Annotated in this window: 113 protein-coding genes, 1 tRNA gene, 1 pseudogene and 2 riboswitches (2 of these 117 only partly in view); of the genes and pseudogenes, 41 read left to right on the top strand and 74 right to left on the bottom strand. The window is 70.4% G+C overall.

Features of this window, described 5'->3' with window-relative positions:
- On the top strand, positions 1-474 hold the 3' portion of the coding sequence (locus RL72_RS13875) for a DEAD/DEAH box helicase (RefSeq protein ID WP_091480635.1). It extends 924 nt beyond the left edge of the window; 474 of the gene's 1,398 nt are visible here — the last part of the coding sequence; the start codon falls outside the window, past its left edge; the stop codon is at positions 472-474.
- A gap of 49 nt (positions 475-523) precedes the next feature.
- On the opposite strand, the gene RL72_RS13870 is transcribed toward RL72_RS13875, so the two are convergent.
- The 7 genes from RL72_RS13870 to RL72_RS13840 all read right to left on the bottom strand — a co-directional run bounded on the left by RL72_RS13870 (position 524) and on the right by RL72_RS13840 (position 5,566).
- Positions 524-877, bottom strand: coding sequence for a cupin domain-containing protein (locus tag RL72_RS13870; protein WP_045251443.1), 354 nt, complete (start codon positions 875-877; stop codon positions 524-526).
- 274 nt (positions 878-1,151) lie between these two features.
- A complete protein-coding gene (locus tag RL72_RS13865) occupies positions 1,152-2,447 on the bottom strand; it encodes a citrate synthase (protein WP_082072397.1) in 1,296 nt (431 codons plus the stop codon).
- A gap of 140 nt (positions 2,448-2,587) precedes the next feature.
- Complete coding sequence (gene dapC, locus RL72_RS13860; RefSeq protein ID WP_045251442.1) at positions 2,588-3,700, bottom strand: succinyldiaminopimelate transaminase; 1,113 nt, start codon at positions 3,698-3,700, stop codon at positions 2,588-2,590.
- A gap of 5 nt (positions 3,701-3,705) precedes the next feature.
- Positions 3,706-4,026, bottom strand: a complete 321-nt coding sequence (gene fdxA / locus RL72_RS13855) for a ferredoxin (protein ID WP_045251441.1) — start codon at positions 4,024-4,026, stop codon at positions 3,706-3,708.
- 9 nt (positions 4,027-4,035) lie between these two features.
- On the bottom strand, positions 4,036-4,476 hold the full coding sequence (locus RL72_RS13850) for a hypothetical protein (protein WP_045251440.1): 441 nt from the start codon (positions 4,474-4,476) through the stop codon (positions 4,036-4,038).
- A gap of 35 nt (positions 4,477-4,511) precedes the next feature.
- Positions 4,512-4,826, bottom strand: a complete 315-nt coding sequence (locus RL72_RS13845) for an AzlD domain-containing protein (protein ID WP_045251439.1) — start codon at positions 4,824-4,826, stop codon at positions 4,512-4,514.
- Positions 4,823-5,566 carry an AzlC family ABC transporter permease gene (locus RL72_RS13840; protein ID WP_045251438.1) on the bottom strand — a complete coding sequence of 248 codons (744 nt, stop codon included), beginning with the start codon at positions 5,564-5,566 and terminating at the stop codon, positions 4,823-4,825. Before RL72_RS13840 ends, RL72_RS13845 begins: the two co-directional genes overlap by 4 nt.
- 65 nt (positions 5,567-5,631) lie before the next feature.
- Between RL72_RS13840 and RL72_RS13835 the strand changes: the two genes are divergently transcribed.
- Positions 5,632-6,180: a helix-turn-helix domain-containing protein gene (locus RL72_RS13835; protein ID WP_045251437.1), complete on the top strand. Its 549-nt coding sequence runs from the start codon at positions 5,632-5,634 to the stop codon at positions 6,178-6,180.
- Positions 6,181-6,232: 52 nt separating this feature from the next.
- Here the strand turns inward: RL72_RS13835 and typA are convergent, their stop codons facing one another.
- Entirely contained in the window at positions 6,233-8,143 is a 1,911-nt protein-coding gene (gene typA, locus RL72_RS13830) for a translational GTPase TypA (protein WP_045251436.1), read from the bottom strand.
- A gap of 139 nt (positions 8,144-8,282) precedes the next feature.
- On the opposite strand from typA, the gene RL72_RS13825 reads away from it, so the two are divergent.
- Positions 8,283-9,080, top strand: coding sequence for a CPBP family intramembrane glutamic endopeptidase (locus RL72_RS13825; RefSeq protein WP_045251435.1), 798 nt, complete (start codon positions 8,283-8,285; stop codon positions 9,078-9,080).
- 31 nt (positions 9,081-9,111) lie between these two features.
- Here RL72_RS13825 and RL72_RS13820 read toward each other — a convergent pair whose 3' ends face one another.
- The 9 genes and pseudogenes from RL72_RS13820 to RL72_RS13780 all read right to left on the bottom strand — a co-directional run.
- Positions 9,112-9,684 (bottom strand): hypothetical protein, encoded by a 573-nt coding sequence (locus RL72_RS13820; RefSeq protein ID WP_045251434.1) that lies wholly within the window; start codon positions 9,682-9,684, stop codon positions 9,112-9,114.
- 5 nt (positions 9,685-9,689) lie between these two features.
- Positions 9,690-11,363: a dipeptide ABC transporter ATP-binding protein gene (locus RL72_RS13815; protein ID WP_045251433.1), complete on the bottom strand. Its 1,674-nt coding sequence runs from the start codon at positions 11,361-11,363 to the stop codon at positions 9,690-9,692.
- Entirely contained in the window at positions 11,360-12,301 is a 942-nt protein-coding gene (locus RL72_RS13810; RefSeq protein WP_045251432.1) for an ABC transporter permease, read from the bottom strand. The genes RL72_RS13815 and RL72_RS13810 overlap by 4 nt, the downstream gene beginning before the upstream one ends.
- The gene (locus RL72_RS13805; protein WP_045251431.1) at positions 12,291-13,220 is read right to left on the bottom strand and encodes an ABC transporter permease; all 930 of its coding nucleotides are present in this window, start codon (positions 13,218-13,220) and stop codon (positions 12,291-12,293) included. Before RL72_RS13805 ends, RL72_RS13810 begins: the two co-directional genes overlap by 11 nt.
- 184 nt (positions 13,221-13,404) lie before the next feature.
- The gene (locus RL72_RS13800; RefSeq protein ID WP_045251430.1) at positions 13,405-15,030 is read right to left on the bottom strand and encodes a peptide ABC transporter substrate-binding protein; all 1,626 of its coding nucleotides are present in this window, start codon (positions 15,028-15,030) and stop codon (positions 13,405-13,407) included.
- A gap of 196 nt (positions 15,031-15,226) precedes the next feature.
- Positions 15,227-18,043, bottom strand: coding sequence for an aminomethyl-transferring glycine dehydrogenase (gene gcvP, locus RL72_RS13795; RefSeq protein WP_045251483.1), 2,817 nt, complete (start codon positions 18,041-18,043; stop codon positions 15,227-15,229).
- Between the two features lie 56 nt (positions 18,044-18,099).
- Complete coding sequence (gene gcvH / locus RL72_RS13790) at positions 18,100-18,477, bottom strand: glycine cleavage system protein GcvH (RefSeq protein ID WP_045251429.1); 378 nt, start codon at positions 18,475-18,477, stop codon at positions 18,100-18,102.
- Positions 18,474-19,580, bottom strand: coding sequence for a glycine cleavage system aminomethyltransferase GcvT (gcvT, locus tag RL72_RS13785; protein WP_045251428.1), 1,107 nt, complete (start codon positions 19,578-19,580; stop codon positions 18,474-18,476). The genes gcvH and gcvT overlap by 4 nt, the downstream gene beginning before the upstream one ends.
- Positions 19,581-19,634: 54 nt before the next feature.
- Positions 19,635-19,737, bottom strand: a riboswitch (glycine riboswitch).
- A 1-nt stretch (position 19,738) separates the two neighbouring features.
- Positions 19,739-19,832: riboswitch (glycine riboswitch) on the bottom strand.
- 116 nt (positions 19,833-19,948) lie between these two features.
- A pseudogene (locus tag RL72_RS13780) lies at positions 19,949-20,743 on the bottom strand (DUF817 domain-containing protein); the annotation flags it as partial.
- A 107-nt stretch (positions 20,744-20,850) separates the two neighbouring features.
- Here RL72_RS13780 and RL72_RS13775 point away from each other — a divergent pair.
- The 7 genes from RL72_RS13775 (at position 20,851) to RL72_RS13745 (ending at position 28,453) form a co-directional block, all read left to right on the top strand.
- Positions 20,851-21,558: an NUDIX hydrolase gene (locus RL72_RS13775; protein ID WP_045251427.1), complete on the top strand. Its 708-nt coding sequence runs from the start codon at positions 20,851-20,853 to the stop codon at positions 21,556-21,558.
- Entirely contained in the window at positions 21,555-22,874 is a 1,320-nt protein-coding gene (gene nadA, locus RL72_RS13770) for a quinolinate synthase NadA (RefSeq protein WP_045251426.1), read from the top strand. The genes RL72_RS13775 and nadA overlap by 4 nt, the downstream gene beginning before the upstream one ends.
- Complete coding sequence (gene nadB / locus RL72_RS13765) at positions 22,874-24,532, top strand: L-aspartate oxidase (RefSeq protein ID WP_045251425.1); 1,659 nt, start codon at positions 22,874-22,876, stop codon at positions 24,530-24,532. Before nadA ends, nadB begins: the two co-directional genes overlap by 1 nt.
- Positions 24,529-25,401, top strand: coding sequence for a carboxylating nicotinate-nucleotide diphosphorylase (gene nadC / locus RL72_RS13760; protein ID WP_045251424.1), 873 nt, complete (start codon positions 24,529-24,531; stop codon positions 25,399-25,401). The genes nadB and nadC overlap by 4 nt, the downstream gene beginning before the upstream one ends.
- Positions 25,398-26,579 (top strand): cysteine desulfurase family protein, encoded by a 1,182-nt coding sequence (locus RL72_RS13755; RefSeq protein ID WP_082072394.1) that lies wholly within the window; start codon positions 25,398-25,400, stop codon positions 26,577-26,579. Before nadC ends, RL72_RS13755 begins: the two co-directional genes overlap by 4 nt.
- 93 nt (positions 26,580-26,672) lie before the next feature.
- Positions 26,673-27,614 carry a glycosyltransferase family 2 protein gene (locus RL72_RS13750; protein ID WP_045251423.1) on the top strand — a complete coding sequence of 314 codons (942 nt, stop codon included), beginning with the start codon at positions 26,673-26,675 and terminating at the stop codon, positions 27,612-27,614.
- 65 nt (positions 27,615-27,679) lie between these two features.
- The gene (locus tag RL72_RS13745) at positions 27,680-28,453 is read left to right on the top strand and encodes an SDR family NAD(P)-dependent oxidoreductase (protein WP_045251422.1); all 774 of its coding nucleotides are present in this window, start codon (positions 27,680-27,682) and stop codon (positions 28,451-28,453) included.
- A 40-nt stretch (positions 28,454-28,493) separates the two neighbouring features.
- Here the strand turns inward: RL72_RS13745 and RL72_RS13740 are convergent, their stop codons facing one another.
- On the bottom strand, positions 28,494-30,377 hold the full coding sequence (locus tag RL72_RS13740; RefSeq protein WP_045251421.1) for an ABC transporter ATP-binding protein: 1,884 nt from the start codon (positions 30,375-30,377) through the stop codon (positions 28,494-28,496).
- A 245-nt stretch (positions 30,378-30,622) separates the two neighbouring features.
- On the opposite strand from RL72_RS13740, the gene RL72_RS13735 reads away from it, so the two are divergent.
- Entirely contained in the window at positions 30,623-32,116 is a 1,494-nt protein-coding gene (locus RL72_RS13735; RefSeq protein ID WP_045251420.1) for an MDR family MFS transporter, read from the top strand.
- Positions 32,117-32,140: 24 nt separating this feature from the next.
- On the opposite strand, the gene RL72_RS19905 is transcribed toward RL72_RS13735, so the two are convergent.
- Positions 32,141-32,299 (bottom strand): hypothetical protein, encoded by a 159-nt coding sequence (locus RL72_RS19905; protein WP_156156803.1) that lies wholly within the window; start codon positions 32,297-32,299, stop codon positions 32,141-32,143.
- A 193-nt stretch (positions 32,300-32,492) separates the two neighbouring features.
- Here RL72_RS19905 and RL72_RS13730 point away from each other — a divergent pair, with 193 nt between their 5' ends.
- Both RL72_RS13730 and RL72_RS13725 read left to right on the top strand, forming a co-directional pair.
- On the top strand, positions 32,493-32,792 hold the full coding sequence (locus RL72_RS13730) for a Fe-S cluster assembly protein HesB (protein WP_045251419.1): 300 nt from the start codon (positions 32,493-32,495) through the stop codon (positions 32,790-32,792).
- 95 nt (positions 32,793-32,887) lie between these two features.
- Positions 32,888-33,475 carry a 1-acyl-sn-glycerol-3-phosphate acyltransferase gene (locus tag RL72_RS13725; RefSeq protein ID WP_045251418.1) on the top strand — a complete coding sequence of 196 codons (588 nt, stop codon included), beginning with the start codon at positions 32,888-32,890 and terminating at the stop codon, positions 33,473-33,475.
- Here the strand turns inward: RL72_RS13725 and RL72_RS13720 are convergent.
- The 4 genes from RL72_RS13720 to RL72_RS13705 are packed head-to-tail and all read right to left on the bottom strand — an operon-like array spanning position 33,459 to position 36,137.
- Entirely contained in the window at positions 33,459-34,097 is a 639-nt protein-coding gene (locus RL72_RS13720) for a DUF1345 domain-containing protein (protein WP_248700476.1), read from the bottom strand. The two genes, RL72_RS13725 and RL72_RS13720, sit on opposite strands and share 17 nt — an antisense overlap.
- Positions 34,098-34,123: 26 nt before the next feature.
- Positions 34,124-34,948, bottom strand: coding sequence for an Fpg/Nei family DNA glycosylase (locus RL72_RS13715; protein ID WP_045251416.1), 825 nt, complete (start codon positions 34,946-34,948; stop codon positions 34,124-34,126).
- Between the two features lie 59 nt (positions 34,949-35,007).
- The gene (locus RL72_RS13710) at positions 35,008-35,562 is read right to left on the bottom strand and encodes an isochorismatase family protein (RefSeq protein ID WP_045251415.1); all 555 of its coding nucleotides are present in this window, start codon (positions 35,560-35,562) and stop codon (positions 35,008-35,010) included.
- Positions 35,562-36,137 (bottom strand): alpha/beta fold hydrolase, encoded by a 576-nt coding sequence (locus RL72_RS13705; RefSeq protein WP_052674417.1) that lies wholly within the window; start codon positions 36,135-36,137, stop codon positions 35,562-35,564. Before RL72_RS13705 ends, RL72_RS13710 begins: the two co-directional genes overlap by 1 nt.
- Before the next feature lie 81 nt (positions 36,138-36,218).
- Here RL72_RS13705 and RL72_RS13700 point away from each other — a divergent pair, with 81 nt between their 5' ends.
- On the top strand, positions 36,219-36,560 hold the full coding sequence (locus RL72_RS13700; RefSeq protein ID WP_045251413.1) for a YciI family protein: 342 nt from the start codon (positions 36,219-36,221) through the stop codon (positions 36,558-36,560).
- Here the strand turns inward: RL72_RS13700 and RL72_RS19900 are convergent.
- Together RL72_RS19900 and RL72_RS13695 are read right to left on the bottom strand one after the other, a co-directional pair.
- On the bottom strand, positions 36,553-36,714 hold the full coding sequence (locus tag RL72_RS19900; RefSeq protein WP_156156802.1) for a hypothetical protein: 162 nt from the start codon (positions 36,712-36,714) through the stop codon (positions 36,553-36,555). The two genes, RL72_RS13700 and RL72_RS19900, sit on opposite strands and share 8 nt — an antisense overlap.
- Positions 36,715-36,779: 65 nt before the next feature.
- Positions 36,780-38,549 carry a GNAT family N-acetyltransferase gene (locus tag RL72_RS13695; protein ID WP_045251412.1) on the bottom strand — a complete coding sequence of 590 codons (1,770 nt, stop codon included), beginning with the start codon at positions 38,547-38,549 and terminating at the stop codon, positions 36,780-36,782.
- A gap of 81 nt (positions 38,550-38,630) precedes the next feature.
- Between RL72_RS13695 and RL72_RS13690 the strand changes: the two genes are divergently transcribed.
- Positions 38,631-39,410 carry an alpha/beta fold hydrolase gene (locus RL72_RS13690; RefSeq protein ID WP_045251411.1) on the top strand — a complete coding sequence of 260 codons (780 nt, stop codon included), beginning with the start codon at positions 38,631-38,633 and terminating at the stop codon, positions 39,408-39,410.
- 4 nt (positions 39,411-39,414) lie between these two features.
- On the opposite strand, the gene RL72_RS13685 is transcribed toward RL72_RS13690, so the two are convergent.
- The 6 genes from RL72_RS13685 to RL72_RS13665 form a co-directional block, all read right to left on the bottom strand.
- Positions 39,415-40,179, bottom strand: a complete 765-nt coding sequence (locus tag RL72_RS13685) for an alpha/beta fold hydrolase (RefSeq protein ID WP_045251410.1) — start codon at positions 40,177-40,179, stop codon at positions 39,415-39,417.
- A gap of 269 nt (positions 40,180-40,448) precedes the next feature.
- Entirely contained in the window at positions 40,449-42,407 is a 1,959-nt protein-coding gene (locus tag RL72_RS19565) for a DUF3732 domain-containing protein (RefSeq protein ID WP_156156801.1), read from the bottom strand.
- 14 nt (positions 42,408-42,421) lie between these two features.
- A complete protein-coding gene (locus RL72_RS20635) occupies positions 42,422-42,916 on the bottom strand; it encodes a three component ABC system middle component (RefSeq protein WP_428838626.1) in 495 nt (164 codons plus the stop codon).
- Complete coding sequence (locus RL72_RS13675; RefSeq protein WP_156156800.1) at positions 42,913-44,100, bottom strand: ABC-three component system protein; 1,188 nt, start codon at positions 44,098-44,100, stop codon at positions 42,913-42,915. Before RL72_RS13675 ends, RL72_RS20635 begins: the two co-directional genes overlap by 4 nt.
- Positions 44,101-44,519: 419 nt before the next feature.
- Positions 44,520-45,593 carry a redox-regulated ATPase YchF gene (gene ychF, locus RL72_RS13670; protein WP_045251407.1) on the bottom strand — a complete coding sequence of 358 codons (1,074 nt, stop codon included), beginning with the start codon at positions 45,591-45,593 and terminating at the stop codon, positions 44,520-44,522.
- A gap of 31 nt (positions 45,594-45,624) precedes the next feature.
- Positions 45,625-46,365 (bottom strand): class I SAM-dependent methyltransferase, encoded by a 741-nt coding sequence (locus RL72_RS13665; RefSeq protein ID WP_045251406.1) that lies wholly within the window; start codon positions 46,363-46,365, stop codon positions 45,625-45,627.
- Positions 46,366-46,447: 82 nt separating this feature from the next.
- Here RL72_RS13665 and RL72_RS13660 point away from each other — a divergent pair, with 82 nt between their 5' ends.
- Together RL72_RS13660 and RL72_RS13655 are read left to right on the top strand one after the other, a co-directional pair.
- Positions 46,448-47,050: a 3'-5' exonuclease gene (locus RL72_RS13660; RefSeq protein ID WP_045251405.1), complete on the top strand. Its 603-nt coding sequence runs from the start codon at positions 46,448-46,450 to the stop codon at positions 47,048-47,050.
- 53 nt (positions 47,051-47,103) lie between these two features.
- Positions 47,104-48,375: a DNA recombination protein RmuC gene (locus RL72_RS13655; RefSeq protein WP_045251404.1), complete on the top strand. Its 1,272-nt coding sequence runs from the start codon at positions 47,104-47,106 to the stop codon at positions 48,373-48,375.
- Here RL72_RS13655 and RL72_RS13650 read toward each other — a convergent pair.
- Both RL72_RS13650 and glpX read right to left on the bottom strand, forming a co-directional pair.
- Positions 48,350-48,562: a hypothetical protein gene (locus RL72_RS13650; RefSeq protein ID WP_045251403.1), complete on the bottom strand. Its 213-nt coding sequence runs from the start codon at positions 48,560-48,562 to the stop codon at positions 48,350-48,352. The genes RL72_RS13655 and RL72_RS13650 overlap by 26 nt on opposite strands.
- A 156-nt stretch (positions 48,563-48,718) precedes the next feature.
- Complete coding sequence (gene glpX, locus RL72_RS13645; RefSeq protein WP_045251402.1) at positions 48,719-49,711, bottom strand: class II fructose-bisphosphatase; 993 nt, start codon at positions 49,709-49,711, stop codon at positions 48,719-48,721.
- A gap of 185 nt (positions 49,712-49,896) precedes the next feature.
- Between glpX and fbaA the strand changes: the two genes are divergently transcribed.
- The gene (fbaA, locus tag RL72_RS13640) at positions 49,897-50,925 is read left to right on the top strand and encodes a class II fructose-bisphosphate aldolase (RefSeq protein ID WP_045251401.1); all 1,029 of its coding nucleotides are present in this window, start codon (positions 49,897-49,899) and stop codon (positions 50,923-50,925) included.
- Between the two features lie 65 nt (positions 50,926-50,990).
- On the opposite strand, the gene RL72_RS13635 is transcribed toward fbaA, so the two are convergent.
- From RL72_RS13635 to RL72_RS13625, 3 genes are all read right to left on the bottom strand, one after another.
- Positions 50,991-51,500 carry a COG4315 family predicted lipoprotein gene (locus RL72_RS13635; protein WP_045251400.1) on the bottom strand — a complete coding sequence of 170 codons (510 nt, stop codon included), beginning with the start codon at positions 51,498-51,500 and terminating at the stop codon, positions 50,991-50,993.
- Positions 51,501-51,569: 69 nt separating this feature from the next.
- Positions 51,570-52,244 (bottom strand): zf-HC2 domain-containing protein, encoded by a 675-nt coding sequence (locus RL72_RS13630; RefSeq protein WP_052674415.1) that lies wholly within the window; start codon positions 52,242-52,244, stop codon positions 51,570-51,572.
- On the bottom strand, positions 52,241-52,744 hold the full coding sequence (locus RL72_RS13625; RefSeq protein ID WP_045251399.1) for a sigma-70 family RNA polymerase sigma factor: 504 nt from the start codon (positions 52,742-52,744) through the stop codon (positions 52,241-52,243). The genes RL72_RS13630 and RL72_RS13625 overlap by 4 nt, the downstream gene beginning before the upstream one ends.
- 119 nt (positions 52,745-52,863) lie before the next feature.
- Here RL72_RS13625 and RL72_RS13620 point away from each other — a divergent pair, with 119 nt between their 5' ends.
- Positions 52,864-53,352, top strand: coding sequence for a DUF2231 domain-containing protein (locus RL72_RS13620; protein ID WP_045251398.1), 489 nt, complete (start codon positions 52,864-52,866; stop codon positions 53,350-53,352).
- 36 nt (positions 53,353-53,388) lie between these two features.
- Here the strand turns inward: RL72_RS13620 and RL72_RS20495 are convergent, their stop codons facing one another.
- Positions 53,389-54,060, bottom strand: coding sequence for a DUF6264 family protein (locus tag RL72_RS20495; protein WP_248700475.1), 672 nt, complete (start codon positions 54,058-54,060; stop codon positions 53,389-53,391).
- On the bottom strand, positions 54,057-55,073 hold the full coding sequence (locus RL72_RS13610; RefSeq protein WP_248700481.1) for a 4-hydroxy-3-methylbut-2-enyl diphosphate reductase: 1,017 nt from the start codon (positions 55,071-55,073) through the stop codon (positions 54,057-54,059). Before RL72_RS13610 ends, RL72_RS20495 begins: the two co-directional genes overlap by 4 nt.
- A 172-nt stretch (positions 55,074-55,245) precedes the next feature.
- Here RL72_RS13610 and xseA point away from each other — a divergent pair, with 172 nt between their 5' ends.
- Genes xseA through RL72_RS13585 form a run of 5 tightly spaced genes read left to right on the top strand, consistent with a single transcriptional unit; the run spans position 55,246 to position 59,568 of the window.
- Positions 55,246-56,559, top strand: coding sequence for an exodeoxyribonuclease VII large subunit (gene xseA, locus RL72_RS13605; RefSeq protein ID WP_045251397.1), 1,314 nt, complete (start codon positions 55,246-55,248; stop codon positions 56,557-56,559).
- A 15-nt stretch (positions 56,560-56,574) separates the two neighbouring features.
- Positions 56,575-56,832, top strand: coding sequence for an exodeoxyribonuclease VII small subunit (locus RL72_RS13600; RefSeq protein ID WP_045251396.1), 258 nt, complete (start codon positions 56,575-56,577; stop codon positions 56,830-56,832).
- The gene (locus RL72_RS13595; protein WP_045251395.1) at positions 56,829-57,482 is read left to right on the top strand and encodes a DUF4245 family protein; all 654 of its coding nucleotides are present in this window, start codon (positions 56,829-56,831) and stop codon (positions 57,480-57,482) included. Before RL72_RS13600 ends, RL72_RS13595 begins: the two co-directional genes overlap by 4 nt.
- Positions 57,479-58,129, top strand: coding sequence for a carbonic anhydrase (locus RL72_RS13590; protein ID WP_045251394.1), 651 nt, complete (start codon positions 57,479-57,481; stop codon positions 58,127-58,129). The genes RL72_RS13595 and RL72_RS13590 overlap by 4 nt, the downstream gene beginning before the upstream one ends.
- 41 nt (positions 58,130-58,170) lie before the next feature.
- Positions 58,171-59,568, top strand: coding sequence for a class II fumarate hydratase (locus RL72_RS13585; RefSeq protein WP_045251393.1), 1,398 nt, complete (start codon positions 58,171-58,173; stop codon positions 59,566-59,568).
- A 94-nt stretch (positions 59,569-59,662) separates the two neighbouring features.
- Here the strand turns inward: RL72_RS13585 and RL72_RS13580 are convergent, their stop codons facing one another.
- From RL72_RS13580 to RL72_RS13565, 4 genes are all read right to left on the bottom strand, one after another.
- A complete protein-coding gene (locus tag RL72_RS13580; RefSeq protein WP_045251477.1) occupies positions 59,663-60,076 on the bottom strand; it encodes an ASCH domain-containing protein in 414 nt (137 codons plus the stop codon).
- Between the two features lie 146 nt (positions 60,077-60,222).
- Positions 60,223-61,566, bottom strand: a complete 1,344-nt coding sequence (gene phoH2, locus RL72_RS13575) for an RNA 5'-3' helicase PhoH2 (protein WP_045251476.1) — start codon at positions 61,564-61,566, stop codon at positions 60,223-60,225.
- Positions 61,567-61,779: 213 nt separating this feature from the next.
- On the bottom strand, positions 61,780-62,895 hold the full coding sequence (locus RL72_RS13570; protein WP_045251392.1) for an aminotransferase class V-fold PLP-dependent enzyme: 1,116 nt from the start codon (positions 62,893-62,895) through the stop codon (positions 61,780-61,782).
- Between the two features lie 46 nt (positions 62,896-62,941).
- Complete coding sequence (locus tag RL72_RS13565) at positions 62,942-63,727, bottom strand: isoprenyl transferase (RefSeq protein ID WP_045251391.1); 786 nt, start codon at positions 63,725-63,727, stop codon at positions 62,942-62,944.
- 104 nt (positions 63,728-63,831) lie between these two features.
- Between RL72_RS13565 and trhA the strand changes: the two genes are divergently transcribed.
- Positions 63,832-64,569 (top strand): PAQR family membrane homeostasis protein TrhA, encoded by a 738-nt coding sequence (trhA, locus tag RL72_RS13560; protein WP_045251390.1) that lies wholly within the window; start codon positions 63,832-63,834, stop codon positions 64,567-64,569.
- A 1-nt stretch (position 64,570) separates the two neighbouring features.
- Here trhA and RL72_RS13555 read toward each other — a convergent pair whose 3' ends face one another.
- A complete protein-coding gene (locus tag RL72_RS13555; RefSeq protein WP_045251389.1) occupies positions 64,571-64,834 on the bottom strand; it encodes a hypothetical protein in 264 nt (87 codons plus the stop codon).
- Between the two features lie 122 nt (positions 64,835-64,956).
- Here RL72_RS13555 and RL72_RS13550 point away from each other — a divergent pair, with 122 nt between their 5' ends.
- The 3 genes from RL72_RS13550 (at position 64,957) to RL72_RS13540 (ending at position 66,620) form a co-directional block, all read left to right on the top strand.
- A complete protein-coding gene (locus RL72_RS13550; RefSeq protein WP_045251475.1) occupies positions 64,957-65,343 on the top strand; it encodes a DUF4307 domain-containing protein in 387 nt (128 codons plus the stop codon).
- 94 nt (positions 65,344-65,437) lie between these two features.
- On the top strand, positions 65,438-65,926 hold the full coding sequence (gene greA, locus RL72_RS13545) for a transcription elongation factor GreA (RefSeq protein ID WP_045251388.1): 489 nt from the start codon (positions 65,438-65,440) through the stop codon (positions 65,924-65,926).
- A gap of 112 nt (positions 65,927-66,038) precedes the next feature.
- The gene (locus RL72_RS13540; RefSeq protein ID WP_045251387.1) at positions 66,039-66,620 is read left to right on the top strand and encodes a hypothetical protein; all 582 of its coding nucleotides are present in this window, start codon (positions 66,039-66,041) and stop codon (positions 66,618-66,620) included.
- Positions 66,621-66,650: 30 nt separating this feature from the next.
- On the opposite strand, the gene pth is transcribed toward RL72_RS13540, so the two are convergent.
- Positions 66,651-67,232 carry an aminoacyl-tRNA hydrolase gene (gene pth, locus RL72_RS13535; RefSeq protein WP_045251386.1) on the bottom strand — a complete coding sequence of 194 codons (582 nt, stop codon included), beginning with the start codon at positions 67,230-67,232 and terminating at the stop codon, positions 66,651-66,653.
- Between the two features lie 86 nt (positions 67,233-67,318).
- A complete protein-coding gene (locus RL72_RS13530; RefSeq protein WP_045251474.1) occupies positions 67,319-67,933 on the bottom strand; it encodes a 50S ribosomal protein L25/general stress protein Ctc in 615 nt (204 codons plus the stop codon).
- 187 nt (positions 67,934-68,120) lie between these two features.
- On the opposite strand from RL72_RS13530, the gene RL72_RS20585 reads away from it, so the two are divergent.
- On the top strand, positions 68,121-68,246 hold the full coding sequence (locus tag RL72_RS20585) for a hypothetical protein (protein ID WP_258955456.1): 126 nt from the start codon (positions 68,121-68,123) through the stop codon (positions 68,244-68,246).
- 66 nt (positions 68,247-68,312) lie between these two features.
- Here the strand turns inward: RL72_RS20585 and RL72_RS13525 are convergent, their stop codons facing one another.
- The 5 genes from RL72_RS13525 to RL72_RS13505 all read right to left on the bottom strand — a co-directional run bounded on the left by RL72_RS13525 (position 68,313) and on the right by RL72_RS13505 (position 73,471).
- Positions 68,313-69,026 (bottom strand): ABC transporter ATP-binding protein, encoded by a 714-nt coding sequence (locus tag RL72_RS13525; RefSeq protein WP_045251385.1) that lies wholly within the window; start codon positions 69,024-69,026, stop codon positions 68,313-68,315.
- Positions 69,013-69,936, bottom strand: a complete 924-nt coding sequence (locus tag RL72_RS13520; protein ID WP_045251384.1) for an ABC transporter ATP-binding protein — start codon at positions 69,934-69,936, stop codon at positions 69,013-69,015. Before RL72_RS13520 ends, RL72_RS13525 begins: the two co-directional genes overlap by 14 nt.
- Positions 69,933-71,138: a branched-chain amino acid ABC transporter permease gene (locus RL72_RS13515; protein ID WP_045251383.1), complete on the bottom strand. Its 1,206-nt coding sequence runs from the start codon at positions 71,136-71,138 to the stop codon at positions 69,933-69,935. The genes RL72_RS13520 and RL72_RS13515 overlap by 4 nt, the downstream gene beginning before the upstream one ends.
- The gene (locus tag RL72_RS13510; protein WP_045251382.1) at positions 71,135-72,151 is read right to left on the bottom strand and encodes a branched-chain amino acid ABC transporter permease; all 1,017 of its coding nucleotides are present in this window, start codon (positions 72,149-72,151) and stop codon (positions 71,135-71,137) included. The genes RL72_RS13515 and RL72_RS13510 overlap by 4 nt, the downstream gene beginning before the upstream one ends.
- 96 nt (positions 72,152-72,247) lie before the next feature.
- On the bottom strand, positions 72,248-73,471 hold the full coding sequence (locus tag RL72_RS13505; RefSeq protein WP_045251381.1) for a branched-chain amino acid ABC transporter substrate-binding protein: 1,224 nt from the start codon (positions 73,469-73,471) through the stop codon (positions 72,248-72,250).
- Between the two features lie 299 nt (positions 73,472-73,770).
- Here RL72_RS13505 and gndA point away from each other — a divergent pair, with 299 nt between their 5' ends.
- Positions 73,771-75,246, top strand: a complete 1,476-nt coding sequence (gene gndA / locus RL72_RS13500; RefSeq protein ID WP_045251380.1) for an NADP-dependent phosphogluconate dehydrogenase — start codon at positions 73,771-73,773, stop codon at positions 75,244-75,246.
- A gap of 64 nt (positions 75,247-75,310) precedes the next feature.
- Here gndA and RL72_RS13495 read toward each other — a convergent pair whose 3' ends face one another.
- Positions 75,311-76,009, bottom strand: a complete 699-nt coding sequence (locus RL72_RS13495) for an ABC transporter ATP-binding protein (protein ID WP_211256058.1) — start codon at positions 76,007-76,009, stop codon at positions 75,311-75,313.
- A gap of 27 nt (positions 76,010-76,036) precedes the next feature.
- Complete coding sequence (locus RL72_RS13490; protein WP_045251379.1) at positions 76,037-77,554, bottom strand: ABC transporter permease; 1,518 nt, start codon at positions 77,552-77,554, stop codon at positions 76,037-76,039.
- A 167-nt stretch (positions 77,555-77,721) separates the two neighbouring features.
- Between RL72_RS13490 and RL72_RS13485 the strand changes: the two genes are divergently transcribed.
- Together RL72_RS13485 and RL72_RS13480 are read left to right on the top strand one after the other, a co-directional pair.
- A complete protein-coding gene (locus tag RL72_RS13485; RefSeq protein ID WP_045251472.1) occupies positions 77,722-78,456 on the top strand; it encodes a response regulator transcription factor in 735 nt (244 codons plus the stop codon).
- A 27-nt stretch (positions 78,457-78,483) separates the two neighbouring features.
- The gene (locus RL72_RS13480; protein WP_082072392.1) at positions 78,484-80,091 is read left to right on the top strand and encodes a sensor histidine kinase; all 1,608 of its coding nucleotides are present in this window, start codon (positions 78,484-78,486) and stop codon (positions 80,089-80,091) included.
- Between the two features lie 29 nt (positions 80,092-80,120).
- Here RL72_RS13480 and RL72_RS13475 read toward each other — a convergent pair whose 3' ends face one another.
- The 6 genes from RL72_RS13475 to RL72_RS13450 form a co-directional block, all read right to left on the bottom strand.
- The gene (locus RL72_RS13475; protein ID WP_045251378.1) at positions 80,121-81,647 is read right to left on the bottom strand and encodes an FAD-dependent oxidoreductase; all 1,527 of its coding nucleotides are present in this window, start codon (positions 81,645-81,647) and stop codon (positions 80,121-80,123) included.
- Positions 81,644-82,507 (bottom strand): FAD:protein FMN transferase, encoded by an 864-nt coding sequence (locus RL72_RS13470; protein WP_045251377.1) that lies wholly within the window; start codon positions 82,505-82,507, stop codon positions 81,644-81,646. Before RL72_RS13470 ends, RL72_RS13475 begins: the two co-directional genes overlap by 4 nt.
- 7 nt (positions 82,508-82,514) lie before the next feature.
- Positions 82,515-83,003, bottom strand: a complete 489-nt coding sequence (locus RL72_RS13465; RefSeq protein WP_045251376.1) for an FMN-binding protein — start codon at positions 83,001-83,003, stop codon at positions 82,515-82,517.
- A 122-nt stretch (positions 83,004-83,125) separates the two neighbouring features.
- The gene (locus RL72_RS13460) at positions 83,126-84,163 is read right to left on the bottom strand and encodes a ribose-phosphate diphosphokinase (RefSeq protein WP_045251375.1); all 1,038 of its coding nucleotides are present in this window, start codon (positions 84,161-84,163) and stop codon (positions 83,126-83,128) included.
- 9 nt (positions 84,164-84,172) lie between these two features.
- Positions 84,173-85,600 carry a bifunctional UDP-N-acetylglucosamine diphosphorylase/glucosamine-1-phosphate N-acetyltransferase GlmU gene (glmU, locus tag RL72_RS13455; RefSeq protein ID WP_045251374.1) on the bottom strand — a complete coding sequence of 476 codons (1,428 nt, stop codon included), beginning with the start codon at positions 85,598-85,600 and terminating at the stop codon, positions 84,173-84,175.
- A gap of 1 nt (position 85,601) precedes the next feature.
- Positions 85,602-85,673, bottom strand: a tRNA-Gln gene (locus RL72_RS13450).
- 114 nt (positions 85,674-85,787) lie between these two features.
- Here RL72_RS13450 and RL72_RS13445 point away from each other — a divergent pair.
- Positions 85,788-86,324, top strand: a complete 537-nt coding sequence (locus RL72_RS13445; RefSeq protein WP_045251373.1) for a GNAT family N-acetyltransferase — start codon at positions 85,788-85,790, stop codon at positions 86,322-86,324.
- Positions 86,325-86,331: 7 nt separating this feature from the next.
- The gene (locus tag RL72_RS13440; protein WP_045251372.1) at positions 86,332-86,841 is read left to right on the top strand and encodes a MarR family winged helix-turn-helix transcriptional regulator; all 510 of its coding nucleotides are present in this window, start codon (positions 86,332-86,334) and stop codon (positions 86,839-86,841) included.
- Positions 86,842-86,859: 18 nt separating this feature from the next.
- Here the strand turns inward: RL72_RS13440 and RL72_RS13435 are convergent, their stop codons facing one another.
- Both RL72_RS13435 and RL72_RS13430 read right to left on the bottom strand, forming a co-directional pair.
- Positions 86,860-87,807, bottom strand: coding sequence for an NADP-dependent oxidoreductase (locus RL72_RS13435; RefSeq protein WP_045251371.1), 948 nt, complete (start codon positions 87,805-87,807; stop codon positions 86,860-86,862).
- Positions 87,808-87,818: 11 nt separating this feature from the next.
- On the bottom strand, positions 87,819-88,772 hold the full coding sequence (locus tag RL72_RS13430) for an aldo/keto reductase (protein ID WP_045251370.1): 954 nt from the start codon (positions 88,770-88,772) through the stop codon (positions 87,819-87,821).
- Positions 88,773-88,915: 143 nt separating this feature from the next.
- Between RL72_RS13430 and RL72_RS13425 the strand changes: the two genes are divergently transcribed.
- A complete protein-coding gene (locus RL72_RS13425) occupies positions 88,916-89,863 on the top strand; it encodes a pseudouridine synthase (protein ID WP_211256060.1) in 948 nt (315 codons plus the stop codon).
- Here RL72_RS13425 and RL72_RS13420 read toward each other — a convergent pair.
- The 7 genes from RL72_RS13420 to RL72_RS13390 form a co-directional block, all read right to left on the bottom strand.
- Entirely contained in the window at positions 89,850-90,509 is a 660-nt protein-coding gene (locus RL72_RS13420) for a methionine ABC transporter permease (protein ID WP_045251368.1), read from the bottom strand. The genes RL72_RS13425 and RL72_RS13420 overlap by 14 nt on opposite strands.
- Entirely contained in the window at positions 90,509-91,582 is a 1,074-nt protein-coding gene (locus RL72_RS13415) for a methionine ABC transporter ATP-binding protein (RefSeq protein ID WP_045251367.1), read from the bottom strand. The genes RL72_RS13420 and RL72_RS13415 overlap by 1 nt, the downstream gene beginning before the upstream one ends.
- A 76-nt stretch (positions 91,583-91,658) precedes the next feature.
- The gene (locus tag RL72_RS13410) at positions 91,659-92,570 is read right to left on the bottom strand and encodes a MetQ/NlpA family ABC transporter substrate-binding protein (RefSeq protein WP_045251366.1); all 912 of its coding nucleotides are present in this window, start codon (positions 92,568-92,570) and stop codon (positions 91,659-91,661) included.
- 70 nt (positions 92,571-92,640) lie between these two features.
- Complete coding sequence (locus RL72_RS13405; protein WP_045251365.1) at positions 92,641-93,327, bottom strand: DedA family protein; 687 nt, start codon at positions 93,325-93,327, stop codon at positions 92,641-92,643.
- Between the two features lie 107 nt (positions 93,328-93,434).
- A complete protein-coding gene (locus tag RL72_RS13400; protein ID WP_045251364.1) occupies positions 93,435-95,246 on the bottom strand; it encodes a Na+/H+ antiporter in 1,812 nt (603 codons plus the stop codon).
- A 216-nt stretch (positions 95,247-95,462) separates the two neighbouring features.
- Positions 95,463-96,092: a TetR/AcrR family transcriptional regulator gene (locus RL72_RS13395; protein WP_045251363.1), complete on the bottom strand. Its 630-nt coding sequence runs from the start codon at positions 96,090-96,092 to the stop codon at positions 95,463-95,465.
- Between the two features lie 39 nt (positions 96,093-96,131).
- The gene (locus RL72_RS13390) at positions 96,132-96,692 is read right to left on the bottom strand and encodes a helix-turn-helix domain-containing protein (RefSeq protein WP_045251362.1); all 561 of its coding nucleotides are present in this window, start codon (positions 96,690-96,692) and stop codon (positions 96,132-96,134) included.
- Positions 96,693-96,760: 68 nt separating this feature from the next.
- On the opposite strand from RL72_RS13390, the gene RL72_RS13385 reads away from it, so the two are divergent.
- Complete coding sequence (locus RL72_RS13385; protein ID WP_045251361.1) at positions 96,761-97,726, top strand: NAD(P)/FAD-dependent oxidoreductase; 966 nt, start codon at positions 96,761-96,763, stop codon at positions 97,724-97,726.
- Here RL72_RS13385 and RL72_RS13380 read toward each other — a convergent pair.
- Entirely contained in the window at positions 97,707-99,527 is a 1,821-nt protein-coding gene (locus tag RL72_RS13380; protein ID WP_045251360.1) for an ABC-F family ATP-binding cassette domain-containing protein, read from the bottom strand. The two genes, RL72_RS13385 and RL72_RS13380, sit on opposite strands and share 20 nt — an antisense overlap.
- A gap of 107 nt (positions 99,528-99,634) precedes the next feature.
- Between RL72_RS13380 and RL72_RS13375 the strand changes: the two genes are divergently transcribed.
- Entirely contained in the window at positions 99,635-100,999 is a 1,365-nt protein-coding gene (locus RL72_RS13375) for a hypothetical protein (protein ID WP_045251359.1), read from the top strand.
- Positions 101,000-101,059: 60 nt separating this feature from the next.
- On the opposite strand, the gene RL72_RS13370 is transcribed toward RL72_RS13375, so the two are convergent.
- The gene (locus RL72_RS13370; protein WP_045251358.1) at positions 101,060-101,827 is read right to left on the bottom strand and encodes a biotin--[acetyl-CoA-carboxylase] ligase; all 768 of its coding nucleotides are present in this window, start codon (positions 101,825-101,827) and stop codon (positions 101,060-101,062) included.
- Positions 101,828-101,960: 133 nt separating this feature from the next.
- Between RL72_RS13370 and RL72_RS13365 the strand changes: the two genes are divergently transcribed.
- Both RL72_RS13365 and RL72_RS13360 read left to right on the top strand, forming a co-directional pair.
- A complete protein-coding gene (locus RL72_RS13365; protein WP_374700602.1) occupies positions 101,961-103,550 on the top strand; it encodes an acyl-CoA carboxylase subunit beta in 1,590 nt (529 codons plus the stop codon).
- Entirely contained in the window at positions 103,547-103,774 is a 228-nt protein-coding gene (locus tag RL72_RS13360) for an acyl-CoA carboxylase subunit epsilon (protein WP_045251356.1), read from the top strand. The genes RL72_RS13365 and RL72_RS13360 overlap by 4 nt, the downstream gene beginning before the upstream one ends.
- Before the next feature lie 273 nt (positions 103,775-104,047).
- Here RL72_RS13360 and RL72_RS13355 read toward each other — a convergent pair whose 3' ends face one another.
- The 4 genes from RL72_RS13355 to RL72_RS13340 all read right to left on the bottom strand — a co-directional run bounded on the left by RL72_RS13355 (position 104,048) and on the right by RL72_RS13340 (position 108,356).
- Positions 104,048-105,055 carry a hypothetical protein gene (locus tag RL72_RS13355; RefSeq protein ID WP_045251470.1) on the bottom strand — a complete coding sequence of 336 codons (1,008 nt, stop codon included), beginning with the start codon at positions 105,053-105,055 and terminating at the stop codon, positions 104,048-104,050.
- Positions 105,052-106,278: a sensor histidine kinase gene (locus RL72_RS13350; RefSeq protein WP_045251355.1), complete on the bottom strand. Its 1,227-nt coding sequence runs from the start codon at positions 106,276-106,278 to the stop codon at positions 105,052-105,054. The genes RL72_RS13355 and RL72_RS13350 overlap by 4 nt, the downstream gene beginning before the upstream one ends.
- Positions 106,279-106,343: 65 nt before the next feature.
- Positions 106,344-107,009, bottom strand: a complete 666-nt coding sequence (locus tag RL72_RS13345) for a response regulator transcription factor (protein WP_045251354.1) — start codon at positions 107,007-107,009, stop codon at positions 106,344-106,346.
- An 87-nt stretch (positions 107,010-107,096) separates the two neighbouring features.
- Positions 107,097-108,356 carry a class I SAM-dependent RNA methyltransferase gene (locus tag RL72_RS13340; RefSeq protein ID WP_045251353.1) on the bottom strand — a complete coding sequence of 420 codons (1,260 nt, stop codon included), beginning with the start codon at positions 108,354-108,356 and terminating at the stop codon, positions 107,097-107,099.
- Positions 108,357-108,413: 57 nt separating this feature from the next.
- Here RL72_RS13340 and RL72_RS13335 point away from each other — a divergent pair, with 57 nt between their 5' ends.
- Both RL72_RS13335 and RL72_RS13330 read left to right on the top strand, forming a co-directional pair.
- Positions 108,414-109,073, top strand: a complete 660-nt coding sequence (locus RL72_RS13335) for a Maf family protein (RefSeq protein WP_045251469.1) — start codon at positions 108,414-108,416, stop codon at positions 109,071-109,073.
- Positions 109,074-109,199: 126 nt separating this feature from the next.
- Positions 109,200-110,969, top strand: a complete 1,770-nt coding sequence (locus tag RL72_RS13330; RefSeq protein ID WP_045251352.1) for an acetyl/propionyl/methylcrotonyl-CoA carboxylase subunit alpha — start codon at positions 109,200-109,202, stop codon at positions 110,967-110,969.
- An 82-nt stretch (positions 110,970-111,051) separates the two neighbouring features.
- On the opposite strand, the gene RL72_RS13325 is transcribed toward RL72_RS13330, so the two are convergent.
- Positions 111,052-111,241, bottom strand: the end of a protein-coding gene (locus RL72_RS13325) for an NAD(P)H-quinone dehydrogenase (RefSeq protein WP_045251351.1). Its footprint extends 1,259 nt past the window's final position; only the last 190 of its 1,449 coding nucleotides appear in the window; the start codon falls outside the window, past its right edge — the gene reads right to left on this strand; it ends in the stop codon at positions 111,052-111,054.

Here is a 111,241-nt window from a genome sequence, read left to right as displayed (position 1 = left end):
GGCGTGCACGTCGACGACGTCGACCTGGTCGTGCATGTGGATCCGCCTGCAGAGCACAAGGCGTACCTGCACCGCTCCGGCCGCACCGCGCGCGCCGGCGCCGCGGGCACCGTCGTCACGGTGCTGCTGCCCGAGCAGCGGCGCGACGTGAAGGATCTGCTCCGCAAGGCGCAGATCACGGCGGCCATCGAGCCGGTCTCCGCCGCCTCCCCCGCCGTGGTCGAGCTGATCGGCGCGAAGGCGGCCTACGTCAAGCCCGCACCGAAGCCCGCTGCGCAGCAGCCCGCCAGGAAGAAGCCGGCCTCCGGCGCTTCCGGATCCCCGCGCCAGGGCCAGCGTCAGGGCCAGCCGCGTCAGGGGCAGGGCCAGGGTCAGCCGCGGCACACGACCGGCGATGTCGCCGCGCCGGCACCCGCCGCGCGTCGGCGTCGTCGCCGGTCGTCGCGCCCCCAGGGCACCCCGACCACGCGCTGAGCACTGCGGCGGTCGCGAGGCTTCCGGCCCGCGGCCGCCGCACAACGGCTCACGCCGGCTTCGCGTAGCCCTTCACACCCGTGTCGAGAAAGACGCAGGCCGTGTCGCCGACCGTCCAGGCATCGTGCCCGGGGCTCAGGTCGACCACGTCGCCCGGCCCCATGTCGAGCTCGGTTCCGTCGTCGAACCGCACGGTCATCCGCCCCTCGAGGCAGATCCCGGTGTGATGCGTCTGACACGAATCGGTGCCCGCGATCGGCTTGACGTCGTTCGACCATCGCCAGCCCGGCTCGAAGACGCCTCGCCCCAGCGTGAAGTCGCCCAGGGTGACGACGTCCATGTGACCGTGGTCATGGAAGGGGCGTCGCTCGTGCGGCGTCTCGATGTTGTGCTTGTCAGACATGAGAACCTCCCACGGGTGATCGGGTGACCGGCATCGGCAGCGCTCACCCGGGGACGCTCAGGACGCCGTGACGGATGCGGCCGCGCACGCTCGTGCCGTCTGCCTCGCATCGTCGTGGACGGTGATCACGAGCTCCGGCGTCCTGCCGGTCCCGAACCGTCTCGCGGCGTCGTCAGGTCGACCTCGACCGTCCCCGACCGCCCCCAGTCATTGAGAGTCGTACACCCGCCTGCCCGGGGCCGTCAAGAGGCGGCGTCCCGGGATCTCCTCGACCTCAGCTGCGGCGGAAGTCGCGCTCCTGCGAGCCCGTGTACAGCTGCTGCGGGCGGCCGATCTTGGTCTGCGGGTCGAGATTCAGCTCACGCCACTGCGCAAGCCAGCCGGGCAGGCGGCCGATCGCGAACAGCACGGTGAACATGCGCGTCGGGAAGCCCATGGCCTTGTAGATGACGCCAGTGTAGAAGTCGACGTTCGGGTAGAGCCGACGCTCCTGGAAGTACTCGTCAGCCAGGGCGATCTCCTCGAGCTCCTTCGCGAGATCGAGGAGCGGATCCGTGACGCCGAGCTCGGCGAGCACCTGATCCGCCGCCGCCTTGACGAGCTTCGCGCGCGGGTCGTAGTTCTTGTAGACGCGGTGCCCGAAGCCCATGAGCTTCACGCCGTCTTCCTTGTTCTTCACGCGCTCCACGAAGCGCTGCATGCTCTGGCCGGAGTCGCGGATCTGCGCGAGCATCGTCAGCACCGCCTCGTTCGCGCCGCCGTGCAGCGGACCTGAGAGCGCCTGGATCCCGGCCGAGATGGAGGCGAACTGGTTCGCACCGGTCGAGCCGACCAGGCGCACGGTCGAGGTGGACGCGTTCTGCTCGTGGTCCTCGTGCAGGATCAGCAGCAGCTCGAGCGCCTTGGACATGACCGGGTTGATCTCGTACGGCTCGCTGTGCACGCCGAAGTTCAGCTTCAGGAAGTTGTCGACGAAGCTCAGGGAGTTGTCCGGGTACAGGAACGCCTGCCCGATGCTCTTCTTGTGCGCGTAGGCCGCGATCACGGGGAGCTTTGCGAGCATGCGGATCGTGTTGAGCTCGACGTGTTCCGGATTGTGCGGATCCGACTCGTTCTCGTAGTAGGTCGAGAGCGCAGCGACGGCCGAGGACAGCACCGCCATCGGGTGCGCGTTGTCGGGAAGCGCCTGGAAGAAGTGCTTCAGGTCCTCGTGGAGGAGCGTGTGCCGGCGGATCTTCTCGTCGAACTCGGCGAGCTCGGCGGGCGTCGGAAGCTCGCCGTAGATGAGCAGCCAGGCGACCTCGAGGTACGAGCAGGAGTTCGCGATCTGCTCGATCGGATAGCCGCGATAGCGCAGGATCCCCTTGTCGCCGTCGATGAACGTGATCGCCGACTTCGTCGACGCCGTGTTCACGAAGCCGTAGTCCAGACCCGTGTGACCGGTCTGGCGCGTGAGCGTGGAGAAATCGATGCTGCTGTGCCCGTCGGTGCCGTGCAGGACCGGGAACTCCGCGGTCGTCTCGCCTACTGTCAGCGTCGCCTTCGTAGGCCGCTCGCCCGCTGCGCTCACGCAGACCTCCTCATGCGTCTGTCGATGGGGGATGTGCGATCGGTGCCGGTGGGCGCGGATCGCGACGCTTGTACAGCCTATCCCCCGTCCGGACCTACTGTGAAAACGGCCAAGACTGCACGGGCAGGCACTGTGGACACCTACGAAACGCTGCCGCGGAGGCGTGCCGCCGCCGCCTCGACGCGCTCCAGGGGCGCCGTCAACGACAGCCGCACGTGCTCGGGCGAATGGTCGCCGTAGAACGGTCCCGGACCTGCCAGGATCCCGAGATCGGCGAGCCGGCCCATCGACTCCCAGGCGTCCCTGCCCTCGGTCGCCCACAGATACAGGCCCGCCTCGGAGCCGTCGATGCGGAACCCCGCGTCGACGAGAGCGGGCCGCAGCACCTCGCGACGGCGCCGGTAGAGCTCCTTCTGCGCGGCGACGTGCTCGTCGTCGCGCAGGGCGACCTCCATCGCGTGCTGCACCGGCGCGGGCGGCATCAGCCCGAGGTGCTTGCGCGCGGTGAGGATCTCGCCGACCACGCGAGCGCACCCGGCGACGAACGCCGCGCGGTACCCGGCGAGGTTGGACTGCTTGCTCAGCGAGTAGACGCTGAGCAGACCCGAACGCGTTCCGCCGGTGACGCGGGGATCCAGCACGCTCGGCACCGGCTCGGTCGCCCACGGTCCGTCCCAGCCGAGCTCGGCGTAGCACTCGTCGCTCGCGAGGACCGCGCCGAGCTCGCGGGCCCGGGTCACGGCCGCGGCCAGCTCCGGCACCGTCCAGGTGCGCCCGTCGGGGTTGCCCGGGGTGTTGATCCAGATGAGCTTCGCGCCCTCCGGCCAGAGCGCCGGGTCGTCCTCGCTGACCACGGTCGCACCGGCGACCTGCGCGCCGACGGCATACGTCGGATAGGCGACCCGCGGCTGCACCACGACATCGCCGGGACCGAGTCCGAGCAGCGTCGGCAGCAGCGCCACGAGCTCCTTCGACCCGATCGTGGGCATCACGTTGTCCACGCGCAGGTCCGGCACGCCGCGACGTCGTGCGTACCACTCGACGATCGCCTCGCGCAGCGCCGGGGTGCCGACCGTCTGCGGGTAGGAGTGCGCGTCGGTCGCCTCGGAGAGCGCCCGGCGGATGATCTCCGGGGTGGGATCGACCGGGGATCCGATCGCGAGATCGACGATGCCGCCGGGATGCGCAGCCGCGCGCTCGCGGAACGGCGTGACCGCGTCCCAGGGGTAGTCGGCGAGGTCGCGGACGGACATGCCGGCTACTCGCCCTGCGGCGGCAGGGCGGCGATGATCGCGTGATCGTGATGGATCACGCCGACCTTGGCGGCACCGCCCGGGGAGCCGATCTCGTCGAAGAACTCGACATTGGCCTTGTAGTAGTCGGCCCACTCCTCGGGGAGGTCGTCCTCGTAGTAGATGGCCTCGACCGGGCACACCGGCTCGCAGGCACCGCAGTCCACGCACTCATCCGGGTGGATGTACAAGGAGCGCTCACCCTCGTAGATGCAGTCCACGGGGCACTCGTCGACGCAGGCACGGTCCTTCACGTCGACACAGGGAAGAGCGATCACATAGGTCACGGGTCAAGTCTACGACCCGTCGACCGACACCTCTCCCGGGCTGGGGCGCGCCCCGGCGGTGCGGGCCGCCTGCTCCTGCTGGAGCCGGCGGATGCGACCGAAGTCCGGCCAGGCGGCGACCAGCAGCACCATGCCGGCGACCGTCCAGGTCCACACCACGCCCAGCAGGTCGTTCGGCACGATGACCGATCCGCCGGGACCGCGTCCGGAGATCACGACCATCCCCGCGAGCATGCCGAGACCGGTGACCAGCGCCGCCCAGCGATCATGCAGCAGCAGGCGCACGGCGAGCAGGATCCCGCCGCACGCGACGATGCCGAGCGCGAGCCCCACCCCGTTCACGCCCCAGAGGGAGGATGCGTGGGTGACCGTCGCCGCCAGCCCGAAGACCGCGCCCACGACGAGCATAGCCACCCAGGAGAGCACTCGGCTGAGCCATGATCCGCGCATCCCTCGAGCTTACGCGGCGCACCTGTCGCGGTGTCTCAGGCAGCCCAGCCGACCAGGCGCAGGAGGGCGGCGACGACGGCCGCGGCGATCACCACGATGAGGAACGACTGCCGCAGCCACAGCAGTCCCGCCGCCACGAGCACTGCGGGCACCCGCGCGTCCACGACGATGTGCTGGCCCGACGCGAGCGCCTGCACCGCGACCAGCGCCGCGAGCAGCGCGACGGTGAGCAGATCCGTGATGCGTGCCGGACGGGGCGCCTCCAGCACCGACGCCGGCACCAGATAGCCCGCCCCCTTGAGAGCGAGGCAGCCGATCGCCGCGAGCAGCACCGCGTTCCAGAGCGTCATGATTCCCCCTCCGCGGAGACCGCCTTCGGCCCCAGCCAGTTGAACCAGCCGACGACGATCGCGACGAGCGCCGCGACCAGCACCGGCAGGCCGGGGATCAGCACCGGAGTGAGCGCCGTGGCCACGGCCGCTGCCGCGATGCCCACGGCGATCGCCTGGCGCCGGCGCAGCCGCGGCCACAGCAGGGCGAGGAAGGCGGCGGCCGCGGCGGCGTCCAGTCCATAGGTCTTCGGGTCCCCCAGCACGTCCCCGAGCAGCGCCCCGAGCAGGGTCGTCAGGTTCCAGCCGGCGTAGATGCCCAGGCCCGTGATCCAGAACCCGGCCGTGCGCGCCCGCGGCGAGGTCTGCGCGAGCGACACGGCGGTGGACTCGTCGATCGTGAACGGCGCAGCGGCGGCGCGGCGAAGCACCCCGCGGCCGATCACGGGAGACATCCGCATGCCGTACGCCACGTTGCGCACGCCCAGGAGCAGGGCAGAGGCGATCGCCGCGGGCGCCGCCGCGAGCCCGCCGGCACCGATCACCCCGACGAAGGCGAACTGGGATCCGCCGGTGAACATCAGCAGGCTCAGCACGCACGTCTGCCAGACGTCGAAGCCGCTCGCCACCGCGAGCGCCCCGAAGGAGATGCCGTACGCGCTGGTGGCGAGGGCCACGCCGAACGCCTCCCGGCGGGCTGTGCGGACCTCCGCGGCGGACTCTTCCTCGCCCCGGTCGATCGTTCGCTCCTCTGAACGCATGACGATCATTCTGAACAGGGTTGGGGTGTTTGTCAACGCGAACGATCGTTTGGAATACTGGCCGCATGGATGATCTCCGTGAACGCATCTCCCGCTCCCTGCGTCGCGAGCGCGAGGCTGCGGGGATCTCCGTGTCCGAGCTCGCCCGCCGCGCCGGCGTCTCCAAGGCGACGGTGTCCCAGCTCGAGAACGGGTCCACCGGGCCGAGCGTCGAGACGCTCTGGGCGATCGCCGACGCCCTCGGCCTCCCCTTCGCCGCCTTCGTCGAAGAGCGCACGCACGCGCCGACGCTGATCCGCGCCGGCGAGCACGCCGGAGTGCCCTCCGCCGCGGCTCCGTACGTGGCGACCCTGGTGGCTGCCTGTCCCCCGGGCGCACGCCGCGACATCTACGTCATCCAGGCCGAGCCGGGCGAGCCGCGCCGTTCCCAGCCGCATCACGTCGGCACCACCGAGCACGTGGTGCTGATCACCGGCCGTGCGCTGATCGGTCCCGCGGACGAGGCCGTCGAGCTGCATCCGGGCGACTACCTCTCCTACGCCGGAGACGCCGGGCACGTGTTCGAGGCGCTCGAGCCCGGCACCTCCGCGGTGCTCATCTCCGAGCTGCGCTGACGACGAAGGCCCTGCCGCGCCGGGTGGCGGGCAGGGCCTTCGGAGGAGGATCTCAGCCGCTCGCGTCCTGGCGCTTCTGGCGCGACGCCTCACGACCGCGGACCGTCGCGTCCAGGATCACCTTGCGGATGCGCACCTTCTCGGGCGTGACCTCGACGCATTCGTCGTCACGGGCGAACTCGAGGCTCTCCTCGAGCGTGAGCAGGCGCGGCGGCGTCATCGACTCGAAGTTGTCCGCCGTGGAGGAGCGCATGTTGGTGAGCTTCTTCTCCTTGGTGATGTTCACGTCCATGTCGTCGGCGCGCGAGTTCTCGCCGATGACCATGCCCTCGTAGACCTCTTCGGTGGGTTGCACGAAGAACGACATGCGCTCCTGCAGGGCGATCATCGCGAACGGGGTCACGACGCCCGTGCGGTCGGCGACGATCGAGCCGTTCTGGCGGGTCGTGATCTGGCCGGCCCACGGCTCGTAGCCGTGCGAGATCGCGTTCGCGATGCCGGTGCCGCGGGTGGTGGTGAGGAACTCGCTGCGGAATCCGATGAGACCGCGCGAGGGGACGATGAACTCCATGCGCACCCAGCCGGTGCCGTGGTTGGTCATGTTCTCCATGCGGCCCTTGCGGTTCGCGAGGAGCTGGGTGATCGCGCCGAGGTGCTCCTCCGGCGTGTCGATCGTGAGGTGCTCGAACGGCTCGTAGGTCTTGCCGTCGATCTTCTTCGTGACCACCTGCGGCTTGCCCACGGTGAGCTCGAAGCCCTCGCGGCGCATGTTCTCGACGAGGATCGCGAGCGCGAGCTCGCCGCGGCCCTGCACCTCCCACGCGTCGGGGCGGCCGATGTCGACGACCTTGAGGGAGACGTTTCCGATGAGCTCGCGGTCCAGACGGTCCTTGACCATGCGGGCGGTGAGCTTGTGCCCCTTGACCTTGCCCATGAGCGGCGAGGTGTTGGTGCCGATGGTCATCGAGATCGCCGGGTCGTCGACCGTGATGGCCGGCAGCGGACGCACGTCCTCGGGATCCGCGATCGTCTCGCCGATCGTGATGTCGGCGATGCCGGCGATCGCGACGATGTCGCCGGGGCCGGCCTCCTCGGCGGGGTAGCGCTCGAGGGCACGGGTCTTGAGCAGCTCGGTGATCCGGGCGTTGCTGGTGGATCCGTCGCCGCGCACCCAGGCCACGGTCTGGCCCTTCTTCAGAGTGCCGTTGAAGATGCGCAGCAGCGCGAGGCGGCCGAGGAACGGCGAGGAGTCGAGGTTGGTGACCCACGCCTGCAGCGGCGCCTCGTCGTCGTACGCCGGAGCCGGCACGTGCTCGAGGATGGCCTCGAACAGCGGCTCAAGGTCGTCGTTGTCCGGCAGCGAGCCGTTGTCGGGGCGGGTGCGCGAGGCGGCACCGGCGCGCCCCGAGGCGTACACGACGGGCACGTCGAGCAGCGCGTCGACGTCGAGGTCCGGCACGTCGTCGACCAGGTCGGACGCGAGGCCCAGCAGCAGGTCGTGCGCCTCCTCCTCGACCTCGGCGATGCGCGCGTCGGGACGGTCGGTCTTGTTCACGAGCAGGATGACGGGCAGCTTCGCCTCGAGCGCCTTGCGCAGCACGAAGCGGGTCTGCGGGAGCGGACCCTCGGACGCGTCGACGAGCAGCACGACGCCGTCGACCATGGACAGGCCGCGCTCGACCTCGCCGCCGAAGTCGGCGTGGCCCGGGGTGTCGATCACGTTGATCGTGATCGGGGTGTCGGTGTGCACGCCGTTGTACGTGATCGCCGTGTTCTTGGCGAGGATCGTGATGCCCTTCTCACGCTCCAGGTCGTTGGAGTCCATCGCGCGCTCCTCGACGTGCGCATGCTCGCCGAAGGATCCGGTCTGGCGGAGCATGGCGTCGACCAGCGTGGTCTTGCCGTGGTCGACGTGCGCGACGATGGCGACGTTGCGGAGATCGGAACGGAGGGCGTGCGCCATGAAGGAATCCAATGCAGATGGGGTTTCGCCCGGGATTCCGGACTCTTCAGGATACATCACCGCACCTGGACGCCCTCTGCGGACAGACCCGCCCGCGCACCCGCGGCGGATCCATACGGCTCCGCCCTACGCTCGACGCATGAGGATCGCCCTGCCCCCGCCCCCGCCGGACGCGCCGTCGCGGACGCGGCTCCGGTGGGAGATCGCGATCGTGCTCGCGCTCGGGCTCGGGCAGTCGGCCGTCTACGCCGTGGTGCAGCTCATCGACCGCTACTCCCGCCCGACGCCGCTCGCCCAGCAGTCCGCGACGCTGAATCCCGCGCTCTCCGACCGGCAGGTGTTCGACCTGCTGTACCAGCTGCTCGGGATCGCGTTCTCCGTGGCACCGGTGCTGCTGGTGTGCTTCCTGCTCTGGCTCCCGGCACGACCGCGTCTCGGCGCCCTCGGCCTGGACGGGCGCCGCATCGGACGCGACATCGGATGGGGCGCCTCCCTGGTGCTCGCGATCGGCGTTCCGGGCCTCGCCCTCTACGTCGTCGGACGGCTCACCGGGCTCTTCGTGGCCGTGGACCCCGGCGCGCAGAGCGCGTACTGGTGGACGATCCCGGTCCTCCTGCTCTCCGCGGCGCGCGCCGCGATCCAGGAGGAGTTCGTCGTGCTCGGCTATCTGTTCGCCCGGCTGCGTCAGCTCGGCTGGGGCCCCTGGACGATCGTGCTGGCGACATCCGTGCTGCGCGCGAGCTATCACCTCTACCAGGGGCCGGGGGCGTTCGTGGGCAACCTCGGGATGGGGCTGCTCTTCGGCTTCCTGTTCCTGCGCACGGGACGGCTCCTGCCGTTCCTGGTGGCGCACTTCCTCATCGACGCCGCGGTGTTCGTCGGCTACCCGTGGGTCGCCACGACCTGGCCCGCGCTCTTCGGCCTGCCTCCGCACTGAGGGCGCGCGGACCCGGCGCATCGAGGCGCGGTCAGCGGGTGACCGCGATCGCGATCGCCGCCCAGACGACGATCACGGCCAGGGCGCCCAGCGCGGGCCAGTCCCAGCTGCGCCGGATCGGCGCGTCCGCGCCCTCTCCCACGGCGCCGGCGGGACGCTCGATCGCGTTCTCCCAGCGGGCGCGCACGTCGGTGAGCGTCTGGAGGCTCTGCGGCACGTTGAGCTCGCCGGAGCGCTTCATGCGCGGCGACTGGATCCGTCCAGGGCCGCCCCAGCACGCCAGCGAGCGGCCGTCGTCGAGGGTGAAGTCCAGCTGCCAGCGCAGGTCGAGCTCGGTGACCCGGCGCCACCCGAACCGCGTGCGCCGCAGGAAGTTCTGCACCCTGGCGCCCTCCTCGTCGACGTGCACCATCGACACGACGCTGATCACGTAGATGAGCCAGAGCACGAGCAGCACCCACGGTGCGAGCAGGAGCATCAGGCCCCAGCTCCCCCGGATCACGGCGTCGCCGAGCAGGAACACCGCGATCGCCGCGCACGCCACGAGAACGGCGATGCCCGTGGGCGCGCGGTAGGTCCGCGCGCCCACGGGCATCTGATCCATCGAGCTCACGCGCCGCGACCGCCCAGGGCGATCGAGACGCCGGGGATCGCCTGGAGCAGACGATCCGTGTACTCCTGCTGCGGGTTGGCGAAGATCTCGTCCACCGTGCCCTGCTCGACCAGCTTGCCCTTCTCCATGACGCACACCAGGTCGGCGGCGACGCGCACGACCGCGAGGTCGTGGGTGATGAAGAGATAGGTGAGGTCGAGCTCGCTCTGCAGCTCGGCGAGCAGCTTCAGGATCTGGTCCTGCACCAGCACGTCGAGCGCGGAGACCGCCTCGTCGAGGACGACGATGTCGGGCTTGAGCGCCAGGGCGCGCGCGATCGCGACACGCTGACGCTGACCGCCGGACAGCTCGTTCGGATACCGCGTCGCCAGCTCGCGCGGCAGCGACACCTGGTCGAGCAGCTCGAGCACGCGCTCCTGGCGCGAGGCCTTGTCGCCCACGCCGTGGATGTCCAGGGGCTCCGAGATCGTGTTGCCGATGTTGCGCAGCGGGTCCATGGATCCGTACGGGTCCTGGAACACCGGCTGCATGCGCCGGCGCAGCGCGAGGGTCTCGCGACCGGACAGGCCGGCCGTGTCGACGCCGTCGATCGCGATCGATCCGCTCGTCACGTCCTCGAGCTTGAGCACCATCTTCGCGACGGTGGACTTGCCCGACCCCGACTCGCCGACCAGCGCCAGCGTCTTGCCCTTCGGGATGTCGAACGAGACGTCGTCGACGGCCCGGAACGGGACGCTGCGGAACTGGCCCTGACGGATCTTGTAGTCCTTGGTCAGGTTCCGCACGGACACGGTCGGCGGGATGCCGGCGATGTCCTCGCTGGTCTCGATGCCCTGCCGCTCGTGGACGGCCTGGATCCGCTGCGACGCGATGCTGGGCGCCGCGGCCACCAGCTTCTTCGTGTACGGGTGCAGCGGGTTCTCCAGGATCTCCCGGCTGGGGCCTGCCTCGACGATCTCGCCGTTCTGCATGACGATGATCTTCTCGGCACGCTCGGCCGCGAGGCCGAGGTCGTGCGTGATCAGCAGGACCGAGGTGCCCTTCTCCTTGGTGAGCGACGCCAGGTGATCCAGGATCACGCGCTGCACGGTCACGTCGAGCGCCGAGGTGGGCTCGTCCGCGATGAGCAGCTTCGGGTCGGCCGCGAGGCCGATGCCGATCAGGGCGCGCTGGCGCATGCCTCCGGAGAACTGGTGCGGGTACTGGTGCAGACGCTTGGCGGCGTCGGCGAGACCCGCCTGCTGCAGCACCTCGATGGCCCGCGCCTCGATCTCCTTGCGGCCGTTGGCGAGGCCGTTCGCACGGATCGCCTCCTTGACCTGGAAGCCGATCGACCAGACCGGGTTGAGGTTGGACATCGGATCCTGCGGGACATAGCCGATCTCGCGACCGCGGATCTTCTCCATCTGGCCCTCGGTGAGACCGGTCAGCTCCTGACCGTCGAGGGTGATGCTCCCCGCGGTGACGTGGCCGGTGCCGGGCAGCAGGTTGATGATCGCGGACGCGGTCGTCGACTTGCCGGATCCGGACTCGCCCACGATGGCCAGCGTCTCGCCGGCATACAGGTCGAGGTTGACGCCGTGCAGAACCTCGCGCGAGCCCTTCTGAGTGTCGAAGGCCACCTTCAGGTCGCGGATCCGCAGCAGCGGCGTGTCGGCGGTGGTGCTCATCGGCGCGCCCTCGCTCTCGGGTCGAGGGCGTCTCGCACGAGCTCGCCCAGCATGATGAACGCGAGCACCGTGATGGTCAGCGCGATCGACGGATAGATGAGCGCCATCGGCGCGACGCGCAGCGACTGCTGCGCCTGGCTGATGTCGTTGCCCCAGCTCATGGTGTCGCTGCCGAGACCGACGCCGAGGAACGACAGCGTCGCCTCCGCGACGATGGCCGCGGCGAGGCTCAGCGTGGTCACGACGAGCAGCGGAGCGATCGCGTTGGGGATCACGTGCGACACCAGCGTGCCGAAGCGCGACTTGCCGAGCGCGCGGGAGGCCATCACGAAGTCCGCCTGCCTCACTCTCAGCACTTCGGCGCGCACGACGCGGGCCGTCGAGGCCCAGGCGAAGCCGCCGATCGCGAAGGCGAGGGTGAACACGTTGCGGAACTGCGCGAACACGCTCATCACCACGACCGCCGCCAGGATGTACGGGATCGAGAAGAAGATGTCGCCGATGCGCGAGAGCAGACCGTCGAGCCACCCGCCGTAGAACCCGGCGAGAGCGCCCATGATCAGTCCGATCACGGAGCCGATCAGCGTGGCGAGCAGGCCGACCGACACCGAGGTGCGCGCACCCCAGACCGTGCGGGCGTAGATGTCGCAGCCCTGGAAGGTGAAGCCCAGCGGATGCCCGGCGGTCGGGCCGCCGTTCGAGTCGGACAGCTGGCAGTTGCTGTTCGGCGGCGTCTGCGTGAACAGCGTCGGCCAGACCGCCATGAGCAGCACGATCACGACGATGACCATCGAGATCCAGAACATCGGCCGACGGCGGATGTCCGCCCAGGCGTCGCGCCACAGGTTGGACGGCTTCTCGGCGATCTTGACGATGTCGACGGCGATGGTGCCGTCCTTGATGGGGGCGACGTAGTGCGTCGCGGCGTCACTTGACATAGCGGATCCTCGGGTCGAGCAGGCCGTAGAGCATGTCCACGACGAGGTTGACGAGCACGTAGATGATCACGAACACCGTCACGAAGGAGACGATGGTCGGACCTTCGTGCTGCAGCACCGCGTGGAACAGGGTGTTGCCGACGCCGGGCACGTTGAAGATGCCCTCGGTGACGGTCGCGCCCACCAGCAGAACGCCGAAGTTCGTCGCGGAGTTGGTGATCACGGGGATCAGCGAGTTGCGCAGCACGTGCACCGGGATGACTCGGCGGCGCGGCAGGCCCTTGCTGTACGCCGTGCGCACCCAGTCCTGGTTGAGGGTGTCGATCACGGAACCGCGCATGAGCCGCATGCTGGTCGCATAGAGGCTGATGCCGAGGACGATCGCCGGCAGCCACATCCCGCCCCAGTCGTTGTCGGCGCCGACCGTGGGGCTGAACCACTGCAGCTTGACCGCGAGGAAGTACTGGGCGAGGAAGGCGAGCACGAACACCGGCAGCGAGATGAAGATCAGCGACAGCACGAGCATCGAGTTGTCGAAGATCTTGCCCTTGCGGAGCGCGGAGAACGTGCCGATGATGATCGCGAGCGTGAACTCGATGCCGATCGCCATGACGGCGAGGCGTCCCGTGACCGGCAGCGTCGCCGCCAGGACGTCGTTCACCGAGCGGCCGGAGAACGTGGTCCCCATGTCGCCGCGGAAGATCCCCGCCAGGTAGTAGCCGTACTGCACGATGAACGGCTGGTCGAGGTGGTATTGCGCCACGAGCGCGTCGTGGAGCTGCTTGCTGGGCTGCTTGTCGCCGAAGAGCGCAGCGATGGGGTCGCCTGGCATGGCGAACACCAGGAAATAGATGAGCAGGGTGGCCCCGAGGAAGACGGGGATCACCTGCAAGAGGCGTTTGAGGATGTAGCCGACCATCCGCCCCTCCTTTCAGATGAGGAGGCGTCTCGGGAGCCCGGCACGATCCGCGCGGGTGCGACGCCTCACTGAGAATCGTGTCACGTGTTCGACGCGCACGACACTTTGGGTTTGCACTGTTTTGACAGCGCGCGAGGCGGTGACGTGATCGTCACCGCCTCGCGGGTGTGATCCCTCGGGCCGGTCAGCCCTTGGTGATCTCGTAGTACAGCGGAACCGAGTTCCACCCGAACTGGACGTTGTTCACGCCCTTGGCGAAGCCGCCGTTGACGTTCGAGTACCACAGCGGGATCGCCGGCAGGTCCTTCAGGAGGAGCTCCTGGGCCTGCTGGTAGTCCTTCGTCGCAGCCGACTGGTCGGACTCGGACGCGCCCTTGGCGACGAGCTTGTCGAAGTCGGGGTTCGAGTAGTCGGTGTCGTTCGACGACGCCTTGGTCGAGTACAGCGGCTGCAGGAAGTTGTACTGCGCCGGGTAGTCGGCCTGCCAGCCGGTGCGGAACGCCGTCTTGATGGAGCGGGCGTTCACGTCCTTGCGGAGCGAGGCGAAGTCGACGTACGGGTTGCCCGACGCGTCGATGCCGAGGTTGTTCTTCAGCTGGTTCGACACGGCGTCGACCCAGGCCTGGTGCGCGGAGTCGGAGTTGTACGCGATCTGGAACTTGCCCGACCACGGCGAGATCTTGTCGGCCTCGGCCCACAGCTCCTTCGCCTTCTTGGCGTCGAACTTCAGCACGTCGGCGCCCTTGAGGGAGTCCGACCAGCCCGCGATGACCGGCGAGGTGAAGTCGCTGGCGGGGGTGCGGGTGTTGTTGAAGATCGTCTTGGTGATCGCGGCGCGGTCGATGGCCATCGAGATGGCCTCACGACGGAGCTTGCCCTCGTCGCCCGTGAAGTGCTCGAGGTTGCCCGGGATCGAGAACGACTGGAAGATCGCGGCCGGCTGGTTGACCGCGCGGTCGCCCAGGTCGGACTCGAACGTCTGCTGCGCCGAGGACGGGATCTGGTCGATCACGTCGACCTTGTTGCTCTGCAGGTCGGCGTACTCAGCGTCCGCGCTCGCGTAGAAGACGAACGTGAGTCCGCCGTTCTTGGCCTGGCGTCCACCCTTGTAGGTGTCGTTCTTGACCAGGTCGAGCTGGATCTTGTGCTGCCAGGCACCGGTCTTGGCCAGCTTGTACGGACCGTTGCCGATCGGGTTCTCGCCGAAGGTCGCCATGTCCTTCAGGCCGGCCTCGGGCAGCGGGTAGTACGCCGAGTAGCCGAGGCGCTGCGAGAAGTCCGCCGCGACGGGGTTCGAGAGCTTGATGCTGAACGTGTAGTCGTCGGTCTTCTTCAGACCGGTCAGCGGGGAGTCGGCCGAGTCGCTGAAGCCCTCGATGTCGCTGAACCAGGACTGGTTGAGCTGCTTATTCGAGAACAGCGCGCCGTACTGCCACGCGTTGATGAAGCTGTCGGCGGTGACCTTCTCGCCGTTGGAGAAGGTGTTGCCCTCCTTCAGCTTGATCGTCAGGTCGGAGGGGTCGTCGACCTTGATGGACTCAGCCATGTCGTTGACGAGCTTGCCCTTGGCGTCGTAGTACGCGAGTCCGGCGAAGATCGAGTCGAGGATCTTGCCGCCGCCGACCTCGTTGGTGTTCGTCGGGATCAGCGGGTTCTCGGGCTCGTTGCCACTGACCTTGATGATGGCCTTGGAGTCGCCGCCCTTGGTGGGGGTGGTGTCTCCACCGGTCTTGCTCGAGCAGCCGGCGAGGGCGAGTGCGCCCGCGGCGAGCAGCCCGACGCCCGCGAGGGCGATCTTGTTGCGCTTCACGTTGTGTCCTCCTGTGGACAGTTGACAGCAATCTGCACGCTCGTCGTCGAGCATGTAGGGATATTCGAGGGTAACCGCCGTGGCGCCGATCGGACGAATGCGCGACGTTAACCGTTATTCACCGGTGACCTGAACGACGAGGCGCCCCGGGAGCGGATCCCGGGGCGCCTCGGCGATTCTCGATCGATGCCGTCGACTACAGTGCGAACGCCTCCACCGGCGGGCACGCGCAGACCAGGTTGCGGTCCCCGTAGGCGTTGTCGATGCGGCGCACCGGCGGCCAGTACTTGCCCGCGATGAGCGCGCGCACCGGATACGCGGCCTTCTCGCGCGTGTAGGCGTGCTGCCACTCCCCCTCGATGAGCGAGGCGGCGGTGTGCGGGGCGTGCACGAGCGGGTTGTCGTCGGCCGGCCAGACGCCCGCGGCGACCTCGTCGGCCTCCGCCTTGATCTGGATCATGGCCTCCACGAACCGCTCCAGCTCGCCGAGGTCCTCCGACTCCGTGGGCTCCACCATGAGCGTGCCCGCGACCGGGAACGACATCGTGGGCGCGTGGAAGCCGTAGTCGATGAGGCGCTTGGCGACATCGTCGACCGTGATCCCGGTCGCCTCCTTGAGGGGACGCAGATCGAGGATGCACTCGTGCGCCACGCGGTCGCTCTCGCCGGTGTACAGCACCGGGAAGTGCTCGCCGAGCCGCGCGGCGACGTAGTTCGCCGCCAGCACGGCCGCCGCCGTCGCATCGCGCAGGCCGTCCGCGCCCATCATCCGCACGTACGCCCAGGAGATGGGCAGGACGCCGGCGGATCCGTACGGCGCCGCCGAGACCGGACCGCCGTCGAACACATAGCCGCCCGCGTGGGTCGTGCGCTGCGCCTGCGGGTGGCCCGGCAGGTACGGCGCGAGGTGGGCCTTCGCCCCCACCGGACCGACGCCGGGACCGCCGCCGCCGTGCGGGATCGCGAACGTCTTGTGCAGGTTGAGGTGCGAGACGTCGCCGCCCAGGTCGCCGAACCGGGAGTATCCGAGCAGCGCGTTGAGGTTGGCGCCGTCGATGTACACCTGGCCGCCGGCCTCGTGCACCGCGGCGGTGATGTCGAGCACGTCGTGCTCGTACACGCCGTGCGTGGACGGGTAGGTGATCATGAGCGCGGCGATCTCGTCGGCGTGCTGCGCGATCTTGGCGCGCAGGTCGTCGAGGTCCACGTTGCCCAGCTCGTCGGTCGCCACGACGACGACCTTCATGCCCGCCAGCACCGCGCTGGCCGCGTTGGTGCCGTGCGCCGACGACGGGATCAGGCACACCGTGCGGTGGTCGTCGCCGTTGGCGAGGTGGTAGCCGCGGATCGCCAGGAGACCCGCGAGCTCGCCCTGCGAGCCGGCGTTCGGCTGCAGGGACACCGCGTCGTAGCCGGTGACGTCGGCGAGCCACGCCTCGAGCTGATCGATCAGCTCGAGCGAGCCCTGCACGTCCGCCTCGGGGGCGAACGGGTGCAGCTGGGCGAACTCGGGCCAGGTGATGGCCGCCATCTCGGTCGCCGCGTTGAGCTTCATCGTGCAGGATCCGAGCGGGATCATGCCGCGGTCGAGCGCGTAGTCGCGGTCCGCGAGGCTCTTCAGGTACCGCATCATGGCGGTCTCCGAGCGGTGGGCGTGGAACACCGGGTGGGTGAGGTACTCGTCCTGACGGGCGAGGGCCGCAGGCACGCTCGTGACCGGGATGTACGCGAACGAGCCCTCGCCCGCGCCGAACACGGTCGCGACGGCGAGGATGTCCTCGTAGGTCGTGGTCTCGTCCGCCGCGATGCTCACGGTGTCGGCGTCGACCGGGTTGAGCAGGATCCCCGCGGCGTGCGCGTCGGCGACGATCGCGTCCGCGCGCCCGGGGACGCGCACGGTGATCGTGTCGAAGTAGTCGGCGTGCACGATCTCCGCACCCGCCTTCTCCAGCTGCGTGGCCAGGAAGCGCGCCTTGGAGGCGACGCCGGTCGCGATCTCCTTCAGCCCTTCCGGCCCGTGGTACACCGCGTACATCGAGGCCATGACGGCCAGCAGCACCTGGGCGGTGCAGATGTTCGAGGTGGCCTTCTCGCGGCGGATGTGCTGCTCGCGCGTCTGCAGGGCGAGGCGGTAGGCCGGGTGGCCGTCCGCGTCCTGCGAGACGCCGACCAGGCGGCCGGGCAGCTGTCGCTCGAGGCCCGAGCGCACGGCCATGTAGCCCGCGTGCGGACCGCCGAAGCCCATCGGCACGCCGAAGCGCTGCGTGGTGCCCACCGCGACGTCGGCGCCGAGCGAGCCCGGCGAGGCGATCAGGGTGAGCGCGAGCAGATCGGCCGCGACGACCGCGAGGCCGCCCGCCAGATGCGCGGCGTCGATGACGGCAGAAGGATCCCAGATCCGGCCGGAGGCCCCCGGGTACTGCACGAACACGCCGAACAGCGCCTCGGGCAGGGTCTCGCCGCCGGCGAGGTCGCGCTCCACGAGCTCGATGCCGACGGCGTCGGCGCGGGTCGCGAGCAGGGCCTTGGTCTGGGGCAGGGCGTCCGCGTCGACCACGAAGACGTTCGAGGCCGTCTTGGAACCGCGACGCGCGAGCAGCATGCCTTCGGCGACCGCGGAGGACTCGTCGAGCATGGAGGCGTTGGCCGTGTCGAGGCCGGTCAGCTCCGAGACCATGGTCTGGAAGTTGATCAGCGCCTCGAGCCGGCCCTGCGAGATCTCGGGCTGGTAGGGCGTGTAGGCCGTGTACCAGGACGGGTTCTCCAGCACATTGCGCTGGATCACGCTGGGCGTGAACGTGCCGTAGTAGCCGAGGCCGATCATGGGGCGGTTCACCGTGTTGCGGCCGGCGAGGGCGCGCAGCTCGGCCAGAGCCTCCGCCTCGCTCGCGGCGGCCGGGAGCACGCTGACGCGATCCGCAGCGGAGCGGATGGAGGCGGGCACGGCCTCGCGCATGAGCGCGTCGACCGGACGCTCGTCGGCGCCGGAGGAGATGCCGATCGCGTCGAGCATCGCCCGCTGGGCGTCGGCGGTGGTGCCGATGTGGCGGTCGAGGAACGCGGTCACCCTCAGCCCTCCGTGTGAGCGACGTAGGCGGCGCGGTCGAGCAGGCCGTCCACGGCGCCCGCGGCGACGGAGACCTTGATCAGCCATCCGCCCTCGAAGGGCGCGGAGTTGACCAGGGACGGGTCGTCGATCACGGCGTCGTTGATCTCGACGACGGTGCCGTCGACGGGCGCGTAGAGCTCGGAGACCGACTTGGTGGACTCGGCCTCGCCGAACACGTCGCCGCGGCTGAACGAGGTGCCCACGGCGGGCAGCTCCACGAAGACGATGTCACCGAGGGCGTCGGCGGCGAAGTCGGTGATCCCGATCGTCGCGCTGTCGCCGTCGACGGCGACCCACTCGTGCTCTTCGCTGTAGTGCAGGGTGTTGAGATCGGTCATTTCTTCCTCCGGTAGAAAGGCAGGGCGGTGACGGACGCGGGGATCTTCGTGCCGCGCACGTCGAGGAACAGGGGGACGGAGCCGGAGGCGACGTCGGGGTCGACGAACGCCATCGCGATCGGGTGGCCGAGCGTCGGGCTCAGGGCACCGCTCGTGATCTCGCCGACGGCGGTGCCGTCCTCGGTCACGACCGCGTACTCGGCGCGTCCGGCGCGACGGCCCTCCGCGGCGAGACCGACGAGCACGCGCGCGCCCTCGGCGGGCGCCACGCCGTCCTTGCCGACGAAGCTCTCCTTGTCGGCGACGACGACGCGGCCGAGGCCCGCCTGCGCGGGCTTCGTCTGCAGGGTCAGCTCGTGGCCGTACAGCGGCATGCCGGCTTCCAGGCGCAGGGTGTCGCGGGCGGCGAGCCCTGCCGGCACCAGACCGTGCGACACGCCCGCGGCGATGACCGCGTCCCAGAGGGTGGTCGCATCGTCGGCGGCGACGAGGAGCTCGAAGCCGTCCTCACCGGTGTAGCCGGTGCGTGCGAGGAGCAGGGGCCTGCCCGCGAAGCTCGCGGACGCCCAGGCGTAGTACTTCTGCTCCGCCCACGGGATCGAGACGTCGGCGATGCCCTCGGTCTCGGCCAGGATGGCCTCGGCGTGGGGCCCCTGCACGGCGATGAGCGCGTAGTCGTCGGAGACGTCGACGGCGTCGACGTCTCGCCCCTCGCTGCGGGACTGCAGCGCCTCGCGCACCGCGTCGCGGTTGCCGGCGTTGCTGATGATGAGGAAGTCGTCGTCTGCGAGGCGGTAGACGATCACGTCGTCGATGATCCCGCCGTCTTCGGCGAGCAGCAGCGAGTACTTCGCCTTGCCGACGGCGAGCGCCGAGAGCCGCCCGGCGAGGGCGTAGTCGAGGTAGTCCCCCGCGCCCGCCCCGCGGATCGTGAACTCGGCCATGTGCGAGATGTCGAAGATGCCCGCGGCCTCGCGCACTGCGTGGTGCTCGGCCAGATCGGACGTGTAGCGGACCGGCATCTGCCAGCCGCCGAAGTCGGTGAACGATGCCCCGAGCGCCTCGTGGCGCTCCCGGAGGGGGGTGTAGCGGGCGTCTGTCATGGAGCTCTCCCGTGCGGATCGGCGAGGACCCGTGCGGCGCGCGGATCCGAGAACTCCCCCTCTGTCATGAGCCTGAGAGCTTCGCCCGCGCGCGTGCGCGAAGGGCTTTCACCGTCGGCGGATCTCTTGCTTCGCTCGAGATCGCTTTTCAGAGCGGCCGGGTCTGCGCGGTGCGGTTACCTGAGAGATTGGCGGGGAGGCTTGCTCCTTCGGTGTCCGGCTGCGATCACCGGACTCTCCCGCGCGGACCATTCGGCCACGTGTTCAGTTTTCCTGCGCCATCCTACCGTGCGCGTTGCCCGTCGTGCCGCCGGATTCCCGGGCGGGCGCGGCGGGAACACGAGGGTCACCAGCACCACCGAGATGATCATCAACAAGAACCAGCTGGACACCTTCGACAGGGAGACCGGCTGCCATCCCCCGACCTGGTCCGGATAGAGCCAGGCCCCGCTCGCCGTGCCGATGTTCTCGGCGAGCCAGATGAACAGCGCGACGCCGGCGAACGGCAGCAGCAGCGGGATCCGGAGGGTGCGCCGCCACACGCGCGCATGCATCACGGTCGGCAGCCAGAGGACGACGACGAGCGCCGTGAGCACCCAGCGCGCATCCCAGATCCAGTGGTGCGTGAAGAAGTTCGCGTAGATCAGCACGGCCAGCACCACGGTGGCCCACCGCGGCGGATAGCGCACGAAGGCGAGGTCGAACAAACGGTGCACGCGCACCATGTACGAGCCGACCGCTGCATACATGAAGCCGCTGAACAGCGGGAGGGCGCCGATCCTCAGCAAGCCGTCGGCCTCGTACGCCCAGGAGCCGGCATCGGTCTTGAACAGCTCCATCGCCGTTCCCGTCACGTGGAACAGCATGATCACCCAGAGCTCCCGCCCCGACTCCAGTCGCGTGGCGAGCATCGCCACCTGGATCAGCACCGCGATGAGGGTCAGCAGGTCGTTGCGGGTCAGGGCGAGGTCGGACGGGTACAGCGTGCGCACGAGCACGATCGCGACGAGGAGGGCCGCGCCGAACACGCACGCCCACGCCTGCTTGGCGACGAACACGGACGCCTCGACGAGGAAGCCGCGCACGCCGGTCGTGGGGGCGCCCGCCAGGATCCGGCGAGCGCGGGCGTCGATCCGCGCCTCGAGACGCGTCGGCTGCTGCATGTCCCGACGCTATCCGCCGCGGAGGGCGCGCGGCTGAGAGGTCGCCGTAATGATGGCGAGTTCTGGTCACAGCGACTATAAGATGATGCGCGGAGGTTAGTGTCACCATGACCAGAAGCGAGCACGAGGACGGGATCCGCGTCGCGGTGTCGACCGTGATCCTGACGCTGCGCCGCGACGGCGGCCAGGCGCCGCGGCTCGCGCTGCCGCTCGTGCGGCGCACGCGCGACCCGCATGCGGGCGCCTGGGCGCTTCCCGGCGGATGGCTCGACGACGCGGAGAGCCTGGCCGCCGCGGCGGCCCGCACGCTCGCCGAGACGACGGGGCTCGCCCCCAGCTACCTCGAGCAGCTCTACGCGTTCGGTGCGGTGGACCGCTCCCCGAGCCGGGTGATCTCCGTCGTGTACTGGGCGCTCGTGCGCGAGGAGGAGTCCGTCGGCGCAGTCGGATCGGATCCGGAGAACGTCGCCTGGTTCGACGCCGAGGATCTGCCGGGACTCGCGTTCGACCACGCGCGCATCATCGAGTACGCGCTCTGGCGGCTGCGCAACAAGGTGGGCTACAGCCGGGTCGCGCAGGGCTTCCTGCCCCCGGAGTTCACCCTCGCCGACCTCCGCGAGGCGTACGAGACCATCCTGGGCCGCCGCCTCGACCCGGCGAACTTCCGCCGGCAGGTCGACGCCACGCGCACCCTCATCCCGACCAACGCGTTCCGCACCGGAAGCCACCGCCCGGCCCGGCTGTACCGCGATGCCACCGACGTCGAGCTCGCCGACCGCGGCCCGCTCTCCCCCGAAGAGACGAGAACCTCATGAGCACCCTCCCGCTGCTTCCCCCGGTCGATCCGTCCGTCGACCACGCGCTGCGCCTCATCGTCGCCGGCGCCTCCACCGAGTCCACGTGTGCGACCGACCTCGCAGCAGGCCCGTGGAACTTCGACGCCGTCCCCGGCTACGGCCCCGGCTCGTCCATGGGCGATGTGATCCCCACCGGCGCACCGCGTCAGGGTGAGCTGCCCGTCGCCTACCGCGAGGCCGACGAGGACGAGCTGCACGCCCGCATCCGCGCCGCCAAGGAGACCCTCGGCGACCGCGTCGTCGTGCTCGGGCACTTCTACCAGCGCGAGGAGGTCGTGCAGCACGCCGACTACGTGGGCGACTCCTTCCAGCTCGCGACCGCCGCCAAGGAGCACCCGACCGCGGAGGCCATCGTGTTCTGCGGCGTGCACTTCATGGCGGAGACGGCCGACTTGCTGTCCGGCGCGGACCAGGCCGTGATCCTGCCGAACCTCGCCGCGGGATGCTCGATGGCGGACATGGCCTCGATCGACCAGGTCGAGGAGTGCTGGGAGCAGCTCGCCGAGGTCTACGGACCGCTCGACGCGGCCGACGACGAGGGCCTCGTCCCCGTGATCCCCGTGACGTACATGAACTCCTCCGCCGCGATCAAGGGCTTCGTGGGGCGCCACGGCGGCATCGTCTGCACCTCGTCGAACGCGCGCACGGTGCTCGAATGGGCGTTCGCGCGCGGGCGGCGCGTGCTGTTCTTCCCCGACCAGCACCTGGGCCGCAACACGGCGAAGGCGATGGGCGTGCCCCTCGAGCAGATGCCGCTGTGGAACCCGCGCCGGCCGCTCGGCGGCTCTTCGTCCGCCGAGCTGCAGGACGCGCGGGTGATCCTGTGGCACGGCTTCTGCTCGGTGCACCGGCGCTTCACCGTCGCGCAGATCGACCAGGCGCGCGCCGAGCACCCCGGCGTGCGGGTGATCGTGCACCCCGAGTGCCCGATGGAGGTCGTGGACGCCGCCGACGAGGCCGGATCCACCGACTACATCCGCAAGGCCATCGCCGCCGCGACGGAGCCCACGACGTTCGCGGTCGGCACCGAGATCAACCTCGTCCGCCGGCTCGCCGCGCAGTACCCGCAGCACGAGATCTTCTGCCTCGATCCGGTGGTCTGCCCCTGCTCGACGATGTACCGGATCCACCCCGGGTACCTCGCCTGGGTGCTCGAGGAGCTCGTCGCCGGGCGCACCCCGAACCGCATCACGGTCACGGCCGACGTCGCCGACCCGGCCCGGGTCGCCCTGGAGCGGATGCTCGCCGCGAAGCCTCCGGTGGCGGTGGCCTGATGGGCGCCCGCGGCGGGCGTCGCGTGCTGGTGATCGGCGGCGGCATCGCCGGCCTCACCACGGCCCTGCACGCGCACGAGGCGGGTCACCGCGTCGAGGTGATCGTGAAGGATGCGCTCGGCGACGGCGCGACCGCTCTGGCCCAGGGCGGGATCGCCGGCGCCTACGCGATGGGCGACTCCCCTGCCGCGCATGCCGAGGACACCCTCGTCGCCGGCGCGGGCCTCTCGGCCCCCGACGCCGTCGACGTGCTCGTGCGCGACGCGACGGCCCGGATCGCCGAGCTCATCGCGCGCGGCGTGTCCTTCGACCGAGACGCCGACGGGACGCTCCGGCTCGGACTCGAGGCCGCGCACTCGGCCGCCCGCATCGCGCACGCCGGCGGCGACGCGACCGGCGCGGCGATCTCGGCCGCCCTGTGCGCCCGCGTGCGGGAGGCCGGCATCCCGGTGCGCGAGCACGCCCTGCTCGTCGATCTCCTGGTCTCCGCCGGCGCCGTGCGCGGCGCGCGGGTGCTCGCGGAAGGGCGGGTCGAGGATCTCCCCTCCGACGCGGTTGTGCTCGCGACCGGCGGCGCGGGGCAGCTCTTCGCGCACACGACGGCTCCCGCGGTGTGCACGGGCGACGGGATCGCGGCGGCGCTGCGCGCCGGGGCGGCGGTGGCGGATCTGGAGTTCGTGCAGTTCCACCCCACGATCCTGGTCTCGCCCGGCCCGGCCTTCCTCATCTCCGAGGCCGTGCGCGGCGAGGGCGCGACCCTGATCGACGACGAGGGGCGCCGTTTCGTCTTCGACGCGCATCCCGACGGCGAACTGGCCCCCCGCGACGTCGTGGCCCGAGCCATCGTGCGTCGCGCCGCCGCGCAGGACGGACCGGTGCGGCTCGACGCGACCGCCCTGTGCCGGCGGGAGGGATGGAACGCCGCACGGCTGGCCGCCCGCTTCCCGACGATCGACCGCGTGACGCGGGAGCGCGGCTTCGACTGGGCGCAGGAGCCGATCCCGGTGACTCCGGCGGCGCACTACCTCATGGGCGGCGTCGTGACCGACACCTCCGGACGCACCACGCTCCCCGGGCTGTTCGCGGTGGGCGAGTGCGCCCGCACCGGCGTGCACGGGGCGAACCGTCTTGCGTCGAACTCGCTGCTCGAGGGCGCGGTGTTCGGCGCGCGCGCGGCGGCGGCGCTCGGGCAGCCGTGGCCGAGCGGCCCGGACGACACGGCCGGATCGGTGGATCCGATGGTCGAGCCGCTCCCCCGGTCCGAGGCCGGCCCGTTCTCCCGCGCCGCCCTGCAGCGGCTGATGTGGGAGCGCGTCGGACCGCTGCGCTCCCACGACGGCCTTCTCGAGGCCCTCAGCACCATCCGCGCCTGGCGTGCGGCCCGGACTCCCGCCGCCCCGGTGGACGGGCGCGTCCCCTGGGCGGACACGACGCAGGAGATCCCACCCGTGCCGCGCTCCGGAGGCGGATCCGACGCGGTCTCTCCTGCGTCGTGCACGTCGCGGGCGGCGATCGAGGACGTCAACCTGCTCGAGGTCGCCGACCGCATGGTCGTCGCGGCCCTCGCACGCCCGCTCTCTCTCGGCGCACACCATGTCGTCGCGTCGTCGTCCCTTGCCCTGGACGAGCCCTCCCCCGCCCTGATCGGAGCCCGATGATCACCCCTGCCGTCCTGAACCGCGTCGTCGGCGCCGCCCTCGAGGAGGACGCCCCCTGGGGCGACCTGACCAGCACCGCGCTGCTCCCCGCCGAGGCGACCGCCACCGCCGATCTCGTGGCGCGCGAGCCAGGGGTGCTTGCGGGCGGAGACGTGTTCGCCGCCGCGTTCGCGCTGACGGATCCGGAGACCGTCGTGGATCTGCACGTCGCGGACGGCGACGCGTTCGAAGCCGGCGACGTGCTCGCGAGCGTGACCGGATCCGCCCGGAGCGTGCTCACCGCCGAGCGCGTGGCGCTCAACTTCACCCAGCGGCTCAGCGGCATCGCGACGCTCACGGCCGCGTACGTCGCCGCCGTCGACGGTGCCGGACCGGACGGGAAGCAGGTGCGGATCGCCGACACCCGCAAGACCACGCCGGGGCTGCGCGCATTCGAGCGGCACGCGGTCGTCGCGGGCGGCGGCCGCAACCATCGCTTCTCGCTGTCCGACGCCGTGATGGCGAAGGACAACCACCTCGCCGTGCTGACGCGCGGGGGTCGCGACATCGCGACCGCCCTCCGCGAGGCGATCGCGACGCTGCCGCACACCGTGCACGTGGTCGTGGAGGTCGACCGGCTCGATCAGATCCCCGCGGTGCTCGACGGCGGGGCCGACACGGTGCTGCTGGACAACTTCTCGCTCGAGGACCTGCGGGCCGGCGTCGAGCTCATCGCCGGTCGCGCGACCGCCGAGGCATCGGGCGGGGTGAGCCTCGAGACCGTGCGCGCGATCGCCGGCACCGGGGTCGACGTCATCTCGGTGGGCGCGCTCACGCACTCGGCACGCGCCCTCGACCTCGGACTCGACGTGCGGATCGACGGCCCGTGAGCACCTCCCTCTACCTCGACCACGCCGCGACCTCGCCGGTCCGCGGCGAAGTGCTCGAGGCGATGGCTCCCTTCCTCACGCGCGACTTCGGGAATCCTTCCAGCCATCACAGCGTCGGCGAGTCCGCCGCCGCCGCGCTGGAGGACGCCCGCGCCCGGGTCGCCCGCGTGCTCGGCATGCGCAGGGGCGACGTGGTCTTCACCGCCGGGGGCACCGAGGCGAACAACCTCGCCGTGAAGGGGATCGTCCTCGCCGCCCACGCAGGCGGATCACCGACGGGTGCCCGCACGGACGGATCCGACGAGCCGACGCACGTGATCACGACCCCGATCGAGCACGAGTCGATCCTGGAGTCCGTGCGCTATCTCGAGCGCTTCCACGGCATCGTCTCCACGCTCGTCGCCGTGGACGACGCCGGCCGCGTGGATCCCGCCGAGGTGGCCGCGGCGATCCGCCCCGGCACCGCCCTGATCGCCGTCGGGCACGCGAACAACGAGATCGGCACGATCCAGGATGTGGCGGCGATCGTCGCCGCGGCGGCTCAGGGCCGGATCCCGGTGCACGTCGACGCGGTGCAGTCCGCCGGATGGCTTCCGCTGGACGGGCTCGGCGCGGACGCGATCGCGATCGCCGGCCATAAGCTCGGCGCCCCCAAGGGCATCGGAGCGCTCGCCGTGCGCGGTCGCGTGCCGCTCGAGCCTCTCGTGCACGGCGGCGGCCAGGAGCGCGGGCGCCGCTCCGGCACGGAGAACGTCGCGGGCGCCGTGGCCCTGGCGACGGCGCTGGACCTGGCCGAGGCCGAGCGCGCAGAGGCCGCGTCCCGGGTGGGCGCGCAGTCCGCGCGCTTCATCGCCGGCGTGCTCGACGCGGTGCCTTCGGCGCGGCTCACCGGCGACCCGGTGCGGCGCCTGCCCGCGACGGCGAGCTTCGTGTTCCCGGAGGTGTCCGGGGAGGCCGTGCTGCTCGAGCTGGAGCGTCGCGGGGTCGTCTCCTCCAGCGGCTCCGCGTGCGCCGCCGGCAGTGACGAGCCCTCCCACGTGCTGCTCGCGTGCGGCTTGGCGCCGGCCGTCGCGCAGACGTCGGTGCGCTTCACGTTCGGCCGGACGGGCCTGGCCGGCGACGGCCCGGAACGACTCGCAGCGCTGGTCGCCGACGCCGTCGCCGCGGTGCGCGCGTAGCGGCACGGGCCGCGCGCTCGGTTCGTCCGCGCGCCGAGCGAGAGGAAGGGCCGCGCCGCCCCCGCGCCTCGTCCGCGCTCCTAGACTGGCGAGGTGCCCGCCCCGCTCGTGACCGTGATCGTGCCCGGCCGTGACATCGCCTCCTACGCCCCCGCCGCCCTGGACTCGCTGCGCGCGCAGACGACCACCGCCTGGCGGGCGATCCTCGTCGACGACGGATCCGCGGACGATACCGGCCGGATCTTCGAGGCCGCGGCGAGCGCGGATCCGCGCTTCACCGTGCTGCGGCACACCGAGGCCCGCGGGCTCGGCGGCGCGCGCAACGCGGCGCTGGAACTCGTCGACACCGAGTACCTCGGCTTCCTCGACGGCGATGACGAGCTGACGCCCGCCGCGCTCGAACGCCTGACCGGCACGCTCGCCGAGACCGGAAGCGACTTCGTCGCGGGGGCGTATGTGCGCTCCCGGTGGAACGGCACCCAGTACGCGCCGGGCCGGGTGCAGCCGTGGGTGGCGGCGGCGACCGCGCCCGAACGTCTCGGGACGACGATCTTCGCGCACCCCGCCGCCTCGGCGAACATCGTCGCGTGGTCGAAGGTGAGCCGCACCGCGTTCTGGCACGACCTCCGCTTCCCGGAGGGGGTCGCGTACGAGGACCAGATCGTGGCGCAGCGGATGTACACGACGGCGCGTGCCTTCGACGTCATCCCCGACACGGTCGTGCGCTGGAGGCTGCGCGAGGACGGATCCTCCATCACGCAGGGCAAGCATCGCCTCCGGGTGCTGCGCGACTACCTCGCGGCGCTCCGCGGGGGCATCCAGGTGCTGCATCAGGCGGGCGCGCACGCCGCGGTGACCGCTAGGCTCGAGCTCATCCTCGCGATGGATCTGCCGCCGCTCCAGGAGATCGCCGGCACCCACACCGATTCCGCGTATCCCGCGGCGGTGCGAGCGTTCGTGCAAGAGCTCGAGGCACTCCCCGAGTTCGCCGACGCCCGCGTGGACCCCACACTCGCCGCCGCGCTGCGCTGGTAGCCGCGGCCCGGCCCGGACGACCGGCGCGCCCTGAGCGCACCGGTCGGTCCAGAATCAGGATCACCATGAACGCCTATCTCTCCGACCTGTTCTCCCTCGAGGGGCGCACCGCGATCGTCACGGGAGGCAGCTCGGGCATCGGCCGCGGCATCGCGACCGCCCTCGCCCGCGCGGGCGCCGCGACGGTCATCGTCGCCCGGGGCGCCGATCGCATCGACGAGACCGTGCGGGAGCTCGCCGACGCCGGCTGCCGGGCCGCGGGGGTCGTCGGCGACCTCGCCACCCGTGAGGGGATCCATGCCGCGGCGGAGGCGGCGGCACGTCCGTTCGGCGAGCCGGACATCCTCGTGAACTCGGCCGGCATCAACATCCGCCCCCGGTTCGCCGACATCACCGAGGCCGACTGGGACGCCACGATGACGGTGAACACGCTCGCGCCGTTCCTGCTCGGCCAGCGCTACGCCGTCGGCATGGCGCAGCGCGGCTACGGGCGCCTCATCCACATCAGCTCGCAGCAGGCGCATCGCGCCTTCGTCGGCAGCGGGATCTACGGCGTCTCGAAGGGCGCCGTCGAATCGCTCATGCGCTCCGAGGCCGAGGCGTGGGGCGGCACCGGCGTCACCAGCAACACCCTCGTGCCCGGGTTCGTGCTCACGCCCCTCAACGCGCGTCTCCAGGAGGACCCTGTGCAGATCGCGGCGCTCGCGGCCCGCACGATGATCGGCCGGAACGGGCTGCCCTCCGACTTCGCCGGAGCAGCCGTGTTCCTCGCGGGTGCCGGATCCGCGTACGTCACGGGCCACTCGCTGTTCGTCGACGGCGGCTTGAGCGCGCACTGAGCCGTCGCGACCGCCTGGCCGCCGCGTGGAGCAGCGGCGGTCAGGCGGAGCGGACGTCGGTGTCGATCTGCGCCGCGGCGACCTGCTGTGCAGCGAGGTCGGCGTAGAGCCCGCCCTGCGCGAGCAGCTCGGCGTGGGTGCCGGACTCGACGATCCGTCCCTCCTGCACGACGTGGATGACGTCGGCGCCGATCACCGTCGACAGGCGGTGCGCGATCGTGAGGGTCGTGCGGCCCCGTGCGGCCTCGTCGAGCGCCTCCTGCACGACGCGTTCCGAGACGGTGTCCAGCGCCGAGGTCGCCTCGTCCAGCAGCAGGACGGGCGGGTCCTTCAGCAGCACGCGCGCGATCGCGATCCGCTGCTTCTCGCCGCCGGAAAGGCGGTACCCGCGCTCGCCGACCACGGTGTCGTAGCCCTGCTCGAAGCCGGCGATCACGTGATGGATGTTGGCCGCCGTGCACGCGGCGATCAGCTCGTCCTCGGTGGCCTCGGGCTTCGCGTAGAGGAGGTTCTCTCGGATGGTCGCGTGGAACAGGTAGGTCTCCTGGGAGACGATGCCGATCTCGTCGATGATCGACTCCTGGGTGAGCGTGCGCACATCGGCGCCGTCGAACATCACCGCTCCCCCGGTCGCCTCGTAGAGACGCGGCGCCAGATACAGGATCGTGGTCTTGCCCGCCCCGGAGGGTCCGACGAACGCGACGTGCTGGCCGGGCTCCGCGGTGAACGAGATCCCCTGCAGCGTGTCCCGGGCCGCGGGCGACGCATCCGGGTAGCGGAATCGCACGTCGCGGAACTCGAGCAGTCCGCGCGGCCCGGGCGCCTCGGTCGCCGGCAGCGCGTCGGGGGCGTCGGTGATCTGCGGCACCATGTCGAGGTACTCGAAGATGCGCGCGAACAGCGCCTGCGAGGTCTGCACGTCCAGAGCCACGCGCATGAGGCCGATCAGCGGCATCAGCAGGCGCGCCTGCACCGTGGTGAAGGCGACGATCGCGCCGGCGGTGATGGATCCGGTGCCTCCGGCGACGAGGAAGCCGGCGACGAGGTAGATGATCGCCGGCACGCTCGACATCAGCACCGAGACCACGGCGAAGAAGCCCTGCCCGCTCATCGCCGTGCGCACCTGCAGGCGGATCTGCGTGCGGTTCTGCGCCTGGTAGCGCGCCGACTCCGAGCGCTGCCGGTTGAACGACTTGGAGAGCAGGATCCCAGAGACGCTCAGGGTCTCCTGCGTGATGGCGGTGAGCTCGGACAGCGACTCCTGCGTCTCACCCGCGATCCGCGCGCGCACCTGGCCGACGCGGCGCTGCACCAGCACGAGGATGGGCATGACGCAGACGGCGATGATCGTCAGCCGCCAGTCGAGCAGGATCATCGCCACGAGCGAGGCGATCACGGTCACGGTGTTGCCCAGGATGCTCGTCACCGTGCTGGTGAGCACGCCGGAGACCCCGCCGACGTCGTTCTGCAGCCGGGATTGGATGACGCCGGTCTTGGTGCGGGTGAAGAAGCCCAGCTCCATCGCCTGCAGGTGCTCGAAGAGACGCACGCGCAGGTCGCCCGTGACACTGTTGCCGACGGTCGAGGTCAGCCAGGTCTGCACGACGCCGAGCCCCGAGGAGAGCAGGTAGAGGCCGATCATCGCGACCACGAGCACGACGAGCAGGCCGAGCTGCGGACCGGTCCCGCCGTGCGGGAACAGCGCGTCGTCGAACACGCGCTGCACCAGCAGCGGGGGGATCACGCCGAGCGCGGCGCCGAGGATGACCAGCAGACCGGTCGTGAGGATCCGGCCCCGATAGGGACGGAACAGGGCGACCACCCTGCGCCCGAGATCGGGGATGCGAGGGGCCTCGGCGTTCTGACGTCGCTGCGCCGCCTCGTCGACCGGGCGGCCGCCGCGCGCGCCGCCCATCCTGGCCATCATGCTCATCCGCTACCCCTGCCTGCCGGGGTCGAGGGCACCCGCGGCACCTCGCAAGCGTACGTCCCCGCACCGACGCGGCGGCGCCGCCGTGGTCCTCGTCCGCTCAAGGCGCAACGCTGCCGAGAGCAGCGCCGAACCCCCGCGGGAATGGAATGTCCGACCCTGTGGTTACGCTGAGAGTCGCTTGCTTCTCTGCAGCACCACATCCCCTGTTTTTCGCCCCCGCCGAGCCGGAGGAACACATGTCCGCCATCGAAACCGGATCCGTGCCGACCAGCGCCGGGTCCGCCCTCATCCCCCGCCGAGACATGGCGGTCATCTGGGTGCTCCTCGCCGCAGCGTTCGTCGCCATCCTCAACGAGACGACGATGAGCATGGCGATCCCGCACCTCATCGACGATCTCTCCATCACGCCGCTCGCCGCCCAGTGGGTCACGAGCGCGTTCATGCTGACCATGGCCGTCGTGATCCCCACGACCGGCTTCCTGCTGCAGCGCTTCACCACCCGGCAGATGTTCCTCGGCGCGCTGGCGCTGTTCTCCGCCGGCACGCTGATCGCCGCGCTCGCCCCGGGGTTCACCGTGCTGCTCATCGCCCGCATCGTGCAGGCCTCCGGCACCGCGATCATGATGCCCCTGCTCATGACCACGCTCATGAACCTCGTGCCGCCGGCAACCCGCGGGCGGATGATGGGCCGCGTCAGCATCGTCATCTCGCTCGCCCCGGCGATCGGTCCGACGCTGTCGGGCTTCCTGCTGGACCACTTCAGCTGGCGCGCGATCTTCGTGGTCGTGCTGCCGATCGCCCTCGCCGCGATGCTCATCGGCTGGCGCTGGCTGACCAACGTCGGTGAGCGCACCGACGCGCCGCTCGACGTGCTGTCGATCGTGCTGAGCGCTTTCGGCTTCGGCGGGCTGGTGTTCGGTCTCAGCCAGATCGGCGCGCTCGCCGGTGGCGGCGGCACCGCCGCGCCGCTGGTGATCGCGCTCGTGGTGGGCGTGCTCGGCCTGATCGCGTTCCTCTGGCGTCAGGTGATCCTGCAGCGCAAGGACGACGCGCTCCTGGACCTGCGGGTGTTCGCCTCGCGCGACTTCACCCTCTCGATGGTGCAGATGTTCCTGCTGTCGCTCGCGTTCTTCGGCACGCTCACCGTGATCCCGCTGTTCCTGCAGAAGGCGCTGGGTCTCGAGACCACCGAGGCGGGCCTCGTGCTGCTGCCGGGTGCGCTCGCGATGGGTCTGCTCGGACCTGTCATCGGCCGCATCTACGACGCCCGGGGCACGAAGGTCCTCCTGATCCCCGGTTCGATCCTGACCGCCGCCACGCTGTGGTTCTACACGACGCTGTCCACCACCACCTCCGTGTGGATCGTGCTCGTCGCGCAGACGCTGCTGTCGATCGGTCTCGCCCTGTCGTTCACGCCCCTGTTCACCGCATCGCTGGCCTCGCTGAAGCCGAAGTTCTACTCCTACGGCAGCGCGGTCATCGGCACCGTGCAGCAGGTCGCGGGCGCCGCCGGCATCGCCGTGATGATCGCGGTGTTCACGCTCATCGTCAACGCGAACGGCGGCACCGAGGTGGCCGACGCGGTCGCTGCGGGCTCACGCAGCACGTTCGTGATCGGAGCGGTCATCGCGACTGTGACGATCCTCGGCGCGTTCATCATCCGCAAGCCGGAAGACCAGCCGCACGGCGACTCCCCGGGCGACGAGGGCTCCGCACCCGCGATGCACTGACGCCAGGCTCTCCCCGGCGCGGGATCAATCCTTCGCGCCGGGGAGGCGGCAGTAGCCGTCGGTGCACAGGCCGACGGCATCGGCGTCGAGGCCGGGGAGCAGGGTCAGCCCGGGAGCGCTCCCCAGGGTCGGACGCTCGGCGTCCGCGGGGGTGTGCTGCTCGGATCCGGCTGCGGTGGTCATCCTTCGATGGTACGCCTGCGCACGACGGTCGGGGCGGTGCCGATCACGACGGTTCTTACATCTCCCCGTAGGTGGGAAGAGCCTCCGAATCGGGCCGAAACGCCGCAGGGCGGTTGAGAGGTCGGCGCGGACGAGGAATCGTGGCCCGGACATGTCGTGACCGCGGCATGTCCGCAACCGGAAGGAGTGCCTCGTGCTCACCTTGACCGACAACGCCACCGCGCTCGTCACCACGCTCGTCCGTCGTCGCACCGACACGGAAGGCGCGGGTCTGCGCATCCACACGGCCGATGCACCGGCAGCGACGGGCGAACCCCGCCTCGCCGCCGACGTGGTCGTCGCGCCGGAGCCGGACGATCAGATCCTGGATCTGCCCGGCGCCCCGGTCTTCCTGGAAGGGGAGGCCGCCATCGTCCTGGACGACAAGGTCCTCGACGCCAACGTGAACGAGGAGGGCGCCGTGTCGTTCTCCCTTCTGCCGCAGGCCGTCTGACGGTCCTGCGCCCCGGGCCCGGGCGGACGATCCTCTCGTCCGCCCGGGCCCTCTTCATGCGGAGGACGGCATACGCCGGGCCCTACGGTGGACGGATGCTCAAACGCCTCGCCGCCCGCGTGTTCTGGACGTTCAGCCGCTGGACGCTGAAGAGCGAGCCTGCGCCGTCGCGCCCGACCGTGCTGATCGGCGCTCCGCACACCTCGAACTGGGACTTCGTGCTCATGCTCGGCATCGCATGGCGACTCGGCATCGACGTGCACTGGCTGGGCAAGAAGAGCCTGTTCCGCGGCTGGCGCGGCCCGATCATGCGCCGTCTCGGCGGGATCCCCGTGGACCGCACGGATCCGGCTCGCGTCGTCGGCGAGGTCGTCGCGCAGATCCGCAGCGGATCGGTCTTCGGTCTCGTCGTCACGCCCGACGGCACCCGGGGCGGCAACGCGCACTGGAAGAGCGGCTTCTACCGCATCGCCCGTGAGACCGGCATGCCGGTGACGCTCGGGTTCGTGGATCGCACGACCAGGACCACGGGTCTGGGCCCCACCCTCGATCTCACCGGCGATGTGGGCGCCGATATGGATCTCATCCGCGCCTTCTACGCCGACAAGGTCGGCGTGCGCCCCGAGCGTCGCACCGAACCGCGCCTGCGCGAGGAACTCCCCGCGGTCAGCCCAGCCCGGTGACGAGGTTGATGATCGTGCCGAGGATGAGCGCGCCGAAGACGTAGGCGATCGTCGTCTGCGCGATCACGATCCGGCGGATCGTGTTGCGCGTCACGTTCGTGTCGGCGACCTGATAGGTCATGCCGAGTCCGACCGAGAAGTACGCGAAGTCGGTGTACTGCGGGTCCTCGTCCTGGTTGAAGCTGATGCCGCGGGATCCGTCGTAGTAGAGCTTCGCGTACCGCAGCATGTAGTCGGTCTGGATGAGGCCCCAGGAGGCCGCGACGCTGAGCACGGCGATCCCGGCGAGTGCGAACTGCGTCCATCCGTGCGCATGCCGGGCCTGCAGCACCACGACGAGCACCGCGGCGATGCTGACGAAGCTGCCGGTCACGGCGATCAGGCGGGCGATCCGCCGGCCCGGATCCTCTTCGGTCGCGTGCGTGCGGGTCTGCGCGGCATCCATGCGCCAGGTGACGAGCAGGATCCAGACGGTGCTGACGAAAGACAGTGCGCCCCATGCCGCGAGCAGGCCCGCCGCCAGCCCCAGGAACGGGGTCACGAGGAAGCCGGCCGCGACGCCGGTCAGGACTGCCACGGCCATGCGCACGCGCCAGCGATGGTGCAGGGGAAGCCGACTCACCCCGGAATGCTATCCCGCGCGCCGCGTCATGCCACGGAATGCTCCGGCTGGCAGTGCGGGCAGAACTGCGCCGAGGCACCGCCGAACGTGCGGTCGAGGATCGTGGTGCCGCACACCGGGCAGGGCTCACCGCCGCGTCCGTGCACGGCCATGGCGGCGACCTTGGCCTGCTTGAGCTCGTGCGGCGGCACCCCGCGCCGATCCGCGGCCGCGCCGCGCAGCACGTCGACGGTGGCCTGGAAGAGCCGCTCCCGCTCGTCGTCGTCGAGCAGCGCCGCGTGCACGGCGGGCGCGATCCGCGCGCGATGCAGGATCTCGTCCGAGTAGGCGTTGCCGATGCCGGCCAGAGAGGACTGCTCCTGCAGCAGGGCCTTGATCTGCTTCCGGCGCGTCCCCAGCGCCCGATCGAACTCCTCACGCGTGAAGTCCACGGACAGCGGATCCGGTCCGAGCGCGGCGATCCCCGACAGATCGCGCGGGACGTCGACCACCGAGAGCGTGACGCCGAGGAAGTCGCCGGTGTCGACGATCCGCATCGCCGCGCCGTCGTCGAGCACGATCCGGGCGACTTCGGGCACGGGCTCGTCGCTCGGCGACTCCCCCGCGTCGAGCCAGCGGATCCACCCGTTGCGACCGAAGCCGAGCATCAGCCAGCCCGCCGCGGTGTCGAAGCCCACATGCTTGCCGAAGCGCGAGAGGCCTCCGATGGTGGCGCCGACCAGCGACGCCGGCGGCCTCTCGCGCGTCTTGACGACGCGGAACTCATCGATGTCGACCGCCGCGATCGCGCGACCGCGGATCCGCTCGTCGAGGAACTCGACCAGCGCCTGCACCTCCGGAGACTCGGGCATGCGCCCATCCTCGCACCGGGAGCCGACATCGGCGCGGTGGTCGGCCGACCGCGGTGAGGTCAGGCGAGCGCGACTTCGTCGTGCCGCGCGACGGCGAACTCCTGCCCCGGGTACCGCAGGCCGGCGAAGTACATGTTGGTGTGCGCGATGATCTGCTCGCCCGAGATGGCGACGCCGTCGACCGACGTGTCGACCGTCGTGTGAGCGTCGCGCACGAGCGTCACGTCGTATCCCTCCGCCGCCGCGCGCTGTGTCGTCGTGCGGACGCAGAAATCCGACTGGGCGCCCGCGACGACGAGCCGCGTCGCACCGTAGCCGTCCAGCACGGCGCGCAGGTCCGTGTCGGCGAACGCGTCGCGGTAGCTCTTGCGGACGAGGGGCTCGCCCTCCGTGCGCCGGAGCGGCTCCGCGAGCTCCCAGTCGGGCGTGCCCACGCCGACCGGGTCATGGTGCACCCACACCACGGGCGTGCCTTCGCGGCGAGCGCGATGCACGAGCGCATCGGTGCGCGACAGCACCCCCTGCTCGTCGAAGCAGCCGGGGAGCACGCCCGCCTGCATGTCGATCACGACGACGACGGTGCGCTCCGGGGTGTCGGCAGATCCGGCGCTCATCAGTCCCAGGCCAGGTAGTCCTCGATCGCGAACGCGGTGTCGACCGGGTCGCTCACGGGGAAGAGGTGCCCGCCGCCCTCGATCGTGACGAGGCTGGCGCGCTCCGGCGCGGATGCCCGCAGCTTCTCGCCGTTCGCCGGCGGCATCACGTCGTCCTCGGAACCCTGGATGATCAGGATCGGCACCGCCGGAGCGAGGGGAACGTCGACGTCCTCGACGCCGAGCAGCAGCACGCCGAGGGCGCGATCGGTGCGCTTGGCCGAGAGGGCCCGCGCGACCGTGCCGCCGACCCCGTGTCCGCCGATCCAGGTCGCGCCGATGCCGACGTGATCCATCACGTCGCTCGCGTCCTGGACCCGCTCCTCCAGCGTCGCCGCGTCGTCGGCGCGACTGCCGATCCGCAGCACCCGGATGCCCTCGCCGGCAAGGATGTGCGCCACCGAACCGAGCGCGCCGCCCTCGAGGCCGCGACCCGGGATCAGCACCAGAACGGGCCCGTCGCCCTCGGACATCTCGTCGACGTAGGGGATCGCGCGGCCATCGGGTTCGAAGATGCTGTTGTTCTCGGTAGTCACCGAGCCATCGTATCGAGTCTCCCCGAAGCTCCCCCTGCGGCGTAGCATCGCGGGAGTCACGGGATCCGGCGAGGAGCGACGATGAGCCAGTACATCATCTACTTCCATCAGCAGTGGGTCGGCGAGCACAGCGACGAGTGGTTCGCCGAGCGGGGCGCGCTCTGCAACGCCGTCGTGTCCGACATGCGCGATGCGGGCGTGCTCGTCTTCGCAGGAGGCGTCCACGAGGACATGGACGCAGCCTTCACCGCCGACGCGTCGAGCGGGACGCCCGTGATCTCGGACGGACCGTTCGCACCGGCGGAGCAGTACATCGGCGGCCTCACGATCATCGACGTCGCCGACGTGGACGACGCGAAACGGTGGGCGGGCAGGATCGCCGAGGCGTGCGGCTGGCCGCAGGAGGTCCGCCGCGTCAGCTGACGTGCTCGTCGGTGTCGGGCTCGGCGCGGAGCAGATTCGCGATCTCCTCCTCGGGGCGCGGGGCGATGTTCTCGTCCTCTTCCAGCTCCGGGATGCTCGGCTCGCCGGGCGCGGGGACGTGCGCGGACTCGGACCGCTCTTCGATGTCGGACATGGCCGCACCTCCTCGGGAACACCGCCAGCGTACGCCCCGCCGTCCACGGACGGCCGATGCGCAGCTCAGTCGAGCGCTCGCTTCAGGCCGACGTGCGCCGTCCGGTAGCCGAGCCCGGTGTAGAACGCGCGGGCCCGATCCCGGGCTTCGTCGGTGGTCACCTGGGCGAGGGTCGCTCCGCGCGACCGTCCGAACTCATGCGCCCACTGCACCATCGCGGTGCCGAGGCCCTGCGAACGCTCCGCAGGCGCGACGCGCAGACCCTCGATCTGCAGCCTGGTGGATCCGCCGCGGGAGAGTCCGGGGATGACCGTCAGCTGCATGGTCGCCACGATGCGGCCGGCGTCGTCCCGCACCACCCCGAGGAAGTTCGAACGGTCGCGGATGACCGCGTTGTACGCGGACTCGTACCTCCCGAGCTCGACGTCCTCCCGTTCCGCGCCGAAGGGGTCGTCGGCGAGCAGCGCGGCGATCGCCGGGATGTCCGCCCGGGCCGCACGCTCCATGCGGTAGGTGCGGTCCCCCGCGCGGAGCAGGCCCCGGACCGACGTCCGCGCGTCGGTCCGCAGGCGCGCGACGAGGAGGTCGAGCCATTCCCCGACGTTCGCCCTCGCTTCCGCCGTGTCAGGGTACCGGCATCGCAGGTGAAGCCCGGATTCGTCGAGGATGAACCAGAGCATGACGCCGTCCGTGTCGATCGCGGCACCGACGTATTGCGCGTCGAGCCCGACGGAGTCGATCCGCACCGGCAGCCGGCGCAGATCGAGCCAGGAGATCGCGAACATGCCCGGCGCCACCGGCATCCCACCCCAGGGCTCCAGCACGTCGGCGAGCGGCCACGACCCCAGCCGCACGGCCTCCTTGACCGCTGCGGCCGCCTCGCGCGGCTCGGCGACGGCGGATTCCAGCACGGAGTTCGTGATGAACCAGCCCACGGAGTCGTGCCACGTCTGCTCGTAGCGGCTGTGCACCGGGAAGATCGCACGCAGAGCCGTGCCGGCGAGCGCGCGGGTGACCGCCGTCATGGCGACGACGGCGAGCGCCAGCGTCGAGACGCCGTCGCCCCGCGCCTGGGCCTCGAAGGCGGCGCTGTCGTCCGCATCGAGCACGTCGCGCACCTCGACCCTCTCCCGGTGCGGCTCGGGCGGGCCCAGCGGCAACGGGAACCTCGGCATCGCTCCCCCGCTGTCGCGGATGATGTCGGCCCACCGTCGGCGCACGTCTTCCGGAGCCGAAGGACGTTCGAGCAATGACGTCGTGTGCTCGACGAACGCGGCAGCCGGCGCCGACCACGGATCGCGGCCCTCGCGGCCCGCATCCAGCGCCGTCATGAGGTCGCGAGCGATGACGAGCATCGACCACATGTCGACGTGCGCGTGGTCCGCGCCGATCACGACCGTGACCCCCGTCGCGTTCTCCAGCACGCACAGCCGGTACGAGGGACGGCGATAGGGAGAGCACGCCGCATCGAGCACCTCGCGCACGGCATCGTTGACCGCCTGCCCCGGAGCGATCTCGTGCTCCACCCAGGTGCCGCCGTCGATCCTGATCTCGTGGAGCTGGGGCTGCCCGTCGTCGCCCCGCGCGAAGGCCGTGCGGAGGGTGCCGTGACGTGCGATCACCGCGAGCCAGGCGTCGGCCAGCATCTCCTTCGTCGCGCGACCCGGCAGGCGGAAGGAGATCGCCATCCAGGATCCCGGTCGGTCTCCCAGTCCGACGTGGATCCGCTGGTCGAACGAGACGGGCAGGTGCCGACCGAGTTCCGAGGCGCTGACGTCGTACCCCCAGAGCCGGCCGAACGGGAGGCGCAACTGCGTGACATGGGTCAGCCGCATGGGAGAACCCTAACGTCCCGCTACTCTGACCTCAGCGTGTCGTGTGGATCCGATGCGCGTCGCGGGAGCGGAAGGAACCCGATGCCCACCTTCGAAGTCGCCGGTGCCGAGCTCGCCGTCGCGCTCAGCGACGAGGGCGGGCACCCGGTCGTGCAGCTGCACGGCCTGACCTCGAGCCGGGCCAGGGACCGCGTGCTGAATCTGGACCTCGGCCGGGGGCTGAGCGGCACCCGGCTGCTGCGGTACGACGCGCGCGGCCACGGCAGATCCACCGGCCGCAAGCTCGCGGAGGACTACGCCTGGCCCACGCTCGCCGACGACCTGCTGCGGCTGCTGGATCACTGGTTCCCGGGCGAGCAGGTGCACGGCGTCGGACCCTCCATGGGCGCGGCGACCCTGCTGCATGCAGCGGCGCGAGAACCGGACCGCTTCGTCGGGCTCACCCTCATGGTGCCGCCGACCGCCTGGGAGACCCGCGCAGCGCAGGCGCAGAACTACCGGGACGATGCGGATCTCGTCGAATCGGAGGGCGTCGACGCCCTCATCGCGGCCCACCGCGGAGGGACCCCGCCTCCCGCCACCGCGGGCGCGCCCGAGACCGTGCCGGATGTCGCCGATGCGCTGCTCCCCTCGCTCCTGCGCGGCGCCGCGATGAGCGATCTGCCTGCCCCCGAGGCGATCGCGCGCATCGACGTCCCGACCAGCATCCTGGCCTGGATCGACGACCCGGGACACCCGCTCTCGACAGCGCAGACGCTGGCCTCGCTGCTCCCCCGCGCCACCCTCTCGGTGGCGAGCGACCCCGTCGACGTGGACACCTGGCCCCAGGCACTGAAGCACGACGTCGCGCGGCGCGGCTGAGGGTCTACGCGGATCGCCTCAGCCAGTCCTGGATCAGCGCGCGCAGCAGATCGGGCTTCTCGTGCGGAAGCGCGTGCCCCGCCCCGTCGACCACGGCCACCGTCGCGCCGAACCAGCGGTCCGCGAGATCGACCGCGGCCGCGAAGCCGACCGTCGCATCGAGCCGCCCCGCCACGACCAGAGCCGGACCGTCGTACGCCGCCCCCTCCTCCGGCAGGTCCCAGCGCTCACCGATCCGCTCCATCGCCGCCTCATCGGCCAGCCGCATCCCGGGGACGACGAGCCGCTCGTACCGGTCGAGCATCTCGGGGGTCTGCACGACGAAGTACTCGCGGAAGATCTCGTCGCCGAGGTCGCCGGACCCGGCGATCACGCGATGCTCCGGCACCTCGCGGATGTCCGGCAGGAGCGGGCAGATCAGGGCCAGCCCGGCGACGGCGGCCGACTGACGCGCGGCCATCGCGAGGGCGAAGTGCGCACCGGCGGAATGCGCCACGACCACATACGGCTCGCCGGCGGTGACGCGATCGGCGAACTCGCACAGGACGTCGAGGACATCCGCGGCACTGTCGAGGCCGTCCGCCGCCGTACGTCCCATCCCCGGCAGATCGGGATAGATCCGTCGGACGCCCTCGGCTCCGGCGAACGCCGGTTCGAAGCATCCCTCGGCTTCGCGGTGATCCACGCCGGCGCCGTGCAGCACCAGCACCGGGCGCCCCGCCCCGTGCTCGACGTAGTGCACGAGCGTCTTGCCGACCTGCAGCTCCATGGCTCCACGCTAGGCCGTGGGCGCGGACAGCACCATGTCACACTGAGGTATGCCGGTGCTCAGTGCCTTGCGCGGCGGGGCTGTGACGAAACCCAACAAGATGATGTTCACGCATCGTCGGCCGCCACGTAACTATCGGCCTCGAACGCCGCATAAGTCTTCGGCAACGGCTCGATCACAATAATCGAGGAGCGTATCCGCAATGATCCGCGGCCATTCGTCCACGGATCGGTAAGCACCTGGACGGCGGTGCTGCGGCAGCACCGTTGTTACGCGGTCTTCCCGGAATCTGAAACCGCTTCCGGGTCGGAACCTGAATCAGGCACCAAAGGCCAATCTTCGGGAACAAGAACCCTGCCGCTCCGCCAGTCGTGCCGCACTGCGCTCTGGAACCACTGGTCATCATAGTTCGCGTGATCGATGATTATGAGCTGGAAATCCCCCTTGTGCTCCTGCGCGTAGCTCGCAAAAAGGCGGAACATGTTCCGGACGGTTTCTCGGTCCGGGTCTTCCCCTTCGAGGGGCAGGTCCGACTGAAAATGAGCCTTGCTCGGTTGATCGATCATCAAGAAGCGAGGAACGGGCCTGTTCTCCCGCATGAAGAACTCGTGGAGAGCCAGGTGAGCTGCGACATGATAGCCAACCCAGTTCTCGCCGCTTCCGATGTTCTCAAGCGGCAGCGGTCCTGAACTCGTGTCGACAACGATTGTGAGCTTGTCGATGTCGAGCCTGATTGGGTCCTCAGCCTGTTCCAGGCTCAACGCAAGGGCATACTTGCCAAGAAGCATGCTCAGGGAATTGAGCCTAGATAGCAGTTGCTCCCGTGTGGAGCCTCCGTTGAGTTCCCTGCCCAGCTTCTCTACGAGGGCGGCAATCGCTTCACGCTCGCGCCTCATCTCGGCTAGGCCTTCATCATCGAACGCTTGAAGCCGGCCCAGAATCGCATCGACTCGACCTCGCACAAATTCTTGCGCAGACTCCAGCGACGCAGCTGCATCCGCGTTGGCGAATGCAGCCAGCGCCGCATCGACCTCGTTTAGTGCTTGGCGGACTTCAGCAACCCTTGCATCCGCTGCCGCCACAGCCTTCTGCGTCCCAGGCCGGTGTACGGCAACATCGCGAAGCTCGTGTCTAAGAGCCTCAAGACGCTCGGTCATCAGGGCGATCGTCGGGTCCGGCACTCGCAAGGTCTGCGCACAAAGCGGACACACCCTGCCGTCCGCGCTGTGCTCCGGGAGAAGACTCAATGCGGAAAGTCTACCCACCTGAGATTCGAGAGACTCGTCATAAGCCCCTTCGCTCTCTCGCTCGTCAAGCAGCAAATCACGATGGGCGATAAGTCCTTGGAGTTCTCGCGACAAGATCAATCTGCGAGACTCCGCGGCTCGCCGTTCGTCTTGGCGACGGATATCGATATCTGCGGGTACCGGAGACGACGCGCGGTCGCGTTGGAAGCGAATCCGATTCAAGATCACGAGCGGCTCCAAATCGCTCAGGTCCGGGCCAATTAGTTGAACAGAGCGGGCCTCCGCGACGAGATCCCTGAGCTGCTGCGCCCACGTTCCGCGCTCCATCTCCCCGACCCCAATCTGAGCGTCGAGACGCCTGAGTATGGTCCGGGCTTCCCGAAGTTGGGCTCGCTTCGCAGCCTGCTTGCCGTCGACAGCCCCAAGGAAGAAAGGGAGACTATCGCGCAGCCCCGTGGCGACGCCTGAATCGTTTTGTCGGTGAAACAGCACACTCTTGCTGTCGATCTCGTGCTGCTCCTGGAGGTTTAGCGGTACAGCCTGCCCAAGTCCAACTGTGACTGGACCACGCGACGAGTACTCGCTCGCTTCGACTCTGATGTCAGTCAGGTGGATCCTGGCGCCTACTTGGCTACGAAGGCCGTCAGTATCGGTGTTCAGACGCAGCTGGTTGTACTCCGGCGTGACGAATGTCGGCCCGCCAAACTCGAGCATTGCTCTCGTGCTGATCTTCGACGGTGTTGGCGCCATACGTGCCACATACGCACGACTCTTGTCTGCGAACTGAAAGAGCACCCCGTACCAGGAGATCTTCTTGAACGGAGGAGTATGCGGAATCGAGGACGTCTTTCGCCCCAAACAGTAGTCGACGATGCTAAGCAGCGCGCTTTTGCCCGTTTTCGAATCGCCCGTGACGATATTTAGCGCTCCCGGAACAAAATCGACAGTCCTTCTCCGACCATCATGGCTATAGACGCTCACTCCTACAATCTGCACTATGGACTCACTCCCAATATCGTGAATATGTTCGCGCTAGATCCAGCGCGCCCAAGCACAGTGCCGAGCACGGCCGCTCGACTAACAATCTCGCGAAGCTCGCTCTGATCTTTGAAGCGGACCTTGTCAGGGACTGACGCTCGCAGATGCGCAGAGTCGCTCACTTCTAGCAGTCCCGACCTCAGTCCGACCCGGAGTCCTTCCTCGACATGAGGTCGAAAACGTCGAGCGCGATCCGCGAACCCGACCAGCGTGTTCCGGTTGGCTATCGTCCAAGGCGCCAAGTGTGTTGCGCCTGACCTGGGCAAGCGCTCGCGCGTACCCCGGTGCAAGACCAGCGGCGGTACTAAAAAGCTGACCTCCCAGGGCATGCCAGCTTCGTGTTCGTCGGTGTATCGCGTTACACACCACGCAATACTCGCGCTGATCAGGGCTGGATTTAGGATCGAAGCCGCTAGTTCTGGACGGTCGTCCCACGAAAGCAGTTCAGTCATGCCACAACGCCGAGTAGTTCAGCGACTCGTTCGCGAAAATCTGGGTGCCAACCCAGCTCACCCTTATCAGCAAGCATGTGCCGAGCTCCGTTCGTCAGGAAGTGTTCGCTGAACGACGCGCGGATGCGAACGAGATTCGTGTCATAGAGAGCATTGAAGAGTTCGCGGCCGGCGCGGCGTTTGACCCGCTCGGTCAGCACCTCCTCATCAGCCAGCCTGTCGCACATGTTCTCGAACTGGATCTCCCATTCTTCACGAAGCTCGCGCTCGAAGCTTCTGAGGTCATCCTCGACGAGATCACCATCCATGACCCATTTTGCAGTCTGGGTGTAGGCACGGTGGTAGTTGACCATCGCCTTCCGAAGGTTATTTGAGTGCACTCCGATCCATTCGAGCTGACGAACGAATGGTCGTTCAAGATGCGACTCAAGCACAGATTCGCCAACGTCCAGCAGCGAGAGATCGAGCGGAAGCGAATCTCCCCGGAAGTCATCTCGAATCTCGTGGAGACGTCGATAGAGCTGGTCTGCCGACACCGTCTCAACGCCTGTTGCCATCAGAATTCGAAGCGCGTGCTGGTACCACCAACCCCAGAGACGTTCAAGCACGAGATCCATATGCTCATCGCGCACCCCTGTGGCCAATTCTTCTTTCAGCAGGTCATCCGTTTTGTCTGCGGCGGGCGCGTCGGACACAATCGTGACGCGCTTCAGCAGAGCAGTACGCTCCGCGGGCGTTGCCTCGAGCCAGGCTTCTCTCGCCGCGATCGTCGACTTGCCACTCAGTTCAACCGCGAGGGTTGTCAGCATCTCCGCTGCTTCATCAGGCGCCCAGTTCTCGCGAGTGAGCTTGTCGACCGCCGATCCCGCCGTTATCGATGCCGTTGTCAGTAAGAACAGCTTCGGTCCGTTCGCATCTCGCAGGCGCGGACTCGCGAGCCACACGCGCAAAGTCTTCCAGAGATCCTCGCTTCCGTCTGTGAGAGTCGCTGGTGCACTGTGATGCTTGATCTGCTTGGCAGCCCCTATATCTCCGACTTCATCAAGAAGCGCGATGTCGTCGTAGGTTTCCAGCGAGACGCGTACCGTCTTGTCGCGTCGCCCGGCGCGGAGCAACTCGAGCAGCGCCCATCTCATCTGATGGAGATGGCCAACAGCCGAGGCCGAGGCATCAAACTGTGTCACGTCAGCCTCTCGGAGAATCGAACCGTCGCGTGAATACGCGATTCGCTCAATATACCGAGTCGTCCGACGTCGACGTCGGACGAGGGAGCTCGGACCAACTCTTCGCGATTAGGTGGAGTCGGATCGTCGAGTAGCTTGCGGGCGGATGTCAGGCTCTCTGGAGACGGATGCTCTCGCACCGCCAATCTACTGAACAGCCCCTGGCCGGCCGCATGAACCACTCAGGCACCGGTCCGACAAAATTATGATCCCGGTGCGCCACAACCGATGCACACCGTGAAGGACACGTCGAAGGCGGCACCGTTAGAACCGCAACGCGTCCGCAGGGTTCTCCTTTGGCGAATCAACAACTCTCGCGATGTTGAATCGGAACCCAACCCACCAGAGCGCGGCATTAAGATCCTGATCAGATGCGAAAACTAGACGTTGAAGCGGAACTCCACGACGTCGCCGTCCTGCATCACGTAGTCCTTGCCCTCGAGGCGGGCCTTGCCCTTGGCGCGGGCCTCGACGACGGATCCGGTCGCGACCAGGTCGTCGAACGAGATGACCTCGGCCTTGATGAAGCCCTTCTCGAAGTCGGTGTGGATCACGCCGGCGGCCTGCGGGGCCTTGTCGCCCTTGTGGATCGTCCAGGCGCGGGCTTCCTTCGGGCCGGCCGTGAGGTAGGTCTGCAGGCCGAGGGTGTCGAAGCCGATGCGGGCCAGCTGGTCGAGACCCGACTCGTCCTGACCGGTGGAGGCGAGCAGCTCCGCCGCGTCCTCCGGATCCAGGTCGATGAGCTCCGACTCGATCTTCGCGTCGAGGAAGATCGCCTGGGCCGGGGCGACGAGCGCGGCGAGCTCCGCCTTGCGCGCGTCGTCGGTCAGCACGGCCTCGTCGACGTTGAAGACGAAGATCACGGGCTTGGAGGTCAGCAGGCCGAGCTCCTTGATCGGCGCGAGGTCGATGCCGCTCGTGGAGAGCAGCTGACCGCGCTCGAGCGCGTCCTTCGCCGCCTTCGCGGCGTCGAGCACCGAGGCGTCGGTCTTGCGACCGCGCACCTCCTTCTCGATGCGCACGATCGCCTTCTCCAGCGTCTGCAGGTCGGCGAGCATGAGCTCGGCGTTGATGGTCTCCAGGTCGTTCTTCGGGTCGATCGCGCCCTCGACGTGCACCACGTCGTCGTCCGCGAACCCGCGCACGACCTGCGCGATCGCGTCGGCCTCGCGGATGTTCGCGAGGAACTGGTTTCCCAGCCCCTCCCCCTCGCTCGCGCCGCGCACGATGCCGGCGATGTCGACGAACGACACCGTCGCGGGCAGGATCCGCTCGCTGCCGAAGATCTCGGCGAGCGCGTTCAGGCGCGCGTCCGGCAGGTTCACCACGCCGACGTTCGGCTCGATCGTCGCGAACGGGTAGTTCGCCGCGAGCACGTCGTTCTTGGTGAGGGCGTTGAAGAGGGTGGACTTGCCGACGTTGGGCAGTCCGACGATTCCGATGGTGAGAGCCACGGGGTACGAGTCTACCGGGGCGCGCGCCCGCTCAGGATCCGCGGACCGCGCGGTATGCGGCGGTCACGTACGGCATCTCCAGCGTTCCGCCCTCGGCGAGGCCCAGCTCGTCGAACAGCGCGTCCATCCCGCGAGCCACGCGGTCCTTCTCCTCCTCGGGCGCCGTGATGAGGTAGCTGCGGGAGCGGGCCATCGCGTGCAGCTCGGCGCGCGTCATGGTGCGCGTCCACTCCCAGCGCTTCTCCTCGAGCGGCCCGAACGGCGATGCGACGCGCACCGCGTTCGAGGCGATCATCTCCTCCGCGGGGCTCCCGTGCATGATCGCCGTCAGCCGGCGCACCCATCCGGTGCGGTCGTCGCGCACGTTCCAGATCAGACCGAGCACGCCGCCCGGCCGCAGCACGCGGCCGATCTCCGCGGAAGCCGCGACCGGCTCCACCCAGTGCCACGCCTGACCGAGCACTGCGGCGTCGGCGATCGCATCGTCCAAGGGGAGCTCCTCGGCCGTGCCGGTCACGGTCTCGACGCCGGGCGTCTTCCCGCGCAGCGCATCGAGCATCTGCGGATCCGGGTCGACCGCCGTCACGGTGGCGGATCCGAGCGCAAGCACCGCGCGGGTGAGCTTGCCCGTCCCCGCACCGATGTCGACGACCGCCCTGTCGCCGGCCGGCAGCGGCTCGAGGAGCCACTGCACCGCCTCCGCGGGGTACTCGGGGCGCCCCTTCTCGTAGCTGCCCGTCTCGGATCCGAAGCTCGTCGCGCGTTCCACCATGCTTCCGAGACTACGCCCGGCGATCCGGGCTCCCGCGGCGCGCCTGAGCGCCCTCCGCGCACTCTCGACGGAGGGTGGATGCGTGGCCCTGGACTTCACCGCGATCGACTTCGAGACGGCGAACTCCTCCCCTGCCTCCGCGTGCTCGGTGGGCCTGGTGCGGGTGCGCGACAGCGTCGTCGTCGCGCAGACGGGCTGGCTGATCCGCCCGCCGCACGGCCACGACGAGTTCCAGGAGTGGAACGTGCGGATCCACGGCATCCAGGCGCACCAGGTCCTGGATGCACCCGGCTGGAGTGAGCAGCTCGACCGGCTGTGCGCCTTCGCCGGTGCCGATGTGCTCGTCGCGCACAACGCCGGGTTCGACCTGAACGTCATCCGTCGCGCCTGCGAGGCCACCGACGACGACTGCCCGCCGTACCGCTCACTGTGCAGCCTCGCCGTGGCGCGCAAGGTCTACGACCTCGACTCCTACCGACTGCCCGTCGCCGCCGAGGCCGCAGGGTTCGGTGCGTTCCCGCACCACGACGCGCTCGCCGACGCCCGCGCCTGCGCGCAGATCGTGATCGACGCGGCGCGACGCACGGGATCCGACACGATCCATCAGCTGGCCGAGACGATCGGCGTGCGCCTCGGCGATCCGCTCGCACCCGCCGCTCCGGCGAAGGTGCGCGCCGCGGCCTGAGGCACGACGGCGCGTCCTCCGGCGATGTCGGAGGCCCCGCCCATCATGGACGCATGGACGCGCTCGCACTGCTCATCGCCGCTGTCGCCGCGGCCGCCGGCCTCGCCGTCGGCTGGTTCCTGGGTCGCAGCCGCGGCGCCGCCGACCTCGCCCGCGCCGACGCGGAGCTCTCGGTGGTGCGCGAGGAGCGCGACCGCCAGCACGATCTCTACCGCGACGCGGTCGAGCACGCACGCCTGCAGCAGCACGACGCCGCCGAACGCGCCCGCCAGGAGAACGCGGTGCTCACCGCCCTCGCCCCCGTGCGGGAGAGCCTGCACCGCATGCAGCAGACGGTGACGGTGCTCGAGCGGGAGCGTCACGCGCAGTTCGGCCAGCTCAGCGAACAGCTGCGCCGCACCGAGGAGAGCGGGGAGGCGCTGCGCTCGACCACCGAGTCGCTGGCCGGCGCGCTGCGCTCCACGTCGGCGCGCGGAGTGTGGGGCGAGACACAGCTGCGGCGCGTGGTCGAGGCGGCGGGGCTCACCCGGCACGTCGACTTCGATCTGCAGGCGACCATCCGCTCCGACGCCGGTCAGGGCCGCCCCGACATGGTCATCCGCCTCGCCGGCGGAGCATCGATCGCAGTGGATGCGAAGGCGCCCCTGGACGCGTTCCTCGCGGCGGGCACGCTCGGCGCCGACGACCCGCAGCGCCGCAGCCTCATGCAGCAGCACGTCAAAGCGGTGCGCGCGCACATCGACGCGCTCGCGAAGAAGGCGTACTGGTCGGGACTCGACGTCAGCCCGGAGTTCGTGATCTGCTTCCTGCCCACCGAGTCACTGCTGTCGGCCGCCCTCGACGAGGATCCGGCGCTGCTCGACTACGCGTTCGGCAAGCGCGTGGCGCTCGCCACTCCCGTGAACCTCTGGGCGGTGCTGAAGACCGTCGCCTACACGTGGAAGCAGCAGGAGCTGTCGGCCGAGGCCGCGGTCCTGCTCGAGCTGGGCACCCAGCTGTACGACCGCCTCGGAGTGCTCGCCGGACATGCCGAGGATCTGCGTCGCGCCCTCGAGCGCACCGTCGAGAGCTACAACCGCTTCGCCGGCTCCCTGGAGGGGCGCGTGCTGGTGACGGCGCGCCGGTTCCCCGGCGTCGACGCCGATGCGCTCTCGGCGCCGTCACCCGTGACGGGCTCGACACGGCGGTTCACCGCCGAGGAGCTGACCTCAGCCTCGGGCGACAGCGCGAGCGGCATCCAGGCGGATCTGGGCGAGCTGCGCGAGCGGCTGACCACCGAGGACGGCGAGCGCGAGGAGGTCAGGCGCTCCCCGGAACCCCGCTGAGCAGGAAGACCACCACGCCGGAGAACAGCACGAAGGCGCCGATCATCCACCAGGCGCTGATCTCGTGGCCCTCTTCGCGCCGGACGCGGAACAGCACGTCGGTGCGGCGGGACGCGTCCATCTCGACGATCTTCACCGTACCGGTGTCGGTGATCGTCTCCTGGCGGTAGATGTTCTCCGCAGCCATCCTCGTCACCTTCCTGATCCGCATCCTGCGTCGCGCAGAATGCGCCGTGCACGCCGAAGGCGCCTCCACCATTGTGCCAGGTGGGCAGGCGAACCGAGGGAATGCGATCAGGTCGTTATCGAGGCGCGACGTCAAGGACCGGGAGTCGACGACCGCTCAGAGCCACTTCGAGACGAGGTGCTCCGACGCGATCCGGCGCAGGGTGCCGGACGCGCTGCGCAGCACGACGCTCTCCGTGTACAGGTAGTCCCCCTCGCGACGCACGCCGGCGACGAGCTGACCGTCGGTCACTCCCGTGGCGACGAAGATCGTGTTGTTGCCGCTCACCAGGTCATCGGCCTCGTAGACCTTGTCCATGTCGAGGCCGGCGTCGATGCCGCGCTGGCGCTCGTCATCGTCGCGCGGCCACAGCCGGCCCTGGATGTGCCCGCCGAGCGCCTTGATCGCGCACGCGGTGACGATGCCCTCCGGGCTGCCGCCGACGCCGATGCACATGTCGGTGCGAGCGCCGTGCCGCGCGGCGTTGATGCCGCCGGCGACGTCGCCGTCGCTCATCAGGCGCGTGCCGGCGCCGGCATCTCGGATCTCCTGGATGAGCTGCTCGTGACGGGGCCGGTTCAGCACCGACACGACGATCTCCTCGACCGGCTTGCCGAGCGCGCCCGCCAGCCGCTTGATGTTCTCCGCGACGGGAAGGCGGATGTCGACGACGCCGACGCCGGCCGGGCCGGTGACGAGCTTGTCCATGTAGAAGACGCTGGATGCATCGAGCATCGTTCCGCGGTCGGAGACCGCGATCACAGACAGGGCGTTCTGCCGTCCGGCGGCGGTGAGGGACGTGCCGTCGATCGGGTCGACCGCGATGTCGCACAGGGGCCCGGTGCCTGATCCGCTGCCGACGTGCTCTCCGTTGAAGAGCATCGGGGCGTTGTCCTTCTCGCCCTCGCCGATCACCACGCGGCCGTCGAAGTCGACCGTGCCGAGGAAGGCGCGCATCGCGTCGACCGCGGCGCCGTCCGCCGCCTCCTTCGCCCCCCGTCCGATGAACGGAACGGCGCGGATCGCCGCCGCCTCCGTCGCACGGACGAGCTCGAGTGCGAGGTTGCGGTCGGGGCTGAGGGGGCTGAGATTGGCTGCGAGGCTCACCATGGCACTCAGCGTAGGGGCCGGACGATTATGGATCCGCAGTTTTCCGCCCTCAGATCTCGAAAGATCTCACCTTCTTTACGGAGCCGAAGATCCGCGGCCCTCGGCCCGTCGTCACGCGCTCTGAATCGCCGATCCTGCGGCGCTAGAGTGGCCACTGACCCCCGTCATCCAGCACAGGAGATGCCATGCCCGTTGCCACCCCGGAGCAGTACGCCGAGATGCTCGACCGCGCGAAGGCGGGCGGGTTCGCCTACCCCGCGTTCAACGTCTCCAGCTCCCAGACGATCCACGCCGTGCTGCAGGGTCTGACCGAGGCCGGCTCCGACGGCATCATCCAGGTCACCACGGGCGGCGCCGACTACTTCGCCGGGCAGACCGTCAAGGCGCGCGCCACCGGCGCGCTCGCGTTCGCGAAGTTCGCCACCGAGGTCGCGAAGTCCTACCCCGTCACGGTCGCGCTCCACACCGACCACTGCCCGAAGGACGCCCTCGCCGGCTTCGTCGAGCCCCTCATCGCTGCCAGCGAGGAGGAGGTCCGCGCCGGACGCAACCCCATCTTCCAGTCGCACATGTGGGACGGCTCGGCCGTGCCGCTCGCGGAGAACATCGAGATCGCGAAGGATCTCCTCCCCCGCATGAAGAACATCAACGCCATCCTCGAGGTCGAGATCGGCGTGGTCGGCGGCGAGGAGGACGGCGTCGCGCACGAGGGGTCGAACGAGGCCCTCTACACCACGTTCGCGGATGTCGATCAGGCCGTGCAGGCGCTCGGCCTCGGCGACCAGGGCCGCTACATCGCCGCCCTCACGTTCGGCAACGTGCACGGCGTCTACAAGCCGGGCGGCGTGAAGCTGCGCCCGGAGCTCCTCGGCGAGATCCAGCAGCAGGTCGCGGCCAAGTACGGCACCGGCCCGAAGCCCCTCGACCTGGTCTTCCACGGCGGATCCGGCTCCACGGACGCCGAGATCGCGCTCGCGGTCGCGAACGGCGTCGTGAAGATGAACATCGACACCGACACCCAGTACGCCTTCACCCGTGCGATCGCCGGCTACATGTTCAGCAACTACGACGGCGTCCTCAAGGTCGACGGGGAGGTCGGCAACAAGAAGCTCTACGACCCGCGCGCCTGGGGCAAGGTCGCCGAGACGGCGATGGCTCAGCGCGTCGTCGAGTCCACGCGCCAGCTCGGCTCCTACGGCCAGTCCCAGAGCTGACCTCGGTCCGCAGCATTCAGGAGCGCCGTCGGGATCCGTCCCGGCGGCGCTCCTGTCGTACCGGGTCAGCCGCCGACCTTCGCGCCCGACGCGTTCACGACCCACCAGATGCCCTGCAGGCCCTGTCCGTGGACGTCGCCCGCGGCGGTGTCGCCGGAGTAGGTGTACAGAGGCCAGCCGTCGAGCGTGATCTGCTTCTTGCCGTCGGGCGTCGGGATCGTGCCGAGCGCGCCGCTGATGCCCTCTCCTTGAGGGGTGTCGCCGGTGGCGAGGATCGCCGGCCACAGCCCGGCGCACGCTCCGGTGCACGCGCTCTTCTGCGTGCCCTTGGTGTCCTTGTCGAACACGTAGGCCGTCATGCCGGTCGAGGTCACGACGACCTCGCCGAGCGACGTCTTGGCGAGCTTCAGGCCTGTGCTCGCGGCGGTGCTGCTCGTCCCCGCGCCGTACCCTCCGCCCGCTCCGTACCCATCGCTCGATGCCGGCGGCGCCGAGGATCCGGTGGTCGCCGGCGAGCTGCATCCGGCCAGCAGCAATCCCAGTGCTAGGGCTCCGATCGCCCAGGTTCTGCGCATGTCCTCATCCTTTCGACCGCGCTCCGTGCGGTGCGCTCACTGGAAGAACGAGGGCGAGCGCGTCGCGGTTCATCCCGACGCGGAGCCGCCGCGGATGTCGTGGCTCAGCACGACGTCTCCGGCCGCCGTGCGGATCTGCACCGTGCGGATGTCGGCGAGCGCGGCGGCCGTTCCCGCGGACAGCGTCGTGGTGCGGCCCGGCTCGGCCTTCCACGACGACAGATCCGTCGTCGTGCCGTCCTTGCCCACCACGGTGAGGACGTAGGTCCAGCCGGCATCGGGAGCGCCGGCGTCGTACAGGCACGCCATGTCGATCCTGGTGCCCCAGGCGACAGGCGTCAGGGAGACCGTCGCGCTCACCGGCACGGACGCCGCCGCGTCCAGCGCCACCGACACGGCAGGTCGCGGCGTCAGCGCGACGACCGTGACGGGCACCGCGATCGCGAGGGCGGCGGCGATGCCGACGCCGGCCCAGATCGCGCGGCGACGGCGCCGACGCCGTGCGCGCGCGATCGAGAGCAGCTTCGGCGCGACCGGGTCGGCGTCACCCGTGCCGATGCGCTCCGCGTCCTCGGCACGCACGCGCGAGAGCAGGCTCACCGCGGGCACGAGCTCGGCCAGGGCGGCGCGGCACTCGGGGCACTCCGCCAGATGCGCCTCGTAGCGGGCGCGGTCCGCCGTGGACAGCGCGCCCATCGCATAGGCGGCGTCCCACGTCGCGAACGGGTCCGGATCGACGCTCACCGGATCACCCCTCTCTCCTGCAGCGCGAGCCGCAGGGCCCGCAGTCCATAGTGCATCCGCGACTTCACCGTTCCGGCGGGGATCGCCAGCTCCTGAGCGATCTCGTCGACGCTGCGGCCGCCGTAGTAGCCGGCGACGATCACGGCGCGATGCTCGGCGCTGAGGTCGGCGAGCGCGTCCTCGATGAGGATCGCGTCGAACAGACGATCCGTCGTGTCGCCCGTGGCGCGCTCCGGCACCTCGGCGACAGGGTGCTCGTGACGTCTGCGCGCACTGCGGGCCTCGTCGATCACGAGGTTCCGCGCCACGGTGAACATCCAGGCGCGGGTCGTCGCGGCCTCCTGCTCCAGGATGCGCGGCGTGCGCCAGGCCCGCAGCAGCGTCTCCTGCACCACGTCGTCCGCCGAGGAGGCGCTGCCGGTGAGTCGCACGACGTAACGACGGATCGGGCCGGCGTGCACGTCGTAGAGCGCGGTCAGCCGCTCGTCCTCATCCTCCATCGTCGCCTCCTCACCGGGGAAACGAGATCCGGGGCCGAATGGTTCATCGCGGATGGATCGGATCCGCGCGGGCGGGGGAAACCGGTGAACCCGGTGCGCCTGCGCGTCGTTCTCCCAGTATGACCGCCTTGCCCGCGTCCGGCTCGTTCGTGCTGTTCGGCCTCCCCCTGCATCCTCTGCTGGTGCACGCCACCGTGATCCTCACCCCGCTGGCGGCGCTCGCCGTGGCTCTGACGGCGCTCTGGCCCGCGGCGCGACGCCGTCTGGGCCTGGCGCCGCCGATCGCTGCGGCGCTCGTCGCGATCCTGGTGCCGGTGACGGTGCTCGCCGGCCTCGACCTGGCTGCGAGGGTCGGATCCACGCCCGCCATCCAGCGGCACGAGGCTCTCGGCCTGATGCTGATCCCCTGGAGCATCGCACTGCTGCTCGCCGCCGCCGCCGTCCAGTTGCGCGAGCGCATCACGACCCGGATCCGGCGTCCGTCCGTCGCGGCCGCGGTCTCGATCTCGATCGCGGTCGTCGCGGTGGCCTGCGCGCTCGGCGTGACCGTCGTGGTCGTGCTGACCGGAGAGGCGGGCGCCCGCGCGGTCTGGGGAGGGATCGCTTGAAGCGGCCCCGGGCACGGCGGCTCGTCGGCTCGACGGCTACTTCTTCAGCTGCCCGTTCAGGAACGACACCACGGCGGGGTCGGAGAAGAAGGGCACCATCATGCAGATCGTCGCCAGCGTGACGAACACGGCACCGCCGAGCACCGGCACCCACCAGGCGAGCCGGCCGCGACGCAGCCTCAGGACCGTCCACGCGGCCGTCGCGAGCCAGCCCACGATGAGCGCGACGCACGCGACGATGCCCCAGGTCTTCGCCTGGTCGTAGTTCGAGAAGCTGCCCGAGATCCCGACGGCCTGCAGCATCATGTCCATGAGCGTCGCCGGGTTGAGGAACTGGCCGATCGAGGTCATCACGTTCCACAGCCCGTACGCGAGCAGCGCCAGGGCCGCCACCCGGTCCACGGGGCGCGGCGGACGCGCGCCCTCGACGACGACGCCCGGCTCGGCCGTGGGCTCGGCGGCGGGAGCGACGCCGGCCGGCGCGACGGGCGTGGTCGCAGGCGCGACCGCGGGCGTCAGCGGTCGTCCGGCCCGCCTGCTCTGCTCCTCTGGGGACGCGTACTCGCCGTATCGCGGACGAGGACGCGATGATTCAGCAACGGGCGGACGAGGACGCGATGATTCAGCAACGGGCGGACGAGGACGCGATGATTCAGCAACGGGCGGACGAGGACGCGATGAATCAGCGGCGGACGAGGGTTCCGTCATCGTGAGGTCCGTCCTCCGAGGGCGCGCTCGTCGCGCTGGCCCGACACGTCCTGGCGCAGCTCCTTCGGGAGCGAGAACATCAGGTCCTCCTCGGCGGTGCGCACCTCCTCGACGTCGCCGTAGCCCGCCTCGGCGAGGGCTTCGAGCACCTCCTGCACGAGCACCTCGGGCACCGAGGCGCCGCTGGTCACGCCCACCGTCGTGACGCCGTCCAGCCACTCCTGCCGCACCTCGTCGGCGTAGTCGACGCGATAGGCGGCCTTCGCGCCATACTCGCGGGCCACTTCGACGAGGCGCACGCTGTTGGAGGAGTTCGCGGAGCCGACCACGATCACGAGATCCGCGTCGCGGGCCACCTTCTTGATCGCCACCTGCCGGTTCTGCGTGGCGTAGCAGATGTCGTCGGACGGCGGATCCTGCAGCTCGGGGAACCTCGTGCGCAGCCGGTTCACCGTCTCCATGGTCTCGTCCACCGAAAGGGTGGTCTGCGACAGCCACACGACCTTGCTGGGGTCGCGCACCTCGACGGTGTCGGCCTCCTCCGGGGAGTTCACGACGGTGACGTGGTCGGGAGCCTCGCCGGCCGTGCCCTCGACCTCCTCATGGCCGTCGTGGCCGATGAGCAGGATCTCGAAGTCGTCGCGGGCGAAGCGCACGGCCTCGCGATGCACCTTGGTCACGAGCGGGCAGGTCGCGTCGATCGCGTGGAGGTGGCGGTCCTCCGCGGCCGAGACGACCATCGGCGAGACGCCGTGCGCGCTGAAGACGACGTGGGAGCCCTCGGGGATCTCGTCCACCTCGTCGACGAAGATCGCCCCCTGCGCCTCGAGCTCGGTGACCACGTGGATGTTGTGCACGATCTGCTTGCGCACGTACACGGGTGCGCCGTAGCGCTGCAACGCCTTCTCGACTGCGACCACGGCACGGTCGACGCCGGCGCAGTAGCCGCGGGGAGCGGCCAGCAGCACGCGCTTGGCACCGTCCACGGGGCGGTCCTGAAGCGGCTCGCGCACGCCTTCGGGGCGGCGGCGGGGGATCTGCGGCAGGGGCAGCGCGACGGGAGAGCTCACACCCGCGATTCTATCGGCGCCTCCTGGCAAGGGGCCGGGACCGGGCCCTCCCGTGGCTCGCCGTCGGCGTCCGGGGCCCGCGTTATCCTGAACGCGCCCCGATCGACAGGATGCGATGACCGTCTTCCACGCCGCCGCCGGCGAGACTCCGCCGGCCGATGCCGTCTCCCCCCGCGATTCCACGGCGGAGGCGCCGACCTCGATCGCACGCCTGAACGCCACCATCCGCGACTTCGTGGCGCAGTGGGGCACCGTCTGGGTCGAGGGCGAGATCACCAGCTGGAACCTGCGCGCCGGCAACGTCTTCGCGCGGCTCAAGGACACCCGGTCCGACGCGCAGATCTCGATCCGGATCTGGTCGAGCGTGCGGGCGCGGATCCCGGCCGATCTCGCCGTGGGCGACCACGTCGTCGCCGCCGTCAAGGCCGACTACTTCGTCAAGGCGGGCGATTTCAGCTTCGCCGTCTCCGCCGTGAAGCACGTCGGCCTCGGCGATCAGCTCGAGCGGCTGGAGCGGCTGCGCGCCCAGCTGCGCCAGGAGGGGCTGTTCGATCCGGCGCGCAAGAAGCCGCTCCCCTTCCTCCCCCACCTGATCGGCCTGATCACCGGCGAGAACTCCGACGCCGAGAAGGACGTGCACCGCAACGCCGAGCTGCGCTGGCCGCAGGTGCGGTTCCGCACCGTCCACGCGGCGGTGCAGGGAGACCGGTGCGTCCCGGAGACGCTCGCCGCGCTCAAGCGACTCGACGCGGATCCGGACGTCGATGTGATCATCATCGCCCGCGGCGGCGGCGACCCGCAGACGCTGCTCGGCTTCAGCGACGAGCGTCTCGTGCGTGCGGTCGCGGCGGCGACGACCCCCGTGGTCAGCGCGATCGGGCACGAGAACGACCACCCGCTGCTGGACGATGTGGCGGACCTCCGCGCCTCCACGCCCACCGACGCCGCCAAGCGCGTGGTGCCGGACGTGGGCGAGCAGCGCGCCCTCGTCGCCCAGCTGCGCGCCAGGGCCACCACCCGCGTCTCGCAGCGCGTCGCGCACGACATCGCACAGCTCGAGCAGCTGCGCTCGCGCCCTGTGCTGCGCGATCCGGATCCGCTCATCGAGCGCCGTGCACAGGAGGTCTGGCTGCTCTCGGCGCGGTCGCGCGACACCCTCGGCCGCACGATCGACACCGCCTCTCGACGCACCGCGGAACTGCGCGCCTCGCTGCGCGCACTCTCCCCCGCCGCCACCCTGGCGCGCGGCTACGCGATCGCGCACCGCGACGACGGCCGCATCGTGCGCGACGCCGCGGACGCCCCGGCAGGGACCGTGCTCACCGTCACGGTGGACCGCGGATCGCTGCGCGCCGTCTCGGAGGGCGAGATCGAGGAGTCGGCCGAGGCCGCCTCCGGCTCGGCCGGCGGGGCTGATGCACGCCGGTAGGATGGAGGCGTGACTGTGTCGAACGAGCCGTCCGCCTCCGCAGGGACCTCTGCGCCGACCGTCGCCGATCCGGCTTCGCTCAGCTTCGAGCAGGCCAGGGACGAACTGGTGCGCGTCGTCGCCGAGCTCGAGCAGGGCGCGCCCACGCTCGAGCAGTCCCTCACGCTCTGGGAGCGCGGCGAGGCCCTCGCCGCGCGCTGCGAGGAGTGGCTCGTCGGCGCCAAGCGCCGCCTCGACGCCGCCCGCTCGAACGCCGAGGAGGGCGGACGATGAGCCGCGCGCCGAAACAGCCGCCCGTCGTCGCCGAACTGGGACGCCCGGAGACCGCGCAGGAGACCGCCGACCGCAAGGCCGCGTCGTCGGCCGCGTACCGGTCCAGTCAGACCTTCCGCGGCCTCATCGCGGCCCTGATCGCCACTGTCGGCGTCGTGCTGCTCATCGTGCTGATCGTGCCCCGCGGCGACTTCACCGGCGCCAGCAAGGTGGATCTTCCGGCTGCGGCCAAGAACGCGCAGAGCGCCATGGACCGCCCGGTGCTGCTGCCGACGCCGCCGAACAACTGGCGCGTCAACAAGGCCGTGCTGACCGACGGCAAGCCCGTCGTCTGGGACATCACCGTCGCCCCTCAGGCCGACGACGCCCGCGGCTACGCGCACATCGCCCAGGCGTTCGACGCCGACGCGAGCTGGGCGCTCACGCCCCTGCGCGGCACGACCTCGAAGAACACCGTGAAGATCGGCGGACGGACGTGGGACGAGTACGTCATCGCGCGCCCCGACGCCTCGGCGAACATCAACTACGCGCTCGGCACGCAGGTCGGCAAGGACTACGTCCTCGTGTACGGCGCACTCGGCAAGGCAGGAACCGCGGAGCTGGTCGCGAAGATCAGCCCCCAGATCGACGAGCTCGAAGGCGGACGATGACCGACACCACGACCCTCACCCCCGACGAGGCCTGGCGGCTCATGAGCGAGGGGAACCAGCGCTTCGTCGCCGGCACGCCCGCGCACCCGAACCAGGACGTGGGCAAGCGCCACGAGCTCGTCGACGGACAGGCTCCGATGGCCACCCTGTTCGGCTGCTCCGATTCGCGGCTGGCCGCCGAGATCATCTTCGACAAGGGCCTCGGCGACCTCTTCGTGGTGCGCAATGCGGGCCAGGTCATCGGCGAGTCGATCGTCGCGAGCCTCGAGTACGCGGTGGCCGTGCTGGGCGTCCCGCTCATCGTCGTGCTCGCCCATGACAGCTGCGGCGCCGTGCGCGCCGCGATCGACGGCACCGCGATCGACGCCGCTCCCCTGCCCCCGCACATCTGGAAGCTCGTCGCCCCGATCGTCCCGGCCGCGCGCAAGGTGCTCGCCGAGCAGGGCGGATCCACGGTCGCCGACATCGACCCCGAGCTCGTGGGCCAGGAGCACCTGCGCAACACGGTGCGGGACCTGCTGCAGTCCTCCGAGCTGATCTCCCAGGCCGTGACCGAGGGCCGCCTCGGCATCGTCGGCGCGAACTACCGGCTGAACGAGGGCACGGCCGTGCCCGTCGTCACCGCGGGCCTCACCGTCGCCCCCTGAACATCCCCCTTCATCACACCGTCACATCTGGAGGAACAGCAGTGACCGACAACGACCAGTACCGGATCGAGCACGACACCATGGGCGAGGTGCGTGTGCCCGTGAACGCGCTCTACGGCGCGCAGACCCAGCGCGCGGTGGAGAACTTCCCGATCTCCGGCAAGGGTCTGGAGCCGACGCAGATCGCGGCCCTCGCCCGGATCAAGAAGGCTGCGGCGCTCGCCAACAAGGAGCTCGGCACGCTCGACGGCGCCATCGCCGACGCGATCGCCCAGGCGGCCGACGAGGTCGCTGCGGGCAAGCACGACGGCGAGTTCCCGGTCGACACCTACCAGACCGGATCCGGCACCTCCTCGAACATGAACATGAACGAGGTGCTCGCGACCCTCGCGACCCGCATCCTGGGCGCGACCGTGCACCCGAACGACCACGTGAACGCGTCGCAGTCGTCGAACGACGTCTTCCCCACCTCGGTGCACATCGCCGTCACCCAGGCGCTCATCGACACGCTGATCCCCGCCCTGGACCACCTGGCCGTCGCCCTCGAGGCCAAGGCGGACCTGTGGAAGGACGCGGTCAAGTCCGGCCGCACCCACCTGATGGACGCCACGCCGGTCACCCTCGGCCAGGAGTTCGGCGGCTACGCCCGCCAGATCCGCCTCGGCATCGAGCGCGTCCAGGCGGCGCTCCCCCGGGTCGCGGAGGTCCCCCTCGGCGGCACCGCGGTCGGCACCGGCATCAACACGCCGCTCGGCTTCCCGCAGAAGGTCATCGCGCTGCTCGCAGCCGAGACCGAGCTGCCGATCACCGAGGCCAAGGACCACTTCGAGGCTCAGGCGAACCGCGACGGGCTGGTCGAGGCGTCGGGCGCCCTGCGCACGATCGCCGTCTCCCTGACCAAGATCAACAACGACCTGCGCTGGATGGGCTCCGGCCCGAACACCGGCCTCGGCGAGCTGCACATCCCCGACCTGCAGCCGGGCTCCTCGATCATGCCGGGCAAGGTCAACCCCGTCATCCCCGAGGCCGTCCTGATGGTGTGCGCGCGCGTGATCGGCAACGACGCGACCGTCGCCTGGGCCGGCGCCTCCGGCTCGTTCGAGCTGAACGTGGCGATCCCGGTCATGGGCACGGCGCTGCTCGAGTCGATCCGCCTGCTCTCCAACGCCGTGCGCGTGCTCGCCGACAAGACCGTCGACGGCCTGCAGGCGAACCTCGAGCGCGCCGCCGCGTTCGCCGGCATGAGCCCGTCGATCGTCACGCCGCTGAACAAGCTCATCGGCTACGAGGCGGCGGCGAAGATCGCCAAGCACGCCGTCGCCAAGGGCATCACCGTCCGCGACGCCGTGATCGACCTCGGCTACGTGGAGCGCGGCGAGCTCACCCTCGAGCAGCTCGACGCCAAGCTCGACCTCCTCTCGATGACGCACGCCGGCTGATCCCGGATCCGCGCACGGATGCCGCGTCCCTCCCGGGGCGCGGCATCCGTCGTCTGTACGACGCGGCGCTCGCGTCGCGCGGCACCGCGTGCCCTTAGATCGGCTCGAACCGGAACCGCGCGAGCACTGCGAGCGTGTCGTCGGTCACGCGGAAGGACGGATCCCCCGCGTGATCGCGGTACTCGGATCCGTGCCAGAAGCCCTCATGTCCTTCGCGCCACTCGGCGACGGACGTGAAGCCCTCTCCTTCCGCGAGTGCATGCTCGAGGTCGACGTCGCCGACGCGGACGATCCGCACCTCCGTGATCTGCTCGATGCCGACCGGATCTCCTGCGGAGTCGATCACGACGGCACGGTCGCCGACCTCGGGAAAAGGCTCGCCCTCGCGCTCGTAGTCGCGGAGCAGGCTCGTCGTCGACGTCTTCTTCCCCGCGATGATCGCCGCGACCAGGGAGTCTCGCAGCGGGCCGGGAAAGCCGTACTCGGAGACCGGCAGCTCTTCAGTCATCCTCTCAGCGTATGCGGCGACGGATGCAGGGCCGCGCGACGCCTGCAGGGCCGAAGCGACGGATCCGTCATGCATCCGTGGCCGGCTCCTGCAAGCGTCGCGCGGTACGCCGCCCGCCGCGCGAGGCGTCGCGCGGCGACGCCATCTCAGCTGAGTTCGCTGCCCTCCAGCAGCTCGGTGACGAGGGCGGCGATCGCGGAGCGCTCGGAGCGCTGCAGGGTCACGTGCCCGAACAGGTCGTGGCCCTTGAGCGTCTCGATGACGCTCGCGATGCCGTCATGGCGACCGACGCGGAGGTTGTCGCGCTGGCCGACGTCGTGGGTGAGCACGACGCGCGAGTTCTGCCCCATCCGGCTCAGCACGGTGAGCAGCACGTTGCGTTCGAGCGACTGGGCCTCATCGACGATCACGAACGCGTCGTGCAGCGAGCGACCGCGGATGTGCGTGAGCGGCAGCACCTCGAGCATGCCCCGTTCGACGACCTCGTCCATGACGTTGCCGGAGACGACGGAGCCGAGGGTGTCGAACACCGCCTGACCCCACGGGCTCATCTTCTCGTCCTTGTCGCCGGGCAGGTAGCCGAGCTCCTGGCCGCCGACGGCGAACAGCGGGCGGAACACGATGATCTTCTTCTGCTGCTGCCGCTCCAGCACGGCCTCGAGCCCCGCGCACAGCGCGAGCGCCGACTTGCCGGTGCCGGCGCGTCCGCCGAGCGAGACGATGCCGACCTCGGGATCCAGGAGCAGATCGATCGCGATGCGCTGCTCGGCCGAGCGTCCGTGCAGGCCGAACACCTCCCGGTCTCCGCGGACGAGGGCGTACTCGCCGTCGCCGGTGACGCGGCCGAGAGCGGAGCCCCGCTCGGAGTGGATGATCAGGCCGGTGTTGACCGGGAGGCCGATCGCCTCCTCGCTCGTTCCGATCTCGCTCTCGTACAGGTCGCTCATCTCATCGCCGGACAGCGAGATCGAGCTGATCCCGGTCCAGCCGGAGTCGACGGCCTGCTCGGCCAGGTACTCCTCCGCGTTGATGCCCAGCGAGGCCGCCTTGACCCGCATCGGGAGGTCCTTCGAGACGACCGTGACGTCCTGTCCGTCTTCGGCGAGGTGCATCGCCACGGCGAGGATGCGACTGTCGTTGTCGCCGAGGCGGATGCCGCTCGGCAGCACCGACAGGTCGGTGTTGTTGAGCTCGACGCGCAGCGTGCCGCCGTCGCCGATCGGCACCGGGAAGTCGAGTCGACCGTGCTCGACGCGCAGTTCGTCGAGGTGGCGCAGCGCGCGCCGGGCGAAGTACCCGAGCTCGGGGTCGTGGCGCTTGCCCTCCAGCTCGCCGATCACGACGACCGGCAGGACGATGGAGTGCTCGGCGAAGCGGAAGAACGCCTGCGGATCCGACAGCAGCACGGACGTGTCGAGCACGTACGTCTTCAGATCCTGGTCGGGCGTTGCACCTCCCGGATGTCCTGCCGTGTCACTGGCGGCGCTCACGGCGCTGGTGCGGGTGCTGCTCTTCAGTGCTGTACGTGCGGCCACAACCCTCTCCCGACCCGGGAAGCTTCCCGGTGCTAGGCGAGTCGACCAGGGCCACGAGTCGCGATCCTTGAGGCCGACTCGATCGGACGCCGTGTCCGATGGCTCGAAGGTACGACCTGCCGCCGTGTCCGCGCACTTCGACACGCGTGGTTGAAGGTTAAGTCCGTGTTAACGGTTGGCGGCGTCCGCGAGCACGGCGTCGAGCATGCCCAGCGTGTCCGCCGTGGTTCCGGCATGCGGCGCGACCCGCACGGCGCGGGCGTGCACCGTGACGCTGACACCCGCTGCGGCGAGCACCGCGCCCAGGCGCTCCGGATCCGCGACCCCGAGCACGACGATGCCGGCCCGCCGCTCGACCTCGCGGGGCGACACGACAGGGATCCCGCGCCGATCCGCCACGGCGAGCACCGCGTCGACGCGCGCTGCGAGCAGCGCTGCGACGTCGCGCACTCCCGCGGCGTGGATCTCCGCCGACGCGGCGGCGAGCCGTGCGGCGGCGAAGGGATCCGGCGCGCTGACGGCGTACGCCTGTGCGGACGCGATCGGATCAGGGAGGGCGTCGGTGGGCAGGCCTTTCGCGGACGTCGCGATCCGACCGCTCAGCACCGGTCGGATCCGCTCGCGCGCCTGCGGGGTGAAACGCGCGAAACCCGTTCCCCGGCCCGCGCGCAGCCACTTGTAGCCGTGCCCGACGACGACATCCGCCGCCGCCCAGTCCTCGTCCACCACGCCGAACGACTGCACGGCGTCGACGATGAGGAGGCGGTCGGGGCCGAGGAGGTCGCGGAGTGCGGCGAGGTCGGCGCGATATCCCGAGCGGAAGTCCACGTGGCTCACGACGAGGGCGGTCACCGTGGGATCCAGCGCCGCCGCGACCGCATCCGGCGTCACTCGCGTGTCGGCGGGCGCGATCCAGCGCGGCACCAGGCGGCCTGGGGCCGCGGACGCGGCGCGCTCCAGCGTGATGGTGACGCTCGGGAACTCGGCGGCGGAGGCGACGACCGTGCCTTCCAGGCCGGCGAGCGCCTGCTGGAGGGCGTGCGTGGACGACGGATGCAGGGTGACCTCATCCGCCGGGGCGCCCAGCAGGCCCGCGACCTCGTGCGCGGCGGCGGCACCCGCTTCCGAGGCGGCCGCGACGTCCTCCGCACGACCGGTGGAGAGCAGCTCCGCGGTGTCGCGCAGGGCCGCTCCGGCCGCCGCGGACATCGGCCCGAGCGCCGCCCAGTTCAGGTAGCCGGGATCCTCGCCGAAGGTGGCCGCGTACTCGTCGATGGCGCGCATCCCGCCAGTCTGACACGGTGCGACGACGGCTCCGCGCAGGCGGTCCTCAGCGTCCGAAGCGACGGTCGCGGTCGGCGTAGTCCCGGATCGCCCGCAGGAAGTCCACCTGGCGCAGGTCCGGGCCCAGCGCCTCCACGAAATAGAACTCGCTGTGCGCGCTCTGCCAGAGCAGGAAGTCGCTGAGCCGCTGCTCGCCGCTGGTCCGGATCACGAGGTCGGGATCGGGCTGCCCGCCGGTGTACAGGTGCTCGCCGATCATCTCGGGCGTCAGATGCGCGGCGAGGTCCTCCATCGTGCCGCCGGAGGCGTCGTGCTGGGCGAGGATCGAGCGCACGGCGTCGACGATCTCGTTGCGCCCGCCGTACCCCACGGCGAGGTTGACGTGCAGGCCCGTGTGGCTGCGCGTGCGCTCCTCGGCGTCGGCCAGCACCCGGGCGAGCTCCGACGGGAGGATCTCCGCGCGTCCCACGTGCTTGACGCGCCAGTTGCCCTCGTGGGAGAGGGCGTCGGCGAGTTCGCCGATGATCTCGATCAGGTCGGCGAGCTCTGCGGAGTCGCGCTTTCGCAGGTTGTCCGCGGAGAGCAGGTACAGCGAGACGACGCCGATGCCGAGCTCGTCGCACCAGCCGAGGAACTCACGCATCTTCGCGGCGCCGGCCCGATGTCCGTGCGCCGGGGTCGCGTAGCCGAGCTGCCGCGCCCAGCGGCGGTTGCCGTCGATCATCATCGCGATGTGATGCGGCACGGTCTGCGGATCGAGCCGGCGCCGCAGCCGTCGCGTGTACAGCCGATAGAGGGCGCCGCTGAAGGGCTGATCGGACCGTGCGCTCACGTGAATACGCTACCGCGCGCACGGCGTCGCACGATGTGCGCCTTCCCATCTCGTGCACGGCGTATGTACGGCTAACGGCATGCGGAGCGACCTAGCATGCAATCATGCGCAGAGCGACCCGAACCGCTGCACCGGATGTGCCCCAGCTGCCTCTCCTGGAGGCGGCCGGCCTCGACGCCCAGGTCGAGATCAAGCCGACGTGGCGCGGCTGGATCCATGCCGGCACGTTCCCTGTCGCGATCGCGGCGGGGATCGTGCTCATCGTGCTCGCCCACGGAACGGTCGCGAAATGGGCGGCCGTGGTGTTCATGGTGACCTCGCTGCTGCTCTTCGGCAACTCCGCGCTGTACCACCGGTTCAACTGGAAGCCGACGACCAAGGCGGTGCTCAAGCGCATCGACCACGCCAACATCCTGTTGCTGATCGCCGGCACCTACACCCCGCTCGCGACCCTCGCCCTCCCTCCGGGCAAGGGCGTGCTGCTGCTCACGCTGGTCTGGTCGGGTGCCGTGCTCGGGATCCTGTTCCGGGTGTTCTGGATCCACGCTCCGCGCTGGCTCTACGTCGCGCTCTACCTGCTGCTGGGGTGGGCCGCCGTCATGTACATCGTGGACCTGGTGCACGCCAACGTCGCGATGATGGTGCTCGTGTGCGTCGGCGGCCTGCTCTACACCGGCGGGGCGATCGTCTACGCGCTGAAGAAGCCCAACCCCTGGCCGGGCAGGTTCGGCTTCCACGAGATCTTCCACGTGTGCACGGTGCTGGCGTTCCTCTGCCACTGGACCGCGTGCCTGCTCATCTCGCTGACGCCGCTGCAGCCGTCCCTCGGGCTCCCCGGCTGAGTCAGGCCTTCGGGTCGTCCGCGCCCGGGTGCGGCTGCGCGTCGTCGCGCGTCGCGGCCTCTTCCGCGTCGAGCTCGGCGCGCACCTCCTCGCGATACCGCACTCGCCGGATCCGGCGCTGCATGTCCCAGATGAGCAGGGCGGCGAACACGACGACGACCGCCACGATCACGAAGCCCACGGGTCCCGGGGTGACCAGATTGGGGTCGACCGTCGGGGTCGGGGTGGGAGTCGCCGTCGCAGCAGCCAGGATCGCGTCGATCATCGCTCGCCTTTCAGAGTCGAGCCCGCGTCGCCGCGGGCTTCCGGGGTCGCCGCCCGGTCGGACTGAGGGTCGCGCGCGGGATAACCTGGAACCACCAGCCTAACGATCGGATGCACCCCGCCGTGACGACCCCCGCCCAGCTCGACGAGCGCTACGGCCGCGGACCCCGCCGGCGCCTCCCGATGATCCTCACGATCGCCGTCGCCGCGATCGTCGTGGGCGTCTTCGGCTGGTGGACGTGGCAGGGCTCGGCCGACACCGTCGACGTCACGGGCACCGGCTTCCACCTCGTCGACGACCACAGCGTCACGGTGTCCTTCCAGATCAGCGCGCCGACGAATCGTCCGGTGCACTGCATCGTCGAGGCGCAGGACGAGGAGTTCGGCATCGTCGGCTGGCGCCTCGTCACCTACCCCGCATCCGAGAAGCACTCGCGCGCGTTCACCGAGCATGTTCCGATCGTCTCGGCAGCCACCACGGGTTTGGTGAACTCCTGCTGGGTGTCCTAGGCTCATCCTGTTGATCGACGCCCCGGCAGGTGCCGGGGCGTCTTGGCATATCCGGGACCGTCTGCTCCCGGATCCGATTCGCAAGGAGTTCACCGTGTCGAACGACGCACAGGTCCCCTTCCTCACGCAGGAGGCCTACGACCGTCTTGTCGCGGAGCTGGAGAACCTCTCCACGGTCGGCCGCGAGGAGATCGCCAAGCGCATCGAGGTCGCGCGCGAGGAGGGCGACCTCAAGGAGAACGGCGGCTACCACGCCGCGAAGGACGAACAGGGCAAGATCGAGGCGCGCATCCGCACGCTCGAGACGCTGCTGAAGACGGCCAAGGTCAGTGAGGCGCCCGCGAGCCGCGGCATCGTCGAGCCCGGCACGGTCGTCACCGCCACAGTCGCCGGTGGCGAGGAGGTCTTCCTCCTCGGCAGCCGCGAGATCGCCGGTGGCACCGACCTCGACGTCTACAGCGAGGCGAGCCCGCTCGGATCCGCGATCCAGGGTCTCAAGGTCGGCGACAAGACCTCGTACGAGGCGCCGAACGGACGCTCGATCCAGGTCGAGATCCTGAAGGTCGAGACCTTCGCCGGCTGAGCCACGGCCTCTCTCTCCGGCGAACCCGCCGCGCCACCGATGGCCGGCGGGTTCGTCGTCTCCGTGCGCGACGAAGCGACGGCCGGTCGGCGGTGCCGCCTAGGATGAACGCGTGACCGATCCGCAGCAGCCCCGCCCTGTTCCGCCGCCCTCCGCGCCGGGATATCCGGCGCCGCCCGCCGCTCCGCCCGGGTACCCGGCACAGGCTCCCGCCGCGCCCGTCTACCAGGCGCCGCCCGGCGCCCTCTCCGGCCCCGCCGGCGGGTACGACGCCCCTTTCGCCCCCGCCTCCCCGCCGCGACGAGGCTCGGGTCTCGGACGCGTGGCGCTGCTGCTCGCGCTCCTCGCGAGCGTGGTGCTGACGATCGTCGGATCCGTGCTCGCCTGGCAGGTCGGCCACGGCATCGGCTCGTCGACCGATCTCTCGTCCCTGGAATCGAGGGTCGCCGCCCAGGACCTCTCCCTCCTCACGCCCGTGCGCGACCTCGTGCTGTGGGTCGAGATCACGTCGTGGGCCGCGACCGCACTGGGGATCTGGGCGCTCGTGCAGGGCATCGTCGCGATCGCCCAGCGTCGCGGACGCGCACCGGGCATCGCCGCGGTGATCATCGCCGTGATCGGGCCGTTCCTGTATGCGGTGGCGGGCTATGTGACCTTCGTCGTCGCCCTGGGGCTCGCGGCCTCGCAGAGCTGAGCGACGTACCGCCCCATCCGCAGACGACGGTCAGCGCGGAGCGTGGTGCTTCTGCTGGGCCGCGAGCAGGCCTTCCTCGATCAGCTGCTCCACCGCGTCGGCCGCGTCGGAGATCAGGATCGGAAGGTTCGGTCGCTCGGCGGCGCCGAAGGGTGCGAGCACCCAGTCCGCGGGGTCCTGCCGCCCCGGAGGGCGCCCGATCCCGACCCGCACCCGGGGGAAGTCGGGGGTCGTCAGCACACGGGCGACATCGCGGATGCCGTTGTGCCCGCCGTGCCCGCCGCCGATCTTGAGCTTGATGGTGTCGAACGGGATGTCGAGCTCGTCGTGCACGAGCACCACCCGCTCGGGGTCCACGGAGTAGAACCGCGCGAGCGCGCCGACCGGGGCGCCGGACACGTTCATGAAGCTGTTGGGCTTGGCGAGCACCAGCTTGTCGCCGCCGGGTCGCACCCAGGTCTCCACGACGCGGGCGCCCGCCTTGTGCTCGCGGAACGCCTCGCCACGCCGGGACGCGAGCTCGTCGACCACCATCTGCCCCACGTTGTGCCGGGTCGTGGCGTACTTCGGACCCGGGTTGCCGAGCCCCACCACCAGCCACGTCTGCGCCATGGATCCATCCTCCTGGAGTGAGTAGAGAGACGAGAAGGGGGCGCGAACGAATCGCGCCCCCTTCTCGGAGTTCTAGGACCGGACGGTCACTCCGCCGTCTCGGACGCGATCGCGTCGGCCTCGAGCGCATCGCCCTCGGCCTCGGCGAGCGAGTCGGCGACGCCCTGTGCAGACACCGCGACGATGAGCAGCTCGGGGTCGGCGATCAGCGTGACGCCCTTGGGCAGCTTCACGTCGGCGGCGGTGATGTGCGAGCCCTCCTCGAGTCCCTCGACGGAGACCTCGACGTGCTCGGGGATGTGGGTGGCCTCGGCCTCGACAGCCAGGTGCGTGTTCTCCAGCTGCACGATCGTGCCCGCGAACGCCTCGCCGACGACGACGACGGGGAGCTCGATCGAGACCTTCTCGCCCTTCTTCACGACGAGCAGGTCGATGTGCTCGATGATCTGGTGCACCGGGTCCTTCTGCACGTCCTTGACGAGAGCGAGCTCGGCACGGCCCTCGATGTCCAGCTCGAGCAGCGCGTTGGCGCGACGGATGAGCAGGGCGACCTGGTGGCCCGGCAGCGCGACGTGCACCGGCTCGGTGCCGTGGCCGTAGATGACGGCCGGGATCTGGCCCGCGGCGCGCAGACGGCGGGCGAAGCCCTTGCCGAAGCTGGTGCGGAGCTCGGCGACAACCTTGTTGTCTTCGGTCATGATGTTCTCCTCGTTCACACGCGGCTCAGGGGCCGTGCGGTGGTCTGGGTGCGTCGTCTCGACACGACGGAAGGAGAGCCAGAGCTCACCGCGTCGATCACGGATGTGCACGCGTACGCGCCATCCCTCGCCGAGGACCACACCATGTTACCCGAGTTCGGCCGATGCTTCTGACGATAGGCTGTACGGCATGACCGATGGTGCATTCCTCTCCGAAGCGCTGGCCTGGCTGATCGGCCTGATGGCCGTCGGCGCCACCGTCCTCTGCTTCGGCGCCCTGTTCTCGCTCGGCCGCTCCGGCTACCGCAAGGACTGAGGCCTTCGACGAAGAACCGCGCCGCCCGAGGGCGACGCGGTTCTTCTCGTGTGTCGGGGAAGCGGCTCAGCCCACGCCGAGGTACGCCTCCTTGACGGCCGGGTCGGCGAGCAGTTCCTTGCCGGTGCCGGTGCGGGTGATCGCACCCGTCTCGAGCACGAATGCACGGTGCGCCCTGGCGAGCGCCTGATTCGCGTTCTGCTCCACGAGCAGCACGGTCGTCCCCTGCGCGTTGATCTCGGTGATGATCTTGAAGATCTGCCGGATGAACTGCGGTGCGAGTCCCATCGAGGGCTCGTCCAGCAGCAGCACGCGCGGCTGGGACATCAGCGCGCGCCCGATGGCGAGCATCTGCTGCTCGCCGCCGGACATCGTGCCGCCCAGCTGCTTCTTGCGCTCGTCGAGACGCGGGAACAGCGAGAACACGCGCTCGTACGACTCGGAGACGCCCGACTTGCTCTTCAGGCCGAACGTGCCCATGTCGAGGTTCTCCAGCACCGTCATGCCGGGGAAGATCCCCCTGCCCTCGGGCGACTGCGAGATCCCCTTGACGACGCGCAGGTGCGCCTTCATCTTGGTGATGTCCTCACCGTCGAACGTGATCGATCCGCTGGACGGCTGCAGCAGTCCGGAGATCGTGCGCATGGTGGTCGTCTTGCCCGCGCCGTTCGCGCCGATCAGCGAGACGATCTCGCCCTCGTCCACGGAGAAGGAGATGTCATGGATCGCCTTGATCCGCCCGTAGTGGACGGAGACGTCCTTCAGCTCAAGCAACGTCATCTTCAGGCACTCCCAGGTAGGCGGCGATCACACGCGGGTCGTCACGGATCACCGCGGGCACGTTGTCGGCGATCTTCTTGCCGAACTCGAGCACCACGATGCGGTCGGTGACCCCCATCACGAGCTTCATGTCGTGCTCGATGAGCAGGACGGTGTAGCCCTCGTCGCGGATGGACCGGATGAGGGCCATCAGGTCCTCCTTCTCGGCGGGGTTGAAGCCGGCGGCCGGCTCGTCCAGGCAGAGCAGCTTCGGATCCGTCGCGAGGGCGCGGGCGATCTCGAGGCGGCGCTGCGAACCGTAGGAGAGGTCTCTCGACCGCTTCTGCGCGTGCTGGGCGATGCCGACGAAATCGAGCAGAGCCATCGCGCGGTCGACCGAGCTGCGCTCCTCGCGGACGTGCCGGGGCAGGCGCAGCAGCGCACCGGGCACCGACGTGCGGTGCCGCGCGTCCAGGCCGACCACGACGTTCTCCAGGGCGCTCATCTCGCCGAAGAGGCGGATGTTCTGGAACGTGCGGGCGAAGCCCAGCCGCGTGATCTGGTGCTGCTTGCGTCCCTTGACCGACTGCCCCTCCAGGAGCACGTCGCCGCTGGTCGGCTTGTAGACGCCCGTCATCGCGTTGAAGCAGGTCGTCTTGCCGGCCCCGTTGGGTCCGATGAGGCCGAGGATCTCCCCGCGCTTGATGTCGAACGTGACGTCGTCGAGGGCCGTGAGGCCGCCGAACTTGATCGTCAGGTTCTTCACCTCGACGAGCTTCTCCCCGACCGCCACGTCGATCTCGCGCTCGGATTCGGCGCCCTCGACGAGGGGCGGATCCTGTCCTGGCACGATGTCCGGCTCGGCGCCGGCGACCGTGGGCTCCTCGGGGGTCACCTCTTCAGGGACCTGGTTCTCGTGGGAATCGGTCACGACGCTCCTCCCTCCGTGCTCGGCGTGGCTGTTCGCGGCGGCTCCGCGCCCTTCGGCTTCTTCGGCGGCGCCACCCACTCGAGCGCCTTGCGCGAGTACGCCATGAGACGCATCTTCGCGGGGATCAGGCCCTGCGAGCGGTAGATCATCAGGATCACCAGGGCGATGCCGAAGATGAGGTACTTGTACTCGGCGATCGCCGTGAACCGCAGCGGGATGTACGCGACGATCGCGCCGCCGAGGATTGCGCCGACCTTGTTGCCGGTGCCGCCGAGCACGACGGCCGCCAGGAACAGGATCGAGGTTTGCACGTCGAACTTCTGGTTGTTCACGAAGCCGATCTGGCCCGCCATCAGCGCGCCGGAGAGGCCGCCGACGCTCGCGCCGATCGCGAACGCCCACACCTTGTACTTGAAGGTGGGCACGCCCATCGTCTCGGCGGCGTCCTCATCCTCGCGGATCGCGATGAAGGCGCGGCCGACGCGCGAGCGCTCGAGGTTGCCCACGAGCAGCAGCACGATGATCAGCACCGTGATCGTGAGCCAGTACCAGGGCGCACCGTTCGAGTTGGAGAAGATCGGAACACCGCTGGCGGTCTCCCCCGGCGGGCGGCCGATGTTCTGGAAACCGACCTGACCCTTCATCGCCGGGATGATCGTCGCGAGGATGCGCACGATCTCACCGAAGCCGAGCGTCACGATCGCGAGGTAGTCACCGCGCAGCCGCAGCGTGGGCACGCCGAGCACGACGCCGAAGATCATCGCGACGATCATCGCGGCCGGCAGAGTCCACAGGTAGGGGATCTTCAGGTACGGCGAATCGGGGCTGGTGAACATCGCCGCGGTGTACTGCCCCACGGCGAAGAAGGCCACGTAGCCGAGGTCGAGGAGCCCCGCGTAGCCGACCACGACGTTCAGGCCGACCGCCACGAGGGCGTACACCGCCATCGAGAACAGCGCGATCGACCAGTTGGTGCCCGGCGTCGTGCTGATCGGGAAGAAGTCCAGGTACGGCATCGCATACGCGATCGCGACCACCGGCAGCATCCAGGCCCACTGCATGGGCCGGGACATCTCGTTCCACCGTTCGCGGAGTCCGCGGAACGGACCGCGGCGAACCGCCGCGATCGACTCGGTCTCGATCGCCTCGCGGGCCGACTCGGCCGTGGGCAGCGGGCGCGGCCCGTCAGCGGAGGTGCTCATGCCTTGCTCCTTCCGAGTGTGGTGCCCAGGATGCCGGTCGGGCGGACCAGCAGCACGAGGACGAGGATGACGAACGCCACGACGTCGGCCCACTGGGCGTCGCCGAGGAGGATCTGTCCGTAGTTGCCGACGATGCCCAGCAGGATGCCGCCGAGCAGCGCGCCGCGGACGTTGCCGATGCCGCCGAGGACCGCCGCGGCGAACGCCTTGACGCCGAGGATGAAGCCGCCGTTGTAGATGACGCCCGAGGGCACCAGCATCACGTAGAAGAGGGCGGCGGCACCGGCGAGCAGACCACCGATCACGAACGTGATCACGATGGTGCGCTCCTTCGAGACGCCCATCAGGGTCGCGGTGTCAGGGTCCTGCGCGACGGCGCGGATCCCGCGCCCGGTCCTGCTGCGGCGGATGAACATGTCCGTTCCGACCATGAGCAGCACCGCGGCGACCACGATGATGATCTGCTGGTTGGTGATGATCGTGCCGAAGACGTCGAAGATCGGCTCCGGGATGAACATCGTCACGGCCGGCTGCGCGTTCGCCCCGCCGACGAACGGCAGGAAGATGATGTACTGGATCGCGAACGACACGCCGATCGCGGTGATCAGGAACGCCAGCCTCGGCGCGTTCCGTTTGCGCAGCGGTCTATAGGCGACGCGTTCGACGAGGAACGCCGTCACCGCCGAGGCCAGCATTCCGACCACGAGCGCGAGCAGCAGATCCATGATGATCTCCGCCGGCCCGATCGTGGGGGCGCTCGGGCCGAAGCCGAGAGTGGTGAGGGTGATCACGACGCCGTACGCACCCACGATGAAGACCTCGGAGTGGGCGAAGTTGATCAGGCTGAGCACACCGTAGACGAGGGTGTAGCCGACAGCGATGAGGCCGTACACGGCCCCGAAGGTGAGGCCGTCGAACGTCGCACTCCAGAAGTTCTGGAAGAGGGCGTTGACGTCGAAATTGATCCAGGAGTTGTCCGCGTGCACGACGGACTGAGCGAGGAGATCCAGCATTCGGGTTCGCTTCCACAAGGGGGGCGCTCGTGGCGCCCGGAGAGAGCAGAGGAAGAGAGCCCCGCGACGCTGCTTTCGCGTCGCGGGGCTCGTGGATCACTGACCGATCGGTCCGACGTAGACGATCTTGCCGTTGTCGACCTTGTAGCCGTACACCGCGGGGGCCTGCAGCTCACCCGTGGAGTCCCACTTGTAGTGCTTGCTCAGTCCGTCCTTGTCGTAGTTCTTCACCCAGTCCTTGAGGTCGGCGCGGGTCTGCTTGCCCGCGTCGATGCCCGCCAGCAGCACGGTGGCCGCGTCGTAGCCCTCGATCGAGTAGGTGCCGGGAGCCGCGTTCGACGCCGCCTGGTACTGCTTCGCGAAGTCGGTCAGCAGCTCGCCCGGGATGCAGGGGCAGGTGAAGTACGCGTTCTTGGACGCGTCACCCGCGAGCTTGATGAACTGGTCGTCCTTCACGCCGTCCGGGCCCACGAAGGCGCCCTTGTAGCCCTTGGCGACGAGCTGCTGGTCGAAGGGCGCACCCTCGGCGTAGTAGCCGGCGTAGTAGACGGCGTCGGGCTTCGCGTTCATGATCTTGGAGATCGTGGCCGAGAAGTCCTTCTGGCCGGTCGTGACCTTGTCGGTGCCGGCGAGGGCGGAGCCGAGCGCCTCGCCCGTAGCGGTGCCGAGGCCGATGCCGTAGTCGGAGTCGTCCTGGACCAGGTAGACCTTCTTGGCCTTCAGCGTGTCGGTGACGAACTTGGCCGCGGCGGGACCCTGCTGCGAGTCGTTGCCCAGCGCGCGGAAGAACGTCGTCCAGCCGTTCTTGGTCAGACCCGGGTTGGTCGCCGACGGCGTCAGGTGCACGAGGCCCTGCTGCTCGAAGATGTTGCCGGTCGCCTTGGACTCGCCGGAGAACGGCAGGCCGATGACGCCGACGATGTCGGCCTCGCCGACGGCCTGGGTCACGGGGCCGGTCGCCTTGTCCGGCGTGCCCTCGGTGTCGAACTTCTTGAACTGCACCTGGCAGTCGGGGTTGGCCTTGTTGTGCTGGTCGATCGCGAGCTGCACGCCGTTGAAGATGTTGATGCCGAGCTGGGCGTTGGCGCCCGTCTCCGCCCCGATGTACGCGATGGTGGTCGTCGCCGCGCACTTGCCCTTGCCGTCGCCCGCGGGCAGGACCGCATCCTTGGGGGTGTCGACCGAGGTGACCGCCGGCACGTCGATTCCGCCTCCGCCGCTCGTGGAGCTCGGGCTGCCCGCCTTGTTCGCACAACCTGCGAGCAGGAGCAGGGCCGCTGCTGCTGCGACGCCCGCGGTGAGGGCCTTCTTTCGCATCATTTGTGATTGCCTTCCGATTCGGGTCATCGACCGCTCCTTGCGAACGTCGATGTCATCAAGGTGTGGTGAGCGTACCTCGTTGCACGCGCTCCGCGAACGACACTAGTCCGACGGGGTGCAGTTTTTCGCTCCCCCGCGACGAACGGGTATTCGGATCGTTACATGCTGTTCTCGGGATCGACACATTCCTCCGTCCATGCCGCACGGGCGGATCCGCTGCTCCGGCGACACGGATCGGCCCCCTCGAAGGCGAGGCGATAATCTGGGAACCCCATCCACGCTGTCGTCTGGAGTCCCGCGTGTCAGAACACACCGCCCACGCCAATATCGGAGTCGTCGGGCTCGCCGTCATGGGCTCGAACCTCGCCCGCAACCTCGCCAGCCGCGAGGGGAACACGGTGGCGATCTTCAACCGCAGCTACGCGAAGACGCAGGGCGTGCTGGACGCGCACCCGGAGGCCGGGTTCATCCCCGCCGCGACGTACCAGGAGTTCGCCGACAGCCTGCAGAAGCCGCGCACCGCGATCATCATGGTCAAGGCGGGCGCGGGCACGGACGCGGTGATCGACGAGCTGGTGAAGGTGTTCGAGCCGGGCGACATCATCGTCGACGGCGGGAACGCGTACTTCCCGGACACGATCCGCCGCGAGAAGGCGGTCCGCGCGACGGGCATCAACTTCGTCGGCGCGGGCATCTCCGGCGGCGAGGAGGGGGCCCTGACCGGTCCGTCGATCATGCCCGGCGGATCCGACGAGTCCTGGGTGACGCTCGGCCCGATCCTGCGTTCGATCGCGGCGGTCGCGGAGGGCGAGCCGTGCGTGACGCACGTGGGCCATGACGGTGCGGGCCACTTCGTGAAGATGGTGCACAACGGCATCGAGTACGCCGACATGCAGCTCATCGCCGAGGCGTACGACCTGATCCGTCGCGGCACCGGCAAGAGTCCGGCGGAGATCGCGGAGATCTTCGCCGAGTGGAACAGGGGCGAGCTGGAGTCGTACCTGATCGAGATCACCGCCGAGGTGCTTCGTCAGGTCGACGCCGAGACCGGCACGCCGCTGGTCGACGTGATCGTGGACCAGGCCGGCGCGAAGGGCACCGGTGCGTGGACCGTGCAGACCGCGCTGTCGCTGGGCGTCCCGGTCTCCGGCATCGCCGAGGCCACCTTCGCCCGTTCGCTGAGCTCGCACCCGGAGCAGCGCGCGGTCGCCGGAGCCCTCCCCGGCCCTTCGACGGGCTCAGGGACCGACGAGTTCACGGTGCCGGCCGACCAGGTCGACGCGTTCATCGAGGACGTGCGCCTGGCGCTGTACGCGTCGAAGATCGTCGCGTACTCGCAGGGCTTCGACGAGATCCGCGCGGGCGCCGCCGAGTACGGCTGGAACATCGACCTCGGCGCGATCAGCAAGATCTGGCGCGGCGGGTGCATCATCCGCGCCCAGTTCCTGAACCGGATCGCGGACGCGTACGCCGAGACCCCGGATCTGCCGGTGCTGATGACCGCGCCGTACTTCGCCGAGGCGATCGGCCGGGCGCAGGCCGCCTGGCGGCGCGTGGTCGTCCAGGCCGCGCAGGCCGGGATCCCCGCCCCGGCGTTCTCGTCGTCGCTGTCGTACTACGACGGGATCCGCGCCGACCGGCTGCCCGCGGCGCTCGTGCAGGGACAGCGCGACTTCTTCGGCGCGCACACCTACAAGCGCATCGACAAGCCCGGCACCTTCCACACCCTCTGGTCCGGCGACCGCACCGAGATCGAAGCCGAAGACACCCACTGACGGCAGACTCAGAGACGCCGCCCCTGGCCGATGGCCGGGGGCGGCGTCTGCTTGTCCCGCCTGCTCACACCTCGGTCACGCGACCGTTCTTCAGGCGGAGCCGGCGGTGAGCACGCTTGGCCACGGCGGAGTCATGGGTGACCACGATCAGCGTGAGGCCGTCGGCGCACAGCGACTCGAGCAGGGCCAGGATCTCGTCCCGCATCTCCTCGTCCAGGTTGCCGGTCGGCTCATCCGCGAGCAGGACCCTCGGCCTCTTCACGATGGCGCGCGCGATCGCTACGCGCTGCTGCTGACCGCCGGAGAGCTCACCGGGGAGGTGGTCTCCGCGATCGGCCAGACCGACGTGCGCCAGGGCCTCCTCGACCCGGGACGCGCGCTCCGGCACCGGCGTCTTCGTCGGCACCAGCGCCATCGCCACGTTCTCCCGCGCGGTCAGCGTCGGGATCAGGTTGAAGCCCTGGAAGACGAAGCCGACGTCCTCGGCCCGGATCCGGCCGAGCTCGGCGTTCGACGCCGAGGACAGCTCGGTGCCGGCCAGGATGAGGGACCCCGCGGTCGGGCGGTCGAGAGCGCCGAGGAGCTGCAGCAGCGTCGACTTCCCCCCTCCCGTCGGGCCCTGGATGGTGACGAACTCGCCGGCGCCGATCTCGACCGTGACGCCGGTGAGCGGCGTGACCTTCCGCCCCTTGGCGTCGTACGTGCGCGTCACGCCGTCGAGCCGGTACAGCGCCTCGGCCGGGGTGCCTTCGATGATGCTCATGATGTCCTCTCCAGTTCGGGATGCGTCTCAGGCGGCAGACCGCAGGGCTTCGGCGGGGCTGAGGCGGGCGGCACGCCATCCTCCGACGGCACCGGCGACGAGTCCGCCGAGAACGGCGAGGCCCACGGCCGCGACCAGGATCCCGACGCTGAGCGGCGCGTGCAGCACGACGTCCTGCGCGGCGCCGGCGAGGCCTCGGAACGCACCGCCGCCGCCACCGCCGAAGGCGCCCCCGCCGCCGGTGCCGCCGCCGCCGGTGCCGCCGCCGGCTTCGGCGGCCCGTCGTCCGAAGCCGGAGGCGGACGCGCCGGAGATGGTCGGGTGCACGAGATTGACCACGAGGATCCCGATCAGGCCCAGCGCCAGGCCCGCCGCACCGCCGATCAGCCCCTGGACCAGGGACTCGCCCGCGACCTGACGCACGATCCGCCCGTTGGACCAGCCGATCGCCTTGAGGGTGCCGAACTCGCGGGTGCGCCGGGCGACGCCGGACAGCGTGAAGAGCACGGCCAGCAGCACGGCGACGGCCAGCGCGATGATCGACAGCCAGGTGCCGAGCCCCTCGATCATGCCGGCGGCGCTGGCGAGGGATCCGGAGACGGTCGAGGCCAGGTCGGCCTGCGAGCTCACGGTGGCGGTGGGGAGGGCCTTGGCGAGGGCGGCCTGCACGGAGGCGATGTCCGACGCGGACGCCGCCTTGACGTAGACGGTGGACACGACGTCGCCGGTGCCGGCGATCTTCTGCGCCGTGTCGAGCGGCAGGTAGACGTTCGCCGCGGTGTCGGCCGAGTCCGACGACGAGGTCACGATCCCGACGATCTTCACCGTCGACCCGCCCACGTCGATCGTGCTGCCCACGCTCAGGCTCTTCGAGGTGGCGTAGGTGCTGTCGGCCACGGCGACGAGCTGCCCGGCGTCCGCCGCGCCGAGCGCGCGCCCCGTGGAGACCTTCACCGAGGACAGCGGCCCGACCGACGTGTCGGCGGAGGGGTCGACGCCCAGGACGCTGAAGGAGTTGAGACCGAAGTTGCCGCCGCCGAAGCGCGGCCGCTCCCCCGTGCCCTGCCCCTGGCCCGCGCCCGACGGACCCGTGTCCGCGCCGGTGCCGCCCTGCGAGCCCTGCTGGGCGATCGACCCGTCGAAGGTGAGGTTCGTCAGGCTGAGCGCGCCGGTGGCCGCGGCGACGTTCGCGGTGCCCGAGATCGTCTTCACGCCTGCCGCGTCGATGGTGCCCCGCGCCGGAGAGGCGCGCAGCACCGAGGTCTTCAGAGTGGTGCTGCCGTCGCTTCCGGCGGAGCCCCCGGCCGCCCCGAAGTCGAACCGCTGGCCCGTGTCGCTGCCGCGCTGTGCTGGAGCGCCGCTGACCGTCAGGTCGGTGCCCACGCCGTAGACGCGCGCGAGCGCCTGGGTCTGCGCATCGCGGACTCCTGCGGCCAGCGCGTTCACGACGATCACCAGGGCGATCGCGATCGCGAGCCCCACCGCGACGATCACCGTCTGCTTCTTCCGCCCCGCCAGCTCTCGCCGCAGATACGTCCCGTACATGTCTCTCCTCTTCGGTCACTGCTGTGCTGGTGACGCTATGAGCGCGTTCTGGGGCGTGATGATGGCGATGCTATGCGCGCGCTAAGCACGCGCGTCGCGGAGCGGGACGGCACAGGATCCGCCAAGGCTCATAGAGCGTTCATAGGAAACTGAGGAGAATGGATCCCATGAACGATCACGCCACTGAGCTGCGCCGCCCCGATGGCTCTCCCCTGCGGATCCTCGCGGTCGACGACGAGCCGATGCTCACCGACCTCCTCGCCATGGCTCTGCGCATGGAGGGCTGGGAGGTGCGGACCGCCGGTTCAGGACTCGAAGCGCTGCAGGTCGCCCGCGACTTCGGCCCCGACGCCCTGGTCCTCGACGTCATGATGCCCGACCTGGACGGGCTCGGCGTCCTCAAGCGCCTGCGCGAGCAGGGCAACATGGTGCCCGTCGTGTTCCTCACCGCCAAGGACGCGGTGAGCGACCGGATCGCGGGCCTCACCGCCGGCGGCGACGACTACGTCACCAAGCCGTTCAGCCTGGAGGAGGTCGTCGCGCGGCTGCGCGCTGTGATCCGCCGCTCGGGCGGGGCGACCACGGACGCCAGCGACTCCATCCTGCAGGTGGGCGACCTCACCCTCAACGAGGACAGCCACGAGGTGGTCCGCGCCGGCGACGAGATCGAGCTCACCGCCACGGAGTTCGAGCTGCTGCGGTTCCTGATGCGCAACGAGCGCCGTGTGCTCTCCAAGGCCCAGATCCTGGACCGCGTGTGGAGCTACGACTTCGGCGGGCGCTCCAGCGTCGTCGAGCTCTACATCTCGTACCTGCGCAAGAAGCTCGACGCCGGTCGCGACGTCGCGCTGATCCACACGGTCCGCGGCGTGGGCTACATGATCAAGGCCCCGCAGCAGTAAGTCCGCCTCGATGGAGTCCTCGCGCCGATGAACCCGTTCCGCCCTCGCACGCACGGCCCGCTGTCGCTGCAGACCCGGCTCATGGCCGCCGTGACCGGCTTCGTGTCGCTGATCCTCGTGGTGATCGCGATCGCGACCAGCGTGGTGCTCGGCAACGTGCTCAACGGGCGGCTGCAGGACGAGCTGTCCGCGGCCAGCAAGAGCCTCGCCCGCGCCGCGGCCGGGAACGCGCTCGTCGGCAAGACCGTGCCCGACGCCGAGTCCCTCTGGGCGGGACAGACCGGTGTGCCGACCGGCACGCTGGTCATGGTGGTCTCCGACACCGGGGCGGTCACCGGCTCCTACGTGAACCCGGATCGCGTGGCGCAGGACCTCGGCGAGACGCAGCTGCGCCAGGTCATCACCGCGCTCAACGAGCAGCGGTACCAGGAGGAGGTCGGCGGCCTCGGCTCCTACCAGCTCGCCCACCAGTCGGTCGTCATCCCCGGCACACCGCGATCCTTCGAGGTCGTCACCGGCCTCCCCCGCGCCTCGGTCGAGGCGCAGATCACGACGCTGTTCTCGATGATCGCGCTCACGACGATCGGCGGACTCATCCTGCTCGCGCTCTCCACCGCGATCACGATCCGCGTCGCCCTGCGACCGCTCCGCGAGGTCGCCGCCACGGCGAACCGCGTGGCGAATCAGCCGCTCGACCGGGGTGACGTGTCGATCACCGAGCGCGTGCCCGCGGCGGAGGCCGATCCGCGCACCGAGACGGGGCTCGTCGGCGCCGCGCTGAACACGCTGCTCGACCACGTCGACGCCTCCCTCGCCGTTCGCCAGCGCAATGAGGAGCGGATGCGGCAGTTCGTCGCGGACGCGAGCCACGAACTGCGCACCCCTCTGTCGTCCATCCGCGGGTATTCGGAGCTGTCGCTGCGGGCGCTGTCCACCTCGTCCGCCCCGGAGGATCCGGCCACGGCCTCGGCTCACACCGCGCTGGAGCGCATCCAGGCGCAGTCGCTGCGGATGACCAGCCTGGTCGAGGACCTTCTGCTCCTCGCCCGGCTCGAGGAGGGAAGGGAGCTGTCGCTGTCCACCGTGGATCTGTCCCGGCTGGCGATCGAGGGCGTCGAGGACGCCCGACCCACCGCGCCGGAGCACGAATGGGCGATCGACGTGCCGGAGGAGCCGGTCGAGCTCATCGGTGACATCGGACGCCTGCAGCAGGTCGTCGCCAACCTCCTCGCCAACGCCCGCACGCACACGCCCGCCGGCACGCGCATCACGATCGCCGTCGCGACGGACGGGGACGACGCGGTGCTGCGAGTGCACGACGACGGCCCCGGCATCGACCCCGCGGTGCGGGACGAGCTGTTCAGCCGCTTCGCGCGCGGCGACCGCTCCCGCAACCGCGCGACGGGCGGATCCGGTCTCGGCCTGTCGATCACCAAGGCGATCGTCGACGGGCACGGCGGCACGATCTCGGTGCAGAGCGCACCGGGCGACACAGCGTTCACCGTGCGCCTGCCGCGCGTTCCGCGCGCGCAGCCGACCGGCGCCCCGAACCCGCCCCTGCCTGCGCCGCAGGCCGACCGTGAACGTCCCGCGGAGGGCGGCCACGAGATGACCCGCACGGTCGGCGGTCACTGAGAGCGCCGCTCGCCCTTCCGCCCGGCGGGTCAGTATCCGGCGAACGCGTCGGTGGTGAGCCGGCGCGCGCCGCGCAGCGCGGGTGCGAGGTCCGCGATCAGGCGCGGCGGTCCCGACACGAACGCGTGACGGCGATCCAGGTCCGGCACCAGCGCGCGCAGCGCAGCCGCGTCGAGGCGTCCTCCGCCGGCCCACTCGACTCCGGCGGGCAGCTCCGCAGGACGGTCGGGCGTCACCACGACGACCCGGGCGCCCGATGCCGCCACCTCGTCGAGGTACGCGCTCTCCTGCGCCGAGGACGCGACGAGCACGAGCACCGCGTCGGCGCGGTCGCCGGCGCCGAGCTGCGACACGAACGGCGTGACGCCGATCCCCGCCGCCACGAGAAGGACCGGCACGTCGGGACCGGGCAGCACGAAGTCGCCCCAGACGCCGGTCGCGGTGAGCACGTCGTCGATCTGCACGACGCCGAGCGCGCGCTTGTACGACGAGCCGGGCTCGGCCTCGCGGTAGGCGATGCGCACGAAGGGCAGCTCATCCGGCGCGGACGCGATGCTGAACTCGCGACGGGTGCCGCGGGCGTCGGGGCGGCGATGCGGCACCTGCAGCTCGAGGTACTGGCCGGGGACGAAGCGCAGCCGGCGCCGCGTGCGGAAGGTGAGCTCGTCCACGGTGGGCGTGAGAGCCCGGCGGCGCACGAGGGACAGGCGGATCCCGGCGCGTCCGACGAGCACGGCCGCGAGCAGGTTGCCGACCAGCAGCGCGCGCTCCTGTCCGAGGGTGATGACACCGAGGTTCAGCGGCCAGCCCGCGAGGACCGCCACCGCGGCCGCGACGAGCAGCCGCTGCCCGCGGCGGGCGGGCAGCGTGAGCGGCTCGCTCAGCATGAACGCGCCGAGGAACAGCACCGGCGACTGCAGCAGCGCCGACGTGAGCAGCGAACCGGTGTCGACCGCGAGGCCCGCGGCGGCCGACTGCGCGGAGAGCCGCGCCACCGACACCCCCGCGTACACGACGACGAACAGCAGCACCATGGTGAGCCGCTCGGTGCGCCACAGCACGAGCAGCCCGAGCACGATCACGGGCACCGCCATCGTCGGGGTGCCGATCCACCAGGCGGAGAAGCCCAGCCCGGTGAGCGTCAGCACCGTCGCGCCGACCGCCGCCGGATTGAGCAGGTGGCGTCCGCGCCACACCAGCACGTATTTCGAGGCGCTCGCCGCGACGCCCGCCAGGGCGATGCCGCCGACCTGGTCGGGGTTCGCCCCCGGCTGCACGACGAAGAGGAGGATCAGCGCCGTGATCAGCGAGGACTCGATCCGCCGGGGCACACGCAGCAGCGCCTGCGCGACCGCGTCCGTGCAGAACGTGGCGAGCAGCAGCACGCCGAGGCTCGCGACGAGGTCGAGCGGCGTGACGCCGATCCATCCCGCCGCCGACTCGGCCACCGCGATCGCGGTCAGGGCGATCAGCGCGTACAGCGTCAGCCGGTACATCGACAGCCGTCCCAGCTGACCGAGCACCCTCTGGCGCACCTCGACGAGCGTCGCGATCACGCGAACACCTCCATCCGACTCCCGGCCGACCATTCGACCACGCCCGCGGTGGTCATCCGCACCCATTCCACACCGAACTGCGCGGCGAACTCCGCACCCCCGTCGAAGAAGAGCGCCGTGGCGGCCGCGTCGGCCAGCATCGCCTCCCCTGCGATCGCCCAGGTCGCGGCGATCGTGCGCACCGGCTCACCCGTGCGGGCGTCCAGCACATGGTGCAGCCCGCCGTGCAGCCCCGGCCACGCGCGCCGGTTCACGGCGGATCCGCACAGCGCCGCATCCGTGACGACGGCGACGCCGATCGCCCGCGTCGCATCGAACGGATGCTCCAGCCCGACGCGGAGGGGTCCTCCGCGTCGGCGGAGGTCGCCTCCGGCATCGACGAGATGCTCGACGTGGCCGAGAGCGCCGAGAAGGTCGTGCACGACATCGACGAGCCGTCCCTTGCCGATCGCCCCGACATCGATGAGCGCCGGCGCGTGCAGCTCCAGGGCCCCGTCGTCCCAGGCGAGCTGCTCGGTCCAGTCGCGGGGCGCCGGCCGGGCCCCGTGGTCCTGCAGCGAGTACCCCGCGTCGTACCCCCGCGCCACCAGGCTGTCGCCCACGAGGGGCTGCACGGCACCGCCCGTGGCATCCGACAGGGCGCGGTAGAGGTCGAGCATGGCGACGGCGTCCGGCGGCGCGGGGACCTCCTGAGGCTCGGCGGCGAGCGCCGTCACGAGGGAGTCGTCGCGGAAGCGGGACCAGGTGTGGTCGAAGTCCTCGATCGCGTCCCCGATCGCCTCGCGCTCCCGGGCCGTCAGCGGCCGGGCCGTCTCGATCTCCCAGACGGTGCCGATCGCCTCGAACCGCCAGACGTCCACGCGTCGCTCAGCGCTTGGCTTCGGTGCGGATCTCGTCGAGCGCCTGCGTGAACCCCTTGCTGGTCAACGAGGATCCCGACACCCGGCTGACGGAGATGTCGTCGAGCTTCTTGCCCACCACCTGCGCGGAGATCCCGCCGATGAACTGCGCCTGGTAGTGCTTGGTCTCCGCGGCCTGCGGATCCCCGGTGACCTCGACCGCAGTCACCGCGTCGTCGTGCACCGTGATCGACACCGAGATCTTCTCGACCGTCTCGGGCGTCTGGTACGACCCGTCCGCGGTGTAGGTGCCGTCCTTGTAGATCGTTCCGGCTCCGCCCGTCGACGACGAGGAGCCCGAGGTCGCAGACGGGGTCGCCGTCGCCGTGTTCTGCGGCGGGGTCGTGTCCTTCGTCGTCTCGGCCGAGGAGGCCTCGGCCGCGCACCCGGCCAGGAGCAGCGTTCCGGCGATGCCGACGAGGGCGGATCCGTGACGTACCGGGGTCGAGAGCTTCATGGATCCAGCTTCCGCAACGCGCCTGTGCGTTCCCTTTGAGAAGTCCGTCTCCGACGTGAGCGGCGAAACGGCGAAGGGCCCGACCCGCGTGCGCCGGTCGGGCCCTTCGAGATCCGTCGTAATCAGGCGGCGCCGTCGAACATGCTCGTGACGGATCCGTCCTCGAACACCTGGCGGATGGCGGTGGCCAGCAGCGGCGCGATCGGGAGGATCCGGAGTCCAGGGAAGCGGCGCTTCTCGGACAGCGGGATCGTGTCGGTGACGACCACCTCGTCGATCGACGAGTCCTGCAGGCGCTCGCTGGCGGGGTCGGAGAAGATCGCGTGGGTGGCGGCGACGATCACCTTGCGGGCGCCGTTGGCCTTGAGCGCCTGAGCGGCCTTGACGATGGTGCCGCCGGTGTCGATCATGTCGTCGACGAGGAGACAGGTGCGCCCGTCCACGGTGCCCACGATCTCGTGCACCGAGACCTGGTTCGCGACCTTCGGGTCGCGGCGCTTGTGGATGATCGCGAGCGGCGCGTCGAGGCTGTCCGACCAGGTGTCGGCGACCCGCACCCGGCCCATGTCGGGCGAGACGATGGTGAGCGTCGCCCGGTCCTCGGCGGTCAGGGTGTCCTCGAAGTGCTTGAGCAGCACGGGCTTGGCGAAGAGGTGGTCGACGGGACCGTCGAAGAAGCCCTGGATCTGCGCGGCGTGCAGGTCGACGCTCATCACGCGATCGGCGCCGGCCACCTTGAGCATGTCGGCGACCAGACGGGCCGAGATCGGCTCGCGGCCGCGGCCCTTCTTGTCCTGCCGGGCGTACGGATAGTACGGCGCGACGACGGTGATGCGCTTCGCCGACGCGCGCTTGGCGGCGTCGAGCATGATGAGCGTCTCCATGAGCCACTCGTTGATCGGATCGCCGAACGACTGCACGATGAACAGGTCGCAGCCGCGGATCGACACCTCGAAGCGGGCGTACAGCTCGCCCGAGGCGAAGGTGCGGTGCTCGACCGGAGCGATCTCGGTGCCGAGCGCCGCGGCGACCGCGGCGGTCAGCTCCGGATGCGAGCGTCCGCCGGCGACGACGAGCCTCTTCTTGGTCTTGGCGACCAGTCCTGGCGCGATGTCGTTCTCGCGATCCAGCTCGACCGTCGTGTTCTTCTTGCGCCCCATCGGACCCGCCTATTCCGCCGAATCGGCACGCGCCGCATCTGCTGCGGCCGTGCCTGCTCTGTTCTTCTGGACCCACCCCTCGATGTTGCGCTGGGGTGCGACGCTCATCGCGAGAGCACCGGCGGGGACGTCCTTGCGGACGACGGCTCCGGCGCCGGTCTTCGCGCCGGCTCCCAGCCTAACGGGCGCGACGAGCACCGTGTGCGAGCCGGTGTGCACCTCGTCCCCGATCTCGGTGCGGTGCTTGTTGACGTCGTCGTAGTTCGCCGTGATGGTGGACGCGCCGAGGTTGACGCCACGACCGACTGTCGCGTCGCCGACGTAGGAAAGGTGCGGCACCTTGGAGTCGTCGCCGATCTGGGCGTTCTTCGTCTCGACGTAGGCGCCGATCTTGCCGCCCTCGCCGAGGGTCGTGCCGGCGCGCAGGTAGGAGAACGGGCCGACGGTGGCGCGCGCACCGATCACGGCGAGCGTCGCCTCGGAGCGGCGCACCTCGGCGTCCTCCCCCACCTCCGTGCTGACAAGGGTCGTGTCGGGGCCGATCACCGCACCGGTCGCGACCGTGCTGGCGCGCAGGATGTGCGTGTTCGGCAGGATCGTCACGTCGGGGGCGAGCGTCACGTCGTCGTCGATCCAGGTCGTCGCCGGATCCTGGATCGACACCCCCTCGCGCTGCCAGCGGCGCACGATGCGGTCGTTCAGGGTGCGCGCCGCCTCGGCGAGCTGGATCCGGTCGTTGATGCCGAACGTGGCGGCGGTGTCGGCGGCGATCTCGACCGCCACCTTCTGGTCGTGCTCCCGCAGCAGCCCGATCACCGTGGTCAGGTACATCTCGCCCTGGGCGTTGTCGGTGGTCACCTGCGCGAGCTCCGCACGCAGCAGTCCGGCGCGGAACACGTACACGCCGGCGTTGATCTCGCGCGTGGCCTTCTCGGCGTCGTCCGCGTCCTTCTGCTCGACGATGCGGGCCACGTCCCCGGCCTCGTCGCGGATGATCCGCCCGTATCCGGTGGGGTCGTCGACGATCGCGCTCAGCACGGTCGCCGCGGCGGCCGCCGCACGATGCGCGTCCACGAGGCCCTGCAGCGTCTCCTCCTCCAGCAGCGGCACGTCGCCGGAGAGCACGAGGACGTCGCCGTCGAAGCCGGAGGGCAGCGCGTCGAGTGCGACCTGCACGGCCCGGCCGGTGCCGGGGATCTCGTCCTGGTCCACGATGACCGCGTCCGGGTGCTCGCTCGCGAGAGCCGCCACCACCTGGTCGCGCTCGTGGCGCACCACGACCTCGACGGTCTCCGCGCCGAGCCGCGACGCCGTCGCGAGCACGTGCCCGACGAGCGTGCGCCCGCCGATCGGGTGCAGCACCTTGGGAAGACGGGACTTCATGCGCGTGCCCTGACCGGCGGCGAGCACGATGATGGCGAGTGCGTTCTGCGTCATGCTCCGCCGCCAGGATTCGAACCCGGACCTCACAGCTCCAAAGGCTGTCGTGCTGCCATTACACCACGGCGGACCGCGGACGCCGGGTGCGACGGCCGCCCCTCAAGTCTGCCAGACCCCGCCGTACGTGACCGGCACGGAACCCGGCGGCAACACCCCTGTAACGTCCCTGCGTCACGCTTGTCCGATGAACATCCGCATCACCCGGGTGCACACCCCGACGCCGGAGCTGGAGCGCTTCCTGACCGACCATCTGCGGGACATGGAGGCCACCGCGCCGCCGGAGAGCCGGCACGCGCTCGACATCGCCCGCCTGCTCGCGCCGACCGTGCGGCTGTTCACCGCGACGGTCGACGGCGTCCTCGCCGGCACCGGCGCCTTGGCCGCGCTCGAGCCAGGTCACGAGGAGCTCAAATCGATGCGCACCGCTCCGGCCATGCGCGGCAGAGGGGTGGCGTCGGTCATGCTCGCCGCGCTCCTCGACGACGCACGCGACCGCGGCATCGGCCGGGTGTCCCTGGAGACCGGCGCCGACGACTTCTTCTGGGCCGCGCATCGTCTCTACACCCAGGCGGGGTTCGACGAGTGCGAGCCGTTCGGGCGCTACACCGACGATCCGCACAGCCTCTTCATGACGATCCGCGTGGCACCGCGGACGCTGCCGGTCAGCATCGCCACCGGCCCGCAGCCGGTGCCGGGAGCCCTCGCCCCCGTCCCGCGATAATGGACGGATGAGCATCGATGCGGAACGGACCGGCGACGAGGTCGACCGGATCGTCGCGGCGTGGAACACGCAGCGTCCGGATCTGGACTTCTCCCCGCTCGAGGTGCTCTCCCGCGTCGACCGCCTCTCGCGGCTGCTGGACCGCGCCCGCCGCGACGTGTTCCGCCGCAGCGACCTGGAGACCTGGGAATGGGATGTGCTGTCGGCGCTGCGCCGGGCGGGCTCCCCGTTCCAGCTCAGCCCGAAGCAGCTGCTGCAGCAGACCCTCGTCTCCAGCGGCACGATGACCAACCGCATCGACCGGCTGGTCGGCCGGAGGCTGGTGCGCCGCGAGGCGGATCCGGACGACGGTCGCAGCGTCCTGGTGACGCTCACCGACGACGGCAGGCTGCGCGTGGATGCGGCGATCACGCGCCTCGTCGACGCCGAGGCCACCCTGCTGTCCGCCCTGAGCCGCGGCGACCGCGAGCGCATCGCCGCCCTGCTGCGCAAGCTCAGCCTGAGCTTCGACGCCTGACGCGCGACGGTCGCCCGATCAGTCGCGAGGATCGACGAGCACCACGACCTTGCCGGTGACGTGCCCGGTCTCGACCCGCTCCTGCGCGGCGGCGAGATCGCTCAGGCGGTACTCCGAGTCCAGGTGCACGGTGAGACGGCCCGCATCGGCGAGCGCGGAGATCTCCGCCAGCTGAGGCCCGTTCGCGGCGACCAGGATCCGCCGGACCGGATCCGCTCCCCCGGCGCGGAGCTCCGCCTCCTGCGCTGCGGAGTACCCGGTGATCGTGACGACCGCGGTCCCCTCGCGGATCGCGCCGCGCGGCGGGAGCGTGTCCGAGACCGTGACGATGACCGCGTCCACCGGTTCGATCGCGGCGAGCGCGTCGTCATCGTGATGGTCGACCATCTCGTCCGCGCCCCACGCGGTGACGAGCTCCTGCTTCGCCGGACCGGCGGTCGCGATGACGTGCGCTCCGCGCGCCTTCGCGAGCTGCACCACGAGGTGTCCCACTCCGCCGGCGCCGCCGAGCACGAGCACGCGTGCGCCGTCGTCCGCGCCGACGCCGGCGGCGTCCAGGGCCTGCCACGCGGTCAGCGCGGCGAGCGGGGCGGCACCCGCCTGGGCGGCGCTCCATGCGCGCGGCGCCGCCGCGATGTCGGAGACGGGGAGGGCCACGAGCTCGGCGAGGGTGTGCGCCGCCTCGGGGAAGCGCGCGAGCGCGAACACCGCGTCCCCCTCGCTCCACCCCGCCACGCCGGGTCCCACGGCGACCACGGTTCCCGCGACGTCCCAGCCCGGGCGCTCGGTGTAACGGATCGCACCGAAGTCGTGCCCCGCCGCGCGGATCTTGACGTCGACGGGGTTGAGTCCGACCGCCGCGACACGGACGAGGACCTCTCCGGCGCCGGCGACCGGCGCGTCGACCTCCTGCACGGCGATGACCTCCGCGGCAGGCCCCGCGGACGAGTAGACGGCTGCGCGCACGACGACTCCCCTCAGACCTGGGCCGGAGTCCACTCGGACACGCTGCTGAGTCGCGCGACCTCGTCGGCGGAGAGCTCGAGCCGGCCTCCTGCGAGCAGGTCGGGCACCTGGTCGACCGTGCGCGCGCTGGCGATCGGGGCCACCACGGCCGGCTGCGCGCGCAGCCAGGCGAGCGCGGTCGCCGTTATCGAGGCGCCGTGCGCCTCCCCGATCTCCTCGAGCGCGTCGATGATGCGCAGGCCGTGCTCCGTGGCGTACTTCGCGGCACCGGCCGCGCGCGGTGAGGCCTGTCCTGTCGCGTCGGCGGACCGGTACTTCCCGGTGAGGAAGCCGCTGGCGAGGGCGTAGTACGGGATGAGGCCGAGCCCGAACTCGGTCGCGAGCGGGACGATCGTCTCCTCGACCTCGTTGCGGTGCACGAGGTTGTAGTGCGGCTGCACCGCGACCGGCAGGGCGACACCCGTCGACCGGGCGATCTCGATCCACTCCCGGATGCGGTCGGCCGAGTAGTTCGACACGGCGACGTTACGCACGAGACCGTCCTCGACGAGCTGTCCGAACGCGGCGACCGTCTCCTCGAGGGGCACGGTCTCGTCGTCGAAGTGCGCGTAGTAGAGGTCGATGGCGTCCACGCCGAGCCGGCTCAGCGACGCCTCGGCCGCACGCCGGACGTTCGCCGCCGACAGCCCGCGGAACTGCGGGTGCTGGCTGACCTTGGTGGCGACGACGAGCCCCTCGGGCCGGCGCGAGGCGAGCCACTCGCCGATGATCGTCTCGCTCTCGCCGCCGCTGTTGCCCTCGACCCAGGCGCTGTACGCGTCCGCCGTGTCGATGAAGTCCCCGCCCCCCGCGACGAACGCGTCGAGCACGGCGAACGACGTGTCGCGATCGGCGGTCCAGCCGAACACGTTGCCGCCGAGCGAGAGCGGGAAGACGGACAGGTCACTGGATCCGATGCGAGTCATATCCGGGGCAACCGCGCATCCGCACGGACTATTTCCCCGTGACGCCCTATTTCCCCGTGACGCCGCATGACGCCCGCCCCGGGACGCGGCGGATGCGGAGTTCGAGACGCGCCGCAGCGCGAACTAGGCTGGGCCGAATGGCGATGCGCTCCCCCCTGCCCGTGCGCGACGGCGTCGGCGCGACGCGGCTGCGCGTGCCCGACGAGGGGCCGTGGCCCACGGTCGGCGCGTACATGGCCGAGCGCTTCTTCCACCTCGACCCGGAGCGGCTTCTCAGCCGCTTCGACCGCGGCGAGATCGTCGCGATCGACGGCTCCGCGCTGAGCCGCGAGACCCCGCTCGGCGTGCACGACTTCGTCTGGTACTACCGCGAGCCGCCGGTGGAGAAGCAGATCCCGTTCGACGTGGAGATCCTCCACCAGGACGCGGATCTCGTCGTGGTCGACAAGCCCCACTTCCTGCCCACGACGCCGGGCGGCAAGTACCTGCAGAACTCCGCCCTGGTGCGCTTGCGCAACGCCCTCGGCATCCCGGAGCTCACCCCGATCCACCGCCTGGACCGCGCGACGGCGGGCCTGCTGATGTTCTCGACCCGGCCCGCGACCCGCGGGGCGTACCAGCTGCTCTTCGAGCGTCGCGAGGTGGAGAAGGTCTATGAGGCCGTCTCCCCGCTGCCCGCGGACTGGGATCCCGCGGCTCCGGCTCTCGGCGGCGCCGCGTTCCCCCTCGTCCACCGCAATCACATCGTCAAGCTCCGCGGTCAGGTCTGCGTGCAGACGGACCCCGCCCGCGAGCCGAACGCCGAGACGCTCATCGAGCTGCGCGGCTTCGACGACCGCGTGCTGCACACCCTGCTGCGCCCGCACTCGGGACGGATGCACCAGCTGCGCGTGCATCTCGCCGAGCTGGGCGCCGGGATCCTGAACGACGGCTTCTACCCGGAGCTGCTCCCCGAGACGCCCGACGACTTCACCCGTCCCCTGCAGCTGCTGGCCCGCGAGCTGCGCTTCACGGATCCGCTCACGGGCGCGCCGCGCGAGTTCGTCACCCGGCGCACCCTGCAGGAGGCGCCGCGTCTCAGCGGCGCATGATCCTGCGGGCGAGCCACGTGCCGAGCGTCTGCACGAGGTGGACGAACACGACGATGAGGATGATCGCCGCCCACATCACGACGGGCTCGAACTGCCGGAAGCCGTAGACCTGGGCGAACGCGCCGAGGCCGCCGCCGCCGACGAGCCCGGCCATCGCGGTCATGTCGATGAGCGCCACGACGATGAACGTGTAGCCGAGGATCAGCGGCCCGAGGGCCTCGGGCATCACGACCGTGAGCAGGATCCGCCACGGACCCGCGCCCATCGACCGCGCCGCCTCGATCACCCCCGGCGACACCGAGACGAGGTGCTGCTCGACGATGCGCCCGATCGCGAACGAGGCCGCGACCCCGATCGCGAACGCACCCGCGTTGATGCCGATGCCGGTGCCGATCACGATCCGCGTGAACGGCTGCAGCACCGCGATGAAGATCACGAACGGGATCGGGCGGATGAAGTTCACCAGGAACGAGATGAGGATGCTCACCGGGCGATTCGGCAGCAGTCCGCCCGGACGGGTGACGTACAGACCGATCCCGATGATCGTGCCGATCACTCCGGACATGACGAGCGCGATCGTCGTCATGTACAGGGTCTCGACGGCGGCCTGCCAGAAGTCCGGCAGCAGTTCGATGAGGCGGTCCATCAGCGCACCTCCCCTTCGGTCCGCGCTGTGCCCGCGGAAGCCGCACGCGGCACCTCCGTGACGGACGCGTGGCTGCGGATCTTCGTGAGAGCGGCGTCGACCGCCGCATCCGATCCGCGGATCGCGAGCGTGAGGTGCCCGAAGGCGCGGCCTCGGATGTCGTTGATCCCGCCGTACACGAGCTCGAACTCGAGTGCCGCCTCGGCGAGGTCGAGGAACACCTGCGCCTGGGACGAGTCTCCGTCGCGGAACGAGAAGGTCACGAGCCGTCCGTCGTGACGGGCCTGAAGCGACGCCTGCTCGGCGGGACTCGGCACGCCCTTGATCACCGTGCCGACGAACCGCTGCGACGCGGGGTTCTGCGGGTTCGAGAACACCTCGAAGACGTCCCCCTGCTCCACGACCCGGCCGTTCTCCATGACGGCCACCTTGGTCGCCAGGGTCTGGATCACGTCCATCTCGTGCGTGATGACGACGATCGTGACGCCCTGCTCGCGGTTCACCCGCGCCAGCAGCTCCAGGACCTCGTGGGTGGTCTGCGGGTCGAGCGCGCTTGTCGCCTCATCCGCGAGCAGGATCGCCGGACGGGTGGCGAGGGCGCGCGCGATGCCGACGCGCTGCTTCTGACCGCCCGACAGCTGCTCCGGGAACGCCTTCGCCTTGTCCGAGAGGCCGACGAACGCGAGCAGCTCGGCGACCCGCGCGTCGATGTCCGCCTTCGCCCAGCCGGCCAGCTTGAGCGGATAGGCGATGTTCGCCCTGACCGTCTTCGCGGAGAACAGGTTGAACTGCTGGAAGATCATCCCGATGCCGCCGCGCACGCGACGCAGCTCCCGCTCGGAGAGCGTCGTGATGTCGACGCCGTCGACCACCAGGCGGCCGCTCGTCGCCGGCTCGAGCGCGTTGATCAGCCGCACGAGCGTGGACTTGCCCGCGCCGGAGTATCCGATGATCCCGAAGACATCGCCCTGCGCGATGTCGAGGGAGACGTCATCGACGGCGACGACGGGAGCGCCGTCGCGGGACGTGGGCGGATAGGACTTGGTGACGCCCTGCAGGCTCACGATCGGCATGGTCACTCCGGAGGTAGCGGTGGCACGGGAATCGGGCGGCGCAGAACGCACCGCCCGATTCTCTCGCAGGTCTCGGTCAGCCCTTGTGGTTCTTGACGTCGCCCTCGACCGTGGTGAGGGTCTTCTGCAGCTCGGCCGCGTCGACCTTCAGCGGTACCCCGGTGTCGCCGGAGGCCTTGGCGAGGCCCTTCTGCACATCGGCGTCGGTCTGGAAGATCTCGACCAGCTTCTTGTAGGTCGCGTTGTCCTTCTCCTTGGCCGGCGCCGCGAAGATGTTCACGTAGGGCAGCGCGTTCGGATCCTTGGGGTCGTCCTGCGCGATGGCGTCCTTGAACGTCAGACCGGCGTCCTTGACGAAGTCGTTGTTGATGATCGCCGCGGCCACGTCGGGCAGCGAGGTCGGGATCAGAGCCGCCTCGAGCGCCGTCACCTTGACCTTGGACTTCGCCGTGTCCACGTCGGCGAGGTCGGAGAAGATCGACCCGCCGCTCTTCAGCGTGATGAGGCCGGCGGACTGCAGCACGAGCAGGCCGCGCGCCTGGTTGGATGCGTCGTCCGGCACGGCGACGGTCTCGCCCGCGGGGATCTCCTTCACGCTCTTGTACTTCTTGGAGTACAGCCCGAGCGGGTAGATGGCGGTCGAGCCGATCGGCTGCAGGTCCTTGCCCGACTTCACGTTGTACTGCGCGAGGTACACGATGTGCTGGAACTGGTTGAGGTCGATCTCGCCCTCGGACAGTGCCGGGTTCGGCTGCTCGTAGGAGCCGAAGTCCACCAGCTCGACGGTGATGCCCTCCTTCTTGGCCGCCTCGACGAAGGCCGGCCACTGGGGGTCGCTCTTGCCGACGACGCCGACCTTGACGGTCTTGCCGGCCTCCGCGGTGGGGTCGGATCCGGCGCCCGAGGCCGACGAGCAGCCGACGAGGGAGAAGACGAGTGCGGCCGCCGCGGTGGCGGCGGCGAGTGCGGTGGTGAGCTTGCGGGACATGGCTGTGAGTTCCTCTCTTGGGGGACTCGACCACGGTATGCGGGCGTCGAGAGCCCCTCGAATCGATCCGTCACACGGCGTCACAGCGTTCCGCCGAGGCATCCACCAGGGCACGCTCGCCCTCCTGCCGTGCGCCGTCGCGATCGACAGGGGCGCTCTGCGGCCGAAGCCGACGCGCGAGCCGGGCGCCCAGATCGATCGCGAGTCCCAGCACGATCGAGAGCGCCACGCCGACGCCGGCCGCGAGCAGCGGCGAATGTCCGAGCCAGGCCGAGGCGACCGATGCGATCAGTGCGCTGAGGCCGACCCACCCGGCGGCGGCGACCAGGGAGAGCGGCAGGAACCGGCGGTACGGCAGCCGCGTGGCTCCCGCGGTCATGTTCACGGCCACCCGGCCGACCGGGATGTACCGGGCGACGAGCAGCGGGATCGCAGGGCGTGCGGCGAGACGCTCCCCCGCCCAGACCAGCGCGGACTGCACCCGGGGACGTCGCATCCACCCCCACCGCCGCGTGCCCGCACGACGCCCGATCGCGTAGGCGGCGCTGTCGCCCGCCGCCGCGCCGATCCCGGCCGCGAACAGGATCAGGATCGCGGTCGGCGCGGCCTGCGCCCCGGTCGCGAAGGCCATCGTCAGGGCTCCCACGACCACCGTCTCGCTCGGCACCGGCGGGAAGAAGCCGTCCAGGAAGCAGAACAGCAGGATCAGCAGCGGCGCCCACGGCGTGAGGAGGAAAGCACTGAGGAGTTCGGCCATGACCTCACGGTAGGTCGGCCCCGTCGGCGATCGCGTCCCTCTGCGGAATGATCCTCCGCGGCCGGTCTGCTACCGGAGTACGACCGGCGGGCGCGCCGTCAGCGCGCTCAGTCGAAGTCCTCGAGCCCCTGCAGCCGCAGCTGCTCGAGGTCGAGGCGGGCGGAGATCCGCCGCACGATGAGATCGTCGACCGTGCCGGAGCGACGCAGCCCCAGCAGCACCTCGCGCTTGCGGTCGAGGAGCGCGAGCTTGAGCCGGGTGAGCTCGTCGTGCCGGACCAACGGTGAGCGCTGCAGGAGGTCGACGTCCTCCGAGGTCGCGATCATCTGCAGGGTCGCGCCCTCGATGATCGTGCGGCGCGAGGAACCTCCCGAGCCGTCCGCGTTCGGCGCGGAGTCCACCGTGTCGGAAGAGGTCCCCGCCGCGAGCGGATCGCCCCCGTCCTCGCGGGCGTCGGTGCCGGCGGCGAGGGGGTCGGGCTGGCCGAGCATCTCGTCGAGTGCGCGCACCTCCGCGTCGACCAGCGCCTGCTCGCGGGCGAGCGTGCGCGCGTTCGTGTACTCGAGCATCTGGTAGCCCTCGAAGCGGATCCGGTCGCGCACCTCGTCGCTGACCTGGTGCTGCACGGCGAGGTCGTCCAGCGCCGCGAGCGCCGCGCCGGAGATGGTGCGCTCGGCGAGCTCGTACTCCTCGACCTCCGCCTGGTCGGCGGGGATCCGCGCCCAGCGCACGATGGCCGGCAGGAGCATGCCCTGCACGAGCAGGCTCAGCAGGATGACGCCCGCGGTGACGAAGACGATCTCGTCACGGCCGTCCACCGCTCCGCCGGCGACGGCGCCCGCGGGGACCGACAGCGCGATCGCGAGGGAGACGGCGCCGCGCATCCCGGCGAACGTGCTGAGCACGCGGGAGCGAGCGCGCACGCCGCGCGGCGGCCTCGGACCGGAGCGCCCGTAGAACGGCACGCTGAGCAGCTGGAAGAGGTAGCGCACCACGAGCAGCGCCACCCACACGGCGATCGTCACGAGCACGAGGCGGCCGATGGCGCCGGCCGAGATCTGGTGCACGACGTACTGCACCTCGAGCCCGATCAGCACGAACAGAGCGCCGTTGAGCAGGAACACGCCGAACGGCCAGGCCGACTCCGCCTGACGTCGCGACGGAGCGGTGGTCACGGTCGGCGACACGTAGGCGATGATCACGCCGGCGACGACGACGGCGAGCACGCCGGACGCGCCGATGAGCTCGGCGAGCAGGAACGCGACGAACGGGATCAGCAGCAGCGTGGTGTTGATGATGATCGTGGAGGAGATCGCGCGCAGCAGGAAGTAGCCCAGGGCGGCGACCGCGACTCCCGCGGCGATGCCGCCCAGATACGAGACCACCACGGTCCACCCGATGCTGAGCGGCGTGATGTGGCCGCCGACCGCGAGCGAGAGCCCGATCGCGTACAGGACCAGCGCGGTGCCGTCGTTGGTGAGGCTCTCCGCCTTGAGCTTCATGAACATGCGTCGCGGCAGCATCCGCCCGAGGGCGGCGACGGCGGTCGCGTCGGGCGGAGCGACGGCGGCGCCCAGGATCAGCGCCGTCTCCCACGGCAGCCCGAACAGCAGTCCGATGCCGGCGACGGCGAAGGCCGAGGCGACCACGAGCAGCGTGCTCATCGGAAGGATGTAGCGGAAGTCGCGCCGGATCGAGCGCAGCGAGGTGGTCAGACTCTCCCAGAACAGCATCACGGGGAGGAACAGGAGCAGCACCGTCTCCGGCGGGAGCTGGATCTCGCGCAGCGCGGGCACGAATCCGAGGAGGAGGCCGAGCACGACGAGCACGAGCGGCAGCGCCAGTCGCACCCGCGGGGCCAGCAGTGCCCCCGTGAGGATCGTGAGCCCCAGCAGAACGGTGACCTCGAGGCCTTCCATGCGCCGTCTCCTCTCGCCCGGGCGGACTGCGAGCGCCGTCCGCTGAGGGCACAGCGCTGCATGCGTCCACGGTATTCCCGGTGGGAGCCCGCCGCCATCGATGTCCCCACATCCACGGCGACGGGCTGCAGCCCCCAGCGCGTAGACGATCGTCTACAATTCCCCCGCGAGCGAGCGTAGCACGACGGAGTGAACGGCCTGAGCGGCGCAGCCCGCTCAGGCTCCGAGACGCCGGATCACGTCGGCCACGACCTCGGCGGCGTCCGGTATGCCGAGCCCCGCCAGCGCCGCCTGCACCGACAGCACCTCGTGCTGGGGTCCGAAATCGTCGGCGAACCGCGCGGATGAGAGGATCCCCGTCAGCAGCACCACGAGGAACTGCACGGCGTCCTCCACGGGAAGGGTGAGGTCATAGCCCTCCTCCGCCACCGCCGCCGTCAGAGGCACGCGCAGCACGTCGGCGACCATACGGCGCAGCGGAGCGACACGGCGGGCGTCGATCGCCGGATCCTGCACGAGGAGGAGCGATGCGGCGAGAACCGGATCCGTGCGCCCGGCCGCGGAGATCTCGCCGACCGCGTAGATGCAGGCGCGGAGGGGGCTCGCGGGGAACGCGTCCTGCGCGTCCCGGAGAAGGCCGGGGCCCCGGCGGGCCGCCTCGGCGATGATCGCCTCGACGAGGTCGTCCTTCGTCGGGAAGTGGCGGCTGAACGCGCCCTTCGTGAGACCGATCCGCTCCGCCGTCCGGGACAGCGACGCCGCGGTGTAGCCACGTGCGACGATCTCCTCGGCCGCCGCGGCAAGGAGCTTCGCCCGCGTCGCGTCCGGCGCCGCTCCGGGGGTCATGGGCTCAGGATACCGAGCGAGGTGCGCGCCGCCCAGGGGTCAGGAAGGATCCGCGACGTGCGTGTGCATGCGGACGCCCTCGTCGTTGAAGATGCTGATGATCTGCGCCGGACGTCCGCCGGCCGCGGACATGGCATGCGGCGTACGGGTGTCGAACTCGGCGGCCTCCCCGCGGCCGAGGACGAGATCCTGCGCACCGAGCCGCAGGCGGAGCCGGCCGGAGATGACGGAGAACCACTCGTACCCGTCATGCACGCGCAGCGCCGGCAGCCGGGTCACCGGCGGATAGGTGATCCGGTAGGTGTGCACGGGAGACCCCTCCGGCGAGAGCGGCACGATGATGAGTCCGTCCCGGCGGATCACCGGGCGGCGGATGCGGGGATCCGGCGCCTCGTCGGGCAGGAGGTCGTCGAGCCGGATGCCCAGGCGCCGGGTCAGCGGCAGCAGCAGCTCGAGGCTGGCCTGACGCTTTCCCGACTCCAGGCGGGACAGCGTGCTGGCCGACATCTCGGCCCGCTCCGCCAGCTCGTCCAGAGTCCACCCGCGGGCCCTGCGGGCCGCTCGCAGCCGCGGTCCCACCTGGGCGAGCTCGTCCTGCACGATCGTCTCCTCTTGCCGATTCCGCAAACTCGATTGCGATTCCGCGATGCTACCCGTGGACTGGATCCATGGAAACCCTGAACTCCCCCTCGTGGGATGCGATCGTCATCGGAGGCGGGGCGGCGGGCCTCTCCGCCGCCCTCCTGCTCGGACGGGCGCGACGCCGCACCCTGGTCGTCGATGCCGGCCTGCCGCGCAACCGCTTCGCCGCGCACATGCACGGCGTCCTCGGCAACGAGGGGACCCCGCCCCTGGATCTCGTGCAGCGCGGGAGGGCCGAGGCCGCCGCCTACGGCGTCGCGTTCCGCGCGGGCGCGGTGGCCGCGGTGCGCGAGGACGGCGACGCGCTCACGGTCGTCCTCGAGGAGGGCGCCGAGGAGCGCACCCGCGCGCTCGTGGTCGCCAGCGGCATCAGCGACGAGCTCGCCGCGGTCCCCGGGCTCGCCGAGCGCTGGGGCACGAGCGTGCTGCACTGCCCCTACTGCCACGGCTGGGAGGTGCGCGATCGCCGCCTGGCGGTGCTCGCGAGCTCACCGGCGTCCCTGCATCAGGCGAAGATGGTGCGGCAGTGGAGCGGAGACGTGGTGCTCTTCTCGGCGGGGCTCGGCGCCCTCGACCCCGAGGACGAGCGCCTGCTGCGGGCCCGCGGCGTCGAGATCGTCGCGTCGCCGGCGATCGAGGTGATCGGCGAGGGGACCGCGGTCGCCGCGATCCGCACTGCCGACGGTGCCGAGATCCCCGTGGACGCGGTGTTCACCGGCGGCCGGCCGGTGCCGCACGACGGCTTCCTCGACGAGCTGCGCCTCGCCCGCGCGGAGCTCCCGTCGGGCCTCGGGGCGTTCCTGCAGGCGGACGCCGCCGGCAAGACCTCTCATCCCCGGATCTGGGCTGCGGGCAACGTCGTGAACCCGATGGCGACCGTGCCGATGGCGGTCGGTGCGGGCGCCATGGCGGGTGCCGCCGTCAACGGGGCGCTCGTCGAGGACGACTTCCGGCTGGCCGGCGAGGCCGCGCTCAGCCCAGCTGCTCGGTGAGCTCGAACCAGCGCAGCTCGAGTTCGTCGACCTCGTCCTGCTGCTCCTGGATGGCCTTCATCTTCTCGCCGAGACCCGCGTAGTCGGACTGATCATGGTCGGCGAGGGCGTGCTTGGCGCGGTCGATCTGCTCGGCGAGCTTCTGCATGCGCCGTTCGAGCGCCGACACCTCCTTCTCCGCCGCACGGCGGTCGGCGCCCGCGAGGGCGGATCCGGCCGCCGTCGGCGTGGATCCGGGAGCCGTCACGGTGTCCTTCGGCGCAGCCTGCTCGAGCGCGCGCAGACGCAGATACTCGTCCACGCCTCCGGGCAGATGCCGCAGGCGCCCGCCGAGGATGGCGTACTGCTGATCCGTCACCCGTTCCAGGAAGTACCGGTCGTGACTGACGACGAGGAGCGTGCCCGGCCACGAGTCCAGGAGATCCTCGATCGCGGCGAGCATGTCGGTGTCCATGTCGTTCGTGGGCTCGTCGAGGATCATCACGTTGGGCTGATCCAGCAGCACGAGCAGCAGCTGCAGCCGGCGCTGCTGCCCTCCGGAGAGGTCCTTGACCGGCGTGGACAGCTGCGCCGACGAGAAGCCCAGCCGCTCCAGCAGCTGACCGGGGGTGAGCTCGGCGGCTTTGGATCCGGTGCCGAACGTGTACGTCGTCCGCAGGCGTCCGATCACGACCCGGACGGGTTCGTCCCACACGTCCTGCAGCTCGTCCAGCCGCTGCGTGAGCGTGCGCACCTGCACGGTCTTGCCGTGCGTGACGCGTCCGCTCGTGGGGGCCAGAGTGCCGGCGACGAGGCTCAGCAGCGTCGACTTGCCCGCGCCGTTCACCCCGAGGATGCCGGTGCGCTCCCCCGGCGCGATCCGCCATTCCACGTCGCGCAGCACCGTGCGTTCCGGCGCGGTGGCGGTCGCCGGGAAGGTGACGCCCGCGTCGATGAGGTCGACGACATCTTTGCCGAGGCGCGAGACCGCGAGCGACTGCAGCCCGATCCGGTCGCGGATCTCCGGCACGTCGGCGATGAGCGCGTTCGCCGCGTCGATGCGGAACTTCGGCTTCGAGGTGCGCGCCGGAGCGCCGCGGCGCAGCCAGGCGAGCTCTTTGCGGGCGAGGTTCTGCCGCTTGGCCTCGGTCGCCGCCGCCATCCGGTCCCGTTCGACACGCTGCAGGATGTACGCCGCGTACCCGCCCTCGAACGGCTCGACGATCCGGTCGTGCACCTCCCACGTCTCGGTGCACACCTCGTCCAGGAACCAGCGGTCGTGCGTGACGACCATGAGCGCGCCCTGGTTCGCCGGCCAGCGCCGCTTCAGGTGCTCCGCGAGCCATCCGATGGCCTCGACGTCCAGGTGGTTGGTGGGCTCGTCGAGAGCCACGATGTCCCAGTCCCCGGCGAGCAGCTTCGCCAGGGCGACCCGCCGGCGCTGCCCGCCCGAGAGATCGGCGACCGAGGCATCCCAGTCCAGGTCGCTCACGAGCCCGTCGATCACGTCGCGCACCGTGGCGTCGCCCGCCCATTCGTGCTCGGGGGCGTCGCCGACGATCGCGCGTCCCACGGTGAGCGCGTCGTCGAGCACGTCCGCCTGGTCGAGCACGCCGATCGTCGTGCCTCCGCGCACCGTCACCCGGCCCGCGTCCGGCTCCAGGCGACCGGCGAGCATCGCGAGCAGGCTGGACTTGCCGTCGCCGTTGCGGCCGACGATGCCGATCCGATCGCCCTCCTCGATGCCGAGGGTGACCGAGTCGAAGACGACGCGGGTGGGGAACTCGAGATGGAGCCCTTCGGCCCCGAGAAGATGTGCCATGTCGGATCCCAGCGTACGGAACGGAGCCGTCGTGTTCCTGCACGCGCCTTCCGGACGCCCTGCGATAACGTCGTCAGGACCGGTGTTCACACGATCGAGGGGGCGGGATGACCGTATCGCACCGCCCGCCGACCCGGACGCGCCGTCTGCTCGAGTGGGCGACTGTCATGACGATCGTGATCGCGGGCGCCTGGGTGACGTGGGTGCGGGTCCCCGCCGACCACCGCCGACGCCCGTGGGCCGAGGACGCCAACATCTTTCTCGACGAGGCCGTGCGCGATGGGGCGTGGAACGTCATCGTGCACGGCTATGCGGGGTACCAGCACCTGATCCCGCGCTTGGTCGTCGCGGTGATCTATCCCTTCTTCGACGTGGTGCGCTACCCGATGCTGATCTTCGCGATCTGCTCGGTGCTCGTGGGCCTGGCTGCGGCGGCCGTGTACTGGCTGTCGCGTGACCTCGTGCCCTGGATCCCGGCCCGCCTCACCCTGGCGGCGATCACGATGCTGCTCCCCCTGGCCACACAGGAGACGATCGGCAACCTCGCAGACCTGCACGTCTACGCCATGTGGATCATGCCGTGGCTGCTGCTCTATCGACCCCGACGGTGGTCCACCGGCATCGCCTGGGCGCTCCTCGCGTTCGCACTCGTGATGACGGAGATCCAGTGCGTCTTCTTCTTCTGGCTGATCCCGTTCCGCGCGCGACGCGCACACGCGCGCGCGTTCCCGATCTTCGCGGCGTTCCTGGTCGGTGCGGCCTGGCAGATCGTCACCGCGCTCCTGGTCCCGCGGGCGACCAGCGAAGGCCCGCTGAGCGTCGGATCCACCTTCCTCGGCTGGATGGTCAACACCGTCATTCCGCTGGTTCAGGCCGACCCGGTCGCCGTCCGGAATCTCATTCATTCCTCCGGGCTGCTCGTCGCGTGGATCATCCTCATCCCCATCGCCGCAGCGACGGTGATCGCCCTGTGGAAAGGCACCTCGACACAGCGCCTGCTCACGATCGCGCTGATCCTCGGCTCGGCCGCGACCTACACGGGCAGCGCGTGGGCGAACAGCCAGGACGGGTTCCGGTACGCCGAGTTCGGTCTCGATCACATCGATACGCTCATCGTCAACATCCGCTACGGGGTACCGTCCGGGATGCTTCTCAGCGCCGTGATCCCGCTCGCGACCGCGATCCTCGTCTCCCGCGCTCGCCGCGCGGACGCCGCAGCGTCTCCGGGGCGACGGGTCGCGATCACCACGGCGATCTCCGTGATCGCCTGCATCGCGGTGGTGGGCATCATGGGGCGCGGCGATCTTCACCCCTACTCCCTGCGCGCGACCGTCGCCGAATGGCCGAGCGCCGTCATCGCCGCGATGGATCAATGCGGATCGGCCAGGCCGCCCGACACCGTGACCTTGCCCGTCGCCCCCTGGCGCTCTCTCACGCTCACCTGCACGGAGCTGCTCTCCCTGCGCCGATGATCCCGGAGGCGCCGCCCGGCGCGACGCCGTAGGCCCTCCCGCGCCATGGGACGCGCCGGCTCAGGCCGGGCGCACGTGCACGACGTCGCCGGCCGCGATGCGGTGCACCGACCCGCCGGCCGAGACCAGGAGGCAGCCGTCGCCGCCGAGGCCCGTCGCCTCGCCCACCAGGTCGTCGCCGCCGGGCAGCATCACGCGCACGGTGCGACCGAGCGTGACGCACCGCGCCGCGACCGCGTCGTGCAGACCGCTCGCGACGGCCGAGCCGCTCTCGGCGAGCCGTGCGATCCACCCGTCCAGGCGTGCGAGATAGCCCGCCACCAGCAGGTCGACGTCGGCCTCGACGCCCTCGACGGCGAACGACGTCGCGGTCTGCACGGGCAGCTGCTCGGCCGTCATCCGCGTGTTGACGCCGGATCCGACGATCACGACATCGGATCCCGACGCCTCGGCCAGGATCCCGCAGATCTTCCGCTCCCCCACCAGCACGTCGTTCGGCCACTTCACGCCGACGCTCCGCTCCGGCAGCTGCGCAGCGATCGCGTCGGCCATCGCGAGCCCCGCGGCGAGCGGGATCCAGCCGCGCTGAGGGATGGGCACATCGGCAACGCGGAGCAGCACCGACAGCGCGATCGCCGCGCCGGCCGGCGCGGTCCAGACGCGGTCGAGGCGCCCGCGACCGGCGACCTGATCCTCGGTGAGGATCGCCGACAAGTGCGGCCACCCCCGGTCGTCGTCGGCGTGCGCGCGCAGGTCGGCGTTCGTGGACCCGGTGGACGCGACGACCTCGAGCCGCGCCGCGGCGGCCGTGCTGTGCGGGAAGCTCATGCGGTCACCCTATCCGCGCCGCCTGAGGCCTCGAGACGCCCAGGCGGCTCGGAGGGTCCGCACAGAGGATCCGGCCCCGGAGTTGTGCCTCTCATCCAACGGACGTCGCGGGCCCGGCGCTAATGTGGAGACCGTGACGGACACGCCTGACCTCTACACGACCGCCGGCAAGATCGCCGACCTCCGCGCCCGCTACGACGAGGCCGTCGTCTCGGCCGAGGCGAAGGCGAAGGAGAAGCAGCACGCCAAGGGCAAGATGACCGCCCGCGAGCGCATCGAGCTGCTGGTGGATCCGGGCAGCTTCGTCGAGTTCGACGAGTACGTCCGCCACCGCACGACCGCGTTCGGGATGGACAAGAACCGCCCGTACGGCGATTCGGTGGTCACCGGCGTCGGCACCATCAACGGACGCACGGTCGCCGTCTACTCGCAGGACTTCACGACCTTCGGCGGCTCGCTGGGCGAGGTCTCCGGCGATAAGATCATCAAGATCATGGAGTTCGCGCTGCGCAGCGGCGTGCCGATCATCGGCATCCTCGACTCGGGCGGCGCGCGCATCCAGGAGGGCGTGCTCGCGCTCAGCAAGTACGGCGAGATCTTCCGCCACAACACCCGCTCCTCCGGCGTGATCCCGCAGATCTCCATCATCATGGGCCCGGCTGCCGGCGGTGCCGTGTACGGCCCCGCGCTGACCGACTTCGTGATCATGGTCGACAAGACCAGCCAGATGTTCGTGACGGGCCCCGACGTGATCAAGACCGTGACCGGCGAGGACGTCGGCATGGAGGAGCTCGGCGGCGCGTACACGCACAACACCCGCTCGGGCGTCGCGCACTACCTCGCCGAGGACGAGGACGACGCGATCGACTACGCCCGCACCCTGCTCGGCTTCCTGCCGGACAACAACATGGCGGAGCTGCCCACCTACTCCAGCGACTTCGAGTTCGAGACCACGGACGCCGACCGTACGCTGAACACCCTCATCCCGGACTCGGCGAACCAGCCCTACGACATCCACACCGTCATCGAGCGCGTCGTCGACGGCGCGGAGTTCCTCGAGGTGCAGCCGCTGTTCGCACCCAACATCGTGATCGGCTTCGGCCGCGTGGAGGGACGCTCGGTCGGCATCATCGCCAACCAGCCGTCCCAGATGGCGGGAACCCTGAACATCGAGGCCGGCGAGAAGGCCAGCCGCTTCGTCCGCTTCTGCGACGCGTTCTCGATCCCGATCGTCACCCTCGTCGACGTGCCCGGATACCTGCCCGGCACGGACCAGGAGTGGACCGGCGTGATCCGCCGCGGCGCGAAGCTCATCTACGCCTACGCGGAGGCCACGGTGCCGCTGGTCACCGTGATCCTGCGCAAGGCCTATGGCGGCGCCTACATCGTCATGGGCTCGAAGCAGCTGGGCGCCGACGTCAACCTCGCGTGGCCGACCGCCGAGATCGCCGTCATGGGCGGCCAGGGCGCGGTGAACATCCTGTACCGCGGGGAGATCAAGCGCGCCGAGGAGGCCGGCGAGGACGTCGCCGCCGTGCGCACGCGCCTGGCGAACGAGTACACCTACAACGTCACCAGCCCCTTCCTCGCTGCCGAGCGCGGCGAGATCGACGGGGTCATCGAGCCGGCCAACACGCGCGTCTCGATCGCGAAGGCGCTACGCGCGCTGCGGGGGAAGCGCGCCGAGCTGCCCCCGAAGAAGCACGGGAACATCCCGCTGTGAGCGCGGAGGACGCAGCGGCCGACGCCGTCGAGATCCAGGTGCTCCGCGGAACCGCGAGCGAAGAGGAGCTCGCGGCGCTCATCGCCGTGCTCTCCGAGGCGTTCGTGGCGGAGGAGGCCGACGCCGTGGCCGCGCAGAAGCCGGTGTCGGCGTGGGAGCGCAATCAGCGCGCCCTGCGCTCCCCCCTGCGGCGAGACATCCCGTGGGGCCGCTTCTCGGGCTGAACCCGGGCCTGCGGACCGGCTTCGTATCCGGATTATCACCTGCGTCCGGATTTGTCCCCCAAAATACCTACAGACATCTTTTGCACGACCCGGAAGACTCTTTCTTGCAACGCTTCGCGTTCGACCGGATCTCCGCCACAGGGTAGGCAGACGATCTCCGGTCTTTGCGGACGGTTTTCGGGTAACTGTTCCGCACCTGGCGAGGGGCGGGCGGCTTCGCCGCCCCTCGCCCTTTCTTCTGCCGGCCTCCGGATTCGGCACCCGGCGGCGGGATCAATCCGTCTCGGCGCGCGGGATCTCGTGCCAGAGCTCCACGGAGTCCTCGTCGGACGACTCGCCTGCCGCAGATCGGCCGACGACGGTGACCGCGATCCTCGCGTCCTTGGGGGCACGGATGATGAGCCGCGCCGAGGAGGAGCCGGAGAGCACGTCAGCCAGCTCCTCGCGGATGCGCCCCTTGCTGTGCTCGTCCAGCCCCTCCAGGCCGCCGTCGTCGAACACCGTGACCGACGCGCCGCGGGCGCGCGCGGACTCGATCGCCGCACGGGCGCGCTCGTTGAGCAGCTCGCCGCCCCGGATCTCGTCCCGCAGACGTCCCTCGGCCAGGTGCGCGGCGCGCTTCTCGTCCGGAGAGAGCTCGCCGCGCGTCTCGATCACGCGGCTGAGTACGGGGCCCGCGACGGTCAGCGCGTATTGCACCCGCTCCCGGCGCTCGCGCTGACGCACGATCTGCGTCGCCTGCCAGGCGGATGCCGCCTGCTGGATCCCCGCGAGCCGATCGGTGTCGCGCACGGCGCGCCGCCAGAACGCGACCAGCAGCTGAGCGATCACCATCCAGACCGTCGACCCGACCAGCCCCAGGCCCAGAGCCTGCAGGAAACCGATCCAGGCTGTCGAGGACAGGGTGAGCAGGAGGAGCACGATCCAGCCCGCCCACGGGCGGCGCCGCACGATGCAGACCACGCCGGTCAGTCCGACGGAGCCGATGTACCAGGTCGCGTAGGGGGCGCGCAGGTCTGCGGCGTCGAGACCGAGGTTGCTCAGCTGCGGGATGGCGAGCGCGGAGGCGAGCGCCAGGGCGGCTGCCCAGCGCGGCATCTGCACCGAGCGCCCCGCACCGACGATCGCGATCACCGCGAAGGAGCCGAGATAGATCGCGACGGCCAGCAGCACGAGCATCGGGCGCGGCGGCGGCGTGGTCCACCACAGGGCACGCGCGGCGAAGTAGCAGGCGAACACGAGCGCCAGCCCGGTCGCCACCATGCGGACGGTGAGCCTCATGACTGCGACCACCCGAGCGTCACGACCGTGCCGTGCCGGTCGGACTCGATCGTGGCGACCCCGCCGACCGCCGCCATCCGGGCGAGGATCGACGCACGGATGCCGAGGCGGTCCGCGCCGACCTGCGCCGGATCGAACCCGCTTCCGGTGTCGCTGACCTTGACGGTGAGGCCGGTGTCGCCGTGTCCCTCCACCACCACGGCGAGTCCGCGGCCGGATGCGTGCGCGACGGCGTTGCCGATCGCCTGCCGCGCCGCGAGCGCCATCGCCCGGGCAACCCGGTCGGGCACGGCGCCGTGCCCGAAGTGCTCGACCTCGATCGACAGCCCCATCTGCCCCACGGCCCGGCGCAGATCCTCCGCGAGCCGCTCGATCTGCACGGGCTCCTCACTGCCCTCCTGGGCCGGGGCTTCGGCATTCGCCAGGCGGGTGAGCGCTTCACGCGCCATGTCGACGGCGAGGGCGCGCTCGCGCTCGGTCTCCGCGCGCTCTGCGGCGATGAGCGCGGCGAGCACGCTGTCGTGCATGAGGGCCGCGACCGCGACGCGCTCGTGCTCGGACGCCTCTGCCGTGGCCGCCGCGGTGTAGAGCGCCACCGCCCGGCCGCGAGCCTCGTCGACCCCGTTCGCGACCGACCGGAACATCCATCCCAGGGCCACCAGCACGAGTCCGAGGATGAGGGTGAACGAGACATCGAACGCCGTGACCACCCAGAACCCGCGCTGGAAGTCGCCCTGCACGAGACGCACGGTGCCGTAGAGGAACGGCCCGGCCAGCGCCCAGGCCACCTGAACCCCGAGCGGGAAGGCGACGACCGCCGCGACTCCCGCGACGTTGACGAGGAAGAAGATCCACGGCTGGTCCGACGGATCCAGGTTCTGATGCGTGGCGACGAAGGGCCAGAGCGCGAGATCGACGATGTAGGCGACGAAGAAGATCCCCGCCGTGAGGCGCACCGCGCGCCCGAGCGCGCAGCAGACGAGCATCGCGCCCCACGGCACGAAGACCAGCGCCATCATCGAGACGTGCGGCACGTCCACGACGCGCATCTTCAAGAGGGCGTTGACGAGCGCCTGAGTGCCGAGCGCGAGGGCCCCGACGCCCACGACGATGGCGATGATGCGCTCCATCCGCCGCCCGGCGAAGCGCTCCAGCTCCTGCCCGACCTCGCCGGGTGTGGAGATCCGCTCCCAGGCCTCCCTGAGACCCTGGTCCGCCGACATGCGCCTAGCCCGCCCGCCGAGGCGTCGTGCCTGCTGCGGAGCGGCTCCGAGCGAGCGCGCCGTGCTCAGCCCACACCCTGCGGATCCTCCTGCGCGTTCTCCACGATGCCGTCCTCCATCGCGCGACGCAGCAGATCGACCTTCGTCGGCGCGGGGCGTCCGACCTCCACGTACTTCACGCGGATGCGGGTGATGTTCTCCTTGGCGGTGGAATACGCCACGCCGAGTCGCTCGGCCACGACCTTCAGCGGCAGCCCGGTCGCATACAGCCGCAGCACCTCGCGCTCGCGGGTGGAGAGCTGCGCGTCGGCGAACGCCGTGTCGCCGTCGACCGCGTTCGCCCACTCCACGTTGTTGAGCGCCTCGCCGCGCGCGACCGTGAGGGCGGCGGCGATCACGTCGTCCAGCGGGGACGATTTGCTGATGACGCCCGCGGCGCCCGCGGCCAGGGCCTCGCGGACGGCGACGGGCCGGTCCGCGACGCTGTGGATGACCACGCTGGATCCGTCGGCGACCAGCCGGGTCACGTTCTCGGTCACCGTCGTGCCGTCTCCGAGGGTGAGATCGAGCAGGACGACGTCAGCGGGCAGCGCCAGTGCGCGCCCGCGCGCATCGAGGTACTCGGCCACGCCGGCACCCGAGAACACGACGTCGAAGTCGGCACGCTCGAGCGCGGCGGCGAGTCCCAGGCGAACGGACTCGTGGTCGTCGATCAGGGCTACGCTGCTCACGCTCTCACTGTATCCCGTGGCGGATCGTGCGCCCGTCGCCCGAGGAGGGCCAGGCCGCCGGGATCCGCCGCTCCTGCCTCGAGCCGGCTACCGCGTCAGCAGTGCGACAGTCTCCAGGTGGTGGGAGTGGGGGAAGAGGTCGAAGGCGCGCATCCGACGCGGCTCGTACCCGTGCGCGCGGAACGTGGCCAGGTCACGGGCGAGCGCGACGGGGTCGCACGCGACGTAGGCGACCGCCGCCGGCTCGAGGGCGACGACGTCCTCCACCACGGCACGACCGGCTCCCGAGCGCGGCGGGTCGAGCACGACCGCGCCGCCGGCGACGTCTCCGAGGTCGGCTTCGCCGGCCTTCAGGAAGCGGTCGACGCGGGCGGTGACCGCCTGCACGCCCAGGTCGCGCAGGTTCTCGGCCGCGTGCCGGATCGCGCGCGGCGACGACTCGACCGTCGTGATGCGGCGAGCGCCGAGTCTCGCGAGGGTGGCCGAGAAGAGACCCACGCCGCCGTAGAGGTCCAGATGCGCGGCCGACGGATCCACGACTCCGTCCAGCAGCTCGGCGACGGCGCCGTCGAGGAGATCCGCGGCGGCCGGGTGGATCTGCCAGAAGCCGTCCGCGTCGAGCGCGAAGGAGCGCCCGGCGGCCTGCTCCACGATCGTCTGGGGTGCGGGGCGCCGGGGCGTGCGCCGCGCTCCGCGGCCGCGGGCCCGCCGATCCGCCTCAGGATGCAGCACCTGTCGCACCTCGCCGTCGGCGGGCTCGATCAGCTCGACCCGCCCTTCCGGGATCCCCCGGAGCCCGCGCGCCACCGCATCGATCGCCGGGCGCGCCAGCACGTGCTGGGCGACCGGGACGACGCGGTGGCTGCGCGCCGCGAACGGCCCGACCCGCCCTTCGTCGTCGACGTGGAGGGTGACTCTGGTCCGCCAGTGCTCGTCCACGCCCGTCGCCTCGACCTCCGGGGCCTCGATGCCCCCGCCGGCGAAGCGGTCCAGCGCCTCCTGGAGCACCCGGCGCTTCAGCACCCGCTGGTGGCCGATCTCGATGTGGCCGAGGTCGGCGCCGCCCGGGCGCTGCCCGGGGGCACGGCTGACGTCGGCCTCCGCCCACACATGCGCGCGACGGTGGGGCGAAGCGTCCAGCACCTCGACGGTCTCGGCACGCCAGAACGACCGGGTGTCGGCGTCGGCGGACGGCCGGTCCAGCCGCGCCCGCACACGCTCCCCGGGGATCGCGTCGGAGACGAACACGACGCGTCCCTCATGCCGGGCGACGAAGACGCCGCCGTGCGCGATCGCGGTCACGTCGAGGTCGAGAAGAGCGCCCTCGGACGCGTCGGAATCGGTCACCTCTCGATCATCCCAGACCACGGCCGTCCGCGGATCCGACCCGATAGCGTGGAGCCCATGCGCGTGTGCCTCGCCTCCACCTCGCCCGCCCGGCTCGCCCTGCTGCGTCAGAGCGGGATCGAGCCCCTCTGCCTGAGCCCCGACGTCGACGAGGACGCGGTCGCCGCCGCCGAGGCGGAGCGCCGGGGCCGCGTGCTCACGCCGCAGGAGGTCGTGCTGCTGCTCGGGCGCGCGAAGGCGGCCGAGGTCGCGGCGCGCATCCACGAGGCGCATCCCGATTTCGAGGGGATCGTGATCGGCGGCGACTCCATGTTCGAGCTCGACGGCGCGGTGCACGGCAAGCCGTACGAACCCGAGCGCGCGATCGCCCGCTGGCATGCGATGCGCGGGCGGACCGGCGTGCTGCACTCCGGGCACAGCGTCTTCCTGGTGCGGCCCGGCGAGCCGTCCCGCGAGGTCCACGCCGTCGCCGAGGCCGCCGTCACGTTCGCCGGCGACATCGACGACGCCGAGATCGAGGCGTACGTCGCCACCGGCGAGCCGCTCCTCGTCGCGGGCGCCTTCACCGTCGACAGCCTGGGCGGCGCGTTCATCGAGCGGGTGGAGGGCGACCCGTCGACCGTCGTCGGCATGTCGCTGTCCACGCTGCGGCACCTCGTCGGACGCCTCGGGATCCGCTGGACCGATCTCTGGAACGCCCTGCCGGACGCCTCCTGAGCCCGACTCCGGCCGGGATCGACCCGCGACCTCCTCTCCGCTTCGTAGGATCCAGGAAGCGATCCGACCGAATTCTTGTGGAGGGTCGTCAAAAATATCGGCTCGGCTGTCGATAGGCTGACATCCATGCCTGCCATCGCCAAGGTGCTCGTCGCCAACCGCGGCGAGATCGCCGTCCGCATCATCCGCGCCGCGCGCGACTCCGGTCTCTCCTCCGTCGCCGTGTACGCGGATCAGGACCGGGACGCCCTGCACACCCGGCTCGCCGACGAGGCGTACGCCCTCGACGGCTCCACCAGCGCCGAGACCTACCTGCAGATCGACAAGATCCTGTCGGTGGCCCGCCGCGCCGGTGCCGACGCCGTCCACCCCGGCTACGGCTTCCTCGCCGAGAACGCCGACTTCGCCCGCGCCGTCATCGACGCAGAGCTCGTGTGGATCGGCCCCTCCCCCGCGGCCATCGAGGCGCTCGGCGACAAGGTCACCGCCCGTCACGTGGCGGAGAAGGTCGGCGCTCCGCTCGCTCCCGGCACCCCCGGTCCGGTCGAGACGGCGGAGGAGGTCATCGCCTTCGCCGAGAAGGTGGGCCTGCCCATCGCGATCAAGGCCGCCTACGGCGGCGGCGGACGCGGCCTCAAGGTTGCCCGCGAGCTCGACGAGGTGGCGGAGCAGTTCGAGTCCGCGACCCGTGAGGCGATCACCGCCTTCGGCCGCGGAGAGTGCTTCGTGGAGAAGTACCTCGACAAGCCGCGCCACGTCGAGACGCAGTGCCTGGCCGACGCCGAGGGCAACGTCGTCGTCATCTCGACGCGCGACTGCTCCCTGCAGCGCCGCCACCAGAAGCTCGTCGAGGAGGCCCCCGCGCCGTTCCTCACCGAGGAGCAGAACCGTGTGCTCTACGAGGCGTCCAAGGCGATCCTCAAGGAGGTCGGCTACGTCGGCGCGGGAACATGCGAGTTCCTCATCGGCGCCGACGGCACCATCTCGTTCCTCGAGGTGAACACCCGCCTGCAGGTCGAGCACCCGGTCTCCGAGGAGGTCACCGGGATCGACCTCGTCCGCGAGCAGTTCCGCATCGCGGCCGGCGGCACCATCGACTACGACGACCCCGCTCCGCAGGGCCACTCGATCGAGTTCCGCATCAACGGCGAGGACCCGGGTCGTGGCTTCCTGCCCCAGCCGGGACCGATCCACGTGTTCAAGACCTTCGGCGGCCCCGGCCTGCGCCTTGACTCCGGTGTCACGGCGGGCGACGTCGTCTCCGGGGCTTTCGACTCGCTGCTCGCGAAGATCATCGTGACCGGCAAGGACCGCGCCGAGGCGCTGGAGCGCTCGCGCCGCGCCCTGGACGAGTTCGAGGTCTCCGGCCTGCCGACCGTGCTGCCGTTCCACCGCAAGGTCGTGAACGACCCCGCCTTCACCGCGGAGGACGGCCGCTTCGGCGTCTACACGCGCTGGATCGAGACCGAGTTCGTCAACGACATCCCGGCCTGGGACGGCGAGCTCGAGCCGGCCGCCGAGCCGAAGGGCCGGCACACGGTCGTCGTCGAGGTCGCCGGCAAGCGTCTCGAGGTGAGCCTGCCCGATCGGGTCGCCGCCTCCGTCGTCGGCACCGGCGGACGTCCCGCCGCGGTGCCGCCGTCCCGGCGCAGCCACGCGAAGACCGTGAACGCCGGCGCGTCCGGCGACGCCGTGAAGTCGCCGATGCAGGCCACCGTCGTCAAGGTCGCCGTCGAGGAGGGACAGCAGGTCGTCAAGGGCGATCTGGTCGTCGTCCTCGAGGCGATGAAGATGGAGCAGCCCCTGCAGGCGCACAAGGACGGCGTGATCGGCAACATCAACGCGGACGCCGGTGCGACCGTGTCCGCCGGGCATCAGCTGCTCACCATCAGCTGACTCCCCGCGGCCCGCGAAGGCCGCGTGGACGACGAAGCGGCGCTCTCCCGAGGGAGGCGCCGCTTCGTCGTCCGCGGTGCGGTCAGCCCGCGATGTAGACCTGGTGCATCGCGCGGGTGGCGTCGGTGATGCTGCTCGTGATCGACGGGTAGGCCGCGAACACGCGCGACACCTGATCGACGTTCAGCCGGCGCTCGACGGCGATCGCGAGGGGGTAGATCAGCTCCGAGGCGCGCGGGGCCACGATGACGGCGCCGATCACCGTGCCGGAT

Origin of the sequence: Microbacterium azadirachtae, from assembly GCF_000956545.1 — a bacterium.
Lineage (GTDB): Bacteria > Actinomycetota > Actinomycetes > Actinomycetales > Microbacteriaceae > Microbacterium > Microbacterium azadirachtae.
Note: the sequence above shows the minus strand (reverse complement) of the source record. Positions and strands in the feature narration are given on the sequence as shown.

Coding starts and splice junctions, on each gene's coding strand:
- RL72_RS13870 (WP_045251443.1), bottom strand. CDS start 877: ATGTCTGACAAGCACAACATCGAGACGCCGCACGAGCGACGCCCCTTC.
- dapC (WP_045251442.1), bottom strand. CDS start 3,700: ATGTCCGTCCGCGACCTCGCCGACTACCCCTGGGACGCGGTCACGCCG.
- RL72_RS13850 (WP_045251440.1), bottom strand. CDS start 4,476: ATGCGCGGATCATGGCTCAGCCGAGTGCTCTCCTGGGTGGCTATGCTC.
- RL72_RS13845 (WP_045251439.1), bottom strand. CDS start 4,826: ATGACGCTCTGGAACGCGGTGCTGCTCGCGGCGATCGGCTGCCTCGCT.
- RL72_RS13840 (WP_045251438.1), bottom strand. CDS start 5,566: ATGCGTTCAGAGGAGCGAACGATCGACCGGGGCGAGGAAGAGTCCGCC.
- RL72_RS13835 (WP_045251437.1), top strand. CDS start 5,632: ATGGATGATCTCCGTGAACGCATCTCCCGCTCCCTGCGTCGCGAGCGC.
- typA (WP_045251436.1), bottom strand. CDS start 8,143: ATGGCGCACGCCCTCCGTTCCGATCTCCGCAACGTCGCCATCGTCGCG.
- RL72_RS13825 (WP_045251435.1), top strand. CDS start 8,283: ATGAGGATCGCCCTGCCCCCGCCCCCGCCGGACGCGCCGTCGCGGACG.
- RL72_RS13820 (WP_045251434.1), bottom strand. CDS start 9,684: ATGGATCAGATGCCCGTGGGCGCGCGGACCTACCGCGCGCCCACGGGC.
- RL72_RS13815 (WP_045251433.1), bottom strand. CDS start 11,363: ATGAGCACCACCGCCGACACGCCGCTGCTGCGGATCCGCGACCTGAAG.
- RL72_RS13810 (WP_045251432.1), bottom strand. CDS start 12,301: ATGTCAAGTGACGCCGCGACGCACTACGTCGCCCCCATCAAGGACGGC.
- RL72_RS13805 (WP_045251431.1), bottom strand. CDS start 13,220: ATGGTCGGCTACATCCTCAAACGCCTCTTGCAGGTGATCCCCGTCTTC.
- gcvP (WP_045251483.1), bottom strand. CDS start 18,043: ATGCTCGACGCGATCGGCATCTCCTCCGGCGCCGACGAGCGTCCGGTC.
- gcvH (WP_045251429.1), bottom strand. CDS start 18,477: ATGACCGATCTCAACACCCTGCACTACAGCGAAGAGCACGAGTGGGTC.
- gcvT (WP_045251428.1), bottom strand. CDS start 19,580: ATGACAGACGCCCGCTACACCCCCCTCCGGGAGCGCCACGAGGCGCTC.
- RL72_RS13775 (WP_045251427.1), top strand. CDS start 20,851: ATGACCAGAAGCGAGCACGAGGACGGGATCCGCGTCGCGGTGTCGACC.
- nadA (WP_045251426.1), top strand. CDS start 21,555: ATGAGCACCCTCCCGCTGCTTCCCCCGGTCGATCCGTCCGTCGACCAC.
- nadB (WP_045251425.1), top strand. CDS start 22,874: ATGGGCGCCCGCGGCGGGCGTCGCGTGCTGGTGATCGGCGGCGGCATC.
- nadC (WP_045251424.1), top strand. CDS start 24,529: ATGATCACCCCTGCCGTCCTGAACCGCGTCGTCGGCGCCGCCCTCGAG.
- RL72_RS13745 (WP_045251422.1), top strand. CDS start 27,680: ATGAACGCCTATCTCTCCGACCTGTTCTCCCTCGAGGGGCGCACCGCG.
- RL72_RS13740 (WP_045251421.1), bottom strand. CDS start 30,377: ATGGCCAGGATGGGCGGCGCGCGCGGCGGCCGCCCGGTCGACGAGGCG.
- RL72_RS13735 (WP_045251420.1), top strand. CDS start 30,623: ATGTCCGCCATCGAAACCGGATCCGTGCCGACCAGCGCCGGGTCCGCC.
- RL72_RS19905 (WP_156156803.1), bottom strand. CDS start 32,299: ATGACCACCGCAGCCGGATCCGAGCAGCACACCCCCGCGGACGCCGAG.
- RL72_RS13725 (WP_045251418.1), top strand. CDS start 32,888: ATGCTCAAACGCCTCGCCGCCCGCGTGTTCTGGACGTTCAGCCGCTGG.
- RL72_RS13715 (WP_045251416.1), bottom strand. CDS start 34,948: ATGCCCGAGTCTCCGGAGGTGCAGGCGCTGGTCGAGTTCCTCGACGAG.
- RL72_RS13710 (WP_045251415.1), bottom strand. CDS start 35,562: ATGAGCGCCGGATCTGCCGACACCCCGGAGCGCACCGTCGTCGTCGTG.
- RL72_RS13700 (WP_045251413.1), top strand. CDS start 36,219: ATGAGCCAGTACATCATCTACTTCCATCAGCAGTGGGTCGGCGAGCAC.
- RL72_RS19900 (WP_156156802.1), bottom strand. CDS start 36,714: ATGTCCGACATCGAAGAGCGGTCCGAGTCCGCGCACGTCCCCGCGCCC.
- RL72_RS13695 (WP_045251412.1), bottom strand. CDS start 38,549: ATGCGGCTGACCCATGTCACGCAGTTGCGCCTCCCGTTCGGCCGGCTC.
- RL72_RS13690 (WP_045251411.1), top strand. CDS start 38,631: ATGCCCACCTTCGAAGTCGCCGGTGCCGAGCTCGCCGTCGCGCTCAGC.
- RL72_RS13685 (WP_045251410.1), bottom strand. CDS start 40,179: ATGGAGCTGCAGGTCGGCAAGACGCTCGTGCACTACGTCGAGCACGGG.
- RL72_RS20635 (WP_428838626.1), bottom strand. CDS start 42,916: ATGACTGAACTGCTTTCGTGGGACGACCGTCCAGAACTAGCGGCTTCG.
- RL72_RS13665 (WP_045251406.1), bottom strand. CDS start 46,365: ATGGTGGAACGCGCGACGAGCTTCGGATCCGAGACGGGCAGCTACGAG.
- RL72_RS13655 (WP_045251404.1), top strand. CDS start 47,104: ATGGACGCGCTCGCACTGCTCATCGCCGCTGTCGCCGCGGCCGCCGGC.
- RL72_RS13650 (WP_045251403.1), bottom strand. CDS start 48,562: ATGGCTGCGGAGAACATCTACCGCCAGGAGACGATCACCGACACCGGT.
- glpX (WP_045251402.1), bottom strand. CDS start 49,711: ATGGTGAGCCTCGCAGCCAATCTCAGCCCCCTCAGCCCCGACCGCAAC.
- fbaA (WP_045251401.1), top strand. CDS start 49,897: ATGCCCGTTGCCACCCCGGAGCAGTACGCCGAGATGCTCGACCGCGCG.
- RL72_RS13635 (WP_045251400.1), bottom strand. CDS start 51,500: ATGCGCAGAACCTGGGCGATCGGAGCCCTAGCACTGGGATTGCTGCTG.
- RL72_RS13625 (WP_045251399.1), bottom strand. CDS start 52,744: ATGGAGGATGAGGACGAGCGGCTGACCGCGCTCTACGACGTGCACGCC.
- RL72_RS13620 (WP_045251398.1), top strand. CDS start 52,864: ATGACCGCCTTGCCCGCGTCCGGCTCGTTCGTGCTGTTCGGCCTCCCC.
- RL72_RS20495 (WP_248700475.1), bottom strand. CDS start 54,060: ATGACGGAACCCTCGTCCGCCGCTGATTCATCGCGTCCTCGTCCGCCC.
- xseA (WP_045251397.1), top strand. CDS start 55,246: ATGACCGTCTTCCACGCCGCCGCCGGCGAGACTCCGCCGGCCGATGCC.
- RL72_RS13595 (WP_045251395.1), top strand. CDS start 56,829: ATGAGCCGCGCGCCGAAACAGCCGCCCGTCGTCGCCGAACTGGGACGC.
- RL72_RS13590 (WP_045251394.1), top strand. CDS start 57,479: ATGACCGACACCACGACCCTCACCCCCGACGAGGCCTGGCGGCTCATG.
- RL72_RS13580 (WP_045251477.1), bottom strand. CDS start 60,076: ATGACTGAAGAGCTGCCGGTCTCCGAGTACGGCTTTCCCGGCCCGCTG.
- RL72_RS13570 (WP_045251392.1), bottom strand. CDS start 62,895: ATGCGCGCCATCGACGAGTACGCGGCCACCTTCGGCGAGGATCCCGGC.
- trhA (WP_045251390.1), top strand. CDS start 63,832: ATGCGCAGAGCGACCCGAACCGCTGCACCGGATGTGCCCCAGCTGCCT.
- RL72_RS13555 (WP_045251389.1), bottom strand. CDS start 64,834: ATGATCGACGCGATCCTGGCTGCTGCGACGGCGACTCCCACCCCGACC.
- pth (WP_045251386.1), bottom strand. CDS start 67,232: ATGGCGCAGACGTGGCTGGTGGTGGGGCTCGGCAACCCGGGTCCGAAG.
- RL72_RS20585 (WP_258955456.1), top strand. CDS start 68,121: ATGACCGATGGTGCATTCCTCTCCGAAGCGCTGGCCTGGCTGATCGGC.
- RL72_RS13525 (WP_045251385.1), bottom strand. CDS start 69,026: ATGACGTTGCTTGAGCTGAAGGACGTCTCCGTCCACTACGGGCGGATC.
- RL72_RS13515 (WP_045251383.1), bottom strand. CDS start 71,138: ATGAGCACCTCCGCTGACGGGCCGCGCCCGCTGCCCACGGCCGAGTCG.
- RL72_RS13510 (WP_045251382.1), bottom strand. CDS start 72,151: ATGCTGGATCTCCTCGCTCAGTCCGTCGTGCACGCGGACAACTCCTGG.
- RL72_RS13505 (WP_045251381.1), bottom strand. CDS start 73,471: ATGATGCGAAAGAAGGCCCTCACCGCGGGCGTCGCAGCAGCAGCGGCC.
- RL72_RS13495 (WP_211256058.1), bottom strand. CDS start 76,009: ATGAGCATCATCGAAGGCACCCCGGCCGAGGCGCTGTACCGGCTCGAC.
- RL72_RS13490 (WP_045251379.1), bottom strand. CDS start 77,554: ATGTACGGGACGTATCTGCGGCGAGAGCTGGCGGGGCGGAAGAAGCAG.
- RL72_RS13485 (WP_045251472.1), top strand. CDS start 77,722: ATGAACGATCACGCCACTGAGCTGCGCCGCCCCGATGGCTCTCCCCTG.
- RL72_RS13480 (WP_082072392.1), top strand. CDS start 78,484: ATGAACCCGTTCCGCCCTCGCACGCACGGCCCGCTGTCGCTGCAGACC.
- RL72_RS13465 (WP_045251376.1), bottom strand. CDS start 83,003: ATGAAGCTCTCGACCCCGGTACGTCACGGATCCGCCCTCGTCGGCATC.
- RL72_RS13460 (WP_045251375.1), bottom strand. CDS start 84,163: ATGGGGCGCAAGAAGAACACGACGGTCGAGCTGGATCGCGAGAACGAC.
- glmU (WP_045251374.1), bottom strand. CDS start 85,600: ATGACGCAGAACGCACTCGCCATCATCGTGCTCGCCGCCGGTCAGGGC.
- RL72_RS13445 (WP_045251373.1), top strand. CDS start 85,788: ATGAACATCCGCATCACCCGGGTGCACACCCCGACGCCGGAGCTGGAG.
- RL72_RS13440 (WP_045251372.1), top strand. CDS start 86,332: ATGAGCATCGATGCGGAACGGACCGGCGACGAGGTCGACCGGATCGTC.
- RL72_RS13430 (WP_045251370.1), bottom strand. CDS start 88,772: ATGACTCGCATCGGATCCAGTGACCTGTCCGTCTTCCCGCTCTCGCTC.
- RL72_RS13425 (WP_211256060.1), top strand. CDS start 88,916: ATGCGCTCCCCCCTGCCCGTGCGCGACGGCGTCGGCGCGACGCGGCTG.
- RL72_RS13420 (WP_045251368.1), bottom strand. CDS start 90,509: ATGGACCGCCTCATCGAACTGCTGCCGGACTTCTGGCAGGCCGCCGTC.
- RL72_RS13415 (WP_045251367.1), bottom strand. CDS start 91,582: ATGCCGATCGTGAGCCTGCAGGGCGTCACCAAGTCCTATCCGCCCACG.
- RL72_RS13410 (WP_045251366.1), bottom strand. CDS start 92,570: ATGTCCCGCAAGCTCACCACCGCACTCGCCGCCGCCACCGCGGCGGCC.
- RL72_RS13405 (WP_045251365.1), bottom strand. CDS start 93,327: ATGGCCGAACTCCTCAGTGCTTTCCTCCTCACGCCGTGGGCGCCGCTG.
- RL72_RS13400 (WP_045251364.1), bottom strand. CDS start 95,246: ATGGAAGGCCTCGAGGTCACCGTTCTGCTGGGGCTCACGATCCTCACG.
- RL72_RS13395 (WP_045251363.1), bottom strand. CDS start 96,092: ATGACCCCCGGAGCGGCGCCGGACGCGACGCGGGCGAAGCTCCTTGCC.
- RL72_RS13385 (WP_045251361.1), top strand. CDS start 96,761: ATGGAAACCCTGAACTCCCCCTCGTGGGATGCGATCGTCATCGGAGGC.
- RL72_RS13380 (WP_045251360.1), bottom strand. CDS start 99,527: ATGGCACATCTTCTCGGGGCCGAAGGGCTCCATCTCGAGTTCCCCACC.
- RL72_RS13375 (WP_045251359.1), top strand. CDS start 99,635: ATGACCGTATCGCACCGCCCGCCGACCCGGACGCGCCGTCTGCTCGAG.
- RL72_RS13370 (WP_045251358.1), bottom strand. CDS start 101,827: ATGAGCTTCCCGCACAGCACGGCCGCCGCGGCGCGGCTCGAGGTCGTC.
- RL72_RS13355 (WP_045251470.1), bottom strand. CDS start 105,055: ATGAGGCTCACCGTCCGCATGGTGGCGACCGGGCTGGCGCTCGTGTTC.
- RL72_RS13350 (WP_045251355.1), bottom strand. CDS start 106,278: ATGTCGGCGGACCAGGGTCTCAGGGAGGCCTGGGAGCGGATCTCCACA.
- RL72_RS13335 (WP_045251469.1), top strand. CDS start 108,414: ATGCGCGTGTGCCTCGCCTCCACCTCGCCCGCCCGGCTCGCCCTGCTG.
- RL72_RS13330 (WP_045251352.1), top strand. CDS start 109,200: ATGCCTGCCATCGCCAAGGTGCTCGTCGCCAACCGCGGCGAGATCGCC.